Below are 115343 nucleotides of genomic sequence, written 5' to 3'. Positions count from 1 at the left end.
CGTCGTCGCGACCAAGATGGTTGCGCGACGACCGGGCTTTCGACGGGACGAGGAGCCCGTCCTCGCCGTCGACGTCGCCCACATCGACCGCGTCACGCCACTTGCCCGGCAGGCGCGCCAGCTGTCAGACTATCCAGTCGGGAATCTCGCCTGTTTCAACGTCGACTTCTCGCGAGAGTTCCGGTACTGTCTGGAGACCGGCGTCGATCCGACGCCGGCGAGCGAGCTGTCGACGCTCCGGCTCAGCGTCCCGGTGACCGAAACGAGCAACGACATCTATGGGGAGCTGTCTATCGCCGGTGACACCGTCACCGGCTCGCCGACGGATATCCTGACCACCGTCCAGGGAGCGCTCGAAGCACACGATCCGGACGTCCTGGTCTGTTCGACGAGCGAGATCATTCCGACGTTGTACGAGATGGCGACGACCACCGGCGTCGACGACTTCACGCTGAGTCGGTGGCCAGACGTGGACTACCAGCAGCTCGCGAGCCGGTCGACGTACTCGAGCTACGGCCAGGTGGGTCATTCGCCAGCGCGGTACAACGTACCCGGTCGGGCGATCATCGACGAGTCAAATACGTTCTTCTACGGGGAGACGAACCTCGAGGGCGTCCTCGACCTCGTGTCGCGCTCGAAGAAGCCGGTCCAGGAGCTTGCGTGGGCGTCAATCGGGAACGTCCTCACTGCCATCCAGATCTGTGAGGCACACGACCGCGGCGTCCTCGTGCCCTGGAACTCCTGGCGTCATGAATTCTACAAGCCGATGGGGACGTTCCACGACGCTGACCGCGGCGGATTCATCTTCGTGCCCGCGGTCGGCCTCCACGAGGACGTCCACGAACTCGACTTTTCGAGCCTCTACCCGAACGTCATCTGTACCCGGAACGTGTCGCCCGACGTCATCCGGTGTGACTGTCACAGCGACCGCGACGACGTGCCGGGGCTGGGGTACTCTATCTGCGACGACCGCGGGTACCTCGTTGACGTCCTCCAACCCATCATCGACGCTCGCGACGAGATCAAGGCCGCCATCCGTCGCGAGAAGGATCGGGACGACCCCGACGAGGACCGGCTGGCGGAACTCGAGGGCCGGTCGGGAGCGCTGAAGTGGATACTCGTCGCCTGCTTCGGCTATCAGGGGTTCAGCAACGCGAAGTTCGGGCGCATCGAGTGTCACGAGGCGATCAACGCGTTCGCTCGCGAGATTCTGCTGACGGCGAAACAGCGGCTGGAGGCCGGCGGCTGGCGCGTCGTCCACGGCATCGTCGATTCGATCTGGGTGACGCCGGATCCCGACGTCGACGGCGATGACCGCGAGAACCTCGAGACGCTCGCGGCGGAGATCACGGAACGCGTCGAGATTCGACTCGAACACGAAGCACACTACGATTGGGTCGCATTCGTCCCGCAACGCGAGAGCGACGCCGGCGCGTTGACGAAGTATTTCGGGAAGGTCGCCGGGGACGATGACTTCAAGATCAGAGGTATCGAAGCCCGACAGCGCTCGACGCCGCCGTTCATCGAGGAGGTGCAGCGGTCGTGTCTCGAGCGATTCGACGCGACCCGGTCGCCGGAGTCGGTCCTCGCGTATCTCCGGGAGGCCGTCGACCAACTTCGCGCCGGGGACGTACCGGTCGAGCAGCTCGTCGCACGAAATCGCGTCTCCAGACCACTCGAGGGTCACTCGCAAAACACGCAGAACGTAGCGGCCCTGAAGCGGGCTCGCGACCAGGACCTCGCGGTCCATCCTGGACAGGACGTCGAGTACGTGGTCGTCGACGACGAGAAGTCCTCGCGGGACCGGGTCGCACTCGCTCACGAGGAGATCGAGGCGTACGACGCCACGTACTACGAGACACAGCTGATCCGAGCCGTCGAGAGCGTGCTGTCACCGCTCGGGTGGGATCGGACGGACATTCGGCGAAGACTCTCCGCGCTCGAAGATACCACGTTGCGTTCATTCAGGTCCACCAGCGAGTTGCCGTAGTGGACTGATCCGCCACCCCACGCTTCCGACGTCTCCGCTTGATCGCTTGGCTCGAAGACGATATTGCGTGACGTGATTCCACGGTCTGAAAGCTGTGAATCGCGCTCCCGTTCAGCGCAACGGGTATCGAGCGCGTCGTCACGGTGCTCGTCATCGCCTGCCCGCACGCGCTGGAGCTCGCGATCCCGCTGGTCGTCGCAATCAACACGTCACTCGCCGCTCGGAACGGGATGCTTGTCCGCGGTCGGTTCGTGAGAGAGGAGGCACGGAATCTGGACGCCATCGCCTTCGACGAGACGGGGTCACTGAAGCCGAGCACGATGTCGTCGACACGGCGACTGTCGACCGCGTCGACGACGATGCACTCGCGCTGGCTGCGGCCGTCGAGAGCGACTCTGAACACATGACCGCGCGGGCTATTGCGAAGCCGCCAACGAGCGAGACCTGACCGCTCCTGACGTATCCAGCTTCGTGCGCTGAAAAGCACGCGGCCTCGGATCGAGGTCGCCGATCTTGTCGAACCCATCGGTCGGTGAGAGACAGGGCGTCACGAAACGTATTCGAGGGACGGATTAACGAGTGTGGGGGCGCATATCACACACATGGCGTATCAGTTCGAATGTGCGGCCCCAGACTGCGTGTTCCTAATTCGGGCTGCGGACGAAGAAGAGGTCATCGCACAGGTCCAACGGCATTCTGAGGAACAGCACGAGAAGTCTCCGCCACCGACGGACGTAATCCGCGAGCGAATGGAGACCGTCGACGTCGAGTGAGACTCCTGAATTCAATCCTCGTCGAGCCAGGCACGGCGAAGACGCTCGACTTCTTTGGGGGTGACGTCGTCACGCTCGATAGCGATCTCGATGTCGGCGTCAGTGACTGCGCCACGCTCAAGCACGCGTTGGAAGATATCCTCGACGACAGTGGCCGTCTCGTCACCGTCGACCGAACGTCGGCTGTCACTGCTTTCGACGGTCCCCTCGAACGTGATTACGTCGCCGTCCGCTGCTTCCGCAGGAAGTTCGACCGTGTACTCGAGAGTAGCGTCTCCCACCGAATCAGCGGTATCCCAGTACACTGTGACGGTCCCGTCGTCCCGGTCTACGGTAACTGGTTCAGGGGAGACGTCGATATCGGCGATCCCACCGTCGACTGTTTCCCTGAGAATCATCCGATTGCGAATGTCCCGGAGCGAGACAGTCACCGGAATCGTCTGGCCAGGTGAGATGTAAGAGCGGTGGATCGTCCGCGTCACAGCAGCGTCGACCGCAGCTGCACTACCAGGTAATTCTGCGGCTGTACTCGTGCTGGATTGCCCCAGTCCGCCATCTCGTTTCACAACCCGTGCCCAGACGACGAGTAAGCTCGGGAGGACGAACACGCTGGCGAGGAACGAGAGAACGATCGTCAGCGCGGTGATGAGGCCGAACGACTGAAGGAACGGCAGGATCGCGACGAGCAACACGGCGAATCCACTAGCAGTCGTCGTCGCACTCGACAGCAACGCACCTCCGGTCCCGGTTACAGTCTCGTGTAACGCAGCTGGAACCGTCTCGGCTTCGGTGAGTTCCTGATTGAACCGCTCGCTGATGTGGAGGCTGTAGTCGACGCCGAGCCCGATCGTGAGTCCGGTAATCATGCCGGTGACGATGTTGAACGGGATGTCCAGCAGCGCCATCGTCCCGAGCACCCACGTCAGGGTGAATGCGACAGGGACGATCGTGACGACGCCAAGTGATGCGCTCCCTTCGGTGAGCCGGTAGGCTACCGCGAGGACGACAACCACCGACAGCAGCGCAACGACGAGACTCAGGAGTGCCGTTTCCGCGAGCTGGTCGGCCGTGATCTGGTTGACGATGACGTCACCGGTCGCGATGACGGAAACGCCCTCCCCGTCGGCGTCGCCGGCGATCCGCTCCATCTGGTCGCGGACGACATCGTCGTCGACGCCGCTGTCAATGGTCACGACCATCCGGACAGCCTGATACTCGCCGTCCTCTCGGTGGACGACGTCGGCGGCTTCCTCGGGTGCGACCCGGTAGAGCTCGTCGTAGACGGCGGTTACGTTTTCGTCGGGGTTACCGTCGTCGTCGGTGTCGGCGGTCGACAACGTCCGGTTGAACGACTCGTTGTCCGCTGCGACGCGGTCCATCACTGTGACCGGGTCGGTCACTGCGGCTTCGCCGTCGGCGTACGTCTCCGTCGACGACATGTCGCTGGCGTTCGCGCGTGCCGCGTCGAGCCTGTCGAGTGTCGCGGGGTCGGTCACGTCGCCCCTGACGAGTATCGTGGCGGTGGTGTCCTGTCTGACGAAGTCCCGGTCGAGCGTATCGATCGCCGTCTCCGCCGTGTACGTCCCCGGTGCAATCGGGTCGGGGAGGTCTTTCAACCAGTCGTCGGGATCCTCTGCGAGGAAGTCTGACTGTTCGAAGCTGGCTTCGATATCTGTCGCTCCGTACGCACCTGTAGCGCTGACGAGGAGCGCGACGGCGATGACGACGTAGGGAGCCTTCGTCGCGAGCGTCGTACCCGTATCCAGGAGGCGATTGATCAGCCCGCCCCCGGCTCCGACCGCAGGTTTCACTCGGTCAATTCCCCGGCGTTCGAGCAGCCCGTCGAGCTCGACTTTCAGCGCCGGAACGAGCAGGCCGAAGACGAGAAGCGTTGCCACGATGCCGATGGCGCTGACGACGCCGAGTTCGCGGAAGACCCCGAGCGGGCTCGTGAGGTTCGAGAGGAAGCCGATGACGGTCGTCGTAGTGACGTAGACGAGTGCGATCCCGACGCTCCCGAGCGCGACAGCCATGGCACGACTGGGCGGTGTTTCGCTGGATCCGCGGGCTTCGCGATATCGCATCACGACGTGGAGACCGTAGTCGATAGAGAGGCCGATCAACAGGACGAGTACGACGATGAACGGCTGGCTGAACGCGATGTCGAACCACCCCATCGCACCGAATGTCCACACCAGAACGAGCGCGATCCCGAGGAGGCCGAGCAGTACGTCGAGCAGGTCACGGTAGACGACCACGAGCACGAGCAGGACGAACGCGACGGCCAGCGGGCCGACCAGCAGGACGCTGTCGATCATCGAATCCGTAATCTCCGTCGAGACGACGCCATCACCGTAGACCAGGATGGACATCGAGTCGTCGTCCGGTGCCAGATCCATCGTGGTGGCCTGTGCGTCCTCGATCTCCTCGGGTGCGTCACCGGGTGCGAACGACCCGCCTGCGGACTCCTGGGTCACGACGAGTAGCGTCGCGTTCGCCTCCGTCGATCCCGGTTCGTAGTAGTCGGGCATGAAGGCGAGTGCTCGTGCCGACTGGTCCGAATCTCCGCCCAGTACGTCCGCGACGACGGTCTCGACTTCCGAATCGTTCAGCGACCGGAGTTCCTCGGTCTGATTCTCGAGTGTGGGGTCGAGGTCCGCTAACTCCCGCCTGTCCTCGGCGAGGATCGCGTACTCGTCTGCGAGAATCTGTTCCGTGACGTTCCTCGTACTGTCTCCCGTCTCGTTTCGAGCCGCAGCCGTCGCAGTTCTGTCGGTCGTCGCGTTTCCGTCACTCGATCCCCGTCGCTCCTCGGCAGCGTCTGCGAACAGAGCGTAATCCTCCTCCGTGAGGGTCACTGACGTGTTGGCGTCGACGGCATCGAACGCTGGTCGGACGCTCGCGTTCGGGTTGCTCGCGAGCGAATCGAGGGCACCCGCGAGCTCAGCCTCTGTCCTAGCCAATTCGCGTTCGCGAGTCTGGAGCTCAGCGGCCCGGTCGTCGCGGATCGCTGCGGTCGCGACGAGGTTCGCGACACTTCGGGTAGAGCCGTTCTCGACGAGTGTCTCGTTGACTGTTTCGTTGGTCCTGAGCGCCTGTTCGTATTCGAGGATCGAAACGAGAGTCTCCTTATCGAGGACGTTGTCGTCTCGTACGATGACCTGTGCTGACGTCGTGTTCGCCGTTCCGCTAGAGAAATTCGCGTCGACGTAATCGAGGGCGTCGGCTTCGTCGGCATCAGTCTGGAACTGGTCGAGCGACGTCGAGCGGTCGACCATTGGCACTCCAGCGGCGACGATCGCGGACGCGATGAGCATGACCGCGATGACGAGCCGAGCACTGTCCGTGATCCACTCGCCTGTGTCGACCATTACCGAAGACTCACCTCCGGTTTCGAAGACGTGGACGAGACACGAGACACAGCAGTTGCCACGTCACGCTTGCCGCGAGACGGTTTTCCGTCAACAGAAGCCCGGACGACGGGAAACTGAGAGCACGGTCCTATCGGCACGCATTCGTGGAGTATCGACATTAGGTGTCTGTACACTCCTGGACCGGTTAGTGATCAGTACGAATCGTCGAGGCGCATCCTAATATATTCGCAACTACCGCTATTATAAGCGATCCGTTAGGGTGACCTACCGACGATGCCACACGCGAAGCTCGCGATCGATCTCCCAGCTCACACCTGGATCGGTGACCTCTCAACAACGTATCCGGAGGTAGTGTTCCAGGTCGTCACGAGTATCCCAGGTGACGGAACCGGCATCGGACTCGTCCGACTCGTTGCAGCCGACCCGCTGCCTATCATCACCGACGTTCAGGCTCGTGACGACGTCGAGGACCTCGAGCTGCTCTGGAAACACGACGACGAAGCGCTCCTCCAGATACAGACAGCGAATCCGCTCCCGCTTCTCCCGGTCTGGCGGGCCGGCGTGCCGCTCAAGATGCCCTTCGACATCCAGGACGGGGAGGCCGCGTGGGAGGTGACGACCTCGACGAGTCGGCTCTCGAGCCTCCGCGACCACCTCGACGATCTGGGCATCGGGTTTTCTATCGAGTACGTTCGAGAGATCGATGCGAGCCAGGCCGACCAATTGCTAACTAACCGCCAGCAAGAAGTGCTGATGGCCGCCGTCGAAGCCGGTTACTACCGCGCACCACGGGAATCAACGTTAGGTGACGTGGCGGAGACGCTCGGTATCGCGAACGCAACGTGTAGCGACGTACTCCATCGTGCCGAGGGCCACGTCATCCACTGGTTCGTCGAGGAGCACATGGAAGCGTGAGCAACGCCGGACGATCCGTAGTCCCACGAAGAGAATGGGTTCCCCTTCGATCAGGCGACTCCTGCATCTCTCAAGCGGGAACGCTATCGTCACTCGACGAAGCCCTCGTCAGCAAGTATGTTCAGGTGCTTTCGAACGGTCTTCGGAGCGGTCCGTGCATCCTCAGCCGCCGCATCAGCCGTGACAGGGCTGCACATGTGTGCAACGGCGTGTCGAATGCGTTCGTCGGGCGTCGTTTCAGATTCCCAGTCCTCTCCGGCGCCACGGCGACGTCTACGAACACCTCTGGCGGGCTTCGGTTGGTCATCTCGCAAGGTCCAGCGGAATATCGTTCACTGTCGCACGCCTGTAGTCAGTACCTCACAAGGAGTCGTCAGTTAACCTGTTCTGAGACGCTCTCCCCGCCAGAACGACGTTCGGACGGGATTCTCGCACTCTGGAGGAGCGTCGATACCTTCCGTGTCATCTAATCGTCAACAATATATAATAATTCAGATATAGGTTCGGAAGCGTACTAGGTTGTGCAATGGTTCCAATTATCATGATAGATTCGGGCACAGAGGTAGCAGTCGGTGATCGAGCTGTGCTCAATTTCGAGGTGAGCGCGTGATGGCGTCCACGACAGCGCGCGGATGCACTCGCGACGGAGCAGGTCAATCCAGCCTCGACCGGGGGGGGGGTGAGCTCGAATGAACGGCATCGATGGCGGTACCGCGTTGGTTTCAGGCGCGGCCTCGGGCATCGGACGCGCGACTGCACAGCGATTCGCGGAGGAGGGTGCGAGCGTCGTCGCCGCCGATATCGACGTGGACGGCGGCGAGGAGACCGTCTCACAGATCGAATCCGAGGGCGGCGAGGCGACGTTCGTCGAGACGGACGTAACCGACGAAAGCGACCTCGCCACGGCGGTCGAAACGGCCGTCGATACGTACGGGGGCCTCGATTTCGCGTTCAACAACGCCGGTATCGAGGGCGACCAGGTCGGCTTCTCCGAACAGGACAACGCGAACTGGAACCAGGTCCTCGATATCAATCTCAACGGCGTGTTCTTTGCGATGCGCGAGGAGATCCCGGCCATGCTAGAAAGCGGCGGCGGGGCCATCGTCAACACGTCCTCGATCGCCGGCATTCTCGGATTCCCCAACCTGAGTCCGTACGTCGCCAGCAAACACGGGGTCGTCGGGTTGACGAAGACGGCTGCCGTCGAGTTCAGCAGCGAGGGTCTCCGGGTGAACGCGGTGCTTCCGGGGGTCATCGACACACCCATGGTCGCCCGTTCGGGCGAACAGGATCCCGAATCGACGGAGCAGACGATCGCCGGAATCCCCGCTAGCCGACTCGGTCAGCCGGAGGAGATCGCCTCCGCGGTCGTCTGGCTCTGCTCCGAGGACGCATCGTACGTGACCGGACAGCCCCTCCCCGTCGACGGCGGATACTCGATCCAGTGACCGATAGTCTGCAACCAGGGAAAAGGTAACCCACATCCACTCCCGTCACTGATGTGAAACCCGTTCCAGTCCCGATTTTTGTCGGTGCTCTCGTCGATTTTCACTTCGAACACGGGGTAAAATTTGAGAGCAACCGACGTCGCTCCGGCACCACTCCCTCTACTCGTCCGGGTTGACGGGTTCTTCGTCGAACGAGGCCGATTTGGATCTGGTTTTGCTATCGTTGCCCACGCGCTCTGTACCGAGTGCATCCGTCTCAGAATACGCCTCTTTCGGAGAATTTCACGATCGCCGCTTCAGGTATTGTCCCATGCCCGTCGCGTCGTATGCATCGCAGTCCACAAGATGATGAACGCGCTGACTGGATGGATGGCCCCGACGAGTGATCCAAATAATTCTGAGGTTACGTATTGTACCTCGATCAGGAGAACGAGTCCAACTGGGAGTAATTTAAGTCCACGTGGCACCCGCCCGATTAATGCGAGCGGAAACAGTCCAAGAGGGAGATACTGGAAATAGTGGACGAAATCCATGTGCTGGGCCCAATTCGCCGGGTCGACGAAGACCGCCATTCCAGCAAGATATACTTGAATGGCGACGCAAATAGTGAACAGTCCGGAAATCAGGACGTAACCGTTCCGTGCCCATCGGACTCGTGCAGACAGTGGTTCACCGTCTATCGCGGCTGTCCCGGTAAAAGCATCACTTAAAGACGTCACAAACCATCACCGATTGACATTTTACGTTGATGTTTGCTGTGAGGGAGATGGTTATCAACTTTTTGACCGTCTTCGCTATCTTGTTTCGAGGCGAGAATCCCGCCGTTCACGGCGGGGAGGATGTCACCTATAGATTCGTTCTGGACTCCTGATTAATTAGCTATCTTTATCCTGCAGGACAAATTCAATATATTCAATAATCTAGCAAATCCCGTGGGATTTTAACAGGCCTATTGTATATTGCGTACGATGACGACGGATCGTAACAGCGACGAAACAGTTGATCTTCTCCAAGACGAACGTAATCGGGCTATCTTGAATATCCTTCACGAGACGAGCGAGCCGCTTTCAGTGGGCTCATTGGCCGAAGCACTCGTCGATCGCAATCACAGCATTCTCAGTGCGGCGGAGTACGAGGAGACGCTCGAACAGATCAGTATCTCGCTGCATCACAATCGACTACCGCGACTATCGGCAGCTGGACTCGTTGAATACGACCCCCAAGAGAATACCGCCACGTTCAGTGCGACCGACATTGAGGCCGAGTGGCACAACATCGAGATGATCGAGGAGGCACTGACTACGCTTCAACCAGGCGATGACGGTACCGACGATATCGGCGTCATCACCGGCCGCACTTCGGTTCTCGAAGCTGGTCAATCGATCGCTGACAGCGCCAGCGAGGAGTTGTTCTGTATGTATACCAGCGATGAACTATTCGAAGAGGACTGTATGCGCAGTCTCCAGGAAGCCCTCGACCGTCGCGTGGAGATCTACGCTGGATCGAGGGACGAAGACGTACTCGAGTTCTATCAAGAGCGTCTCCCAGAGGCAACGCTGTGGGAGCCACAATTAGACTGGATGAACTCGGAATCTACGGAACCCAGGATAGAGTGGCTGATACTCGCAGATCGGGAACAAGTAGCTCTTAGTATACGGAACGCAGACAACGATGGTAAGGGTGAGCAAGCACGTGCCATTGTCGGTAACGGTTCAGACAATCCTTTCGTCGTGCTCGTTCGAGAGCTTCTGGGACCCCGGCTCGACCATCTTGACTTCCAGAGCGAAGACTTCCGCGACCATCTCCCGTTCTAAGAATGGACAATAATTCTACCAGTGGCGGTGACGATAGATCGGCATCGCTCACCGAGTACACGTACGAAATCGGGAGAGACGAGGCTCCAAGCGTTGCCGTTGTTCGTACAGTCTGTGCACTCACAGATACTGAACCGACGGATCTGGAGCCGCTCTACGAGACAATTGATCCAGAAGGCCTGGACGGTATCTTCACGGGAGCGAAGGATACCGCAGGACCGAAATCACTCTCGTTCGAGTTCGGTGGCTGTGACGTCACAGTGACGTACGACGAGATTCGAGTCTCTCTTCCTGACGAAGGGACTCAGTCGTAATTTGTCTGCCCCCGGTCAGGTGCGGGGCTCGCCTGATAGTGGCCTCGCTGAGTTCCAGTGGCCTCCAGCGCCGTCAGTGACACTGGACGGCATTCTCGCTGCCTTCGTGGCGGCTCTGGCTGTCTGTGCGGACGAATCCGAACTCGAGCGACTGCCGGCAGGTCCACCGCGAGGCGCCGCGGAGCTACCGATGCAGATGGTGTCCCGGAGTGGGACCTGACTGGTGTATCGTAGAAATTGAAGCTATGTACCCATCGAGGGGCACCTCGGGTGCCCCTCGAATGTATCATTGCGCTCAATTTCTCCTATAGCTCACGCGCTGGGGCGACGCGGGAGTCGGTCCACTACGACGTTGTCGACCCGTCGGAACGAGGGCCCGTGGTGGCCGGCAACGGAAGCAGTCGCTCGCTGCGAGTACGGATACCGGCTTCGTGGCAACTAGCGTCGTACGTTTCGAACTCGCAACTCTCACCCGTCCGGTGATGCTGGGTGGGCGGCCTGCGACTCTCGATGCAAGATTCCTGTCAGACAGTTGCACCGTGACTCAGTGGATCGGCTATATCCGGACAAGGTTAATATAGTCTGGAAATTAATTATATATTGATTAGATAACTTCGATTGCAGCACAAATTGATAAGTCAGTGAAACCGGGAGAGAACGTCCTCGTCCTCAGTTCCGAGTTTGGGGTGGACGACGAGCCCGTTTGTCTGGACCTGCTCACGGTCGAACAGCCAGCCTCGGAAGCGATGCTGGCAGTGACAGTGACGGAGTCGCCGGACGACCGGATTCAGCTGTGGCACCAACACGCCGACGCTGCTCCTGCAGCGGCGACACTGATCGACGTCGATACGTCGACGCGGTCAGCCGCGTCCCGCTCGACAGCCGATGAGGTCCATCAACTGTGCGAAACAGCGTCAGTACGGACCGCCGATTCGCCAGCAGACCTCACTGGACTCGGCGTCGAGATCACGAACGCACTCGACGAGCTGACGGCCGAGAACGAGGAACGGCAACTCGTCGTCTGCTTCAAATCGCTGACGCCGCTGCTCCAGTACGTCTCGCGCGAGGAACTGTTCAAATTCGTTCACCTGGTCACAGAGCGATTCACTCAGGCCGGCGCTGTCGCGCATTTCCACATGGATCCAACCGTCCACGACGAGCAGACGATCGCGACGTTTCTCCACCTCTTCGACGTCGTCGTCGAACTCGACGACGGCGAGTGGACACTCAAACGGTGAACCGCCGTCCCCCTTCTCTCCCCGTCGCCGATATCCATCGCAATTGTATTGATTTCATAATATATATTGGTACCAAAGGATATTTAGCCGCGAATCAGCGCTAGTTGATTGCCGGGGTCATCCCTAGTTGAGACAGAGCGTTTCCCTGATCGCTGTGTGTTCCATCAGGCGCCGTGGGGACAGTGAACCGTAGTCGCCTGATGGACACAACGACAGGTCGTCTGCACCTCGACTCCCCCGAACCCCCCCCCCCCGACCCCGGCACCCTCCCACCCCATCGTTTCCGTACCGGACACTGTCCATCGCCAGTTGCTACTTCCCCTCGATCGCGGTCTCCGTTCAGTTAGAATCTTAAAAGCCCTATCGGTGCCCCAGAGTCGTCAAGTACTGATTATCAACAAAGAGACGCTTGCACGGTAAGAGCGTACACCAGTCTGACTGTACTATCGTAGAAATTGAACGTACTGACACACTCGAGGGACACCCGGGATGCCCCTCGATGTGTGAATAGTTTCAATTTCTACTATAGGTCCATCACTCATCGTCTTCCTCTGCAAGCTCAGGATGCTCCGCAACCACCTCCTCCAGCAGTTCATCGACTGTCGTCCCGTCAGCGTCTTCACGGTCAGCGTCGCTTGTCCCTGACGTCCTGTGTTCAGGAGCACAGTAACGTCTATCAGCTTCGAAGTTATGAACCGGACACGGACAGTGGATATGGAGGGTCACAGGGTCCTGATCCCGATCAGAGTGCTCGCCTAGACAGACACCTTCATCCCCGGGCCATCGAATCGGCCGCTCACAGAACTGACAGCGTCGGGTCATTACACGGGTATTGAGGCTGCGGATGAAAAATAGCCATCCAACTCACTCATCGGAATCCGCGGAGACGATCCGCACGTCGAGATCGAGCGGGTCGAGTCGGGCTCTCACCGCCTCGAAGAGTTCTTCGCCGGTCACCCGTTCCGCTTTCGTCACTGATCCGAAGGGGGACTCCACATCCTCGTGATAGGTTACGAAGTAGCCCCCCTCGTACCGGTCGAATACGCCGGCAACGTAGCTGTTCTCACCGGTGTACTCCGCGTCCCCAGACGCGGTGAGATACCCGGTCCGGTCTCCGCTTTCGTACACTTCCAACCGTGGTTCTTCAGTCATGTGTTCGTCCAGTCCGGAGTCACTCACTGACGTCCTGAACGTCCGCTTCATCGACCTCCGGGTGGCGAATCGCGGCCGCGTAATAGGCATCACGACTGGACTGTGCGAACCCGAGTGCCCCTTCGGCCGCCACACGTCCGTTCTCGATGGCCGTCGTCGGTTCAAGGCCCCCCAGCAGAGCACAGCATTCGGTCGCACAGTCGACCCGCTCCTGTGCCGCGTCGAGCGCCTCGAGGAGTCGTTGCGGTCGGGAAATCAGTTCCGCGGCGTCAGCCGCAACGCCAATTGAACTCATTCCAACGCGCGTTACCGCCGCGATCTGACCGGTTTCGGGGACCTGTTCCTCGTTCAGGACGTGGTCTCGGACAGTCTCGAACGCTTCGACGGCGTCGTCCTCGGCTGTACCCCCGCGTCGGATCTCGCGACGGATCCGTTTCCGATCCGGTTCAGGGAGCCCCTCGGCGGTGGCCGCCACACAGTATTCGGGAACGCGGACAGCTTCCGGCGACTGAACCAACCGCAACCCGTCAGGGAGGGCTCGGTCGCCAGCGGGTCGCGCTTCTCGCTGCACGTATGTCTGTCGTTGATACGCTCGACGGATCCAATCAGCCTCGACGGCGTCGGCGGCCGAGTACGTTCGCGGGGACTGATCGAGCACCTGGCTCGGAGATTGGTTCGGTCGGTGACCGCCGGACTCGATCGGCGGGTCTGCTCTGATGTAAGTCGGCCCTGTCGGGGCCGCGTCGTCGACCGTTCGTCCGCCCCGATAGCCAGTCCCGTCCTCGTGCGACTGCTCGATCAGCGTCTCCGCGAGCGACGCTAACTCCGACGCTTCGTCGATGTGCTCGAGCCATCGATCCGGGAGCGACTCGGCACCGAACCGCGCGCCGGCTATCGCGCCGGCGATCGCACCGACTGTATCGGTGTCGTTGCCACGGTTGACCGCGTTCACGATAGCGTCCTCGGCTGAATCAGCGGAGAGGCCATCGTACAGGGCCGTCTGAAGGGTGTCGATCACGTACCCTGACGGCGAGGGATCGGATGGTGAGAGGTCACGGAGCTCGAACAGGGCATCGCAGAGTTCGTCCGGGGCCTCGGGGTGTACCTCGCGACTCACCGATTCCAGTGCAAGGGATTCACCGTGGACGAGGGCGGCCAGCACGCCGTTCAATACGAGGCAGCCGTACGTACACCGCGGATCGGCGTGCGTGATCGCGGAGGAGCGCTTGCTCACGAAACCACGGACGGATTCCAGTCCATCGTAAGACAGTGCATAGGGGGCACACCGCATGACACTCCCGTTCCCCGCGTTTTTCCCTTCCGGCCGCTCTTCCCAGACCTTCGCTCCGGCCCGGTCCCAGGGGGCACCGGCTCGATAGGTCCGGATAGCGTCAGCCGTCATCAGCCCGATATCGAACGGATCGGACTCGTACCACTCGAGGAACCGTCGTGCGACGTCCTCGCCGTCGAAGCCGCCCCTGTCGGCCAGACTCCGGGCGACACAGAGGGCCAGTTCCGTATCGTCGGTGATCGTTCCCTTCGGCTTCCCGTGAGTCCCGTGCGCGATCATCTCGGTGACGCGACCGTGTTCGCGCTCAATCCGGTCCGCCGAGGAGAACTCCACCGGTCGACCGAGCGCGTCCCCACACGCCAGGCCTAATAAACAGCCTTTCGCGCTCTCGACGACGCTTTCGGATGCCATACCGGCGAATCAGGTGGTGTACAATTATGCGTTATGCTGGGGTAACCGAACTCCAGCAGGGAACTGCAATCCACCCAGTGTGCCTCCAGTGGGTCACTATATCAAAACCTGTCACGGAACGGTCCTCCAAGAACTACCGACGTGGACGCTGTATCCCCAAACGACGGGGTCTTCGAGACTGTATCGCAGACAACATGACGTGAGTTCTATACACCCACGAATCTGAAGACGGAGCCGCAAGTATCAATAAAAACCGTCGCATTGCGTTGACATAGTATATGACGAACGTCCTACCGGCTGTTATAGACGTGTTCTCTCCCTTTGCGGCCGGTCTGTTCTTGACCGGGAATCTGTTGGGCCTGGTGTTATACGGGTCTGACAAATCCTGGTTGTACGCCACCGCTGTCAGTCTCCTCTTCCCGGCTGCAATTAACTGCCAGATTTTCTTCAGTCAGTACCTCAATGGCAGCCTCACTATCACAGGGTACGCGGCCACCCTGGCTGGTGTCCTCGCCCTGTGGCTTGTCACCGGGGGCGTTCTCTTTGTCGGCAGCCCGCTTCTGGCGGGGACTGGCCACTTGCTCAAGCTCGGTTTTCTCACCGTGACGCTGCCCAGGCGGGTCGTCGACCGATACCGCAGCGGCCGTGACTCCGACGGAACCGGACCGAGCGGCTACCACGGGCCGGCCGGACCGAATCCCACAACGATCGCCGACCTGAAAGACAAGAACAGCGCTCAGGGCACCCGGCCGCTCGTCGAGATCTCCGTATCGGTTCCTTCGATCACCGGACTCGACACTGACATCGGCCGCCGATTACCCTCCCCTCTCGGCCCCGGCTTCGATGTGTCACGCAGTAGCATCGAGGAGAGCCTGCGCCGCCGGTTGATGCAGCGCCACCGCTTACCTGGTGTCACCAGTACCGACGAATCCTAAGAGCACTTGACTCTCGTCGAGTCGAAATACAATGTACGTAGCGCTTCCCGAACCTGAATTCGCTCGTATCCGCACCTGTTCTCCAGAGGCCGTACCTGATGCAGTAGAACCGAATCCGTCAGACGTCATCGACTCGATATCGGTCGAGGGAGGTGGACAGATCGACGTGAGAAACGAGAGAGGGAAATTATACGCGGAGCAGGCGCAATACCACGGCCTGAAGGCCGTGGATACGCGCCGTCACTCAGTTCCACGTTCCACCGATACCGACAGGCCGGATATTCCACGCCAAACACAGTACGATGCTGGAGACGACCCGCACCTACGTCGCACGCATCACGAACTACCAACAGGTTCGTGACGACCTCGACCAGTGCGGGTTCTCCGCCTCGAAACTGTGGAACGTCGGACGCTACTACATCCAAGGCCGGTGGGACGAAGACGGCGAGATACCCGACGAAGCCGAACTGAAAACAGAGTTGAAAGACAACGAACGCTATAGTGACCTGCATTCTCAGTCGAGTCAGCGAGTTCTCGAAGAACTTGCTGAAGCGTTCACCGGGTGGTACAACTCCGACGACGGCAATAACCCGCCGGGCTATCGGAAACGTGGCGATCGACACCCACGCTCCACCGTGACGTGGAAACAGAACGGTATCAAACACGACGCCAAGCACAACCGCGTTCGTCTCTCGAAAGGCTGGAACCTGAAAGACGGACGGTCGGATTTCATCCTCGCAGAATACGAAACCCGACCCGACGTACAGGTGGAGAACATTCAACAGGTGCGTGCCGTCTGAACGGCGACGACTGGGACCTCCACCTCGTCTGCAAGAAACAGATTCCCGTCGAGGACGCCCCCGGCGAGAAGGCGGCGGGGATCGACCTCGGCATCAGCAATTACCTCGCTATCGACTACGAGGACGGCCCTCGGAGTTGTATCCGGGGAACACGCTGACAGAGGACAAACACTACTTCACCCGCCAGGAGTACCAGACCGAAGGCGAAAACGGCCCGTCGAAGCGAGTGCGGAAGGCTCGCCGGACACGCTCCCGACGCAAAGACCACTTCCTTCACACCCTCAGCAAGCACGTCGTTGAGCGGTGTGTCGAAGAAGACGTGGGGAAGATAGCGGTTGACGCCCTTAGCGACATCCGCGAAGACGACAACGGCGATTCGCGGAACTGGGGCGCGTCGGGGAACAAGACACTCCACGGATGGGAGTTCGACCGATTTGCCAGTCTCCTCGAATACAAAGCCGAGGAATACGGCATCCTCGTTGACCGGGTAGACGAAGAAAGCACCTCGAAGACGTGTTCGTGTTGCGGGCAGATTCGGGATAGCAACCGGGTGGAGCGTGAGCTGTACGTCTGCGAGTCGTGCGAGACGACGATGAACGCAGACGTGAACGGTGCGGTGAACATCCGTAGAAAGATAACTCAGAGTCCCCCGACCGGGGATATGAGTAACGGCTGGTTGGCACAGCCCGGAGTCTTCCTGTTCGACCGCGAGAGCGGACGGTTCACACCGAGAGAACAGGGAGTCTGCAAACCGTAATCTCCCAACGCTCGGGATTCCTCCGGCTTTAGCTGGAGGGGGATGTCAACGAGGCGATGCCGGCTAACGAGAGCTGCGAGCAATACTCGAGTGTAGAGTGAACTGCTCCGGTTTCGGATCGATCGTGAAGAAAAAGTTTTGATATGATAGTCGAGTACAGCGTGGAGTGAGAATGTCGGTGGAGTCGTCGTTAAGCGTGACCTTTGCGACAGCACTCGTCTCTGATGATAAGGCACGTGTGAGCACGGGGCAAATCGCAGAAGACGGGGGTGTGGTGTAATGCCAGCGTTTCCGCTGGACTGGGATGAGCTCCGTGATGAGTGTGCCCGTCGCGACGAACGACAGTGCCAGGTTTGCGGATCGTCTGAGGGGGGACTCTATGTCGTGTCTGTCGATGGGGACTTCGGGATGACGTCCCTGGAAACGCGATGCAGAGACCATTGCCCAGAGGAGTGGCTGGTAAGTCGGGCACGGGTCGACGGGGAGAGCATGACCGTAGAACAAACGGCGTCGTGTCGTGTTGAGCGAGTGGACGACGTTTCACTGCTGCGGCTGTGGCTTCTTGGATCACCGGTCGGAGACACACGATACCCGGACACCGGCGGGTATCGTGGCTTTCTGTATCCATGGGGACTGGTACAGTTCCTGCTCGGGATCGCAGTGGCGGGCGCGATCGGGATAGTCCCAGTGGTAGTCGGAATTACCGTGCTTGGTAGCGATCCCGCGATTTACGTCGTCGAAGACGTGTCGACAGATGTTAGTGTACTGATTGTCTGGGCTGTGTTTTCGCTGGTGTATCTCGTCTATCTGCTTCGACGGGACTACCTGGATGGGCATTGGCCAGGTGTACGGTGGGTGCCGATGAACGAGGCCGTACTTCACCGATATGCGGAGGCAGTCGTATTACTCTGCGTCGGTGGAGTGCTGTTCGCTGTGAATGTAGCGGGATTCGGCGGATTGCTGTTCCGTATCGCGGGAGAAGTCGTATTCGTTCTGGGACTGGCACTGACAGTACTGCGGATGAATTACGTGACGATACGGGGGCTGGCGTTCGACGAATTCGAGGGCCTGCCTTTCGCGTGGGAGTGGGGAATGCGCGCATCGGCGCTCCTTGTACTCGTCGACGTGAGTATCGGGACTATCGCGCCGTTCGGAGTCGTCACTGCGATACCAGTGCTGATCGCTGTGGGATTCGGCCTGCGCGCACACTTCGCAGGAATTCGCTGGAAAGACCCACGCGAGCACGAAGACATCGGCACTATCACGGGATCTCGCTGGTCCCTCTCACGATGGCGGCACCGGAGTAGTCGAGTTCTCTTCACACTCCTCGAGCTCATCGGGCGAACGCGCGAGAACGACCGAGCGGAGATAGACGACGAGTGACCAGCCTCGTTCAGGGGGCTGCCAGGCTCAGGAGGAGCGTCGGAATCCAGCTCTGAGCGAGGAGCACTATAGTAGAAATTGAAACTATTCACACATCGAGGGGCACCCCGGGTGCCCCTCGAGCGTGCCAGTGCGTTCAATTTCTACTGCTCTATTGAATCCACGGACGGCGTAGGGATCTCTCCTTGATTGCTTGCTCGAAGTTGTAGACTGCGGCGGTGAGCACGAGTTCACGAAACTCTCGGTACCAGACGCCCGGTCTGACAGCGGAGCCGTATAGGCGTTTGATGGCCGAGAATGCGCTCTCGGCCATCCAGCGTTGCCCGTAGCGGCGCTGTCCAACCGTGCGTTGTGAGCGTGGTCGTAGTGGGCGAACAGCCGGTGTTTGATTACTGGCCGGACGCCGTCTGAACGGAGTGCGTCCCGCAGTGATTGGTCGTCATAGCCGTTGTCGCCGGCGAGACTCTCGATTTTGTCGGTCTTGCACAGCGCAACCCGACGGCCTACTTGGGTGTCGTGGGGCCAGTGTGCCGAACAGTGGACGTTGAGGACGGCACACGACTCCGTATCGACCAGCGCCGTCGTTTTCAGGCGTTTGTATGTCGCGATTCGACCGCGCGATGTAGTGGCTGGATGCCGCTTGGCGATCAACAAACGTGGCATCCAGCGTGCCGTAATCGCCTGGATCGCAACGGGCCGCCGAACGGTCGAGCAGTTGGCGCCAGATGCGGGTCGGCACCCGCTCGAAGGACCACTGTTGTACTCGCACGCTCATCCAACGAGCCCGGCCTCACTCCGTTCGGCCGGACGCCACAGCGTCGAGGGTGCCGGAAACGCGAAGCGAGCCAACTGCAAGGCGGCGCGCACCCGATCCATCTCACTGACCCAATCGACGATTTCCGCGTCGCTCGCACTCATGTGGACACGAAGAAAATGTAGCGTCAGATGCTTCCAGCCGGCAAAGCCGTTGCCAGCCGGGTCGCTTACCACCGCCGTGGGGCTGGCAGCACGCGCTTTCGAGCTAGCGACGCCGCTTGCTTAATGAAGCGGAAGAGGAGTTGAGGCACATTCACCTCTCCGCTTCGACCTTCACAGCGACGTTATCCTGCCGCCGTCCTCGGGTTCAATAGAGCAATTTCTACTGTAGATACCGGGCTGGAAAGAGCTACCTTCGGGATAGCGGGAACGCACTGTGAACACCGGCAGTGAGTCTCACGAGTCGGTCTCAGAGACCGTCGTAGTCGGAAATCGTCTGTTCATCGACGCTTCGCTCGACTTCTTCGAGGGCCTGTTCGAAGTGTTCGGGACGGAGGAACAGGGTATCCTGTCGCTCCTCAAGTTCCGACTGAGGTGTGTTGCGGACGTACTCTCGCATCGCAATCATGCCGGCTTCCTCACAGATCGCCTCGATATCTGCTCCGACATAACCCCCAGTCTCTTGGGCCAATTTATCGAGGTCGACGCCATTTGTGAGCGGCTTGTCCTTGGTGTGAACCTCGAATATCCGGCGGCGAGTCTCCTCGTTCGGCTGAGGGACCTCGATTTGCTTGTCGAATCGACCGTGGCGTTTGAGCGCATCGTCGATCAGATCAGGGCGATTCGTGGTGGCGATGACCACGACGTTTTCCAGCGCCTCGAGGCCGTCTAGTTCGGTAAGGAGCTGACTGACGACTCGTTCGGAGACGTCGTTCGACTGGGTACCACCACTGCGCTGGCCAGCGATCGCGTCGATTTCGTCGAAGAAAACCACGGCTGGAGCGTTCGACCGAGCCTTGTCGAATACCTCTCGAACGCGCTCTTCGGACTCCCCAACCCACTTGGACATGATCTCGGGACCGTTGATACTGATGAAGTTGGCCTTCGCCTCGTTGGCGACGGCCTTCGCCAGTAACGTCTTGCCGGTCCCCGGCGGGCCGTACAGGAGGATACCACTGGCGCCATCATTATCCACCCGGTCGAACAAGTAGTCGTACTCCAGTGGCCACTGCACAGTCTCCTGTAGGGCGCCTTTTGTCTCCTCGAGGCCGCCGACGTCGTTCCACGAGACGGTAGGCACCTCGACGAAAACCTCGCGCATCGCGGAGGGTTCGACCTCTTGCAGTGCACGCTCGAAATCGTCGTCACGCACCTCCAGCGAGTTGAGGAAACGGGCGTCGATAGTATCGGATTCGATCTCTATTTCCGGCCGAATTCGGCGGACAGCGTTCATCGCGGCTTCCTTGACGAGTGTCTGGAGGTCGGCACCGACGAATCCATGCGTCACCTCGGCGTACTTTTCGAGATCGACAGCCGGTGTGAGCGGCATCTCTCTCGTGTGGATGTGGAGGACTTCGCGGCGACCGTCCTTGTCGGGCGCGTCGACCTCGATTTCGCGATCAAATCGACCCCCACGTCGAAGGGCGTCGTCAATCTTGTCCGGGCGGTTGGTCGCCCCGATGACTACGACGTCGCCGCGATCTTCGATGCCGTCCATCAGGCTGAGAAGTTGGGTGACGACCCGCTGGTCAGCATCGGTGTCCACCTCTTCGCGGTCGGAAGCGATCGCATCCACCTCGTCCATGAAGATGATTGCCGGCGAATTCTCCTCTGCCTCCTCGAAGATCTGTCGAAGGTGTTCGGAGGACTCGCCGACGTATCTCGACATTACTTCGGGACCGCGGATCGAATGGAGCGAGGCGTCGACCTCGTTGGCGACGGCCTCGGCGATCATCGTTTTGCCAGTCCCCGGCGGACCGTGCAAGAGGACGCCCTTGGGCGGCTCGATGCCCAGTGCCTGAAAGACCTCGGGATACTGCAGGGGCAGCTCGATCATTTCTCTGACTTGCTCTAGTTCCTTGCCGACTCCGCCGATGTCTTCGTACGTGATCGACCCGACGGAGTCGCCCTCGTCGACCGCGCCACGCTGCCGGTCACCCCCTTCGATGTCCGCCTTGGCGACGTCGATCTCCGTCGAGTTGGTGACGACCACCGGTCCTTCGGGGTCGGTCTCGACGAACTCGACGGTGACGTCCTGTCCAGGAGCGTTAGCAAGCTGGCCGAAGCCGAACTGAATAGTGGTTGACTTGCCTGCTTTAGCGGCTTTGCCCGTGAGCTCGTCGAGGACGTGAGGCCTGATATCTCCCTTGAAGTCGAACCTACCGGGCAACTCGACCGAGACGTACCGGGCCTCGTCGATGTCGAGTTTCGTGATCTCGACGGTGTCGTCGATATTCACGTCGGCCTCTTGACGGAGGTCACCGTCGATGCGGATGACTGGTTCCCCGCTGTCTCCGTCGTATCCGGGCCAAACGCGCGCTATGGCTTTTTCGTCGCTTCGGGGATTCTCGATGAGGATATAGTCGTTCTTTGAGAGGTTACGATGGGCGAGTTCCGTTTCAGGAATCGCAGCGAGTCCGCGGCCGGCATCCCGCTTCTCGATCGACTTGACGATCAGTGCCATTTTTACGTCATAAGTATGTATTTTTCTATCATAAATCCCGTGTTCCGACGTGACTGGAACGTTAGCGACCTCATCGCTACTGTAGTATACCTGTCCGAAGACTAGTACTTGTACTGCAGGTTGAAGTGAACCCGATCTGAATCGGGATCGGTGTCTTCACGGGGGCGATCGCATAGCTCCGGGCCTCGAACGGCCTGGTAGCGGTGTTACTCCAACGGGGCCCACCCAGTTCCGGCCTGCCAGTGATGCGGAGTTCTCTCCCGGACTCGTTACGGCAGACAGTTGGGTTGGGAACACAGTCTTGCAGCGGAAACGAGAGAACCCCCACTGCTTTACTACGGGAGGATGTCAGAACGTGGTGTCGAAAGATGCGGCGACAGACACGGTCAGATGTGGCGGCATCCCGGTACAAGTTCTGGAGCGTCGTCACAATTATTGGCTCGGCGTTGCTGTGGGTGACGTTCGAGCACCGCTATTCACTGGTCTTAGCGGCCGTCGGTGTGGCAGCAACGATCGTGGGAGGTACGCAACTGTATCGGCGGCGGTCCCGATCGCTAATCGAGGTTTGCAACCATCGCTTCGTCGATCCGGTCTATCACGAGGTCGAGATGACCGTCGCTCCGGTGGACGTTCATCCAGTAGTCGAAACGTTTTCAGAAGACGTCACCGGCAACGAAGAAGTCGAATCGGTGACTGTCCGTCCATCGCCAAATACCGAAGGTCAGGTCGTCGAACTCCAGCTGAACGGGGGTCGAATGTCGGCCTCTCTTGCGACTGTAATCTCGAAGAGCGACGGCACACCCAAACTCCGCACCCCGACGTCCGAAGACTACTACAGATTGTTCATCCAGTTTGATCTTTGAAGGCGGTCCGCTCGGCGTCGTGTCGTTCGAGGTGCGCGAGGACGTCTGGGAAGCGGTCCCTGACTAGGGCATCGACGAACTGGAAGCCACGGCCGAGTACGGCGTTCACGGGACGGGTGCCGATACTGTCCTCACTCAGACCCCGGCTGTCACGATCCACGAGATCGGCGAAAGTGACTTCCAGACCTCGCGGACGACGACGGCGAAGCCCGCTGTCTTCAATTGGCCCGACGCGGTGAGGCCGACTTCCTCATTACCGACGACCTCGGAGCGCTTCCGGAACTCCAACAGCTCACCGACGCTCGAGTCGCCATCTCACCGATTCTCCTTCGAGCACTGGTCAAGCGCGACCGCCACACGAATTCGGAAGCGGAAGACAAACTGGACGTAGTAGCTACCTCACGCGACTGGCTCGGTGCTCCTATCTACCGCCGTGCGAGAGGTCTCTTTGACGAGTAGGTCCCATCACGACAGCAGTAGCCGGTGTCCGTACCGCGAGAACACATCTGGTACGATGGCGAACCGACAGCGATGCGGTCTCGACGGTCGTCGGAAAGATCCCCGGGATTAGAGTACGAACAGTCCAGAAACGCTCTCCTGTTCAGTCGAGCCCCCGTCGTCTCTCGCTTCACCCTCAGCTGTCACAGTCCGTGGGCACTACAGAAACAGGGACCCGCCCCTATAGTGTGGAGTCGTCCTGCTCAGTACAGACCACCTTTTTCCCGCTCGGGTTCGCGCGGAGCGCGAACCGCTCGCGGCAAAAACGTGGGCGAAAAAGGTCGCCTCCGCCGTTTTCGACGGCTTCGGTGGTGAACCCCCTCGCTCCGCTCGGCGTATGCTGGACCGCGACCGGTGCTCACTATGCCGCTTCCACCTACCGGCTGTTACGTCCGCTTCGTCGCGATCCCTGGTGGCTATCGACGCTGTGGACGTTGAGCGTCGACTTCGAGAGGATCGCCTTCGTCGGATCGGTCCGCTGTCGCAGTTCACCAGCTACCGTTCGAGAATCAGGCCGAAAATCGTGAAGTATTGCGCTGTTCCTCCAGTAATGTGTACAATCGTTCATCGAAATCCATCAAGCCCGTTATAAAGAACTCAACTATTAAGCGGTCATCGTATCGAGTCCCAGACGTACGATTAGGATAGGCCATGACTGACCCGCAGCAGCCGAGACTGACGCCGATCGACGAGTGGGAAGACGAAGCCGAAGAGATGCTAGACGACGTCGAATACGACACCGATCTGGGTGTCAGGATGGCTCGCGACGCGATTCGCGTCTCAAACGGCGAACTAACCGACGCCGAGTTCCACGAGAAGTATCACGAGGAGGTGCTGGAGGAGTTCGGCGAAGACGAACGGCCGACGAAGCCGGCGGGGTTCGACGATGACTGACGGCGAACCCCACAGACGTGACGTACTGAAGGCCGGCGGGGCTGCCGCCGCCCTGGGGCTCGGCGGTGGCGGGTTCGTCCAGACGCTGGTCGAAAGCGAAGCGGACCAGGCGTCGAAGGCCGGTATCGAGAGCTTCGTCGGGGAGAACGACGTCGTCCAGACCGTCTGTTCACCCAACTGCAGGGGCAAGTGTCCGATCGACGTCCACGTCCGCGACGGGCAGGTGAAGAAAATCGAACCGCATCCGCCGGAGGACGAACAGTACAAGCGAGCCTGCGTGCTCGGACTGTCGCACACCCAGCGCGTTTACGATCCGACGCGACTGAAATATCCGATGCGGCGCGCGGACTGGTCTCCGGATGAACCGAACCCCGGCGGACGGGGACCCGACGCCGAGTTCGAGCGCGTCTCCTGGGACGAGGCTCTCGACCTCGTCGCCGAGAAGATGCAGTCGCTGAAATCGGAACACGGCGCGGAGAGCGTGCTCTTCCACGAGGGATCGGGGAACTACGGACAGACCGGCAAGTCGTTCAACCGGCTCGCCTCGCTGTTCGGTGCGACCCAGTCCATGTGGGGCATCGACACTAACGTCGGCCGCGGGTTCAACCGCGTCACCGGCACCGGCTTTTTCCTCCCGCCGACGAACGAGGCCGAGGACTGGGAGAACGCGAACACCATCGTCGTCTGGGGGTCGGACGTGTTCGCGAGTCAGTTCCAGATGGACGCCTCGAAGGTGCTCGACGCCGTCGAGAACGGAGCGAAACTCGTCGTCGTCGACCCGGTGTACACGACGACGGCGTCGAAAGCGGATCTCTGGCTACCCGTCGAACCCGGCAAAGACGTGCACCTCGCGCTCGCGATGATGCACACCGTCTTCGAGGACGAGACGTACGACGAGGACTTCCTCCGAAAACGGACGACCGGACCCTCGTTAGTCCGCAAGGACACCGGGGAGTTACTCAGGGCGAGCGACGTCTTCGAAGGCGGCGACGAGAAACGGGTCGTCGCCGTCGAACAGGGCAGCAACAGCCCGGTCGCACTGGAACCCGAAACCGGCGGCCCGTACGCGCTCTTCGGTGAGTTCATCGTCGACGGTATCGAGTGTGAGACGGCGCTGACGAGGCTGCGAGCCCACGTGGCGGACTACGCACCCGAACGGGTCGCCGAGAAGACCGGTGTCGACGCCGAGAACATCCGTACTTCGATCCGATGGCTGGCGACTCGCGGCCCCGGCGGCATCGCCCCGAGCTACGCGATCGGGCGGTACAAACACGGTCACGTCTTCGGGCAGGCGTACGCTATGTTGCTGGGGCTGACCGGCGACTACGGTCGCCACGGGAACATCCACGCCCAGCACTCCGGCGGTGCAACGCTCGCCGCTGGTGACTGGGCCGCTCCGGAAGACGCCGACCCCGGACCGTCGTTGGCCTTCCCGGAGTACCCCGACGCGATGATCGACGGCGACCCGCACGAGATCCGAGCCGTCTACTCCATCGAGTCGAACATGATGGGTAATCAGTTCCCGGACCGACGGCGGTTCCGAGAGGCCATCAGGAGCCTCGAGATGTACGTGGTCGCGGACATGCACCACACGGATACGGTCCAGCACGCCGACGTCATCTTCCCGGTCCCCCACTGGTTCGAACAGGAAGACATCGTCTCCGGCTGGGGGTCACATCCGCATCTCGGATACCGACGCAAGGTGCAGGAACCACTGTGGGAGACGAGAGACGACTACTACGCGATCCGTGGACTCGCGGAGCGACTCGGGTTCGGCGACCGATTCCCGGAAACGAAACGCGAGGTGCTCCGGGAACTCGCCAGCCGTGACGACGCGATCGACTTCGACACGCTGTTCGAGCAGGGGACGCAGAAAAAAGAGAGCGTCCCGATAGTCAAGTACACCGACGAGTTCCCCACGGAGACGGGGCGCATCAAGATGTACGACGACGACGCCCCGAGCGAAGAGGGCGTTACCTTCGACGTCCCGCGGCCGCTCGAAGACCGGACGGCCGAGGACTACGAGAAGGCCGACGAGCTCCCGCTGATGTTCATGCAGAAACACAGCCGGTTCCGCATCCACTCGCAGTACGAGATGCTGAACTGGGTGCGCGAGATCAACCCCGAACCGAAGCTAGACATCCACCCGAAGGACGCGAAGGCACGCGGTATCGAAGACGGCGATTACGTCCGGGTCTACAACGACCGCGGCGAGATGATCGTGAAGGCGAAGTACAACGACGCGTTCCAGCCGGGGCTAGTCAACACCGACCAGGGATGGTGGTCTCGCGATTACGTCAGAGGTCACCACAACGACCTCACGCACAACGAAGTCAGCGAGGTCGGCAAGACGATGTCGTTCTACGACGTGCGCGTCGAAGTCGAGCCGGCCCCCGACGACGTCGAGACGGACAAGTACGAGGCGGGCAACCCGCGCGGCGCCGGTGCCGAACCACCACGTGCAGGAGGTGACTGACGATGACGAACTACGGCATGGTGATCGACCAGGAGCGGTGTATCGGCTGTCAGGCGTGCGCGGTGTCCTGTAAACAGGAGAACAACGTCCCGATGGGGCAGTTCTGGAACCGCGTCCTCACGGAGGGCGGCGACAGCGTAGATACCCCCTCCGGCGGCTACCCCGAAGACGGCGGTAGCGGGTCGCTGGACATGCAGTACCAGCCGACGGCGTGTCAACACTGCGAGAACGCCCCCTGTGTGAAGGTCTGCCCGGTCAACGCGACGTACACCCGGGACGACGGGATCGTCGAGATCGACTATGACAAGTGTATCGGGTGCCGGTACTGCATGGCTGCCTGCCCGTACAACGCGCGGGTGTTCAACTGGGACGAACCCGAACACGTGCCCGAAGGAGGGACGGGTGACGTTTCCGCCCGTCCACAGGGTGTCGTCGAGAAGTGTACCTTCTGTAGCCACCGCGTCGAGGAGGGCCTCGACCCGGCCTGTGTCGTCAACTGTCCGGCCGACGCGCGCATCTTCGGTGACCTCGACGACGAGAGCAGCACCGTCTCGAAGTACATCGACGAGTACGAGACGAATCAGTTGCTCGAAGATCGCGGAACGAACCCGAAGACGCACTACATCAGCGGTGAGATGAGCCCCGGGCGCCCACAGACGTCCGACAAACTGGAGAGCGAACTCGACGACGTCTCGCCGTGGTCGGACGGCGCTGACGACGTCCCGTCTGACGCAGACGCCAGCGAGGGCGGCCAGTCAGGAGGGGGACAGCATGCGATCGACGGCGACGCAGTTCCGCACGTCCCCTCCGTGAAATCCGGAGGTGACGACTGATGACGACGCGATCCGAATCGTCGCGCGTTGCGATCTCCTCCTTCGGTAGAAAGGGGAAGCTCTGGATCGGCCTGCTCGTGACGATTATGGTCGCCGGGTTCGCTGCCTGGGGCTACCAACTCGCGACGGGTCTGATCGCCACGGGGATGCGCAACGTCTTCTCGTGGGGCCTGTACATCATGATGTTCGTCCTGTTCGTCGGGCTATCGGCAGGTGGACTCATCATCTCGAGCGCGCCGAAGTTCTTCCACTCGCACCGATACGAGGGGTTCGCACGGCTCGGAGTCCTGGTCAGTCTCGCGTGTATCACCGTCGCGGGACTCCTGATCTTGCCCGACATCGGGCGTCCGGAGCGTCTATACCAGTTCTTCACCTCGCCGGACTTCCGATCTCCGATGGTGTGGGACTTCGGTATCGTCATGCTGTACGGGCTACTCAACCTCTGGTACCTGTGGCTCTTGATCCGCCGCGACCTGGCTGCGCGAGGTTCACCGCTGGCGCTCGGGGTCCCAGACACCGAAGCCGGCCGTGAACGTGACCGCCGACTGCTGTTCTGGACGGCAGCGCTCGCACTCCCGACCGCAGTCGCACTCCACTCGGTGACGGGCTGGATCTTCGCGACGCAGATCGGTCGTGGCGACTGGTTCAGCCCGCTCGTCGCACCGGTGTTCATCGCCAAGGCGCTCGTCTCCGGCCTCGGTCTGTTGCTGGTCGTGTCGATCCTCGCAGACCGGTACACGGACTTCGAGGTCGATCGAGAGGAGCTCACGAGCCTCGGCAAGATACTCGGGATCTTCCTCGCGTTCCACGTCGTGTACCTCCTGGCGGCCGAACGGCTACCACACGCCTGGGCGGATCACTTCGAGTTCTGGGCCATCACGAGCAGCTTCCTCATCGGGGAGTCGGTGTACTTCTGGCTCTGGACAGTCGTCGGCGGAGCGCTCCCGCTGGCCATGCTGGCGATGCCGTCCCTTCGCGAGCGCGTCTCGGTCATCTTCGCCGCGAGCGCGCTCGCGGTCTTCGGTACGATGTTCGAGGGCGTTCGCCTCGTATTCACGGGGTACAAGGTCGCCAACATCAACTTCTCGCCCGGCATCTCGCTCGGCGGCGAGTACACGGGTATCACGACCGACATCTGGGCGACTGCGGGAGCCTACACACCGACGCTGGTCGAGGTGGCCGTCACCCTCGGCATCGTCGCCTTCGGTGCGCTCGTCGTCACCCTCGGCCTGAAGTACGTGCCGATCCAGCGGGTCGACACACAGCAGTCGTACGCAACTGACGGCGGCAGAGAGGAGAGCCAATGACTGAACGGACCGATGCACCCGTTGAGCAGGAGCGATCGTCGGAACGCTGCGCCGACAGCGAAACGCTCGTGTCGAACGTCGGGGCCACGTACGCTGTCCTCGCCGAGTGCTGGCGGGAACCGACAGAGAAACTGGTCGAAGTTGCCGAGGCCGGCGAGTTGACTCCGGTAGTTGGGGACTTCGGATCGGTGGACATCCGTGACCTCCGGACCGAGTACACGAGACTGTTTATCGGCCCAGCGGGACCACCGTGTCCACCGTACGAGAGCGTCTACCGCGACGGGAGTGACTCGGACGGGCTCGGACCGGTCATGGGACCGTCCACGACGGCCGTCACGCGTTGGTACGACGAGTTCGGCGTCCGACTCGCACCGGACCACTCGGACCTCCCCGACCACATCGCGACGGAACTGGAGTTCGCGGCCTACCTCGCAAAAGAGGGGTTCGACGAGTACCTCGACCAGTTCCGCGACGAACATCTCACGGCCTGGACTGCGGAGTTCCTGACACGGGTCGAGAACGAGACGCGCGAACCGTTCTACGAGGTGCTGGCAGCGACGACTCGAGAGGTGCTGGCCCGGTAACCTCCGCTCTCGGTTTCCTATTTAACAGGTCGAGTTCACGGAGCGTGCTGAGATAACATCGAGTGCGTGGTCCGCATCCTCCGGTTCTTTTGCGCCCGTGACGACGACTTTGCCGCTACCGAACAGGAGGGCAACTACGTCGGGATCGCCGAGGCGATAGACCAGACCCGGGAACTGTTCGGGTTCGTGTCTGCTGCGTCGACGCACATCGGTCTCAAGATCGAGAGAGATCGACGATCCCTGCGTGGTCGGTACTGCCCACGAGTGCGGGCACGTCGGGAGCCGAAACGACGACGAGTTCCGGTGCCAGAACGAGGAGTGCTGGGACACGGAGTAGCACGCAGACATCAACGCGGTCGCCAGACGACGGCTGGCGGGCAGCCAGAGCTTTTTGATTGCTGGCTACGGCGGTCGACGTCGCTGACCGTCACGACCCACAGAGAGACGAGCGAGGAACCTTCGCAGACGACTCTCTCGGCCTTCTACGGGTCGGAACCCTCAGCCAGCGACAGCGACACTTGTCTGGTGTTCCCACTTCGGGACGCTGCGCCGTCGTCGGGCTACGCCCGACTGCCTGAGGAATCTTCCACCCCCCTCTCCGGTTACGGCGCGGAAGATGTCACACCTCACCTCGTCAGCGAGACGAGGATGAGCACCATTCCACTCGAGACGACAGCCGCCTGGACGAGAGCGGCGGACACGATCGTCGTCCGAAACACCTGGTAAATCAGGCCCTCACAGATCGCCCCCACACCGATAAACACGAAGCCCGCGGCGACGTATAGCATCGTCGCCTGGCCGTTTCGCCGGTAGCCGTGATACGCCAGATACGCGACGACGAGGCTCAACACGAGCGTGATCAGTTTGGCGATGATGAACGAGGCTTCCATCAGTCGTCACCCCGGAGATCGCCCCAGAGCGACGTGAAATTGTCAGCGAGCTCGTCGCGCGTCTCGAGTGTCAGCGCCAGTTCGCCATCGGTGAGATCGAGGTGGAGCCCCTCGAGCGTCGTTTCGAACTCGCTCCGGTGGGCGCCGTCCTCGTCGACCGTATTCCGTTCTTCGATGAGATCGAGGTCCTGAAGCGTCGAGGCGCGTCGATAGATCGTCGTGAGGGAGGCGTCACACTCCTCGCTCAGGGTCTTCGCGGTCTTCGGACCCGTGTCGGCCGCGACGAGTATCCGCCGCGCGTATTCGTCCGCGAGGATCTGGAAGATCTCGGGTGAGTTTGGAGAGCCACCGTGCTGCACACGGTATACACCGTCGTTGGTTGCCAAATAGGCCACGATTTGCTGACCCAGCAAATCGCCGTGGCTGTCTTGAAGCCCCTCGGCGTCGACTAGGATAGCGTCACAATCGCAGAACTATGACGGACTACCACCTCGCATTTAAACCCGCGATCGGACTGTACGGCCAACACGATCCGAGCGCCGTCCTCTTCGAAGACGGGACGCCCGTGTTCGGCGTCGAAGAGGAACGATACACGCGGGAGAAACACGCCACTGAGACGTTCCCCGACCGTGCGATTCAGGCCTGTCTCGACTATCGCGACCTGGAGATCGCGGAGATCGATCGCATCCTCCTCCCCTACGATCCGTCACTCCGCAGCGAGATCGCCTCCCACTACCTGACCGACGCGATTCGAGCGCCCGGGCTCGGCCGAAAGCTCTCCGCACTGGAAGGAACGCTCGTCAGCCAGGTTCGGAGCCGCTTCGTGCCGACGCGACAGATCGAATCCCGCCTCGAGTCGTTCGGCACGCCGCTGCCACCGATCGAAACGGTCCCACATCACCGCTGTCACGCCGCGAGTGCGTTCCACCCCTCGGGCTTCGACGAGGGGATCGTCCTCACCGTCGACGCAAAGGGCGAGTACGACGCGACGGTCGTCTGGTACGCCGACAGAACCGGGCTGCAGCGCGTGCGCACGTACGAACACCCCAACAGCCTCGGCCTCTTCTTCGCGGCCGTGACGGAGTATCTCGGCTATCGCATGTTCAACGGCGAAGGGAAGGTGATGGGACTCGCGCCGTACGGAGACGACAACCCCGAGATCGAATCCGCCCTCCGGAGTCTGATCGACACGGGCGTCGACTACGACGTCACCGACCTGACGAAGCGATGGGGGACTGGCTACGGCGTCGAGACGCTCGAGCGCGCCTTCGGCCGACCCCGAAAGGAGTCGCCCGGGTCGTTCGACCAGTGGGAGAAAGACCTCGCGCACACGGCCCAGAAACTGCTCGAGGAGACCGTCGTCGACATCGCGGAGTCGGCGGTCGAGCGCTTCGACACCACCAACGTCGCGCTCGCCGGCGGGGTCGCGCTCAACTGCAAGCTGAACCAGCGCGTCCAGGAATCGCCGGTCGTCGACGACGCCTTCATCCAACCCGTCGCTCACGACGCCGGCCTCGCCCTCGGTGCGGGCTGGTCGCAGCAGCGCCCGGCGGAGGTCGACCGCCAGACCGACGTCTACCTCGGCCCCGAGTACGCGACCGACGAGATCCGATCGACACTCGAGACGAACAAGATCGAGTACGCAGAGCCGGACGACCTTGAGCGGTACGTCGCCGAACGGCTCGCGGACGGTGACCTCGTCGGCTGGTTCCAGGGACGGATGGAGATGGGACCCCGGGCGCTCGGCGCCAGAAGCATCCTCGCCGATCCACGAACCGCTGCGTCCCGCGATCGGGTCAACCGGTTCGTCAAACATCGCGAGGAGTGGCGTCCGTTCGCGCCGTCGCTGCTCGAGTCGGCTGCCGAGGAGTATCTCGTCGACGGCGGGCCGGCACCGTTCATGATTGACGCCGACGACGTCCGGCCGTCGAAGACCGACGACCTCGAGGCCGTCTTGCACCCCGCCGACGACTCGACGCGGCCCCAGACCGTTCGCGAGGACCAGCACCCGCGCTATCACCGACTCATCTCCGAGTTCGCCGACATCACTGGCGTCCCAGTCGTCCTCAACACGTCGTTCAACGACCACGCCGAACCGATCGTCCGGACGCCGACGCAGGCGATCAAGGACTTCTACGGGATGGGACTGGACGTCCTCGTCCTCGAGGACCTCGTCGTCGAAAAAGACGTCTCGACGGAACAGACGTCCGTCGAACAGTCCGTACCCACGAACTGATCTCGACACGACCACGGGAATCACGCATTCGTTTTGGCGTTTGACGAGCGCTCTGGCCACGCGAGCGCGAGGCGAAAGAGGAGTGTCGCGAGACCGAACCCGGCGACTGGACGGACTCTGAGCGATACGGACTCCCGTCAGTCACTTCCGGCGCGCCCTCGACTCGTCCTGCGGGTGCGACAGTAAACCGTCACAGCAGACCGTCTGAGCGTCCGCGATCACGTGGCGCAGGTCGGGCACGTGCGTTTGTGGCGGGCGTAGATCAACCCCGCCAGCAGCGCCACGGAGACGACGCCGAGCAGCGGCCGAAGCGGATCGAAGTAGGTCATGAGCGCAGACGAACTGAACAGCGCGAGCAGGAAGACGTTACAGATCGGACAGCCGACGGCCAGAAAGCCACCGACCAGCCCACCCATCGCCCACCGATCCTCGCTGCTCGAGCTCCCGTCTTCGCCCTCGAGTCCGGCCTGGGGAACGTCGGTCGCCACCCGCTGTGCGGCGTAGACGCCCGCCAGCAGCGCGGTCAGCGTCAGGAACAGGTAATCGACCGGGGTCCGCGGGACCATCCGGACGTACAGCGGGTTCGGGACGAGGCCAGTAACGAGCCCGAACAACACGAAGACGCCGATTCCGACCGCGATTCCCCGGCCGATCGCTCGCCGGTCCGATCGGATCTGGCGGCCGAATCGCCGTCCCGTCATCGCGTCGCCTCCGTCGTGAGCGCACGTCGTTCGGGATAGCCCGCCCGCTCCGGGAAAAAGCCGAGGAGTCCGGCGCCACAACTCGCACGGCCCGACGCGAGGAGTCCCGGCCCCACGCCGGAGAGATTGGTGCGACTCGAGCGGTCGGCGACCCGCAGTTGCGCGACGGCGTTGACGACTGCAGCGCCCGAGAGCAGGGCATAGAGGACGCCGATCCCGAGCCCGGTCCAGCCGTCGGTCCGGTAGACCGGTTCCGTAAGCGAGACGACGACGTACTCGAGCCAGGAGAGGCCGTCGCCGAGCGTCGGGAGCGGGAATTCGGGCGTCGCGCTCAGGAGCAACAACACGTACGTCGCGAGTACCAGCCCGATCGTTCCCCGCCACGTCTCGAAGGGGTACGAGACCGCTTCGGAGAGGGTCGGCAGGTGTCTCCTGATCGAATCGCTCGGTGACATCCAGGTGTACCGATGCAGTGATGGTTGAAATGTCCAACTCCGATTTGCTGAGTCAGCAAATCTCTCCCCCGTTTATCCACACAATAATGACGGTCCCGACGCGGCATCGTCTGGGTAATGGTATCCGAACGCGGTTCGGACGACGGCTCGTCTCGCCGGCAACTACTGGCCACACTCGGTGCCGGCGCTGTATCGACGACGCTCGCGGGCTGTATTGACGTACTTTCGGACGGCGCTGCCGGCGGGGACGAAACTCCGGACGGCACCGCCGCCGGCGGGAACGAAACCAGTACCGCCACGGACGACACGGCCACCGGTTCCACGACCTGGCCTGCCATCGAATCCGGCGAGCTCCTCTTCGACTTCGAGACGCTCGAGGAGTTGACCCCACGAACCGGCGAGGTCTCGGCCGCCCCCGACGAGGCGCGACGCGGATCGCAGGCGGCGGTCATCGAGAGCGACGAGGGAACGGCCGGCGTGGAGCTCCGGTTCCCGGACGGACTCGATCTCGAGGGGTGGGACGTCTCGATGGCGGTCAAGCCGGCGTCCGCCGATCGCATCTTCGTCGAGTTCCTCGCGCCGACGCAGCGCGAGCGCCTCTCGAGCATTCGCGTGGTGCCGGACGAGTACGACGGCTGGTTCCGAATGGACTGTGGCTACCAGCAAAAACCCGGTGACGAACCGGATCTCTCGAACGTCACCGGCATCAACATCGTCGTGGACGGACCAGAGGACGGACCGAGCAAACTGCTGGTCGACGACCTCCGGCGAACCGAATCGGCGAGCAACGGCGCGGTGGTGCTCGCGTTCCACGGCGGCCACGAATCGCACTACGAGATTGCCGCCGAGATGCTCGCGGAACGCGACTGGAGTGGTGCTGTCCCGGTCTCCCCCGAGCAAATCGGCGACAGCGGTCGCATGGGGCTCGACGAACTCAGCGAGCTCAGCGACCGCGGCTGGGACGTCTGTTCGCTCCCATCGGTGTCGACGCCCCTGCCGGACCAGTCCGCAGACCAGCAGCGATCGGTCCTCGAGAACGCGCGCGACGCGCTCGCGAGCGAGGGCTTCGAGGACGGGGCGCGCCACCTGTTCGTTCCCGACGGGCGAATGGATTCGACGACCTACGACGTCGCCAGGGACGTCCACGAGTCGACGTTCCTCTACAGCGCCGGGACGACCGGCGTGCCGCCGACCGAGATGCACGTGATCCCGTTCATCTGGGGGCCCGCGCTTCACACCGGCGTTCGCCGCCACCTCAACATCTCCGACCAGTACGACCTGCTCACCGTGTTGCGGATTCCGCGGATCGTCGACTCGGAAGACGTGGACAGCGGGAACCGGATGTCGCTCGACGACTTCGGACTGTTGCTCGATCACATCGAACACCGCAACCTCGACGTTGTCACCCCCTCCGATCTCGTCGACGGGACGCTCGACCTCGACGGCGACGAACCCTCGGTCGGAACGCGCCCGAGCGGAACCGTCCTCGAGGCGGGCCAGTCCCACACGTTCGAAGGGACTGGCTCGGGCGAGTCGCCGACCTTCGAGCTCGACGACGGCGTCGTCGTCGCGACCGTCTCCCACGACGGCGAGGCGATCGCCGTCGACGTGACGAAACCCGATGGGCTCGGACGGAGCGAGAACCTGCTGACCACGTCCGGAAACGAGAGCGGCGAATCGATCATGGCCGTCGATGACGACACCTACAGGCTCGAGGTCGACGCCGACGGCGAGTGGTCGATCGACCTCTCCCAGCCCGCAGTCCACGCTGACGACCTCGAGGACCTCCCCGTCGAGGCGTCCGGCACGGGCTCGGCGTTCGTCGGCCCGCTGTGGACGGAGCGCGACGTCAGGATCGTCGCGACACACGACGGCGACGGTACGTTCATCGTCGACGGCTACGGTGCGGACGGCAGTCGCGAGGTCATCGTCCACCGCAGCGGCGAGTTCTCGAACTCGCGGTCGTACAAGGCCGGCGGCCCCGCCTGGATCAACGTCGAGGCAGACGGCAACTGGACGCTCGAGATCAGCCATCCGTGACCCGTTAGCTCCGATTGAGGTCAGACGATCTGCTGGCACTGGTCGGTGCGCCCGCAACCAATCACGTGGGTGCACCGGGACGGTCAAGCCGAATTACCGCTCGCCGGAGTCGTGCCCCAGTAGAAGAGGGTCGCCCCGAGGACGGTAATAGCACCGAGCAGAACGAGAGGCAGAACGGACCCGCCGGTCACGCGATGGAGCGCGGTTGCAACGAACGGTGCGAAGAACGCGGAACCGGCCACGGCGACGTTGATCAAGCCGACTGTCGCGGTCGCGTTGTCGGATCCGAAGCGGGTGAGAACGATCGGCGACCAGAGCGAGGCGAGCGGGCCGAGGGCGATACCGAACCCGAAGAGAACGCCGTATAGCAGACGGTTCGAGTGAACAAATGGAAACACGAACGCACAGAGGCCGGCGAGGGCGGCGCTCGTCACGAAGGTTTCACGCTGACCCACGCGGTCCCCGACGATTCCGCCCCCGACGCGGGTGAAGACGCTGATGCCACCGATGAGACTGAGTCCGGCGGCGGCGACACTCACCTGGATACCGTTCGCTGTGAGAATGTCGACGAGGTGAGCGGAGAGCACGTAGTACCAGCTAAAAGCGAGTGCGAACCCGATCGCCGTGCCGAGAAACCGCGCGTTGCTGATTCTCGTACGGAGCCACGCGGCGTCGACTGTGGTCGCTGTCTGCGTGTCTCGTGGCGGTCGATGGTAGACGAGGCTCGATACGAACACGAGACCGGCGTTCACACCAACGACGACGGTGAAGGCGGAACGGAAACCGGTCTGGTCGAACAGCCAGAGCCAGACCGACGGCAGCACCAGCGGGCCGAGCCCGATGCCTGTCATCGTGAGACTCGTCGCGAGCCCTCGATAGACATCGAACCACTGCGGTGCGAGCGAAACGACGACCGTGAACGCGGTACCGCCCGCCATGCCGAGGAGGAGAAACACGGCAACGACGCCGAGATACGACTCGACGATCTGCAGGAGCGCAGTGGTGACAACGAGGCCGATGCCGATCGCTGCGAGGACGGGCCGGAGAGGGAACCGGGCGGCGAACACGCCGAAGAGGCCACCGGCCATGAGGAACACTGCAGTCGTGATCGAAAAGACCGACGAGACCTGCAACGCGGAGAGTCCGAACGTCGCGGCGAGACGATCGGCATAGACGGTGAAGGTGAAGACTGCCCCCCAGATCGCCGTGAGGATGCAGATGCCGAGCCCGACGATCAGCCACCCCTGCGCGGAATCGAGGGCCCCCTCGTGCGCGTCGGACACTTCGGTTGCCGTCACACTTCGTCCCTCCTGGTGACGCAGTAGCGTGCTACGTGTCTGCAGATCGCACTCGTACTTCGAGAGGCTTGACCATCTAAGTCGGGAACTTTTGTCAGGCTGCTATCGAAACCACTCATTGCTCGAGGTTTTCACGTTACGAATTCGTTGCTGCCCGGAAGGGGTCTCATCTCGCAGGAGTTCACGTCCTCCCGTGTCAAGGAGGTATTACCCGCCGCAGGTACCACTTCGCGGGGCCCACGTTGCCGATCCCCTAGCGATTGAGAACCGCGATCTCTCCGTCGCTCTGAACGCGGATCTCGTAGCCACGGTATTCGAAGCGCACGTGGCCCGACGTATGGGGCGTATCGCCGGTCGAGGAGCGGAAGAGTACATCCAGCGCTTCGGGTTCGATCACCGAACACAGCGGCGGGGATAGCTCCTCCGGATCGAGACCTTCCAGGTCGGAGATCCGATCGACGATCATCGTACTCGGGGCCTTTGCTGCGGTCGACGACTTCGTTTGGACCTCTGCTTCCATTACCGACTCGGTTCGCCGTACGTCTCCCAAACGGTGTCGTCGAATAGTTCGCCTCGTTTTAAGAAAGGGGGGCCGCCGTCTGCTGTCCATCGTACCGCGGCGGATATCAGTCCGATTCGGCGGCGAACAGGGAATCGAACACCGTCGCGTTGATTCTGCGGAGATGGGTCGACAGCGTCGACGGCGCGATGTCGAGCTCGGCGGCGACATCGCTTGCACTGGCGCCTCCTTTCTCGTAATAGCCCATCCGGGTCGCAACCCGGGCGACCTGCTGCTGGCGGTCAGTCAGCGCTGCTTTGATCCCGACCTGTTCGTCCATCGGCTGTTCCCCGGAGCTCCGGAGTACTTCCAGCTCGAACTGGATGTCCGTCTCGCGGCAATAGTCCCACAACGCACCGAGGTGGTCCCGGTCGCCCGTCTCCAGCCGGAAACGCCAGCCGCGATCGGCGTTTTCGCTACTGACGACGTGGATGCCGAGTTCGGAGAGCGTCGGCGAGACGAATATCGTCGCCGGAGCGAGCTGGACGCGGTACATCCGCGTATCCCCGAAGTCCATCGCCTGTTCCCACTCCGCAACTGTCTGGTCGCGATCGAGTTCCGCCTCGAAAGCGTCGAACTCGACGTCCGTTACCCGATAGAAGACGGCCGGCTCGTCTGCCGTCGTCGCTGGGCGAATAGACTCTTCCGTGATCGACGGGTGGGGGACTGCTGCGAGCGTGGGCGCTAATGGGGCGTTCGGATGAGTCAGCACGACTTCGGCGATGAAACTCTGAGGCACTGGGGACACGGAGGTGTTCGTTCAGAAGGTGAAGTCTCTTCCGTTCAATTCAGCCACCTTTTTCCCGCTCGGGTTCGCGCTCCGCGCGAACCGCTCGCGGCAAAAACGTGGGCGAAAAAGGCCGCCTCCGCCGTCTTCGACGGCGTCGGCGGTGAAACGCCTCGCTCCGCTCGGCGTATGCTGGGCGGGGACCGGTGCTCAACCCGCAGCGGCGACTCTTCGGGCCGTCTCGACCCAATCGTGGTCCGGGAACGCTGCTGGACGAACAGTGTAGGTATAGCGGGGCTCGCCCTCCGCGTCGAGCGTGATGTCGAACGCGTATATGATTCCGTCTTCGACGCCGAGTTTGAGAGAGCCTGCGACGGCTGGCGCGACGCGAGCGTCGTCGGGCTCTGTATCCGATAGCTGGTACGTGATGACGGGGACGCCGTGGTGCGTCGTCGTGTCGACTGCCTCCCAGTCGTAGGAGTCGAGGATGTCCGTGTGCCGACCGATATTCGTGGGCGCGATCTGACCGTAGTGACGGTCGTACCGGTAGTAAGCGTCAGTTGCATCGTCGTAGGTAAACTGCGGATCTGATTCCCACTCCTCGCGCGGCTGATGATCGGGAATCTGGCCCGCAGGCTGGACGTACGCGTACGTATCGCCGTTGCGGTAGTCCTTCGCGCCGTACCACAGGTCGGAGATCACTTCTCCGGTGGACGAGTTGACGTAGTAGTCACCTTCGACGCGGCGACGCCCGGGCGGTTCACTGTAGACGATCGCGTACGAATCCCACCGGTCCCTCGGCGCGTGCAGAACCGTATCGTCGTCCGGATCGAGCCTCGAGAAGTTGACGGAGTCCGGTCCCGCCCCGTCGGGATACTGCTTCGGGAGCGCTGACTGATCGCTCGTCGTTGGTTCGTCTGCACTGGAGACACTGTCGGTACAGCCCGCGAGAGTCGCTACTCCGATACCGAGCGCAGAGAGGAGGGCGCGGCGTTCCATGCCAAATACTAGCTGCTACGAATGAAGTACATTCCGACTGTCGACCACGGCGGTACGTTGCAGATGTCTGCGCTTTCGAGTCGTTGACTCGGCGTGGGCAGGCTGGAATGAACGGGGCTCCAGCGTTAAAGGAGGCTGTGAGGGATGTCGGACTTGCCGTCTGAATCTATAGGAGAAATTGAAACTATTTACACATCGAAGGACATCACGGGTGCCCTTCGAGTGTGTCAGTGCGTTCAATTTCTCCTATAGTCAGGAGAGAGTGACAAGGTACCGCGCCAGCCCGCGATCTACCAGCAAGTGACAGAAGTGTCGTGCTGAACACTGCAGATGCTTCGGCGGCCGGTGGTGAGACGTCGCACATCTCGGAGCGAGCGAGCCCCCATTTTATTCGTGTCCTGTCCGTAGTCGTCGCATGCTTTCGCGAATCCTCGTTCCGATGAACGACTCGGAGATGGCCCAGCGAGCGCTCGAGTACGCCCTCGAGAACCATCCCGACGCGGAGATCACCGTCTTGCACGTCGCCGGCGGGCCGTCGTCGTGGGGGGTAGCAGCCACGGCACTCGCCCTCGAGGAGGACCTCGAAGAAGCCGCCGAGGAGCGCGCGGAGGAGGTGTTCGACGACGCCCGGGAACTCGCCGCCGAGTACGACGTCGAGCTCACTACCGAGGTGCAACTGGGACATCCGTCTCGGACAATTCTGAACAGAGCTGACGACTTCGATGCGGTCGTCATCGGGAGCCACAGCGGCACGTTGGCTGATCGTCTGGTCGTCGGGAACGTCGCCCAGAGAGTGTTTCGCCAGTCGCCCGTCCCTGTGATCGTCGCTCGATGAGCAGCGGCGACTGCGTCCGACGGACAGCCCCCTCGGGCACCGTCCGGTAACGAGATACCGATCAGTTCTGCCACTGTACTTCGTAGTAAAGAGTTACTGGCTTCAGGCCAGAAATATTGGATCAGCAATTGGTATGCTGGGTACCCTTCCCGAGTGTGCGAAAACCCGTTTCAGCGGCCGAAGTGAGAGGTGCGCTCGACGACGGTGTATCCCTGAGCGGCTAGGACGTCGTCGCGGTACCGGTCGGCGACGAACTGCTGTGGGAGACGTCGCAGGCCGAAGCGACGGTTCGATTCGTACTCGACGTCGACGACAGTGTGGTCGTCGCTGGGGCAGATCGCCGCCGTGTACGTCGCCCACGGCCGGTCGTTCGCCGTGACGGCTATTTCGACGCGTCGCGTCCCGTTCGGTGCGGCGTTCGACTCCCTGTGGACCGTCATCTCGGCGGTTCGCAGGCCATACAGGTACGACAGCCGGTACGTGACTGTGTCGTCCGACGTCGTCACTTCGTCCGCGGGTCCCCACTGGAACGCGAGCACCGGTGGCGTCGGACCGGTGAACGAGTCGACGACCGTCTCGGGGTCGTCGGTCGTTCGGAGGCGGACCGTGCCACGTGACTGGAGGACTGGCGCCCGAGCAACGATGAGCAAGACCACTGCGACGACTGCTGCGGGCAGCAGTGTCGTCATCAGGTACGTCCCCAAAAACAGCGAGATCACCAGGACGACGACGAGTCCGTTCAGGGAACGTTCGCGCCGGAGATATCGCTCTGCGACACCGACTGCTTCCTGTGGCGGTTCGATCTCGGTCACGGAGGGCATGCAGGACGGTCCTGAGAGTGGGTAGTTAGGTCTGCTGAAAGACGGCTATAGGGGGAAGTCCAGGATCGACCCCCGAACTCCGTTGCTATGAAAACCACGGAAGCGAACGGCTCACCGGCGCTGGCGATACTCGAAGCGATCGGCCTCACTGTCCTCGCAGTCCTGGTCGGTCGTCACTCACGGGAAGGCGGGGATACGCGCTCGTCTCTTCCGGCCTGATTGGTCGTGAGTCACTCAGTAACTCGTCACACCATTACAGCGAGAAAATATTACCAGTTCACACGAGTGGGCATCCTGTGTGAGCATGGAGAGACACAGCACATGAGTCAATCAAGTACCGAAGCAGACGCCGTCCGAGCTGCATCCGATCAGTTCTATGATGCACTGGAAGAGCTAATGAACCAATTCAGCAACTACTGTTTAGTCGTGGGTTAGCTCACCCGCCGAAGAGTGAGTCTGCGGTCGCGGCGCCGACGACGCTGAAGATGGCTCCAATCGAGATGGCTTTCGCCGTCGTCAGCGGAGTTGCCTCGAACGTCGTGGGCGCGTCGAATAGGAACCCCAGCATCGCCACCGAGAGGTACGATATGAGCAGTAGCGAGACGAACCGGAGCGGGAGTCCGGCGATCGACTCCTCCCATTCGGGGGCGCGTTCGTCATCCGCCCTATATAGGGTGCCGTAACCGATCATGACTACCATGAAGACCGTGATGATCCACTGAATCCAGTTCATCGACGCGGCGAGGTTCCAGACCTCCTCGGTGACGACGAACGGCGCGGAGAGAACGATCCCACCGACGATCTGCTGGACTAGGTCGTCGATACCGAAGATACGACGGGCTGACAGTCTGTCGAGGGTTCTGATGGTCTGTCGAATGACCCGGCGCTCTTCCTGTGAATCGGCCGTCTTCTCGAGGTCCTCGAGTCGATCGAGTAAGTCCTCGACATCGCTCTCGTCGGACTCTGGCTCCTCCCTCTCGGACGGTCTCTCCCCTGCCACTACGCCATAGTGACTACGTCAAGGAGTAAAACAGTATGCGGACTTCGAGAGGTGTCGGAGCGACAGTCGTGCGCTCGTGGCGCTCGACTGGACGGATAGTCTGTCTCGACTGTTTCAGGTGTCCCTGATCTGGAGTGACTTCTATGATACGCGCGCTGTATTCACTTCCCGCCCTCACGGCGTAGCAGCGTTTCCATCGAGTCAGCACGACTGCTGAAACCTATCGCCGACTGAGAGTTTCAACAACGCCGGACGGGCGGATTCGGAAGAGAACGGCGGGGCGGTCGGCCGCGATCGGTCCGTGCGATCTCAGGCGTGGGCCGTGTATCCAGCGTCTTCGACGGCTTGCACGAGGGCCGTGACGTCGGCGTCACCGTCGACCCTCGCCTGTTCGGCCTCGCGATCGGCGGTGGCGTCAGTCACGCCAGACACGCCCTGAAGCGCCTCTTCGACTGTCTGTTCACAGTGGCCGCAAGTCATTCCCTCGACGGTGATCTTCTGGCTCATTCCGGTGAGAAATACGGACGGCTCCTCTTTGTCGTTTTCTGCTTCGATAGTGCTGTTCGAGCGGTTGCGAAACGACGGATTCCAAAGTATCTTCTGGGGAATAGTATCGGATCCTGCGTCCGTTTCGACCGGTCTCTGGGACCTGAACGAAACGAACACGGGAATTCTCTCGCCGTTAGCTGAGAACGTCTGCCGGCCGTTCAGCGCGATCGGCGGGGAAAGTGACCGTCGGGGTCAGCCGTCTCGGATCGCGTCACACGGCTCCAGGAGGCCAGATCGCCACCCGCTTCACTCGTGTCAGAGTCGATTCGAGGACCGACGCCAACGTCTCGAAGGGGGCGTGTAGCGCTGACTTGGGTTTGGAATCGAAAGTAAACGCCGTCGGTTACCCCAACTATACTAGTAGAAACTCACCTAACGGAGTAGCCCCTCTAGTATGACATGGAAACACGTACAGCACATCTCGACATCACAGGGATGACCTGTGCCAACTGCTCGGGGACAGTTGGCGACGCCCTGGAGTCGCTCGACGGCGTCGTCGAGGCGAACGCCAACTTCGCCACGGACGAGGGTTCCGTCGAGTACGACCCTGACGAGGTATCGCTCGCTGAGATCTATGAGGCGATCGAGGACGCCGGCTACGGTGCGGTGTCTGACACGGTGACCATAGGCATCTCCGATATGACCTGTGCCAACTGCGTGCAGACGAACGAGACCGCACTCGAGAACACGCCGGGCGTTATCGCGGCCGACGCGAACTTCGCCACCGACGAAGCGCAGGTCAGGTACAACCCCGCGGACACGTCCCTCGACGCGCTCTACGACGCTATCGAGGACGCCGGTTACTCGCCGGTCCGCGAAGACAGCGACGGCGGTGAATCGGGTGCCGATGCCCGGGACGCCGCACGACAGGGCGAGATCCGAAAACAGCTTCGACTGACGCTGTTCGGAGCCGCGCTCTCGGCCCCGATGCTGTTTTTCCTCGCGGAGAAGTTTCTGCTCGGCGGCGGAATCCTCCCCGAGACGATCTTCGGCGTCGAGTTCGGGTGGGTCGAGTTCCTGCTGGCGACGCCCGTTCAGGCCGTGCTCGGCTGGCCGTTCTACAGGAACTCGTACAACGCGCTGGTCAACAACGGGCGCGCCAACATGGACGTTCTCATCGCGCTGGGTTCGTCGACTGCGTATCTCTACTCGGTCGCGGTGCTTGCCGGACTGATCGCGGGGAGCCTGTATTTCGACACTGCCGCGTTGATCCTCGTGTTCATCACCCTCGGGAACTACCTCGAAGCCCGCTCGAAAGGGCAGGCAGGCGACGCCCTTCGGAAGCTCCTCGAGATGGAGGCCGAGACGGCCACCCTCGTCGACGATGACGGTACCGAAGCGGAAGTGCCACTGGAAGACGTCACCGTCGGCGACCGCATGAAGGTCCGTCCCGGCGAGCAGATTCCCACCGACGGCGTCGTCGTCGACGGCCAGAGCGCCGTCGACGAGTCGATGGTCACCGGCGAGTCGGTCCCCGTCGAGAAAGGCGAGGGCGACGAGGTCGTGGGCTCGACGATCAACGAGAACGGCGTCCTCGTCGTCGAGGCGACGAAGGTCGGTGCGGACACGGCGCTCCAGCAGATCGTCCAGACGGTCAAGGAAGCCCAGTCGCGCCAGCCCGACATCCAGAACCTGGCGGACCGTATCTCGGCGTACTTCGTCCCCGCGGTCATCGCGAACGCGTTGCTGTGGGGCACTGTGTGGTTCCTGTTCCCCGAAGCACTCGCCGGGTTCGTCGACTGGCTCCCGCTCTGGGGAGCGGTCGCTGGCGGACCGGCCGTGGCTGGTGGCACCGTCTCAGTCTTCGAGTTCGCGCTCATCGTCTTCGCGTCGTCCGTGTTGATCGCCTGTCCCTGTGCGCTCGGGCTAGCGACGCCCGCTGCAACGATGGTCGGGACGACGATCGGTGCCCAGAACGGCGTCCTGTTCAAGGGCGGTGACGTCCTCGAACGTGCGAAGGACGTCGACACGGTCGTCTTCGACAAGACGGGCACGCTGACGAAAGGCGAGATGGAACTGACCGACGTCGTCGTCTTCGACAGTGACGGCCAACCTGTCGCGGACGGTGGAGAGCCGGCAGCCGACGGCGGTCCCGCGAGCGGTGCGCGCGGGTCCTCGTCGGATCGCCGATCCGACGGCGGCCAACTGACCGCACGTGACCGCCTCAGCGAGGACGACGTGTTGCGGCTCGCAGCCACGGCCGAGAGCGGGAGCGAACACCCGCTCGCACGGGCCATCGTCGACGGAGCCAGAGAGCGCGACGTCGACGTGACCGACCCGGACGACTTCGAGAACGTCCCCGGCCACGGTATCAAAGCGACCGTCGGTGACAGCGAGGTGCTGGTCGGCAATCGGAAACTCCTCCGCGACAACGGAATCGACCCCTCGCCCGCCCAGGAGACGATGGAGCACCTCGAGAACGAGGGGAAGACGGCGATGCTCGTCGCCTACGAGGACGAGCTCGTCGGTGTGGTCGCCGACGCCGACACGATCAAAGACAGTGCGGCGGAGGCTGTGAGCCAACTGCAGGAGCGCGGCGTCGACGTGATGATGATCACCGGTGACAACGAACGGACCGCCCGCTCCGTCGCCGAGCAGGTCGGCATCGACCCCGAGAACGTCCGCGCGGAGGTCCTCCCCGAGGACAAATCCGACGCCGTCGAGGCCATTCAGGGCGACGGTCGCAAGGCGATGATGGTGGGCGACGGCGTCAACGACGCGCCCGCGCTCGCGGTCGCGACCGTCGGGACCGCTATCGGGAGCGGGACGGACGTCGCCATCGAAGCGGCGGACGTGACGCTGATGCGTGACGACCCGCTCGACGTGGTGAAGGCCATCCGCATCTCGGACGCGACGCTCCAGAAGATCAAGCAGAACCTCGTGTGGGCGCTCGGCTACAACACGGCGATGATCCCGCTGGCTTCACTCGGGCTGCTCCAGCCCGTGCTCGCCGCCGGCGCGATGGCCTTCTCGAGCGTGTCGGTGCTGTCGAACAGTCTGCTGTTCCGCCGGTACACTCCGGATCACGATTACGAGCTGCTCGGCCGATTCCGGTGAACGACCCTGCCCTGCTCGCTCACGGCTGACGCCGTTCGCTCTGTGAGGACAGGGCTTCCCGCTCTCACGACGGTATCAGACTGCGTCTGACAGCCCGTGAGATCACATCTCACGAACGCGCTTTGCAGATGCCCGGGCGTCCGCGGGGCGCGCAATCTCCACGGGCGTTCGAAAATCGCGAAGCGATTTCCGCAGCCCGTCAGAACCGATGTGCGATTCTGCGGCCGCTGGTTCGGGGCGTCCCACTCCTGCGGCGTCGAGGCCGCGAGGGAGAACGTTCCACGCCGCGTTTGCGGCCCTGTCCGCCTCGAATGCGCCGAAGGACGTGAGAACCACGATGACGATCGCTGCCAGGTCTGTGCCGTGATCCTCCGGAAATACGCCGAGAGCCGTCGGAACGCGATGAGCACCCGACCGGCGTCCGGAGAGCACACGGATCAGCGCCGGTACGACGCTGCCTTCTGGTCACAACCAGCGTAGCACGTAGCGGGAGGGCCGAAGTCCTCGTACAGAGGACAGCTGAATGCGGTCAGAGTTCCGGAACTGCCGTGAACAGGAGGACGAACGCGTTCACGGTCAGCAGTACCAGCACGAGCCACTGGAAGATGCGCTCGGGGATGTGGTCGAAGATGTACACGCCGACCCAGGCACCGAGGAACACCATCGGAATCGCGACGGCGGCCTCGATCATCAGTGGCGTCGTCACCGACCCGGTATACGTGAGACTCCCCAGCCGATACAGCATGAGCGTTCCGAAGAAGGCGGTGAACGTGGCCTTCATCTCTTCGTCGCTCCAGAACCCGCTGGCCGACATGAACGCCCCGTAAACGATCATCGGCGGGCCGGGAACGGCGACGGCACCGCCGAAAATCCCCGCGAGGAGACCAGCCGTCGCACCGATAATCTTCCCCGGTCGGTAGTCTCTCGCTTCGATCCAGTCCGTGACGACGTCGAGTTGCTGAGTCGCTCCCACGACGACGACCGCTACCACGAGGACGGCCCCGATGGCGACGCGCATCTGCGCCTCGTCGAACCGACTGAACACGTAGATACCGAGCGGCATCCCGACGACGAGCCCGCCGACGGGGACGATCCACTTTCGCCAGTCGAACGCGTCCCGGACGCTCCACCAGACGCGGGCGTTGCTCACCACCGCCGTCGCCGTGAAGATGATCGACGCGCTCGAGGGCGACCGAAACAGCGGCATCAGTCCCATCGACACCTGCGCGAAACCGAAGCCAGCAATACCGTGAACCACGGACGCGACGAGGATGACGACCGAAGACAGCCCCGTCGTTACCCAGTTACTCGTCATCGGTACCGTCTCCGGGATCGGTTCGGTCCGTGCATCTTTGCAGACAATACTACGGCGTCCAGACTTATAGTAGAAATTGAAACTATTCACTCGTTTCCGTTCCCGGCACTGGAGTAGTGCTTCGCAGACGTGGAGTCTGATCTCGGTGAGACAGTGTCGGCAGATGGCGTTGTACGGTACTTTCAAAATTAGGCACAAGTCTTGAACGGTCGGAGGGCGTACCTGCAACCGCCCCACGATGAACGGGAACGAGACGTCCATCGCCGAGTGGAAGTCCCTCGACGGTGACGCTACCGGCGACGACGCGGGCGCTCCCGACGCGGTCTTCGCGCACGTCAGCGACCTCCACGGACAGCTATCGCCGCGCCATCAGGTCTACTACGACAATCAGACGTCGAGGCCGGACTTCGACTTCGGGGACGACGACCGCGTCGTCGAGCGCGGCGGCGGGATCCCACTGCTCGCAGCCAAGCTCGACGAGCTCCGCGAGAGCTACGACGTCTGTACGCTGATGAGCGGTGACACCTTCCACGGCTCCGCCGTGACCACCTACACCGACGGGCGAGCGATGCTCGCCCCCATCAACGAGCACGTTGCGCCCGACGTCTACGTTCCCGGCAACTGGGATTACTCGAACGAGGCCGCCGAGGACGGCAACTTCGTGGAACTGATGGACGGTCTCGACGCCCCGATTCTCGCGAACAACCTCTACGACTGGGAGACCGACGAGCGGTTGTACGACGCGTACAGCGTCCTCGAAGTCGGCGGACTCTCCGTGGGCGTCGTCGGGATGACGAACGTCTACGTCGACCGGATGGCGCCCGCGTTCTACGAGGGGAAGTACCGCTTCGGCAAGCACCCCGCACTCCTCGAAGAGTCCGCACAGGCCGCCCGCGAGGACGGCGTCGACGTCGTGGTCGCGGTCACCGAGATCGGCCTCCCGTGGATGGTCCAGGCCGCAAAGGACTGTGCGAGCGTGGACGTGATGTTCAGCGCGCACACCCACGAGTACACCTACGACCCGATCGTCGTCGAGGAGACCGAAACGGTCGTCGTCGAGTCGGGCATGGGCGAGGCGCTCGGCCGCGTGGACCTCCGAGTTCGAGACGGGGAGGTGCAGTTCCGTCACCACCTCTACTGTCTGACCGAGGACGGCGAGCACACCCCGGAACCGGACGCCGATGCGGAGGAGACAGTCGAAGCCGTGCGTGCGCCCTTCTTCGAGTCCGACCCGGGATTCGAGCGGGGGGCTGGGACGCTCGATCGACCGCTGGACGCGGTCGTCGGCCGGACGGAAAAACCACTCTACCGGCAGTCGTTCCTCGAGAGCGCGTGGAACACGCTGTTCAACGACGCACTGCAGGCGCACTTCGACACCGACCTCGCCGTCTCACACGGGTTCCGGTACGGGACCGCTATCCCGCCCGGCGACATCACGCTCGGTCAGCTGTACACGTTCTTCCCGATGACGACGCCCGTCGCCCGCGGCGTCGCGTACGGCCAGCAACTCACGAACCACATGGAGGAGTTCCTCGAAGACAACTTCACTCCCTACCCATACGACCAGGAAGACGGTCGGGTCCGCAACTTCTCCTCGAACGTTGAGGTGACCGTCGACCCGACCGCCAAGCGCGGCCGTCGCCTCGTCGAGATGCGAATCGACGGCGAACCGATCGATCCCGAGGAGACGTACTCGGTGGCGACGTTCCGCCGTCCCGGCGACCCAGAGCGCGACCTCGGCAACTGCGGGTTTCCGTTCCGGGACGTCGAGGTCGAGGAGGGTACGATACCGATCGACGTCATCGTCGAGTACCTCGACGACCACTCCCCCGTCGACTACGAGGTGACGGGGCTGATCGAGCCCGCAGACGACGGCGGCCGGGCGCAGAACACGCCCGCAGACGGGCCGTACCCATTCATCCAACCGGGCGTCGACTATCAGGCCGGTGAGGCCTACTGCGAGACGTCCATGATTCCCCGTGGGAACGCCTTCCCCGAAGACGGGCGGAACCGGAAGCGCTAGACGACCACGGCGCTCGCGGCGGATCCGACGAACGGCGAACCAGAGACTACACAGGTGAGATACGATGGTCGAGAACATCACTGCGGAACAACTCGCGGACAGGATCGACGCCGACGAACAGTTCACGCTCATCGACACGCGTCCCGAAGACAGCTTCGAGGCCTGGCACGTGCGCGACGCGGAGAACGTTCCCTACGACCCTGACGAGGGGTTGAGCGAGGACCAGCTGAACGAGGTGGACGAACTGGTCGACGGCCAGCCGGTGGTCGCTATCTGCGGGAAGGGCCTGACGTCGACGCCGTTCGCGATCAAGCTGGACGAGAAGGGGTACGAGGACGTCTCGGCCGTCACCGGCGGGATGGAGGAGTGGAGTAAAGTCTACGAGGTCGTCCCCATCGAGACGTCCAGCGACGATCTCGTCGTTCGGCAGGTCCAGCGCCGAGCGAAGGGCTGTCTCGGCTACGTTGTCGGCTCGAAAGCGGCGCAGGAGGCCGTCGTCGTCGACGCGACCAGACAGGCCGACCAGTTCAAAGTCGCCGCCCAGGACGTCGGGCTCTCGATTGCGCGCGTCCTCGACACGCACGTCCACGCCGATCACATCTCCGGGAGTCCGGCCCTCGCCGACGATATCGGGGTTCCCTATCACCTCGGCGAGCGGGCCAGTGAACGCGACGTCGAGTACGAGTACGAACCGGTGTCAGACGGGGACACTATCGAAGTCGGTGACGTCGAGATCGAGGCCCTCCACACGCCGGGGCACACCTCGGAGATGATGAGCTACCTCGTCGACGGCGAACTCCTGTTGACCGGCGACACGCTGTTCGTCGACTCCGTCGGCCGGACGGAACTCCAGTTCGGCGAGGACGACGCCTCGCGCGGAGCGGAACTGCTGTACGACTCGCTCCACGAGACGATCCTCGACCTCCCGGACGACACGCGGATTCTGCCGGGCCACCTCACGGTCACGAACGACGGGCGCTACGAGAACGGCTCGCCCGGCGACCCCATCGAGGCCCGGCTCGGCAACCTGCGCGAGGAACTCGACTTCCTCGGGCTCGACCGCGACGCGTTCGTCGAGCGGTTGACCGAGGACGCCCCGGAGAAGCCCCCGAACTACGAGACGGTCATCGCCGTCAACACCGGCAAAGAGTCCGTCGACGACGAGGGCGAGGCGACGGAACTCGAACTGGGGCCGAACAACTGTGCCGCCTAGAGGACAGAGCCCGCCCGTCCGTAGGCCCTCCCGCTGACGGGGGCGGCCACTCTCGGAGCGCTCGCGGGCCGTGCCGGTCCGCTACCGGGCACCGACGTCGATGAGCGACGTTCGGACGCCGTACGAGGGACTCCTGACCAGCGGTCGGCTTCCGCGACGACGACCCCGACCGAAGGTCGTTCCACGGACACAACTCCTACCATCTCGATGCGGGGATGGCGCGAGTCGCGAGATACGTCGAGTGATTCGGTTGAAGGCCCGGTGTCGGATCGGCCGGACTATCGTTCGCGTGGTCGTGGTCCGGTCCCGGGTGCGTGGTCGAGTGGCGATCCGGCGAATTCGAGCCGGATGAACGGTCTCTGTTCTGAAAAACGGTTAGATCGGTTTATACACGTTCTCGAACGTTCTCCTGCGCGGGTTCACACCCACGTCGATAACTCCCGAGCAGTCCTACGAGTACCCGAGGAGAAAGACAATGACCCGCTTCGAACTCGGCCGCTGGCTGCTCGTGGCGCTCGCGATCGTCGGGCTCGCGTTCGCCGCCCCCGTGGCCAGCGCACACGGCGACGACACGACTGCTGACGACGCGCCCACAGACGATACCTCCGCGGACGAATGGGCCACATGGATGGAGGCACAGATGACCGAACACCTGGGCTCTGGTAGCGTCGAGTGGATGGAGTCGCACATGGGTGTGACCGTCGGCGAGATGGCCCAGGACACGGCTGGCGAGGAATACCACGACGGGGCTGACGACCACAGGGGCGGGACGTACGGCCGCCACTGCTGACGGCCCCGACCGTTTCGATCGCTCCGACTGAACACCGCGGTTTCCCAACGCAAGACAATGACGCAACTCACCACTCACGTCGGACGCACCGCTCGTCGACTCGCGATACTCGCCGTCCCGTTGCTGGTCGCGGCGACTGGAACGGCTGCTGCCCACGGTGGCGGGAGCTACGGCGGCGGCATGACGGGCGGCGGCTGGGGCCTCTTCGGCGGAGCGACGGGGCTCTGGGGACTGCTCTGGATGGGGCTCCTCGTCGCCGTTTCGCTCTACATCGTCTCTGCGCTCCGCGATCGAGGATCCGGCGGGAGCGACGAGCAGTCGCTGTCGGTTCTCCGCGAGCGCTACGCCCGCGGTGAGCTCTCGGACGACGAATTCGATCGGCGGCGAAATCGGCTCGAACGGACCGGATGACCGGAACAGGTGCTGTTCCAGCCGATACAACACCCCTCCGACGCCCGCCGTTGCGGCACCCAACCGTTAACCCCGTAGGCAGGGTACGATATTCCATGGAGTACACAATTCAGGCGTCAGTCACCGATGGACTGCGATCCACGTCGGAGGCCTGATTGCCGATGTCTTCGTCGAACCAGCTCGACACCACGACCATCGTCCTCCTGATACTCGGAGCGATCATCCTGCTCCCGTTGCTCACGATGGGAATGGGATTCGGCGGGATGATGGGGTACGGCGGGATGATGGGACAGTACGGCGGTACTGGTGGGTGGTGGCCGTTCGTCGGGATGCTCGTCCCGCTCGTCTTCCTCCTCATCTTCCTCGGCGGTGGCTACCTCGTCTTCCGGCGCGTGAGCGAAACGCAGACGTCTCGGGATCCCGCGATGGAGGAACTCCGCACGGCATACGCCCGCGGCGACCTCACTGACGAAGAGTTCGAAGCCCGCCGCGACAGGCTCGAACGGTCGGAGTGACACAGCGAGTACGCACTCAGGTGCGTGTTCCCCGGACCAGTGTGATCACGTTCGTTGCTCCTCCCGAGCACCACCGTGTGAGCGCGCCTTCGAATCGAAGCGATGGAGTCCTCTCAGCTTACGATTCTTAATGGTAATGTGGTTAAGCCCCAATACCGTAGCGTAATACGTGACCGAAGTCATCCTCTTCACTCAGGAGACGTGCGGAGCATGCGCGACACAGCGGGAGAAAAACGAGGGCATCGAGGACGAGTACCCCGACGTCGAGTTTCGAGAGGTCGACATCCAGAGGGATCTTGAAACGGCCGAGGAGTACGGCGTCCGGAAGACGCCGACGACGCTCGTCTACGCGAACGGTGAACAGACCGCCGAGTTCATCGGCATCGTCGATCGGGACGATCTAGAGTCGGCTATCGAGAACGCGACTCAGCAGTCGTCTGGGTTCGCCCAGCGCCTCATCGACGTCGTGCGGAGATAACGAACCAGCGACCGATTCAACTCGTATGACGAACTACAGTCGACGTCAGTTTCTGGGAGCGCTCGGTGTCGGCGCAGTCGCCAGCACAGGCCTCTCTCAGCAAGCGAGCGCACAGGAGACGACCGTCGTGAAGATGGGCAACAACTACTTCGACCCGATCGGGCTCTATGTCGAACCCGGCACGACCGTCCGCTTCGAGATAACGGCCGGCGCGCACTCGGCAACGGCCTACGAGAACCGGGTTCCATCCGACGCCAGCGCATTCGATAGTGGAACCATCTCGTCGGGAGAGTTCGAGTACACGTTCGAGGAACCGGGCACGTACGACTACTACTGCATTCCGCACAAGTCGGTCGGGATGGTCGGCCGCATCGTCGTCGGCAGTCCCGGCGGCCCGGCCGAAGACAGTCCGATTCCGGACGGCAACGTGCCCGAGAGCGACGCGATCGTCGAACGGGGCTCGATAGCGTACGAGTCCAGCACCGGAAGTGACGGGAGCTCCGATGGCGGAATGATGGGTCCAGGGATGGGGTCCGGTTCTGGAACGATGAACGGCCGGAGCGGTGGATGGTTCGGTGGGCTGCCGTTCGTCGGCGGTGCACTCGGAATGCTCGGCCTGGTCGGCGGACTCCTCTACTGGGTACTCGATCGAGATGATAACTCATCTCAGCCTGACAATTCCGCGATGGAAACTCTCCAGCGCCGTTACGCACGAGGCGAAATCGACGAAGCGGAGTTCCAGCGACGCCGTGAGCGACTGGTGGAGAATCGGGAGAACTGACGCTGTCGGAAGCCCACGACGACCCCCACGCGGCCGTCCGGGGGAGTTAGGACGATGCTCTTCAGGCGGTACTTCGACTTCGGGTTCAGAATCCGAGTGGTTCGATCGCATCAGATTCCGAGTCGAAATCGCATTGAACCGTGCCCACGTACGCCACACTAGGGGCGAACTCACGGAGGGAACACGTATGACAGAAAACACAGACGACACACGACTGATCACGATTCTCCTCGTTATCATCGGCGCGTTCGTCGTGTTCCCGCTGTTCTTCATGGGATTCGGGATGATGGGATTCGGGCCGATGATGGGCGGTATGTGGGGCGGTGAAACGTGGAGCGACGGAACGATCTCGGGGTGGATGTTCGTCGTCGGCATCGTGATGCAGCTCGTGTTTCTGGCTGCCATTGTCGCTGGCGGCTACCTCGTCTACAGGCGGAGCAGGGCGAGTGCCTCGGGGCTTGACCCCGAGGGTGAAGCCCGTCAAAGGATTTAATTTACCATGCCTCGTACTGTGGTTTAACGACCGTGACAGACATTAAAGACCTTACTGTGAAGCGGTCGTTCGGAGGTTTGGAAATGCGACTCCTCTCAAAACCGTCCATTGGGCGTGAGACGGGAGTTGTCGGGTCGTGGTGGAGCGACCAACCCTCACGGACACCAGCGAGGTGTTCGGGTGTTACTTCCAGCCGACCCTACTCGGAGGAGGTCGAGGGGAATTAAATTCGCCTGTGTCCATCCGTCCATTTCTGGACGACATGGACAAAACGGTGAAGCCTCGGGGCTTGTCCCCGAGGTACTTCACAGGGCTGTGGCGGGCAGTGAGAGCGACTCGGATCAGGCGCTCGAAGAGCTCCGACTCGCGTACGCTCGCGGCGAGCTGACCGACGACGAATACGAACAGCGGCGAGAGGCACTCGAACGAGACGTGGAACGACGACGGGACGGTTCCGAGGAATGACGATGGCGTCCGACCATGACCACACGACGGGGCAACTATCGCTCCAAGACTGGCTTGACCGATACACGCGATAGGCCTGTACGGACTCCTCGTCGGGACGGGACCCTGTCTTGTCGCGTTCGTCACGAATCAAGTCCCCGACCCCTCGTTTCTGCGGGCGACGCTGCCGGAGCCGCTCCGACTGCACTGACCTGCGTGAGTTAATCGACCACTCCCCGAGGTCGGCCCCGATCTGGGTTGCTATAGTGCCCTCTCGAAGCCGGCCAGCAGGTTTCCAGGGCGCTACTCCAGCCGGGAAACTATTCCTCGGAATACGACTGGCACCGGATCGAACCGACGAAAGCTCTAGACGACCTGTTTGTCCGGTCTCACGGACCGTATACCTATTCAAACATATCATCTAAAAAATACTTATTGCAGTCTGGGCGCTACGTGGAACCGTAATGAGCGAAACGACTCAGTTCCGCGTCCTCGACTTCGACTGTCCGACCTGTGCGAGTACTGTGGAGCGAGCACTCTCGAACGTCGAGGGCGTCGACGCCGTCGAGGTACACTACACGACCGGCCGCGTGGAGATCAGCTACGACGACGCCCGTGCCGACCCTGACACGTTCGCACAGACGATCGAGAACCAGGGATACACGCCTCAACCCGCCTGACGTTCCATGACCGCACAATCAGCAAAACGGTATTACCGGCAACACAGGAAGGCCATCGTCACCGCAACGAGTGGCCTGCTCTACAGTGGCGGCTGGAGCCTCGGGTATCTCACTGGCCTCGACACGGCGAGCGCTGCGATCCTCGTCCTCGCAGCGGTCGTCGGCGGCTACGACATCGCCAAAACCGCGTACCACGAGGTTACCAACTGGACGCTCGGCATCAAGACGCTTGTGACACTCGCCGCCGTCGGTGCCATCCTCATCGGGGAGTACTGGGAGGCCGCCGCCGTCGTCTTCCTGTTCAGCCTCGGTAGCTACCTCGAGGGCCGAACCATGCGGAAGACCCGGACGGCCCTCCAGGAACTGCTGGAGATGACGCCCGACACGGCCACCGTCCGCCGCGACGGAAAACAGCAGGAAGTACCCGCTCGCGAAGTCGAGGAGAGCGAGATCGTCGTCGTCAAACCGGGCGAGAAGATCCCGGTGGACGGCGACGTCGTCGACGGCGAGAGCGCCGTCAATCAGGCACCGGTGACCGGTGAGAGCGCCCCGGTACACAAGGCCGACGGCGACGAGGTGTACGCCGGCACGGTCAACCAGGAGGGGGCCCTCGAGATCCGCACGACGGGTGCGGGCTCGGATACGACGCTCGAACGCATCATCCGTCGCGTCGAGGAGGCCCAGGAGGCCCAGTCGCCGACGGAGAGCCTCATCGACCGGTTCGCAAGGTACTACACGCCGGGCGTGATCGTCCTGGCTATCGGCGCGTACGCAGTCACGCAGAACGCGATCCTGTCGCTGACCCTGTTGGTCATCGGCTGCCCCGGGGCGCTCGTCATCGGGCCGCCGGTCAGCATCGTCTCGGCCATCGGGAACGCCGCCCGGTCGGGCGTGCTGATGAAGGGCGGTGAACACCTCGAACGCGCCGGCAAGATCGACCTCGTCGCCTTCGACAAGACCGGCACTCTCACCAGGGGCGAGACCACCGTCGCCGACGTCGAGGGGTTCGGCGTCGCCGGCGACGAGGTGCTCGCCCTCGCGGCGACCGCCGAAAAGAAGAGCGAGCACCACCTCGCGGACGCCATCGTCGGCGCGGCACGCGATCGCTCACCGGCCGCCGTTCCGGATGGCGGAGCGGCGGTCGCCCATTCCGACGACGCGAGCGCCGAACGCCAGTCGGTTCCGGATCCGGACGACTTCGAGGTGGTCGCCGGGAAGGGCGTCGTCGCCCACGCAGACGGCCACGAGCTCGTCGTCGGTAACCGGGCGCTGCTCGACGACCGCGGCATCGACATCCCGGATCACGTCGCCGAGTACGTCCGCGGCCGCGAGGAGCGCGGTGAGACGGCCGTCCACGTCGTGCGGGACGGCAGCGTCATCGGCGTGATCGCCATACGGGACGAACTCCGGGAAGCCGCACCGGGCGTCGTCGCGGCGCTGCAGGACGCCGGCATCGAGACGGCGATGCTCACCGGCGACAACGAACGGACGGCTGCGGCCGTCGCCGAAGAGGTGGGCCTTCGGAAGACGGAGTCTTCCGGTGCCCGTCAGAACGCAGCGCGTTCTGAGGACGTCGACGGGTACCGCGCCGAACTGCTTCCCGAGGACAAGCAGTCCGCCATCGAAGCGTACCAGGCCGACGGCCACGTCGTCGCGATGGTCGGGGACGGCATCAACGACGCGCCCTCGCTGGCGACCGCCGACGTCGGCATCGCGATGGGCGCGGCCGGGACGGACACCGCCATCGAGACGGCGGACATGGCGCTGATGGCCGACGACCTCGAACGCATCCCGTACGCGGTCACGCTGAGCAAGGCGACGCGCTGGAACGTCCTCGAGAACGTCGGGCTCGCGGTGCTGACCGTGACCATCCTCCTCGCTGGCGTGCTCACCAGCTACGTCACCCTCGCGTCGGGGATGCTGGTCCACGAGGCCAGCGTCCTCGCGGTCATCCTCAACGGGATGCGACTGCTCCGCTACTGACCACCAGACGCGATCGCCACCACCACTCATGACATCGAATTCGACTGCGACTGACGAGACCCGGACCGAAACCAACTGGCGGATCGACGACGACGCCGACCCGATCGAAATCCGCGACCCCGTCGCGGAGGCCCTCGGCGTCCTCGAACCGGACGAGCCGTTCGTCATCACCTACACGGACGCGGTGAAAGAGGCAGGGCACTCCTGTCCGACCGCCTCGGGGGCCTTCCGAATCGCCCAGCTCGGGCTCGACGCCCTGTATCCCGACGGGGATCCGGTCCGAAGCGAGATCGAGGTCCAGGCGGCCGGCCCGCGAGACGATGCCACGTACGGCGTGATGAGCCGCATCATCTCGTACGTGACCGGGGCGACCGGGGACGACGGCTTCGGCGGGCTCGCCGGCGGCTACGGCGGCCGCCGCGACCTCCTGCGATTCGACGCGTTCGACCCCGACACGCCAGACCCGACGTTCCGCTTCCGGCGAACTGACACGGACGAGACCGTCGAAGTGACCTACCACGTCGGCGACGTCCCTGACGGCGGACCCGCGATCGGGAATCTCCAGGGGATTCTCGACGGGACGGCGAGCGACCAGCAGCGGGAGGCCTTCGCTGACGCCTGGCACCGCCGCGTGCAGGTCGTCCTCGACGACGACTCGCTGTTCACCGTCGAAACAGTGTAGCTCGTTCCTGCATCGCCAAGCCACGGACTGTCGGCAAACAGAGGCCGTCAACGAGACGAGGACAGTCGATCCCTCGAGAACCGCGGCCTCGCCGGGAGGATTCTCAGCGAAGTCCCCCGGTCTCTGTGACCGAGAGACCACGTCACGCCGAAATAGGTGACGAAGTGCAAAGTCTCACGGTCGACACGGAAAGCGGGCACTCCCGTCGGTGACGTGTTCCCATCACAGCGTGGCGTTGCCACGTCGGACTGATCGTCTACTACCGGGGACAACCAAGACGACCGGGAAGTTCCGGAGACGCGACTGCCGCCGGGCCGGACAAACTCACCTCGCCGGCGAACACACCATCCGCGGCGACGTCGCGGGTCAGCGGGCGAGCATGGATCAGTCGCTTTCGATCTCAGCGAGCGTTTTATATTCTAGCAGCACCGAAAATTTTAATATATTATTATAGGAAGTATTGGCGTGCCATCCGGAACCGTTGCTGACTGGTGGGGACCAGTAACCGCACGCGGTACACGGGGTGTTCAGGATAATGACACGGAATCATCGACCTGACGGAGCGGAGTCGCCGACGAACGAGGAACGACGGTGGGGCGGGGACCGACTCGGCTCAGTTGACAGACGGGACTACCTGCGAACGCTCGGAGCCATCGGGACGACCGGACTGCTCGGTTCGACGGCGGTTTCCTCGGCGGCAGCCCAGAGTGGGTTCGACGAGGCGGCGGCCGACCAGCGCATCCGAGAGAATCAGACCGGTCCGCTGACCGTCGAGGTCGTCGACGAGAACGGGGATCCGGTCTCCGATGCCGACGTCGAGGTCGAGATGACCGAACACGACTTCGGCTGGGGGAACATGGTCAACGTCGACAACTTGCTGAATCGGTTCGGCGAGGGCAGCGACTACTACCGGCACCTGCGAGAGCTGTTCAACACGGCCGTACTGGAGAACGCGCACAAGTGGGCGATCTGGGAGGGGGACACGCAGACCGCCGACGACGCCGTCGACTGGCTCGACGAGAACGGCTTCCGGATCAGGGGCCACACCTGCGTCTACGGCGTCGAGTACGCGACCGAGCGACGTCCAGACGGCCGCCGACAACGGCGACGGGCAGTCCGTCCGCGATCGGACGATGCAGCAGATCGAGGACGTCATCACCCACTACGGGGACACGATCCAGGAGTGGGACGTCGTCAACGAGGCGGTCCACCGCGGCCACCTCCAGGAGGGCGTCTATCCCGGTGAGATCAACGCCGACGAGCCGATGTCGAGCCAGCGCAGTCCCTGGACCACGCAGCTGCTGGCCGACTGGTACGCGCAGGCGGAGTCAGTGGTCGACGAGAACGGGCTGGACGTCGAAATCGGGACGAACGACTTCAACACGCTCACGTGGGATCAGGACCCGTACTACGAGCAGGTCCAGTTCCTCGCCGACCAGGGCGTCGACGTCGACTTCATGGGCCACCAGGCCCACATCGGCCTGACGAACGTCAACGGCCAGCAGTGGGACTACGGGATAATCAATCAGCTGTTCGAGCAGTTCGCCGACCTCCCGGCCACCCAGCGCATCACGGAGTACGACATGGCGGGCGACAGCTGGTCGGGTCACCAGCAACGGGCCGACGTGATGCGGGCGTTCCTCAAGACAGCCTACGGCCACCCCGACGTCGACGAGTTCGTGATCTGGGGCATGTGGGACGAGACCCACTGGAAGGGCGAGGCGCCGTTCTTCGAGGAGGACTGGTCGGAGAAGCCGGCCTTCGACGTGTGGCGGAACCTGGTGCTCGACGAGTGGTGGACCGACGAGACCGCGACGACCGGTTCGGACGGAACGGCGACCGTCGACACCTTCCTCGGCGAGCACGAGGTCCGGGTCGACGGCACGGTCGTCGGGACGGTGTCGGTGACGGACCCGGCCGGGGCGACCGTCCGGGTCAGCGGCGACGAGGTCACGGGAACGCCGGGCGACGGCGAGGAGCCGTCACCGGCGGATCCGCCGTCGGTGTCGCCGGTGCAGCTGAACGGGACCTACCGGGTAGAGAGCGCCAACAGCGGACTGGCGCTATCGATCGAGGGCGGGTCGACCGAGGACGGCGCGAACGTGGTCCAGCGGACCTACGAGAGCGCGGCGGACCAGCACTGGACGTTCGAGCACCTCGGCGACGGCGTCCACCGGATCGAGACCGTCGCCAGCAGTGCGTCGCTGGACGTCGTCGACGGGGAGATGGGCGACGGAGCGAACGTCCGCCAGTGGCCCTGGAACGGCTCTCAAGCGCAGCGGTTCCTGGTCGGTGAGGCCGACGACGGAGACCTCGTCATCGTCGCACGACACAGCAACCGGGCGCTGGACGTGTCGGGCGGGTCGACCGAGGACGGCGCGAACGTCCAGCAGTACACCTACCACGGCGGCGAGAACCAGGAGTGGACAGTGACCGCTGTCGGCGAGGACGGCCCGCCGACCGTCGGGGAGAACACAAACGCGCCGACGGATCCGGACGGCGACGGGTTGTACGAGGACCTCAACGGCAACGGCGAGGCCGACTACGCCGACGTCGTCGACTACTTCGACAACATGGAGGACCTGTCGATGACCGACCACACCGACGCCTACGACTACAACGGCAACGGCGAGATCGACTTCGCCGACCTCGTGGAGCTGTTCGAGGAGGTGAACTGAGACGGGAAACCAGCTGCGATGCAGTGAGCCGTCCGAGCGTGTCATAGGCGATCAGAGCCCAAGTCGCTACGGCTCCGGACGATCTCGACGGGTGTTAGGATTCAGCCTCTGGGACCGTGCCCATTCACGCTGTTCGGTAGAATGCTCTATTCACAGATTCTGTTGCTCTCACTCGACCCCAGTGCGGCTCTTCTTACCACAAGTTCTTAACGAATAGTAACGTTCTGATCGAATCGTAGTAGTAACAGAAGTGCTACTGTGATCTGCTCTGTTGAATCCGGAGACGGCGAGCGGATAGCGTCGCTGTGAAGGTGAAAGCGAAGCGGAAGACGAGTGTGTCTAGAACCCTCTTCCGCTTCGTTACACAAGCAGTGTCGCTAGCCCAAAAGCGCTGTGCCGCCAGCCCCACGTCGGCGGTGAGTGACCCGGCTGGCAACGGGTTTCCTGCCTGGAAGCACGTGACGCTGCATTTCTTGCGGATCCACATGGACGCGACGTACCGCGAAATCGTCGACTGGGTGAGTGAGATGGATCGCGTGCGTGGTTTGTTGCAGCTGGCGCGGTCGGCGTTTCCCGCGCCCTCAACGCTGTGGCGGTCGTTCGAGCGGGCGCCGATGCGTGTCTGGCGCCAGCTGCTCCGACGGTCCGCGGCACGCTGCGATCCCGGCGATCATGGCGCGCTGGATGCCACGTTTTTCGACCGGCAGGCGGCATCTAGCCACTACATCGCGCGGTCGGATCGCCACATACGGACGCTGAAAGCGACGGCCCTGATCGATACGGAGTCGTGTGCCGTCCTGGACGTCCACTGCTCGGCACACTGGCCCCACGATACCCAGGTGGGCCGTCGGGTCGCGCTGCGAAATACGACGGAAATCGAGAGTCTCGCCGGCGACAACGGCTACGACGATCAGTCGCTGCGGGACGCACTCCGCACCGCAGGCGTCCGGCCGGTCATCAGATACCGGCTGTTCGCACACTACGACCACGCACACAACGCACGGTTGGACAGCGGGCTCTACGGGCAACGCTGGATGGCAGAGACCGCCTTCTCGGTCATCAAGCGTCGATACGGCTCCGCTGTCAGGCCACGCGCCTGGTACCGAGAATTTCGGGCACTGGTACTCACCGCTGCCGTCTACAACCTCGAACGCTCCATCAAACAGTGATCGCAACCGGATTCAACAAGGCACCGTCGAGCAATTCTCAGAGGCTAACACCGCCGGAATCGAGAGAATCGGGGGTAGTTCATGATTCGAAGTGCCAAGCCGGAGGACCTCGAGAGACTCAGAACAGGTAAAGCAGCGGCCACAGATATTCAGAACCGCCCGATATCATAGTCGTTACCCCGCCGTCGAGCAATTTTTGAAATCACCGAATCATCCCGGAACTCGTCGAGGTACTTTTGACGCCCTCAAATCGGCCCGACGGAATTTTTCTGCGATTTGAGTCCGTTATTCTGACTATCATATCGCGGTTTTCGTCCAAAGAAAGAGGCGATATGCAGTGTGCGAAGGCCGCCGGCTCTCCCGGACGAGGAGCCATCACTGGTGTAGTAGAATTAAGAAAGCATCAAATCTATAATATAGTTTGAACGGGTGCATTTCGGTGGTGTCTATCGTCCCCACGAGGGGTTGGCGGGGCGCATCAAGTGCCCCCGATAGACGATGGCTTCGGAACGACACAGCGAAACACGGGGAGCGAATCACACAGGAACTACCTCCGACGGTGAGCCGCCGTGGGCGGACCTCGAGGTGACGATCCCGACCGTCCGAGATCACGCGTCGGTCGTCGCGCTCGTGGAGTGTGCCCTCGTCGAGCTCACGCACGAGGCCGTGGGCGCCGTCTTCGTCTCCCGGAAGGTTGGGTGGTCGACGCGTACGCAGTACGTCGCGGCCGACGACGTCGGCGATGAATTCCAGAAACGGCACTTCGATGACCGGCTGGGCTGGCACGAGACCACCGCCCCTCGACGAACTGTTCGCGACGAGCTCATCACCCAGCTTACGCGGTCGCCCTCGACGCCGGCTGAGCGGTCAGGTGAGAGAGCAGCCAGCGAGTCAGACACCTTCGTCGTGAAGCCAGTTCGAGAGCTCCGAACGCCGTAGCGGCTAGGCTTAACCAACATTCCCGGCCAATACCGACACAGGGTTGGTTAATTCTGGGGCTGGATCCACTCCCTCGCCCACCCACCGCCCTACTCATCGAGTGAGTGAACCCTGGAGGCCGGGCGATCCGAGTAGGTGCCGAATCTGTACGCCATGAGCTGTTTGTCGGCGCCAGGTGGCGTGCAGCGCGCGACAGCGTGCGCTGCGTGACTCACATGACTGATCCCGATCTTCACGACGATACGAGTCGAGACTACGAACAGTTCGAGAAAGGACTTCTCGCTCAAGACCGCGACGCCGCCGGCGTCGACACAGCGGACGTCGACGACGCGACGGCCCAGAGATTGGTCAGCGAGCTCATTGACGCGGACGTCGGCACTCCCGTTCCTGAAGACGAAATCCTCGTCCACAATCCGAGCAGCACTGCCTTCGACTCAACCACTCAGCTGGCCGTCTTCCACGTGGCTGGACAGCCGGTCGCGACACCGACATGGAGGCCGAGTGATGCAGCAAACCCTCATCGGCTGTGCGTTCTGCAACGCCCCGCCCGGTACCGAGACTAGCGAGGTGCACACCTGGGGAAAGGACGAGCGAGTCACCCACCCGATCTGCGTCGACTGTGCCATCCAGACAGAGCCCGATCCCGACGTCCGCGATCACGTTGCCTGTGACGGCTGTGGGGTGGTCGTCGACACGCTCGCAGCGCTCACACGGTTCCGCGTCGAACTGGGGCATCTGGAAGGCTCCCTCCGGCTCTGCGCCCGCTGTAGTCCGGGTGGTCCAGCCACCTACTGGACGCGTAATCTCGAAATGCATCGTGTCTCTGATTGACCCTCGGATGGAAGCCCATCGGTACGAGTCCGTGATGGCTCACTGTGTACACACGACAAAGGCTAAGTCCGGCGGCTCACAATGTACACATAATGAGTGGTGACAAGAAGCGCGTCCAGTTCCGAGCCCCACACCGGCTCATCGATCGTACCGATGCTCTCGCGGACGTACTCGGAGAGGATCGGACGGATATCCTCGTCACCGCACTCCGGGAATACCTCCAGGAGGCCGCTCACGATGACGCGCTCACCCAGGAGATTGCGGCCGCCTATTACGACGACGAGATTTCTTTCGACCAGCTCAAAGCACTCGTCGGCGCAGAAGAGGCGGCGAACCTCCGGGTGCTGAAGCAGCAGCTGGACGAGGACTTCGTCGACGAGGTCGCCGAGTCATAGATGTCGCAGCTCGTCGTAGACGCCTCCGCCCTCGTCAGTCTCGGGATCGTTGCTGACGACGATCCAGACCCACTCGCGCTCTGTCTGGCTCAATACGAGGTTATCGTCCCAATGGCGGTCATCGAGGAGCTTCGGGACATCGCTTCGTACGAGGACACACATGGTCGTGCTGCAACCGCTGTACTCGACAGAACTGATGCACTCGAGATACGGTCGGTCGAACTCGACGCCGAGTTTCCGCTCGATGACGGTGAGAACGCCGCTGTCACCTTGGCGAACGACCTCAACGCCGCCCTGTTGCTCTGTGATGAGTTCAACCAACTCGGCCTGATCCACGCGTCACTCGCTGATACCCGGCTCGTAACGACGCCGACGCTGCTGTCGGTATTCGTTCGAACCGAGCAGCTGTCAGCGGCCGATGCTCGACTGCTCCTCGACGAGACCAGCGACGCCCGCAGCTGGGACGCGAACAGCTACGTGCAGCAGGCCCGCTCGTTACTAGAGGAATCCTGACATCGCCACTGTTGTCTCAGATTCTCGGCCGCCTTCTGGAAATCCATCAGGAAGACTCTGCTGAAATCCTCGGTTGGTGACAGACCAGCTGTCCATCGGTCAGTACAGGGTGCGTACAAAACGCACTAACCATCTACCGCCGTGACTCAGCGAGAGTTTTGACGCCGAACAGGACGAGTAGAACGCCAATACCAGCGGCCGAGAGCGTCGTTTCGTGATATTGGTTGGCAGATGGTATTTGTAGAATGACGAGTAATCCACCGATGATTCCGATAATCCCGACTCCTAATACTACTTTCGTCATCATTTCCTGAACCATATCTGGAGGTACCCACAACAAGACCATAGGGGTGGCGGAAACTCAAACATCGGCTGTAGCTTGACCGTGATCGCATCATCTACGTCGGGAATAGCCGGTACGTTCGCTGACCTACCTGACAGCTATTTCAGCGAAAAAGATTTCGAAACAATTGGATTTCAACAGAGGCACTCTACCGAAAGTCCTCGAAGGTTCGTTGTTCTTCGAAGGGAGAGAAGTTGGTAACGATGATATCAGTATCGCCGATATCGGTTCGCTTAATTGAATCGCTATTGATCATCCGCTCCCCTTGGGCCTTCGTTTTCCGGAATGAGTCCGGAAGGACATCTTCAGAATAGAGCTTCTCTACATAGTTATCCTTGTCGACCTCACTTCTCTGATCGCTGGCATTCGTGATCATGACGTAGGCACTGCGCTCATCGAGGTCAAATGCCAGCTGTTGGAGCTCTTTGTGGCGTTCAAAGTCGAATCCACCGAGATGATACTGCTCGAAGCTGCTTGTTTTCCGGACGGATGGGTACGGTGGGTCGAAAAAAATTAAGTCATTTTCCTTAACGTGATCGCGGACATAGGTGAAATCCTGCCGTGCGATCGTTGTGTTTATTACATCAGTCGTCTGTCTCCGCGCGCGTGTCCGCCGGCTTGCCGCTGGTCGGTGAGACGAGGTCGTGAGTCAGCGCGTCGCCGGACGCCGCGTGGAAGAGGTGGATCTTCTCCCTATCGAGGACGACCTGGATGTCGTCGTCCTCCTGGATGGGCGAGTCGGGGTCGATGGACATCAGCAGCTGGTCGCTGGAGGCCGTCTCCTGGGCCATGGAGGTCTGGCCCTCGCCCATCAGTAGGTAGGCGAAGATTTCATCGCCCATCGGCTCCAGCACATCCGTTCTGGCGTCGATCGGCGCCGACGGATGCGCGATCTCGTCCGTCTCGGACGCCGGGTGGACGTTCTCGGGGCGGACGCCCATTGTCACCTGGTCGCCGACGCCAAGCCCGTCGATGGTGGCGGGATCGAACTCGACGCGGAAGTGCTCGGTCTCTACACCGCCCTCGTCGACGGTCCCCTCGACGAAGTTCATCGACGGCGAGCCGATGAACCCGGCGACGAAGAGGTTCGCGGGCTCGTTGTAGCAGACCAGCGGCGGGGCGATCTGCTGGAGTTCGCCGGAGTCGATGACGGCGATCCGGTCGGACATGGTCATCGCCTCGGCCTGGTCGTGGGTGACGTAGATGATCGTGGTGTCCAGTTCCTTGTGCAGGCGCTGGAGCTCCGTGCGCATGTGGACACGCAGCTTGGCGTCGAGGTTGGCCAGCGGCTCGTCCATCAGGAAGACGTCGGGCTCGCGGACGATGGCGCGGGCGATGGCGACGCGCTGGCGCTGCCCGCCGGACATCTCGTCGGGCATCCGGTCGAGCATGCCCTCGAGCTGGACGATGTCCGCGGCGTGCTCGACGCGGCGGTCGATCTCGTCCTGCGGGAAGTCCCGCAGGCGCAGCCCGAAGCTGATGTTGTCGTAGACGTCCATGTGGGGGAACAGGGCGATGTTCTGGAACACCATCGCCACCCCGCGGTCCTTCGGCGGCAGGGTCGTCACGTCACGGTCGCCGATGAAGATCGTGCCCTCCGTGGGCTGGGTGAGGCCGGCGATGGTCTCCATCGTGGTCGACTTCCCGCAGCCCGAGGGGCCGACGAGGCAGACGAACTCCCCGTCGTTGATGTCCAGGTTCATGTCGTCGACGGCGACAACGCCGCCCTCGCCGTCGTCGTAGCGCTTCGTGATGTCGCTGAGGGTAACTTGTGCCATGGTTTACTCCTTGAGTGCGCCGGATGTTAGTCCACTCACAATCTGCTCCTGTGCGAATACCACAAGAATCGCGACCGGTATCACGGCCACGAGGCTCGCGGCTGCCATGAAATTGTATAGCTGTTCGTACTGTGTCTGGTAGCTGAGGATACCGTGGACGATGGGAGCCCAGTTTGCCGGTTCACCGTTGTTCATCAGATAGGAGAAGAAGAACTCGTTGTACGTGTAGATAAACGTAAGTACACCGGCTGTTACGACGCCGGGTGCAGATAGAGGGATAATTACTCTGAAGAGCGCTCCAAGCCTCGTTGTTCCCTCGATTCTTGCTGCGTCTTCGAGTCCGTCCGGGATCTGGCTATAGAACGTCGTCAATATAAATATTGCTAGCGGCATAAACAGTGCACTGAACGGTAGTATCATCGAACCCGGTGTGTTGAACAGATCCGGTGACTTCAGGCCAAGAATCGTTACGTTGCCTGTAAAGAGTTCGAAGAGCGGGATGAGGAATGAAGCCGGTGGAAAGTATGAGATCACCAATATAAACAGCATGAGTGGAATCTTCCCGGGAAACTCGAGTCGACCGAAGACGTACCCCGTAACCGATGCAATAACGAGAACGAACAGCGTTGTTGTTAGCGCCAGAAAGATGCTGTTGAAGATGAACCGATGCAGTGGCGCCCGCTGGAAGATCTCGATGAAGACGGCGGGATTAAATCCGTTTGGGAGGAGGCCAAGTCCATATAGTTCGTCGCGTGGGGTCACCGCGAGGGCTGTCAACCAGTAAAACGGGAACAGCGTCGACACCAGAAATCCGAATGTGGCGATGTAGAACGCCACTTTGTAGACGGATTCGGGACGCTTGATGGCTTGCTGTACGTACGCCTGAACTCGACTGGTTTTATTATTTTCTCCCATTGTTTTACGTATCGATGGCGTCGTCTCCGACCTTCCAGACGTATCCCGTGACTGTGATCCCTATGATCGCGGCGATGATGAAAGCAACCGTCGCAGATGTCCCGTATAAGCCGTTGCTGAACGTCGAGACAACCATACAGGACAGCGAAGGCACGGTGTTACAACTGGCGATGGTCTCTATCAATCCGTAAACTTTGAGTGCCTGAATAGTCCGGAACAACATCGCTACAAGGACCATCGGCAGCACAAGCGGGAGTGTGATTCGCTTGAACCGCTGCCACCGAGTAGCACCGGCTACCTTAGCGACGTTGTAGAGATTCCGGTCGATACTCTGTAGTCCCGCAAGAATCAGTAGTGCCATGAACGCAGACGTCTTCCACACGTCGGCCACGATGAGAATGACAGTGGCGTCGAAGCTTTGGGCCAATGGCGCCGACGAGAACAGACCAATCTGCTGGAGCGGTTCCGTGAGGAAGCCGATGTTTGGTTGGAACATCAGGTAGAAGATCATCCCCTGAATGACGATCGGAACCGCGAGCGGCATGATGATGGCAACACGTGCCCATCGCCGTCCTTTGAACTGCTTGTCCAGCACTAACGCCTGTCCAAATCCGATAATCGTTTCTAGAATTACACTGACAAGTGTGAATATGAACGTGACCGCCAACGCACTCTGGAAGGGGTTGGATGGGTCGAAAAATGCCGAGCCCATTTGGGAGTCGCGCTGCCCGGTAATGACCTCGACGTAGTTCTGAAGTCCAACGAACTCGCCGATGACGTCCGGGGACAGTAGCGCGTCCGAGTGTAGGGACATCTCGAACGTTCTGATCAGCGGCCAGATCGCTACGACCCCCAGTATCAGCCCGGCAGGGACCAATAAAAGATACGCGAACTGCGTTTCGTTTAACCGCTCGATACGGTTCAGTATCGGTCGATGGATAGCGAGTCTGTGACGAAGCGTCTGTTCTTGAGCCATGAATTATAGAATATGTTGCTGATGGTTCTGTACAGTAGCGATGATTCAAACGCTCTCTTCGATCTGCTTGAGCGAGGACTCGAGATCGGACATCGCGTCCTCGGGGGATTTCGATTGACCGAGAGTAGTATTGACCTCGCCGGAGATCTCTGAGGACTGCTGCGGCCAGACTGCAGTAACTGGCCGGGGAACGGCATTTTCGCCGATGACGCGGAACGTGTCCATGAATCTACCTATCTCTGGAACCTCTGACGCTCCTTCCGAGCTGAGCACGGACGGCTTCGGCGGGATTTGACCAACGCCCTTGAACACAGCCTCGAGGTGGAAGCTGTCGGCCATCGTCGCTTTAATGAATTCCGTAGCAGCTTCCTTCTTCTCGGAATAGGGGTTCATCGTCATGTTCCAGCCGCCGAGTGCACCCACTGGTCCGCCACGACCGTCGTATTTAGCCTCGTCTGCCGAGACCGCATGTGGGATTGGCATGAATCCAAGTGAATCACCAAGTTCCTCGGAAGCGTCCTTGATGTAAGAGGGCCAGTTCCGGTTAGCGACGGCGTTGCCGTTCAAGAAGGGATCCGCAGAGTTCTGTTCGTTCCACTGGAGGACAGCCTCCGGGGCAATATTGCCGGCATAACCGTCAAGGGCTTCTGAATCGTCCTCTCCATGAATAAACGTGCGAATCATTCTGATGGAGTTCAGAACCGGTTCCTCGTTAACGGTAATCGGGCGGTCACCAATCGGGCCGAACAGGTTCCCACCGAAGTACGCACCGCCCCAAGAGGACAGGAACTCGTTGAAGTTACAGCATGACAGTCCCTCGTAGTCGGCTGCCTGGAAAGTGTATCCGTACTCGATTCCGTCGTTACTCTCCTTGACTTCACTCACGACTTTGGAGAACTTCTCCCAGGTAATGCCTTCAGTCGCCCAGTTTTCGCCGTCTGGATCGTATCCAGCTTCCTTAACTAGGTCCTTGCGGTAGCCCATGCCCGGCAAGCCAACCCACATAGGGATGGCGTGCAGTTTGCCATCTTGACTCTTCGATGTTGACACTGCGGAATCGAAGTATTCTTCGTTGACCGTATCGATGTGGTCACTCGACAGATGGTTTTCTAGGTTCTCGACCTGATCTCGGACGATAAACGGAATTGTCCAGCCACCGTCCATCATCAGGAGGTCGGGCTTGCTTCGTTGAGAGTTGAGCCACTGAGTGTACTGGTCCTGGCGCTGATCGGTAACACTCGAACCAGCAATAATGTTGAGTTCAATATGCTCCGGAAGACCCGCGTTCCGTAGTTCGCTTAGGACGACATCTTTGTTCTGTTCAATCCGTGGATCCGCAGCCCAATCAAGCGTAATGGTTTCCTGCCCCGGAGTCCCGGTAGTATCACCGCCGTCGTTACCACCTCTATCATTGTCATCAGTACCGTCGTCGCCACCACCGCCGTCGCCGCCGTCCCCGTTGCCGCTACAACCTGCGAGGGCAACAGTTCCCGCGGCACCAGCCGCTTTAACGAACCGACGCCGGTTGACCGACCTGTTCGATGAAGATTGTTTATTATTCATCTTGATCCCGAATCAATCACTAACTGGCTATACAATAAATCCCCTTACAATCACCGTTCGAAACAGTTGGGGGGTTTAAGTACTCTTGTCAGTGAGTGGTTCAACGTTTGAGATCTGGATTCTGGTCGCACGGACATCTTCGACAAGAGCCCCAAATCCACCGATCGTATATGACTCAGATTCGGATTCAACGACCAGAAAGACCTGATCAGCCTCTTTTAGTGTAACGTCATCGTCTGTATCCGGGAAAATGTCAGTAATAAACCCCTCCACATGTGTTTCACGGCCGGTTTCAGTCTCGTACCCGTCGACTGACACCCAAAGTGGGTTTTCCTTGTCAGAGTACGGTTGCAATTCACGAATACACTGTCTTATACTGGCGTACTCCTTCGGTAGATCTCCCGTACTTCGCTCGTGAATTATATCCCAACGTCTCCAGAGAGTATCCTGAAAATACCGGTAGAGCATCGTTGAAAGCGCTTGATCTTGAACGAACATTCCATATCCAGTACGAGGTCGCGAGACCCCAAAATATGCCTTATGAGCGTCAACTAGCGCCAGAAACGGCGCAGGGTCCCTGCGATATCGAGCTTCTGATGTCGTCTCTCGTAAGTATGGAGCCAAGTCTTCAATTCCCGTCTCTGATTCTTCACTGACGTAAGCAGAAACATTCACTATAATACCGTTCGCAACCACATCTGTGAGCGCATCGCGCACTTGAAGAAAATTTGATGCCGAGATCGCTAAGTGGATGCTCTCGTTTGCCTGCCGAATATCTTCATCCGCATAGTTGATTACTTTAGTGAAATCACTATATATTTCGAATGAATGCTTTTCTAGGGGTGACTTCTCCCAATAGTCATTAATCAATTCAGCAGATTCGACGAAGTTATCGGCTTTTTCTTCCAGCTGAGACGTAAACTCAGTTGGATCAATGATACGTGCTCTCAGAGACTCCTTTTCGTAGGTTTCTACGAGTCCTTTCTCATCTAAAGTTTCAAGGATATCGTAGATGCGAGGTTGTGGTACGTTAGACGCTTCGTTGATCTCGGAAGCAGAGGCATCGCGAAGTTCTAGAATAGTGAGATAGGCGTTGGCCTGGTATGGAGACAAACCGTACTCTTCAAGGACGCTCTCAATTTCGTCAAGGCCCATGCTACTCCCAATATAGAACGAAAATACATAATATTTCCTGTAGACAGGAGGTCTCTCTTCAGCACAAATCAGTTCTATCTTAGTTAAACTAAATATAAAGGACCTCTATAAAATGAGGCCCGAAATCAGTCACATCTACATACGATATGCGAATATCTTTCACATCTACCACCATAATCATATTCATATAGTGTATAGTAAAATATAATTCCATATTAATCCAGAAATATAATAGGCTAACAATAGTAGTAATACTAGTAAGAGAGTAGTTTTGATGGCAAGAAACGGATGGCCTAACGTGTCCCTGTTAACCACAAGGCTACCTGCTCATCCTTTGCTGCTTCACGTTGACGGGTAATAAATAGTTCAAGCCTGGCGGCGGTCTCAAACTGGCCGTAGCGCACAGAAATCGACGACTGATGTTCGGATTAAACACACATAGAAGTGTCACAAACAGCAATTACAACCAAAGAAGCGACAAAACGGCGAACCTACCACCCTCAGTATATTACTTCGATACCATATATCTCCATATATAACCAGATGTGTATTATTCTGGCTGCTCTATTGAATCCGATGACGGCGGCGGGATCGTCGGACTAGCATCCAGCGTTTGAGCAGGAGTCAGCAACAGCTGGCTGGTCGGAATTGGCTTTCGCTCTCCAGAACCACCGGCCGTGGTGAATCGCCAGACGTAGCTTGATTTCACGGTGTCACGGCTCGCTTGATGTTGTGAACGACACATTTCAGGACGATTTCGCGGAACTCCCGAAACCACGCTCGCGCACGCACGGCGTCGCCGAGCGTGCGCTTGATCGTCGAGAAGACGGTTTCACACGTCGATCGTTGGCGGTAGCGAGGCCCATCGATCCGCGCGTTGTGCGCGTGATCGATGGGCCGGAACTCGCGGTGTTTGATCAGTGGTCTCACGCCCTCATCGCGGAGTTTCTCGCGTAATTCCATCCAGTCGTAGCCTTTGTCTGCAGCGAGGCTGGCCAGGTCGCCCGCGTTGCGGCGGGCGACCTGCCAGCCGAGCTGTGTGTCGTGGCGTTTCTCGGTCGTACAGTGAACGTCCAGAATCGCGTGGCTTTCTGTGTCGACGAGCGCAGTCGCTTTGAGCGTCTGGACGCGGTAATTCGTCCGGCGGCAGTAGTGTTTGCTGGCGGTTTCGCGGTCGAAGAACGTCGCGTCGATGGCGGCGTGACCGCTTGGCTCGTGCAGCTGCGCCGAGAGGCGCAGCAGTACTCGCCAGAGCGCTGTCTTGATTCTGTCAAACCACTTGACTAGCGTGGAGTGGTCGGGAAGATCGGCCGCGTTGAGGCCGATCTCCCCGAGTATTTGTGGCATCTCACTCAGCAAATCGAGTGCTTCTCGGTAGGATTTTTCCAGGTAAACCCGCAGACAGTGCAGCGACACTACCGCATACTCGGCGAAGCCGCCACCCCCTTCGGGGGCGGCGACTTCGCCTCGCCCACCAACAGCATTTTTAGCTAACTGAACGACTTTGCTCGTGAAGCGGGAAATTTTCGACATAGGCATCGACGGTTTCCCGCTTCACTTTCCTCGTTCTGACGGTCGAAGCCGACGCCGTCTAGCGATTCACCAGAGCCGAACCACCCCATCGTTCGAAGTCCGCGTGTGAGAATCCGTCACTACTGGATCTGATGACCGTGTATTCAGCCCCGGTCCCCGCGCTGTCTGCGGATTCAACAGAGCAATTCTGGCCAAATGTCTGAGGACAGAGTCGAATCTTTCGTTGGCTTGTTTTATCATCTATGGCGACTGGCATTGTTGAGATTAGCTAATTCCACGCAAATGCAAAGGTTTGAAGCCACGTTTCGGCGGATTCTACTGGGCGTTGCGGAAATGATTTGCAAACTGCCTCGTCCGCAGTTTTGCCAGTTTGAAAATACGTTCAACGGGATTCCGATTTCCATGGGTAACATGCTGAAATCCGAGGTTTTCCTCGAACAGCGCAGGCTGCAACCACAGGGCGCCATCGACGAGAAACATGGCATCGGCGACATCATGTTTCTCTTGGAGTCCCTGCGGAAACTGTTTTGTCAGGACAATAGTTCGTGTCGGAAACAGCCGCACATGCAGGAGCTCGTTCGTTTCGGGGTTGACGGCGGTGTACAGCCAGAATCGTTGATCGTTGAGTTGAATCACGGTTTCATCAACCGCAACGTGATTTGGACTCTTGCCGTCGTGAAGTTGTAGATCGACTTTCTGTATCCAGTTATGAATGGTAGAACGAGCGCGTCTGACACCGAAACTATCGAGAACATGAACAGTACTGAAAGCGATAGTCCTGCCGCATGAAGGTGGATACTGAGCTTCATCAGCGGCTTCATCCTTATCTGAACAGTGCCACGACTGGCCGAAAGATTCAATGATTCCATTCGAGTGAACTACGATATGCCTCAGTCGAAAGCGAACAGAACTGGAATCACTTTGTTTGACGAAAATCAGTGTGTTCCCTGTCTTTTGACCAACGTATCACTCTTGATTGTCGTTAGTACACTGATTTCGTACTTCTCCGTACTTGGCGGCGTTATCACTACCATCTCTGGAGGAGTTATAATTCTATTCAAGGGATACCTCGTCCCGTACACGCCAACCTTTGCGCCGCAATTAGTTAATCGTCTGCCGTGGGATCTATTCGATAAAGACGTGCAGAAGAGTGATTCATTAGTGTACAGAAATTCCAAATCTGGGGAACAACTGATGAGGGATTTGATCCAAGAACAAGTTATTACATCGAACGAAGAGGAACTACTACTCACAGATGAGTTCAAGTCGCGCTGGACCGCTCGAATGCACTCACTTCGTGACGTTTCGACAGACCGGATAGGCCAGCGGCTCAGAGACGCGATTCCGGGCGCGACCGAGTCTACTGTATCAAAGGTAAACGACAATACGTACATCGTACTATCGAATAAATCAGACGACCTGAAACAGGAATCGTGGCTGTCACCACCGGTCGCTATCTCGGAAACTGCAGCAGCCGAACTGCTCCAAGATACTTCCCTTGAACCAGAACGACGGGCCGAGGCGGCACATCTACTCACGATGTTTAGCCAATCCTGTCCAGCCTGTGGAACCGAAGTCGTCGAGGAACCGGCTGGAGGCTGCTGTGGTCCGCCCCAAATAGGCCCCGATGGCGACCCACTCATCGCACTCGTCTGTAAGAACTGCTCAGTGCAGTTATTCACGTTTGAACCATAGATCGCTATACGACAAGGTGTGTTCCGCCAGAGTATGCTTGAGGACTCTCTCATTATGAGAGTGAAGAACTCGCTTGAGAAGGCTGTGTTGAATCACTAGACGGCAGCGGAACAGGTCAGTAAACCAAGAGTTGAAGTGGGTGATCTCGGTTGCCTGTGACCCAGATCTCCCGCTTCAGTGGGGACGTCCTACCGGTCGCTCAAAGCGTTACTAGCCATGGAAACGAATCCGCCGCCACCTTCCGGGGCGGCGGATTCGCCGACTATGCCCTTGTCTCCCTGCACTGTCTACGGATTTACCTCGATGCATTCTACCGAATGATGATTGACTTGCTCAAGCAGATGCCCCTCAGCATTTACGTTGTGTAAGGCGTTCAACCGGATCAGTATGAGCGTCTGTCGAGCGCTGCTGCGCCAGTCGGCGTAGCTGCACGATCCCTCTGAACACGGCGCGATCGACGCCACCTTCTACGAACGCTCAGCTGCAAGCCGCCACTACTGCCAGCGGACAAACTACCGCGTCCAGAAGCTAAAGGTCACGAAACTCGTCGATAAAGGCTCTCAAGCAGTCCTCGACGTTCACTGTTTGACGACCCGGGAAGGAAGTGACGCAGATCTCGCCGAGCAGATCGCCCGCCGTAATGCGGGCGATCTGCGGTCTCTGGCCGCTGACAGGGCTACAACAAGCAGTCACTCCGCAAGGCACACGTGAACTCGGGATCAGACCGCTGATCAAACATCGCATCTTCGCGCCCTACGACTACGCGCACAACGCTAGAATCGACGAACGACGCTACAATCAGCGCTCTATGACCGAGGCCGTGAACTCGGCTATCAAGCGCTCACTTGGCTTCGCCGTGCGAGCGCGAACCTGGTTCCGTGAGCCTCGAGAAATGCCCCATGTGTGTCGTCTATAACATCAAGTGAGCGGTGAAACAGTGAATACCACCGCAGTATAGCGATTCAATACAGTCTTGAAGCGGCCGAACAGCGTCAATTCAGAGAGTACAAGCGAGACGGTTTTCCACCCCGGCGTAACACCTGTAATGTCCAGAGATTCTGCTACAGTGGCGGCCCGAAAAACTGGCACCTCACGACCCCTGCTGGGAGGTCCAGCCTGAATTACTTGTGCACAGGTTATAGTCGGTCCTTCACGTATGTTCAACCGTATTTAGAGATTATCGACACACCGTTGAGAAGGGGCATCTGATCAAATTTGTTTGTCACGCAGTTGTCGTCCATAAATCATGATTATTCTATATATTGCAACTATATCAAATTGGTACAATGAAGGAATGATCGAACCTATCCGGAGATAGTGTCGTAAGAAGGAAATGATCGCGTACCCGACTAGCTCACTTATGAATTATCGTGCATGAGGGTCTTCGAACTCTCCCGCATCGGGATGGAGCGCATCTCGTCTGTCAGCGACAGCGCCATCGGGTTTCGATACTGGCCCCTCCAGAAGAGGGTCTTCTGTCCGTTCCATCCAGTCCCAAAGTCGATCCCGGAGGTCTTTGCGGACTGATTCGTACTCTGGGTCATCTATCAGATTATGACTCTCGTTCGGATCGATATAGAGGTCATATAATGCTTCCTTCGGGGGCTCTCGATCAAAGTAACCGAGGTCTATAAAGAACTCTTTCGATGGACCGGCATCCGTATTGGGGGCGACGTGTCTGTCGTACTCTTCGTCGAACCGCTGCACGTAGCGGTAGCGTTCTGTTCGAATGGACCGTTTCGGTTCGTATGCTGCGTGATACGTCACTTCGCTAAAGACCTCGTCGCGGATCGAATCTACTTCCCCGCGCAGAAGTGGGAGCAGCGAGTACCCCTCAACCCATTCTGGAATATCGAGCCCTAAGTATTCGCACAACGTTGGGAATAGGTCAAGTTGGGATACGAGCTCGTCGATAGTAGCAGGTTGCGTGACATCGGCCCGTTCTGGAAAGCGTGCTATCAGCGAGACGCCAGTGCCAGAGTCATTCAGATTACACTTCATCAGCGGGAAGGGAATACCGTGGTCCGTTGTGAATATGACAAGAGTCTTATCAAGTAAGCCCGTCAATTCGAGCGTTGTGATAATGTCCCCAACGCAGGTATCGACACTCCGGATTGCGGCGTGATACCCGGCCATCTCGTCCCGAATTGGCGGAACGTCCGGTAGTGGATCCGGTGGGGCCACGGAATCGGGATCGACGAGATTCTGATCAAGGGGAAGCGGTTTATGCGTGTTATCAAATCCTATTGATAAGAAAAAAGGATCCGGATCTTTCATGGAACCTACTTCACGGATGTACTCGGTGGCCGCTGCAGTGGCTGAAAAGTCGTGGTGGGTGTGGTCATGATCAATCGGAACATCGTCGATTGCGGACTCGTCGACGGGCAGGACACGATCATAGCCAAGGATCGACTTCTCTGGATTGCTCTCACTTACGTCCCTCGCGACCTCGTGTTGTTGACCGACGAGTACTGTTTCAAATCCCTGTTCTGAGAGAAAGTTCGACAGGTGACGCTCGTAACTGTCCATCTCAAATCCCCGATGCGCAAGACCGATGAGGCCGTTGGAATGGGGACTCGAACCGGTGAGCAGTGCTCCTCGACTTGGCGAACAGGTTGGGCCAGCGCAGTGAGTTTCTCGGAACAAAATGCCATCGTCAGCGAGGCTTTGTAGGTTCGGTGTGTCGATTCCGTAGCCGTACGGACTGATATATCGGCCGGTGTCGTCAGTATGAATAATTACGACATTTGAGAGAGGTGCCATTGACATTTTCGGACAAATGTGCTCAGATAAAATAGAATTCTTATAACGGCAATAGTATAATAACTCTTTTTTATGCAGTTAGGCCATAAGATCCCTTATAATATATGAGAATATCCGTTCACGTCTACCCTTTAATATATGACTACACTATTATGTTTATCTAGATCTTCACCTTGGAACAGATTTATGGATCTATAGTCATCGTTTATCGATAATGCGAGAAACAGGTACGACTATCGGTATCATTGGACTCGGTCTGATGGGTACGAGACACGCAGCAAACCTGTCGGATTTGGACGCAGACATCGTCGCCGGAACGGACGTCGATCCAGACGCCAGACGAGCTTTCGAGAACAAGTTCCAGGCAACGACATATGCCGATCATGAACGGATGTTTGAATCGACCGATCTCGATGGCGTGGTGATTACAACACCGAATAAGTTTCACGAACCAGCTGCGACGGTGGCACTCGACGACAGTGTCGCCGTCTTGTGTGAGAAACCGCTCGCACATTCGCTTGACTCGGCAGAGCGGATTGCCGTCGCAGACGAACGTTCAGACGCTTTCTGTATGGCTGGATTCAAACATCGCTTTAGCCCAGCTGCATCTCTATTCAAGGCTTATCAGCAGGACGGTGAACTGGGCGATATAAACGCTATCGAAGGTGCATATGTCCGTCGCCGTGGAATTCCCGGACTCGGATCGTGGTTTACTAACGAGGAGGTAGCCGGTGGCGGTTCGCTCATCGATATTGGCGTCCACGCGATCGATTTCGCTCTGCACCTAGCGGATTATCCGGACGTAAAGGAAATCACAGGTGTAACTCGAAGTACATTCATCACGAGAGACGATTATGACGACCCCGACGACTGGGCAGGGAAGTGGGACACGAGCGATGGTTCAAACGATGTCGACGATTCGGCGACAGTCTTCCTACGGTGTGAAGATGACTTGACGATATCACTCGAGATCGCGTGGGCGACGAACAGAAACCCGGACGAAACGTTCATCGTTCGCGGTACGGAGGCCGGTGTTCGTATGGATCTCCGTGGGAATTCGCTCGAGGTATATAAGACTGGCAGTAAGGATCATGACCACTACCAAGACACGACACTCAGATCTGAACGCGACACCAACAAGCTATATGAGGAAGACGCCGCGTTTTTGGAGGGGATCCGCACAGGTGAACGGCCAGAAGTAAATCAGATCGACGAAGCACTGCAGGTCCAACGCGTTATCGACGGGATTTATCAATCTAGCACGCAGCAATCATCAATCACCCTCGACGACAATAGCCAGCGTCAAGAAACAATCGTCGAAGACGATTAGTTCATCTGTCTATTTAAATGGGCCGGACATAGAGGCCGTTACACCGCTGTTGAGACAGTTCACTCGTCGATCCAGATTGGTGATCCCCATGCATACTGCCCGTTACGCTGTGCGGCTCGAACGTAGTAATAATCCTCACCGCTGCTTGCGGGAAGGTCCTCGAACTCGACTGTCGTCCGACAGACTGACTCGTGATGAGCCTGACCGGCGCGGACTTTCCGCGCGTTATGATATACGATATCCCGGTTGGCGATGTCTTCGTCCTGAAGTTCGAACTCCGCCGCCAAACGATTACAGGACTCCGTCTCGAACGCAAACAAGTGGTTTTCTTGCTGGGCGCGTTCGAGGGGGACCTCCAATCGCTCGCCTTCGACGTCGATGACGACGACAGTCTCGTCGTTGCCGTCCACCTCAACAATAAAACCCTGCGTGGTCATATCAGCATTGCCTTCAGGAAGGAGATAGCTTTGGTTGTTTCGCGACGTGACGACATCGAAGTCACATTTGCCATTTCGGAAGTCGTACTCTTGGCCGAACCCACTGAAACGGGGCTGAACTGCGGTGACCGTGCCATTCGTCGCACTGATCGTCCCGGACCAGTCGAAGGTAGTTTCGTCGAAGTCGCCGTACTCAGGAGTCGGTCCCCAGCCGAACTCGATCAACATCCGATACCGATTTGACTCCTCAACTGGCGTGTCGTCCTGGTGTGTGTAGACATGCTCGACATCGCCGTTGTGAAGGAGTTCGATACGGTCGAGCGGGAGCGGACAGTCAACTTCCACAGTAGCGTTTCGCTCGACAGCGTCAGTGATGTGTGACCCAAGTGGATGGCTGTCGATCGACCACCACAACGTAATCCGATCGCCGGTGACGCCGTAGGTGCGACGGTCCCGCAACGCTTGCCAAACGGCTTCGCGGGTCAGTTCGGTCGCCCAGATACCGGCGACACCTTTACCCCAGGTTCCTGGAAGTCCTGGGCCATCGTTGGACGCGATGGCACCAACGTGGTGGCCTTGGTCCAGACCGTCGACGAATGTGCCGCCGGAAGTCCGGGGCCCCATATCAGGATTATCATCCATCGCAACCGGGGAATCGATCGACTCACTGGAGCCGTGACTAGAGTACACTTCGGTCAAAGGAGACAACACCTCGTCATGGACGTCCCAATCTTTCCCGCGATTTCCGATGTTATAGGCAGTGTGGTGGGGCAACACAAGTGCGTCCCGGGACGCCATGTTCTCCAGAAGCGAGGGGAGATCACGTGTCTGGTCAATTGGATATCCCTCGTCCTTGTAGTAGACGTTGTGGTCCCCCCATCGGCCGCGGTTCCCGTTCCATTCGTAGGCCGGGAACGTGACGAATTCTCCTGACTGATTGTTCCGTTCTGACGCAGCCTGGATATCGTCCCACCACGACTCGAACTCCGGATCAGGACCTACTGACTCCTCACGAATACCACCCTCGCGGCCCTTGCGATACCACTTGAACGGATAACACTGTACCACGGAGACATCGAGATGCTGACTAGCGTACCGTAGCAGAGTATCGAGTTCGGTTCGGTCCGCACCCGGACCGGTCATGTGCTTGTGAAAGTCTCCCCAGAACAACTGGTAGCTATCGGACGAATCTGAACGCATCGTTGAGTCGATTGTAGAATAGGTATTAAACCCTTCCCATTCACATAATTTATCATACAACTCGTGCCGGATCCGGCTAGACCGATCAGCTTGAAATCGGTAGGTACAGTTGTGCTATATGATGTAACCGGATAGTCATAATGAGGCCATGGTCTTTTTGTTGTCCGTGTCTTTGTAGCATATATGTCGTCAGAAAGCTTCGGCATCGGACTCGTCGGTGCCGGTTTCATTAGCCGCGAAGCACACGCACCTAGTGTCGAATACATTCCTAATGCTACGATTGCCGGCATCCAGAATCGAACGCGGGAGAATGCAGCGTCGCTTGCCGACGAGTGCGAACAGTCTAGTGGAGCGAAGCCCTCGGTGTATGGTGAGGGCGAAGTCGCCGAACTGGCTGCCGATCCCGATGTCGACGCAATCTGGATCACGACACCGAATTTTACGCGCCTCGCCGCAGTGGAGACCGTCGTCGAGGCCGTCGAAGACGGCGCCGACCTGCAGGGCATCGCTGTTGAGAAGCCCATCGCCAGAACAGTCGCTGAAGGTCAGCGGATTCTCGATCTCGTCGAGCGGGCTGACCTCCCGCACGCCTATCTGGAGAACTGGCCTCACGAACCTGATATTGGTGACATGAAATCGCTGCTGTGGGAACGTGGACGGGACGCCGGTCGTCCATACATCGCGCGCTCTCAGGCGGAACACGGCGGTCCGCATTCCGGCTGGTTTTGGGATGGTCGCAAGCAGGGCGGTGGAGCGCTGACAGATATGCTCTGTCATGCTCTCGTAAACAACGAAGTGTTACTATCCGACCCCAACGGATCACCCCTCGAAGCCGTCTCAGTTACGGCAGAAACTGAGACACTCAAGTGGAACCGTGACACCTACGCAGCGGAACTCCAGGACGCGTACGACATCGACTTCGCTACGAACCCTGTCGACGACTACGCGTCCGCTACAATCAAATACGAAGACGAACAAGGACGTCCGGTCATCTCTGAGGCGACCGGGTCTTGGTGCTACGTTGGCTCAGGCGTCCGTCGGACAATTGAACTGCTCGGACCGGAGTACTCGGGCCAGGTACTCTCCGACGAAACTTCCTCGAGCGTCTTCTTTTCCGACGAACTCGCGAACGGCGAGGGCTGGGCGGAGAAACAAAACGCCACCAGCGGTCGGATGCCCGTTGCGGCCGCCGAGGTCGTCAACGGCGGCTACGTCGCGGAGAACCGTGACGCGGTCGACGCCTTCAGGAACGGCGAGAACGGGACTCTCGACCTCACTGATGGACTCAGAGTCTTACGCCTGTGCATGGCCGCTTACAAGGCAGCCGAAACCGGAAATGAGGTTGACCCCCGAACTGCTGACCTGGAGAAGTACGTTCCGATCCCTGCGCGAGAGTAGCAAGAGAGGGGAGTTCAGTAGCTCTCGGTTCTTTCTGACCTAGACGGGACTACTATCACGCCCGGAGGCTGAAAAAGGATATTTAGTTGCCCCCCACTTGCCTCAGACGCAAAATCCCTGTTCGTGCGGTAGCACTAGGAGCGAATCTCGTTTAATCGACTAGTTCGAGTCGCTCGCCGGCCTCCGCACTGCGCCGTGCTGTCTCGACGATCCGGTGGGCCTCCCGACAGAACTCGGGATCGAGTGGCCCTTCGGGATCCTTGTCGTTTTCGAGACAGTGAATCACGTAGTGTGCAAGGTCCTTGTACTGCGGTTCCAGAGTATCAGCCGTCACGGTGTACCCTTCAGGTGTGTCAGCAGTTGACACCTGAATCAGGTCACCCTCTGTTCGGTTCGAGATCGCGCCGTCGGTTCCAATAATTTCGTATCCCTTCTTGTTTGTCGGCTGTACCTCCCATGGATTGGTGAGCATCCGCCACGTAGTCTGGAGTGTCGACAGCCCATCCTCGTAACGGCAGATTGTCGCGCTCTGGACATCAACTGGCCCATCCTCGGGTGTATATGACTCGGCGATTACGGTTTCTGGAAGTTCTCCGTCACGGAACCACGTCGAGAAGGTCGACCCGTAACCGAGGTAATCGAGCATGGAACCACCGCCGTCGGTCGAATCGTAGAACCAGCTGTCGTCAGGCGGTGCACCGGCATTGCCACCGTAGTATTGGACTTCGATGACGTCGCCGATGACGCCGTCGGAGACAAGTCGACGAAGCGTGTGTCGTTCGGCATCCCAAGCTGCCGGCCAGTTGATGAATAACTTGCCGTCTGTATTTGCCATCGAATTGAGCATCCGATCAGCGTCCGCTAACGTCACGGAAAGCGGTTTTTCGACGACAACATGCATCCCATAGGGCGCAACTCGCTCGACGAAGTCCGCGTGGAGTGAGTTACGAGGGCAACCGATGACCACGTCGGCATCAACGGTTTCTAGACATTCGTCGAGATCCTCGAAAACGATGTCGTCCGAAAGATCCAGAGTTTCGACAGCCTCTGGAAGGGACCCAGTTGAGGTCTCAGGTGTCTCGTCACAGACGCCGACTATCTCGGCGTTTGGATGTTCGTGAACCCACTGGAGGTTCGTGTTCATGTGCATCTGATCGAAATTCGCACCGACGAATCGCCACGTCATGAATAGATGACTGTCCCCGCACGTATATAAAACATGTGTGAGGGTGCTAGCGTAGAGTTCGCCCTGAGATAGACGCACGGTATTTATGGAAGTCTCCGATTTGATCGAAGCAACGTTACTTATGGGGCCCAGGTCCCGTAAAGATAATTCAAACATCCTATATAATGACAGTGGTACCACTGTTATAATATATAGGGTGCGACCACGAAGATGGTATGCTGGACCTCCTTTAAGTATCGCTCTTGCCAACATGATTGACAAATGGTGGAACCTGCCTGTCTCGCGCTTTGGTCCCAACTGCCTTGTTGAATCCGGTGTAGCGGTCACTGTGTGAGCGAGCGTTCGAGGTTGTAAACGGCGGCGGTGAGCACCTGTTCCCAAAATACTCGGTACCAGGCGCGTGGGCTGACAGCGGAGCCGTATCGGCGTTAATGGCCGAGAAGGCGGTCTCGGCCATCCAGCGCTGCCCGTAGAGCCCGCTGTCCAACCGGGCGTTGTGTGCGTGGTCGTAGATCTAACAAAGAGGAGTGTTTCAACTCGGACTACTTCAGTGGGCTCCGGTGAATCACTAGACGGCGTCGGTTTCGACCGTTAGAACTTGGAGGATGAAGTGGGAAATCGACGATGCTCTATGTCGAAGTATGCCGCTTACGAACAAAGCGGTCACGTTAGCTTCTGAAACATCCGGTGACACACGTCTCCTAGCGCGATGCAGCCGCGTACGCCAAGTGTGCGGACAAGCCCCTCCCGACGGAAGCCGAGTAGGAGTACGTCGCCCGCGACGGTCACGAACAGCGGCGTTTCCCGTAGGGCGATCGGCTGACACCGGACGGTGAGTTCCAGTGTACCACTTGTCAGGTGAGGGAGCAGGAGTTTCCGGAGTACAATATCGGCGCGAACGGCACGTACAGACTGCGCCGGTCAACGCGTTCGATCCTAACGACTACGAGGTCTACAACGTCGTCGGGAACGTCTGGAAGTGGCGCATTGGCTGGTTCAGCCCCGACTATCACACGACCGACGACCACGACAATCTGACCGAACCCAAATCGGGGGAGGGGCGAACGGGTGATGCGCAGCGGGTCGCACCTCTGTCACCGATCGTGGTACAACCGGTATCGCCTCGGCATGCACTCAAAGAACACTCCCGACAGTTCGACCGGGAATATCGGGTTCCGGTGCGTCGTCGACGCCTCGAGTCGGTAACGCATTGATCATCCCGCCTCGTCCCGAGGGAAAAACCACTAAACCCCGGACGTTTTGGGTACGAACGACCTATGGAAGAGATACACACGGATGCGGCACCTGCAAGTATCGGCCCGTTTTCGCAGGGAATTAGGGACGGCAACCGGATCTTCGTCTCGGGGCAAGGGCCCGTCGATCCTGACTCCGGGGAAGTCGTCGGCGACGACATCCGGAAGCAGACGGCCCGGACGTTGGAGAACGTCGGTGCCGTCCTCGAAGCCGGCGGGAGTTCCCTTGACGGAGTAGTGAAATCGACTGTGTTCGTCACAGATATGTCGAACTACGATGCCGTCAACGAAGTGTACTCGGAGTACGTGAGCAACCCGTACCCCGCGCGCAGCGCAGTCGAAGTCGACGAGCTCCCCATCGATATCGACGTTGAGATCGAAGTGATCGCTACAACGGATCCATGAAGGCCGTTGCAGTCCGGAGCGACGAAACCGAACCGACGCTTCTCGACGTTCCGAAACCGACGCCCGAAGACGGCGAGGCGCTTGTCCGCACTCTGCGCGTCGGCATCGACGGCACCGACCATGAAGTCATCAGCGGGTCCCACGGCGGCTACCCAGCGGGTGCGGACCACCAGATCCTGGGCCACGAAGCCGTCGGCGTGGTCGCCGACGCGACCACCACCAGGTTCGAGGAGGGGGACCTTGTTGTCCCGACGGTCCGGCGGCCACCCGCGAGCGGGTCGAATATTTATTTCGACAACGACGAGCCGGATATGGCACCCGCAGGCGATTACGTCGAACGCGGTATCGCCGGCGCACACGGCTATATGAGCGAGTACTTCACCAGTCCCGAGCGGTATCTTGTTCCAGTTCCGGATGATGTTGCGACGTACGGCTTCTTGATCGAGCCCATCAGCAACTCCGAGAAGGCGATTGAACACGCCTTCGCCGGCCGGTCGGCATTCCAGTGGACCCCGGAGTTCGCGTTCGTACTCGGGAACGGCCCGCTCGGGCTACTCACGCTCGCGATACTCGAACAGAACCGCGGAATCTACGACACCTTCGAGCGGATCTACTGCCTCGGCCGGCGCGATCGACCAGACCCAACAATCGACATCATCGAACAGCTCGGCGCGACATACGTCGACGCCCGGGAGACATCTCCTCCAGAGATGCCCGCGGCGCACGAACCCATCGATTTCGTCTACGAAGCGACGGGCTACGCCAAACACGCGCCTTTGAGTCGATCGACGCCCTGGCGCCGAACGGCGTCGCCGCACTGTTGGGCATCCCCGAGGATTGGGCGTTCGAGGTCGACGGCGGTCGACTCCACCGCGAGATGGTGTTGGAGAACAAGATGCTCCTCGGGAGCGTCAACTCCCACGTCGACCACTTCGAGTCGGCGAAGGAGTCGCTTGCGACGTTCCCCGAGTGGTTCATCAATGATCTGATAACGGGTGTTTACCCACCTGAGAAGGCATCCCGGGCGTTCGAGACCGGCGACGACGTTATCAAGACAGCCGTGGAGTTCGACACCCTATGAACAAGTACGATGTCCTCTTAGTGGGCGAATCATGGGTCTCACTCGCTTTCGAGATCAAGGGACGGAACGTGGTGGGCGATGCCGGCTACGAGGAAGCGGGGGGCGTATCTGATCGTCGTGCTCGAATCTGCGGGAGCGGCTGTCGAATTCGTGCCGTGCCACGCCGTCGATGACTGGTTTCCCTCGGCGGTAGAGAGACTAGCCGCGTACGACTTAGTCCTGTTGAGCGACGTCGGCGCAGACACTCTCCAGATAACTCCGTGAGTGGCCGCCGGCGAGACCGGCGTCGACTAGTGTTAACTCCTCGCCGAGTACGTCGCTGACGGCGGCGCGCTCGGAATGATCGGCGAGTATATGAGCTTCGCTGGGAAGCATGGTGCAGCGCGATACGGACTCACCGCCGTTGGCGACGTCCTCCCGGTGACAGTGGGGCGCGCGGACGACCGGGTGGAAGCACCTCACGGACCGTGTCCTTGACCGATAGACGCCCTACCCGGGTCACCTCCGTCGAAGTGGCCGTCGATCCCGGGTTACAATCTGGTCGAGGCCGATCAGGACGCGACGGTGTGGGCGACAGTGGGCGGCGATCCGTTGCTTGTTGTCGGCGACTACGGCGACGGAAGTGCAGTCGCGTTTACGACTGACTGCGCTCCTCATTGGCACCCGAAGCGTTCCCCGAATGGGAGTCCCTACCGACGCTTTGGGCCTCCATACTCGCTCGCGTTTCAGGGTGACCCGCTGCTGTTCCCCCACCTGCGGACATCGGTCATAGATACGACCTGATACGATCGACAACGTAGGTTGCCTGGTCGTCGGTCAGACACATCGGGTTGATGGTGAATGCGTCGTCCGGAAGGCTGTCGGCGCCGACGAAGACCCGCGGGTCTCTCGCCGGAGTGAGAGCACGAGGTCCGTCGTCGTGAGGTCGGCCTCCTCCTCGTCGAGGGTGACGACAACCTCCGGGGCGATCGATACCTTGTCAGCCTCGGTCGTCCGTGTCGACAGCGCGGATTCGGATGCAAGCCTATCAGCAACCAGGGTCGCCCGGTCCAGCCACTCCTCACTGAGGGCGGCGTGGTCCTCCTCGACGAACAGATCGAGTGCGGTGATGAGGCCGGCGAGTTCTTCTTTGCCGACCTTCAGCGACCGCCCGATACCCTGCCGGGGGACGCCGTCGAATCGATCCACGTCGATGAGATCGGTCGGCGGATCCCACACAGGGTCTGCGGCGTGCATATCCAACTGTTGGAGAGCCACGGATTCGATGAGATCCGCCCGCCCGGCAAGGATCCCTGTCGTCTGTGGTCCACGGACTGCCTTCCCCCCACTGAACGCGACTAGGTCGGCTCCTTGGTCGATGAACCGTGAGAAGTTCGAGACAGGCGGAACTTCGGCGGCGGCGTCGACGATTACGGGCACATCGTGAGCGTGTGCGATGTCGACTACTTCCGGGAGCGGCGGGTCGGTATACTCCTTCTGGAGGTAAGCAACCGCGGCCGTGTCTTCAGTGATCGACTCGGCAATCTCCCAAGGTTCGACGCTCTGCGACCCGGTACCAAGGAAGGGGTCGTTCGTTCCGATATCGACAAGAGTGGCACCCGCGGCACGGAATGCGTGATCGTAACCGGTGCGATGCGTCCGGGGGACGAGTATCTCATCGGCCAGTCCCTCGGTATTCGGTAGTTGGTACATCGAATCCAAGTCATCTCCGGCAATGCAGGCGGCCGCAGCCAGCAGAAGGCCGGCGGAGGCGCCGGAAGTAACGTATCCGGCCTCAGCGCCGGTGACAGTGGAGATGAGGTCGCTGGCCCGGGCTTGGAGGTCGGAGATCCGTATGAACGACTCTGAGGCCTCGGCCATAGCCTTGACCGCTTCTTATCAATCTCGCAGGATCCACCCTCTCACTTTCCGCCGCGAGCTTGGTCTGGGAACAGACGTTTGTTCGTCAATGCTGCCGCCTTCACCGGATTCAAGAGAGCACTCCGGTCGGTACAGCAGGGGCTTATATCGATTCTTGAGGACTTCGAGACAAGTAGTATTTCTTCAGGGGGACCAGCAACAATTCGAAGAGCGAGTAGAGGATATTCTCTCAGTTCGCCAATCTACGTTAAATACGCGGCCTTCACTTCCTCATCTCGACAGACACGATCTTTGTGAGTGTCTCTACAGTGAGGAGTCTTGGACATATCCAGTCCTTATCGCTGCCAGACACTTACTTAATTCAATCGCTTTTACGACCGGTAATCAGCCACGCTCCACAGAAACTCTAGCGAGTGAGTACCCAACGTTTAATTGATAGTTGCAGCGCTTCAGGCTGACCGATGTGAATGACGACCCCCTCCACGAGATTGACGCACTGGACTCCCAGTACGACTGTCTCGGGCTCTGAATGCCTCCGACGGTTCGGTCTAGCGGCGTCTGCTCGTTCGACCTCAGCGTAACGTTTACTACCGACACCATCGGCACCTGAAGCATGGCCGAGGACGACCCAGCGTGCTGTGCTGCTACCCGGAACGAGGATCCCACCTACCCTAAGCAAGAAGATATGGACTACGCTGGCAATTCCCCTGCAATGCCGCCTGCCTCGCCGGACGACGACCGGACGACAGCGATGATCCGTCTTGACGGTGGGACGTTTCAGATGGGGACGAACTCCGATGTGGGCTTCCCTCAGGATGGCGAGGGACCAGCCCGCAACGTGACAGTCGCCCCCTTCTATGTCGACAAGTACGCAGTGACGAACGCGCAGTTTCTCGAGTTCGTCCGTGAAACAGGTTACACGACTGACGCTGAGAAATATAGATGGTCATTTGTCTTTCAGGACTTTCTCACCGACGAGGCGCGCGAGCACGTCATCCAGAATGTCGAGGCTGCGCCGTGGTGGATGGCTGTCGAGGGTGCGACCTGGCTCCGGCCGTACGGCCCTGGATCGAATGTCATTGAAGATGATCTGTTGAAACACCCCGTCACGCACGTCTCTTGGCGTGATGCACAGGCCTATGCCGAGTGGGCGGGCAAGCGCCTCCCGACCGAGGCCGAATGGGAGTATGCTGCCCGTGGCGGTCTCGAAGGGAAGCGATTCCCATGGGGAGATGAACTGAAGCCGGACGGTGAGCACCGTTGTAACATCTGGCAAGGAGAGTTCCCCGAGCGCAACACCGGCGACGACGGCTATCTTGCAACGGCGCCGGTCAACGAGTACGAGCCCAACGGGTACGGACTCTATAACGTCTCAGGTAACGTGTGGGAATGGTGCGCCGACTGGTTCAGTCCGGACTATCACACCACTGACGCCTACGATCCGGACAACCCGACCGGGCCATCTGAGGGGGACCAACGGGTGATGCGCGGTGGATCACATCTCTGTCACCGGTCGTGGTGCAACCGGTACCGTGTCGCGGCTCGGTCGAAGAACACGCCCGACAGCTCGACGAGCAACATTGGTTTCCGATGCGTCGTCGACGCAAACCCCGAGTGAAGTGAGAAGTTCCGATCACAACTTCTCGTCCTCAGGGGTATGGGGTGTGACGAGTGAAAACTATAACTGCCATATTCTTACGGATGCAGTGAGTTTGGTAATAACGCGGGCCGCAGGGGCAGTCCCACCCTGTCCCAGTCCCTCCAAACGACATTTCTAGATGGATTTCTGTGTCGCTGGAACCTAGAACTCTGGCCTTGTTGAAGCCCTCTTGCCGTCTCGCGGTTTGCTGAGACGCCGGTCTTGCAATGGATCCGTGAAATCTAGTGGTGAGAGTAGCTCTTCCGAATGTAAAGTCTGAAAAATATAAAGAGGGAGAAACTCTGGAAGTCGAAGGACTGAAACATCTTCCAATCCTCGAAACTCGTTATAACTGTATGCTCGCGCTGACAGCAGTAGTAACACTGCTCCTCGCAGTCGTTGGGAGTCTCTTCATGGCGTGGACGATCGGCGCCGGATCGAGTGGATCAACGCCATTCGCGCCGGCGGTCGGTGCGAATGCGATTTCTGTGATGCGCGCGGGATTCATCGTAGGTTTGCTGGGTTTCGCCGGCGCCGTACTGCAGGGTGCGAATGTCTCTGAGACGATCGGCGGCGAGTTGATTCGGGGCGTCACACTATCCCCGCTCGCAGTCATTATCGGCCTGTTCACCGCTGCTGCGCTCGTCGCCGTCGGCATCTTCACGGGGTATCCGATTGCGACGGCGTTCACAGTCACGGGGGCAATGACTAGCGTTGGGCTCGCACTCGGAGGCATCCCTGCCTGGGACACCTACGGGCGAATCGTCGCACTGTGGCTCCTGATTCCGTTCGTCGGCGGTGGCGTCTCGTACGCCACCGCCAGGATACTGGCTTCGCCGCGAATTCCGACCGATGTTGCTATCGGCGTCCTCGGAGTCCTCACGGCACTCGTCGTCGTAAACATGGAGTTTACGGTCCTCGGGCCGCCTGGAGAGAGTCGGTCTCTTGCAGTTGCACTGTGGTCACTGGCCGATGCTACGGTCGGACCGTCCGTTCCCGAACAGGCAGGTATTTCGCTCGCGCTCGCCGGTGGAAGTGGCATCGCACTCAGGCGGACCCACGCCGCGTCGGCGGTGGCGACAGAGCGGCGGTTCCTGCTGGCTCTGGGCTGTCTGGTAGCGTTCTCCGCCGGCGCAACCCAGGTCGGACTAGCCGTCGGCCCGCTGCTGCCGCTGCTAGACCAGTGGACGATTCCGCTGGTTGCCGTGCTGGCGCTGGGAGGGATCGGACTGCTGGTGGGCTCGTGGACCGGCGCGCCGCGGATGATCAAAGCACTCTCACAGGACTACTCATCGCTGGGGTCGAAGCGATCGATTGCGGCCCTCGTTCCGTCATTCGTCATCGCCCAGACGGCCGTCTTCCTCGGTGTCCCCGTGTCGTTCAACGAGATCATCGTCAGCGCGATTATCGGGAGCGGTTATGCAGCGGAGAACTCGCCGGTGAGCGTCCGGAAAATGCGGAACACGACGGTGGCATGGGTCGGGTCCCTCTGCCTCTCAGGAATATGTAGCTACATCATCATAACTGTTGTAACGGCGGTTTCTTGACACCCACCGCGACAGCTCTGTCCGGACAGCGGATTGATCCTGTGTGACCGTTGTGAGGGTTCTCTGGTCGAATCTGCTCTATTGAATCCACGGACAGCGTAGGGATCACTCTTTGATTGCTTGCTCGAGGTTGTAGACTGCGGCGGTGAGCACGAGTTCACGAAACTCTCGGTACCAGACGCCCGGTCTGACAGCGGATCCGTATCGGCGTTTGATGGCCGAGAATGCGCTCTCGGCCATCCAGCGCTGCCCGTAAAGATCGCTGTCCAACCGTGCGTTGTGTGCGTGGTCGTAGTGGGCGAACAGCCGATGTTTGATCACTGGCCGGACGCCGTCTGAACGGAGTGCGTCCCGCAGTGATTGGTCGTCATAGCCTTTGTCGCCGGCGAGACTCTCGATTTTGTCGGTGTTGCGCAGCGCGACCCGACGGCCCACCTGAGTATCGTGGGGCCAGTGTGCCGAACAGTGGACGTCGAGGACGGCACACGACTCCGTATCGACCAGTGCCGTCGTTTTCAGCGTCCGTATGTGGCGATCCGACCGCGAGATATAGTGGCTGGATGCCGCCTGGCGGTCGACAAACGTGGCATCCATCGCGCCGTGATCGCCTGGATCGCAGCGGGTCGCCGAACGGTCGAGTAGTTGGCGCCAGATGCGGGTCGGCACCCGCTCGAATGACCGCCACAGCGTCGATGGTGCCGGGAACTCGAAGCGGGTCAACTGCAAGACTGCGCGTACCCGATCCATCTCACTGGCCCAGTCGACGATTTCCGCGTAGCTCGCGCTCATGTGAACCCGCAGAAAATGCAGCGTCAGATGCTTCCAGCCAGCAAATCCGTTGCCAGCCGGGTCACTCACCACCGCCGTGGGGCTGGCAGCACAGCGCTTTTGAGCTAGCGATGCGGCTTGTGTAACGAAGCGGAAGAGGAGTTTAGGCACATTCCCCTCTCCGCTTCGCTTCGACCTTCACAGCGACGCTATCCGCTCGCTGTCTCCGGATTCAATAGAGCAATCGAGACAGTAGTCTCGAGGAGATCGTTGCGGACCTCAAGGACGTCTTCTCCCGATGGCCGTGGTATGACGAACAGGAGACCGAGTACCAAATCCGCTACGAATTCTCGAACACGATCGACGGGGACACCCCGCTTCCGATGAACTGCGATAACGACGATCTACAACGCTACTGTATCGGCCAGGACCAGTGCCCCTACTCGATCTGGGGCAGTCTTCCATTCCCGGACGAGATGTACGAGCAAGTCGACGATCAATCTGCTGGTCCCTCTGAGCAGTTCTGATCATGCACCGATAATCAGAACTTCGACATGATGAAGCGGCCGGTCGAGAGACATCGAACTAGAACCGAGTCGGGCAATTTCAGCCGCCAGTACAGCCGAATTCGTAGGAATTGGCTATTTCTCACTGTCGACATCGAGTTTGCAGGTGTCTAAGACAAGACTGCACGGGCGCACCGTCCACCCAGGGGAGATCTGTTCTCCCTGATATCAAGCTCATTACCCGGCCGTCGAGTAATTTTAGCACCTCAACAGGTATTCCGGTATCCGTCGAGGTGATTATTATCGCTTCAAATCTGCCCGACGGGGCTCTACTCAAATCTCGGCCCGTAACTTCAGCTTGCATATCGCGGATTTCGTCCAAAGAAAGAACCGATATGCACTGTGCAAAGACCGTTGGCTCTCTCCGGCCGAGGGGCCGTTCCCGGAGGATTATGGTTCCGGGATGTATCAGATTTAGCGCATAGACTGAGCGGGTGCGTTCCGGTGGTGTCTATCGCCCCCACGAGGAGGTGGCGGGGCGCATCAGGTGCCCCCGATAGACGATGGCTTCGGAACGACTCAGCAAGACACGATCAGCACAGCGAGTGACAACCACCGCCGACGATGAGGCACCATGGGCGGACCTCGAGGTGACGGTCCCGACCGACCGGGATTACGCGTCGGTCGTCGCGCTCGTGGAGTGTGCCCTCGTCGAGCTCACTCACGAGGCCGTGGGTGCCGTCTTCGTCTCCCGGCAGGTCGGGCGGTCGACACGCACGCAGTACGTCGCCGGCGACGACGTCGGCAAGCGGTTCCAGAAACGGCACTTCGATGACCGGCTGGGCTGGCACGAAACCACTGTCCCCCGACGAACCGTTCGCGACGAGCTCATTACCCAGCTCACGCGGTCGGCCTCGGCGCCGGCGGAACAATCAGGTGAGAGACCAACCAGTGAACCAGACACGTTCATGGTGAAGCCAGTTCGGGATCTCCAAACTCCATAGCGGCTCTGTCGGAATTCTATGCTTTAGATAGAATTGATAGTGAAACAGCTGATAAATAGCTCCTGCTTACTGACTGGAGAGCAGTGAGCGGAGTGATTCGACGTATCCTTCAGGGTCAGTCGGCTTCTCGATAAATAGGTCTGCCCGTGACACGCTTGATTTCAGATCGCTCCTCTCCGGGTTCGACCCCGTCATTACCACGACCAGAATAGGGGGCTCGCCTGATTTAGCAGCATCCACCACTTCTTCACTCGTCTCGTACGAAAGGCTCCAATCGAGCAACAGGACATCGGGTCTGGGAGCCGTGTCAGACTCGCTCTGATGAGAAACGGCATCAAGAGCCTCATCCTTTGTTGCCACTGTATAGACAGTCACATCCAACTGGGAGGCCTGCAATGATTCCTTGATGAATTTCCGATCCCCCGGGTTGTCGTCGACCACCAGTACGGTGGTTCCGCCGGCCATTGTCCTTCGGAAAGTCACACAATTTGATAAAAGTATGCGTAGCGCAGTGAATGACGCAACCACGTGATTACTACCCGCACTGTATTGACCACTGCTCTGAGTGTCTGCTTTTCCGCATAAAACCGGAGTTCCCTGATCGACTCTATCGAAGACGATAGAACAATAGGGGGATAAGAACATACTCAGATGTAAGTCAAATCCTTTATCAGCTATTGTTGTCATATTGCTCGTGGGCTGTTAATGATGGGTGCAAATCCAGATTTAAAACCAAGTGTTAGGGTTGTACAAGCCGTTGCCGAGTCAACAGGCATTTCTCCAAATGAACTCCCCCCTCTCTACGAAAATATTGACCCAGAGACTCTCGATACTCTTCTAATGAGATCTTCAAACCTTGAGCGGATCAAATTTGACTATCAAGGATATTCTATCACCGTTGGGGCCGCGGATGAAGGTACATTCACTGTTGACCTTCAGAAAAAGAAGGAAACAGCCATTTGCTGAGCTCAGGGACTAGTTCGTTTACGTCCGCTTCTGGGGACAGAACCGGAAATCATCCCTTGATTAGTCAGCACTACCCCTGAAATAGCTGTTATGTGACCCTGCGGATCTACCGGAGTCGCCTCCATCAGATAGCAGCGGACGGAGATATCCGCAGTTCAGTTCGACATCCCCTCTAGAGGCTGCTTTCGGACGATCGTGACACCGAACTCATTCATCTCTCGCACGATGTCGATGAACTCGGTGGGGTCAAGGGGCTTGTGAATGCAGGCGTCGACGTCGATACCGGAGGCCCGTGCGATAGTGGCCTCCGTGGGTGACGACGTCATTCCGAGAACCGGAACCGACCCCAGTTCCGGTCGGTCCCGCAGCGTGGCCAGAACGTCCTCGCTTTTCCTCCCGGGAAGCTTGAGGTCCAGCAGGATAATATCGGGGCGTGGAGCATCCGCGTACTCGCCCCGCTGGTGGAGGAAATCGAGAGCCGCATCCCCGTCGTAGACCACGTGAATGTCGTTCGCAATACCGGCGTCGGCGAACAGCTCCCTGATGAGCCGCACGTCCCCGTGATTCGCCTCGATCAGCAGGACATCGACTGCGTCAGGTGCAGTTCGCTTCGCAGGCGTCATCGCTCTCGTGCCCTCGTTTCCGCAGCGCAGGACGAATCAATCATCGCCGAGAGCGGTGTCGAAGTTCTCCAGGGAACCGTCGCTGCCGACGGAGAAGCGGGTGAGCTCGACCATCTTTGCGCTTGGCTCGTACCTGACGAGCCCCGCGGCGTCGAGCCTGGGAAGGTGCCGGTGGTGGAGTTCGACGGCGATTTCCTCGACTGAGGTGTCCAGTTCGGCCTCGCGTTCGGCAAGCTGGGCGCTCAGCGAGTCGAGGAAGACTCGGCCGACCGACTCGTGCTCTCTGAGGAGCGTAATCAGGCGACGGCGTCGAGGGTCGGCGAGGACCTCGAACATCGTATCCTGCTCGCAGGAACCGGGGAGGATGTCGTCCATATTTGTTCTCGGCAGAGATAGCCTATCCTCTCAGATAAGCTACGCTGTGAGATAGACAGGGTGCTTAAATAGTAAGCTTTGAATTATCCCGTCATCACCGTGCTTTCGATGAGTTCGGAAACGCCGCGATTCAGCCGTTCAGAAAAGGCCTGCTGGGAGAGACCGAACTCCTCGGCCAGTTCTGTCGCAGTCGTCTCCCGCGGCTTCTCGTAGTACCCGGCGTTGTAGGCCGCGACGAGCGCGTCGCGCTGTTTCGACGTCACGCTGAACTCACCGCTGTGGGGCTCGGCGGGCGAGAACAGTTGCTGTAGGGTCACGTCCCCGACGTTCTTGAAGTGGGCGTGGAAGCGCCCGAGTTGCTCGCTGTCGGCAAACCGGACTTTCAGCTGCCACCGGTCGCCGCGGCCGACCGCGTCGAGAATCGTCCCCTCGTGGTCGAGCACGAAATCGACGGTGTGGGCCACGTCGCGGTTCCAGGTCATCTTGTACAGACGGGCCTCCAGGAATGAGTCCGTCACCTCGAAGTCGGTGACTGAGTCGTCGTCCGCAACCGCATCTCTGAACTGCTCGAGTTCGTCTTCTTCTCCAGTCACCCAGAGAAACGGCATGATCCAGTTGGTGCTGTGGGCGACGAGTCGATCGAACTCGGCGGTTATCGAGGGAGCTGCGTTGAGTGAATGGGCAAGAGCAAACGCATCTGCCGGGATAGTGAACTCTGCAACGATACTCATTGCGGCGGATAGCCCAGATGGAAGAATGAGTCTTCCGGCCTCTCGCTTCCCAGGCAGTTACGGGGCGTTCGGGGTTGCTTCGTCGGCAAGCATGACCTTCCCACTGCTATCAGCAATAACTTTGTGTCCATGGTATGTGAAGGAGACTCGGCAATTAGATTGCTGATCTTCGTCAATTCGTGAAGGGAGTGCATCCAAAGCGTCGGGATCAATCACTTCGTACAGCGGGTCTAAGTCCAGTGGATCGGTGTTCTCGGCTTCAGCAATTCGGTCGATTACAGCGCGGCTGAGTGATGTTGTTGATCCCATTATCGGATTCAGGGGGTGCTCATTGATAAATCTATCTAGGGTTTGCCATTAACAAGAGGGTCTTAAATGCAATCGTCTAATCGAAGGACGGAGGGTGTTTTATGTGGCAAGTGCACAGGGGATGTTTTATTATTCGTTGATAGTATCTTCGCCGAAATTATCAGCAGGCTTGTGGAGCTCCCGCTTGAGCAACTCATTGCGTACGAGATCAAGCCCTAACTTCGCTAACTCATTGATAGTTTCCTCAAGTTCCTGCCGGGTGGACGTCGCTACTTCGAGCTCGAGGTTCTGATGATGGGTCAATAACTCTCGGACAGTGACGACTCCGTGGATGTCGAGGGCGTCCTCGGCGAGTTTGCTACGATGATCCATTGGGGCTGTTGCGGTGATGAGCATGTGGTGGTCGAGTCCAGCCTTCTCGTAGTCCAGGGTCGGTTGATATGCCGTGATAATGCCTTTTTCTTCGAGTTTGTTGATACGATTGCCGACGGTAGTCGATGAGACGCCAACCTTCTCACCGATTCCTGCTGTCGTGTTGTTGCGTGCATCTTGCTGAAGTAGATACAGAATGCCCTGATCAGTCGGATCGAGGTCAACCATAGGAGCAGGTACAAGTATGCTTTCCACCACTAACAATCCTCGCTCCCGAGTCTACTGTCTCAGCCACCCTATGGTAAAAATAGCCTCTCGATGGATGTGCAGATTCGCTGGCGTAAGCAACTAGAGAGGGTGAGTACCTCTACACTCAGCAAACAACATCTCTGGCAAGTCTCTACCACTGAGTAAGTGGATTTGTTGAAGGTGGGTTCAGCAACGATAACTGACTGGCACTATTCCTATCCTGCGATGAAGCCCTTGGCTGGCATTCTTTCAGATATCGGCGGGCGACGCGCTATCCTTGGCCTCGGAAGCGTGTACATCCTACTGAGTGTTGTGTGGCCGTTAGTGGGGATGCAGAGGCCAACACCATTTGTGGAAGAACTGATCGTCTCTATTCTAATGGGTGGGGCTGGAATCATTCTCATCTATGTGGGCTACCGTCTCCCGCAGGCCGATATCCGGCCCAAATTCTTCGATACCGTCGCCATTTGGTGTTTCCGTGCAGTCGGGGTGATGGTTGGTATTCTTGTCTTCATCGCACTCGTTGCCGATTTGAACGATCCAGCCCACAATTTCCTCATCCTGCCGGCACTTGCTGCCGTCGCTGGCGTTGGTGCAGGCAGACATGATGCCCGGGCCAAAACACGCGCACACACGCTCAAAGAGCGTAACCAGGAACTCCAAGAGACACAGGCGGAACTCGAAGAATCCGAGCAACGATACCGCACGCTGGCGGAGAACTTCCCGAATGGTGCAGTCGCGCTTGTAGACGACGAATTACGCCACACGATCGTCGCAGGACAAGGCTTCGAGCCGCTCGATTTCGACGCCGCAGATCTTCAGGGCGAGCGGGTACAGGACGTATATTCGGGCGAGGCTCTGGAAACTCTCGAATCGAACTATCGCACAACGCTTGCCGGCGAGCCGACCTCGTTCGAGTTGACGGTGCAGGGACGTGTGTTCGAGTTCCGTACGCATCCGCTGACCGACGACGACGGAAACGTGTATGCCGGTTTGGTGATGTCCCAAGACATCACTGAACGCAAGCAGTACGAGGACAAACTCGAGCAGTTAGTTTCTGACCTCGAGGAATCAAACGAGCGCTTGGAGCAATTTGCCTATGCCGCCTCGCACGACCTGCAAGAACCTCTGCGGATGGTGTCTACCTATCTCCAGCTCATCGAACGCCGATACGGGGATGAACTCGATGAGGAGGGCGAGGAACTCTTCGAGTACGCTGTAGACGGAGCCGAACGCATGCGTTCGATGATCGACGGACTACTTCAGTATTCCCGAGTCGAGACGATGGGCGATGATTTGGAACCAGTCAATCTCGCTGGGGTTTTCGACGACGTCTGTGAGGACTTACAGGTAGCGATCGAAGAGAGCGAGGCCGACGTAACCGCAGATGAGCTTCCTTGCGTCAAAGGAGATGCAAACCAGCTACGACAAGTGTTCCAGAACCTATTGTCGAACGCAATCAAATTCAGTGGTGAGGAGCCACCGCAGGTACATGTCTCTGCTGAACGGGACGGCGAAGAATGGATAGTCTCTGTCGCTGACCACGGGATTGGTATAGATATAGACGATCAAGAACAGATATTTGAGGTCTTTGAGGGGTTGCACGGCGACAGGGATTATGCAGGCACTGGAATTGGTCTCGCAGTCTGCGAACGTATCGTCGAACGTCACGGTGGGGAGATATGGGTCGAGTCCGAATTTGGTGAAGGATCGACGTTCTTGTTCTCTCTCCCAGCAGTGACTGATTCTGTTACTTAGATGTGCAATGGAACTCTGCGGGTCAGAGGGAGTGTTGGCGTTTCCAGAATAACAGGTGCGTCACCTACCATCCTCACAATACACTTTAGTAGGCTGGTCTACTGCGGGCCGTGATGACCGGCTCGGAATTCTCGGAGCGATACCAAACGATGGATGAGGAAACCAACGACTCAGTCCGCCCGAAAGGCCGGATAGTCAACTGTCCCGAGTGCGAAACCAACGCAGTCGCCGTAATCCCCGAGGATGCATCTATCGTCTCAGGGGAGAGTAGCGCCGATGGGTCGGTCTGGGTCAACTGTCACGAGTGCGGAGATAAGTTCCGCGTGTACTTCGTGTCTGAGGAGTAGTTCCTTCACTCCTGCAAGAAGAGAATGAACCGTTACAAGCACCAACGGTACTGAGCAGACCGAGTTCGCTACTTGCAGAGCAGAACTGCTGGAATACCTGGAGTAATGCGCTAGCATAGTTAGCATCGACACTCGTTTCAAAACAGGCTCAGAGAAGTTCAGGACGACGTTACCCAAGGAGATACCGAGTCCACGGATATCGCTCGACGAGCGGTTGCCCGCCGACTTCGTACTGTTCGATGAACGCGTCGAGTCCGAGAATACGGCCAGCACCGAAGGCGCCGACTGAGAGGAACACAAGCATGTACGCGAAGTCGCCGTTAATGTAGCCATGGGCGATATCCCAGTTCCCCAAGTAGAACATCAGCATCATAAATGCGCCCCAGAACGCGGCCAGGCGCGTTAGTGCGCCAAACAGGAGACCCAATCCGATGAGAACCTCACCCCACGGGACAGCAATATTCACGAAGTCAACGAACCACGCGGTGTTGCCCATCGTAACGAAGAGATCGGCCACGGGACTCCCGTTAGCTGGCGGCGCGTTCTGCAAGTATCCTGACGCGCTGAAACTCCCGGACAGCACCTTATCGAGACCACTCTGGAAGAATGCCAATCCCATCATGAGTCGCAACGCGAGAATGAACCACACGCTCAGCGTGTGGAGCCGTCCCTCCGCCGTGAACCCCGCAACTGTACTTCGGAGCTGTACCTCTTGAGATGACATACTAAAATTTTTATATAGGCCACCGGTAAAGTTGCTTCGCTACTCTGTACAGCCGATTCAGACCCGTACGTCACTGGGTGGTACATGTTTGCTTTGCATTGACTGGGGGTAGTATGATTACAGGCACAAAGATAAGTGTTCACCACCAATCAAAACTAATGAAGGGGTTACCATTCTGGTGTGTCACACGCTCCAAATCCCTTCGTTTCAATTGGAGATAACTAAACACGTCGTATCAGAACCTTTGTTTCCGGCGTTATTGAGGTCTTATACCGCAACTGCGGCTACACGGCTCCTGCTCATTATCAAGGAGAAGACTTGTGGATAAGTCTTACCCGCCTCTAACTGTGATCTGGTAGCTATGTAGTCGCAACAGCTATTCGTGCCATCCCTGATAGATTCGATGTCGTCCACCATCGGTGCAGCTAGCAATCCCGTCCGGCAGCCTCAATCCCTACCAGCACTGGTTCCGTTGTGGACGGCAACTGCGTGCCACGGCGTTCGGGGCACAGCTTCATCCCGGCCATCGCCTTCACAGCCATGGGCCGTAATTGGGGGCGGGGGCCGATCCGTCTCACCCAGAGAAGTCCCTATGCGACTGCTAGGGAAGGATAGGCGTTACTCTCGATTATAGCTCCCCCGGTCGCGGCCACGCATCGCCTCGGCGTGTTCTTGGGCGAACGCTGGCGTCTCACGCTTGTCGTCATAGTCGCCCTGCTGGACCTGAATCTCTTCCATCTTGTCGATCTCCTCGTCGCTGGGCATCTGCTGGGCTGGCTGGTCCGTGTCCTCGGTCCAGAAGGTTGGGTACTGCTCGCGGAGTCGCTGCGCCTCCTGGGAGTTCTGCCCGCCTTGCTGCTGATACTGCTGGCCGCCCGACTGACCCTGACTCTGGTGACTACCGTGTTGCTGTCCACCGCGCTGACCCTGCTGCTGACGACCGCCCTGCTGATGCTGCTGGCGGCCACCCTGCTGCTGGTCGCCCATCGAATGACCCTGTTGGCCACCGAACTGCCGCTGTTGGCCTTGCTGGCCCTGCTGTTGGCCGTACTGCTGGCCCTGCTGTTGGTGACTCTGCTGACGGCCTTGCTGGTTGGGCGACATGAACTGGCCAGATTCGTCGCGCGGGAGTTGCTGGGCGATCTGCCGGTGTTCTTGGCGGAACTGCTGGGAATGGCGGCGGTCCTGCGCTCCCTGATCAGCACCTCGGCCTTGTTGACCTCCTGATCTACCGCCCTGTTGCTGATGTCCGCCCTGCTGGCGCTGCTGGCCGCCTTGCTGGTGTTGCTGCTGACCACCCTGGTGGCCGGTGAACTGGCCCTGCTGGTCGCGCTGCTGACTCTGCGCTGAATGTTGCCCACCGCGGGATCGACCCTGCTGGCCACCGAACTGCTGGCCTTGCTGACCGCCCTGCTGGTGGTGTTGTTGCCCCCCTCGCTGCTGACCACGCTGACGACTGCCCTGCTGGCCCTGGTGGCCCATGAACTGCCCGTGCTGGTCGCGCTGCTGTGATTGTGCAGAATGGTGACCACCGCGCGAGCGGCCCTGCTGGCTTCCACGCTGGCCGCCTTGTTGGCCGCCGCGTTGTTGCTGGCCACCTTGACGACCGCCCTGCTGCTGGCCTTGGTGGCCGGTAAACTGGCCCTGCTGATCGCGCTGCTGACTCTGGGCGGAGTGATGACCACCACGAGATTGGCCGTGCTGTTGTCCGCCTTGCTGGTGTCCGTGCTGTCCGCCTCGGCCCTGGTTCTGGTTGCGTTGTGACATGGGTTCTAAGAGTTGTGTCGTTAGTCGAAGGACGATACGATTAGTCGGGCTTGCTGCGGCCCACGTTAGGTAAGTACTCACACGTCAGAGACTCTACGGCTTGCATCTGCGGGCCAGAAACCGGAAAATCCAATTTACGCAGTAGTGTGGAGGGCTAAGCCGGCTTGGGGTTATACTCCTCAATTCTGAGAACGTTTCAAGTCGAAGCCGTAATAGGTTGCGTATGCCAGGCTATGACTTTTCCTGCCGCCATTAGTACTTCTCCCCATGCCGCCGTCTATTACAGAGGTTACTGACGACTACTACCACGTCAGGTTCAACGACCCTGACGCGTTTGATACTATCAGGAACCCCGACTGGGCGGAAAATGCCGCAACTTCCGTTGTAGAAGGCACAGAGGTTCGCACAGGCCATCAAGAAGGAGGAGACGACTCCGACTGGGAGATCCAAAGCATCCTCATTCCCGCCAGTGCAGCTTCCGACGAGGATGATGCCATCGAACAAGCCGAACAAGTCGTGGAAAAGATCGAATCATAACTCCTTCACAAGAAGTTCGTCCTGCTCCCTGAGATTGCGAGATATGACCAGATCCCGGTGGAAGCTCGTTGGGGCACACCGCAGCGGATGTAGGAGAAATAGCGGTCCGTAGCGTTACATGGATCACCTGTACTGACTAACCAAGACACATATAGAGCAATCAGTTCACAGGTTAGTGAGAGGAAATCACTCATAGTGGAAGTGAGTCCTCACTCAGATAGGTGATGGTTCACCGAAATGACGTGGAACGGGTACCTGTGATCTGTGTCGCATGCAACGAGGGATACACTGCCCTCCAGTGGCCGGACGGGGAACTGCAAATAATGGGATTGGATACCTGTGAATGTGGATCGACAGAATTCGAAGTTATCGAAGAATTAGACCCTCACGAGTCATCAAGCCAATCCCACGCTGAGTGATGATCCGGTACCCTGTACTGACCGAACGCCAGCAGACACAATCTCACCCGCGGAGATACTCGCAACTAACGGAGTATTCGATCTGTGAGCGTATCGCCGGTGTAATGATCGGGTGTCAGATCGACAGCCGTTCGGGTTGCTGTACGGAGCTATTGATCAGCCGCCACTCCCCACGTAATTCGATCCCACAGTCGTTCGTACGTGTAATAGGTACCGGTCTTGACGATATTAGCGATGATTCCGATGTTGAGTGCCTGACTCACATCGCCCACGACGAACCATGCCACCCCGATCGTGATCAGGACCATCAAGAATCGGTACCCGACAGTCTTGACGATTGCCCGATTGCGGGCCTGATGTGGGGTTTTGGAAAGAACCCGATTGAGCATACTGACAGGTGAAAGCGCGACATACAAAGACACCTGCCCTATTCCCGTTCTCTGAAAATCAAGAACTTACTCTACTGTAATCATTCCGCCCCGTGTTTCGTTACTGCATCGTCGACTGCCGTCGCCCCGCTATCGCGGAGGCGCTCTTTGACCTCGTCGGCCTTGGCGTCGGGGACCCGTACTTCGACGCGGGGACCATCGGAATCCGGAATCTCCTGTAGTGTCCCCCAGACTCCGCCGATAAACCCACCAACAGCAGCGCCGACGATGAGTCCGAAGGTGACCAGTGCGAGACGACCTGCAGTTAGAAGCGGACTCAGCCGCGGGAACCAGATCATGTCGAGTGCCATCGCCAACAGAACTGCACTGCCGATTACCCCACCGATTAGACTGCCCCAGAGGAGGCCACGCGACTCGGGCGGCCGTGACGACGGGTCGAAGAACGGGTTCTCGATATCCGGCCGCTCTGTCTCGAAGTCGTCTCCGACGTCACTCTCGGCCGTGGCGGCGTCGTCCGGGTCGTCGTAGCGGGCGACGACACGTCTCATGAAGGGCCACCTCCCTCGAGGATGGCGTGCACCTGCGCCTGGACGTCACGGCTGACGTTCTCGGGCGGCCCAACGATCCAGCCGTGGTTGTACTTCCTGTCGTAGGGTGCCGCATCGGTGGGCCGGAAGAACTTCCGCAGGTAGTTCTCGACCGGCGTCGGGAGTTCGTCCTCGCGAACGGCGAGCATCGGGCCGTGCTTTCCACGGTGGCTCTCGACGCTCGCGGGGAGCGCGGTCTGCCACTGGTTCGGGTTGGCGAAGATGAAGTTGTGGCCCGGATCGGCGAGCCCCCAGCCGATGTTCCGTGCCCATTCACCGAACCACCAGCCCTGGTTCCGGCCGAGGTCCTTGTAGCCGGCCCACGCCGCACTGATGCTGTAGGGACTGCCGGCGTCGGGAATCCGTGTAACGTGGCCGTACGTACTGAGCTCGCGCGCGACCGATGAACTGATCGCGTCCTCGTCGCCGAGCAGGTACATGTAGGCGTAGTCGTACCGCGACGCGAGCTGCTCTGCCGTCTCCTCCGGGACCGAATCGCTCTCGACCCAGAGGAATCCGTCACCCGCGTGTGCGTTCCACGACTGGACCGGAACCGCCCGTTCGGGAGCGTCGAGGCTGGCGATCAGTACTTCGTCCTCGTGGTTTGCGTGCATCGAACTGACGTACTGGTCGAGGTTCGCAGCGACGCGGACCGGGTTTTCGCCGTCGATCCGGCGGACGTTCATGCCCATCGATTCGACTTCCGCGCGAACGGAATCGCTGATGTATCGTTCACCCCCGACGAGATAGATCTGAACGTTGTCGTCCATACTGACGCCTTCCGGGTGTGCGCGTCTGATTTCGTCCCGGGTGGCCTGTGGGAGTTCGTCCCGACCCGTGAGCAGGACGGCGCCGTCGATCGGGTGGTGGATCATCGCGACGCCGGGAAGCGACGCCTCCAACACCTCGTCGTTGACGAGGGTGAGGGCGCCCGGCCGCGTGTGCTCGTTGATCGCGGTGTAGACGTTCTGGCAGAAGGCGGCGGCGGTCTCGTAGATGGTGTCGCCGGCGAGGCGCACGGTCATCGTCGTCGCCGTCCACTCGTCGTAGTCAGCCGTCTCTGGACCGCCTGACTCGTCGCTGCTACCGCTGAACAGACCGCTGTCGAGAGCGAGGGCCGTTCCGCCAGCCGTAGCGGCTGCCGGCACCGCCGCGAGGTCGCGCAGGAACTCCCGCCGACTCTGGTCTCTCACAGCGCACCACCCGACTTGACGTTCTGCCGGACGAGCAGTCCGTTCACCGGCCAGGCGATGAGGAACCCGACCAGGGTGCTGAACACCATCACGCCGAACCAGAGGATGTTGTCGTCACCGGGCATCATCGGTAAGTTGAGCATCATCAGGATCCACATCGACGCCATCATTCCGACCGAGACGCTCGTCATGCTCACGCCGACGGCGAGGAAGCCTCGCTGAGCGGCGCCTCGCTGATCGAGGCCCTGCGAGTCCTGGAGCATCGGGATGTGGAAGACGATCCACGACACGAGGAACGCGACCGCGTAGACGATCGCCATGAGGAGGACCATCGGACTCCCCAGGGCGAATACCGGGCTCTCGAACGCGACGAGCGGCATTCCGAAGTACGTGAGGAGGAACGCGACCGCAATCATCGTACTCGCGGCGAACGCGACCCCCATCGCCGTGGCGGAGGCCGCTCGCAGCCAGTACGGGCGTTTCACGTGTTTCTGTCCGTCTCGTTCGACGACTTCTCGGCCGCGGTATGACAGCCAGTAGAACGCGAACCCGAACGGTCCAAGCAGGAGCGTGAACAGCGGCCACACTAATTTCGTCCAGTCGTTCATCTCGGGAATGCGTCGCCGAGAGTGGGCGTAGACGAACGTCGCTCCTAACAGGCTGAACGCGGCCCACGCCGCAGCGAGGGCGTCGAGCGGACTCATGCCGGCCCCCTGTAGCCGATAGGGGGTAATCTCGACGGCGTAGTCACTGCGCGCCTGAGAGACCCAGGAGACGTCCTCCAGTGGGCCCATCACGAAGACGTGGTTGAACGGCCCCTCTGCCGGCGTCGAGAACCAGCTCGCCTGTATCCGCCAGAGGTAGTTCTCCGTGATTGCCGGGAGCGACCCGTCGTCGTGTACGAGGAGGACTGGGCCCGCCTTCCCCCACTGGAGGTTCGTACTCGCGACGGCGTCAGCCGGTTGCTCGGGATTGACGAGCATCGTGTTGTAGTAGCCGACCTTGTCCCGGACGTCGATCCCCCACCCGAAGTCACGCGACGCGTCACGGTACTTAGCGAACTCGACGGCGTGATCCTGCGGGGTCGATCCCGCGATGCGCGTCCACTCGACGTCCAGCTCCGAGAGAGCGGATTCCCCCACGAGATCCGGCGGGGCGAGAACGTAGGCGTGTGAGGCGTTCAGCTCCGAGATGGCCCGCTGCGTGGCGTCCGGTACGCTGTCCTCGGTCGCATAGAGGACGGGATCGCCGCTGTACGCACTCCACGCTGCGGCCGGAAGCGCCCACTGGGGTGATTCACTGCTGACGATGAGGACGTTGTTCGGGCTCACCTCGTCGCTCCCGTTGCCGCGGGTTGCGATCTCCGCTGCCGTCTGAGCGGGATCGCCCCCCGAGAGCCGGACCGTCGAGACACTTCGATCGGCGTTAGTCCCGTTGGTCTCGTCCGGGACCGGCGCGTCGCCGTAGAGGACAATCGCGTCCGACGCGGCTCGCAAGCGCGACGCTGCGAGAGCAGTCTGCCAGTCCCCTTCGGGCACGCGGACGACAGTATCGTATGAGACGTTCGCCCCCGGCGGCCGCGCTGCCTGTGCCGTATACGCACTCAGTTGCGCCGGGTCGTCTGCGGGGAACCGAATCGTGTCTTTCGTCTGCATCGTCGCGTACGACCCCTGGGGCGTCTGCCCGTAGTCGAACAGCGTGAGAGCGACGACGTACAGCGGCTGTGCCGCGACGACGGCGACGAGGAACGCGACGACGACGAGCGCCAGAAGGCGTTGCGCGTTCATTTTGTCGGTAATGTCGTGCTGAAGTGAGTGGGCTCACCGGGTGTGCTGTCCAGCCTGGCTCCCAGCAGCCGAGTTCTGACAGCAGTCAGTCCGTCCACGAACGACGGCAGTAGCTTCGAGGCGATCTTCCGGGCCCGCTCTGTCTTCCCCGTTCAACTGGTCGACGTGTCTGACTGCCGCAGTGAGCGACATGTGGAATCGTTGGGGCTCGTCGCTTTCCTCTGTTCGCTCTGGTACTTCCGGGGTTGAACTGGGCGGCGCTTCCGGGTGTTTCAGAAGTACTTAAAAACGGATCTAGAGTCCCTTGCCATAGCCAGCGCCGAATTGGTACTCCTCTAGGGCGTTCTGTGAGATACAATGGAAATCGACGAGACGGACGCGGAGATACTCCAGCTCCTCCTCGACGACGCACGCCGATCGTACACGGAGATCGCCGAAGCGGTCGGTCTCTCGTCGCCCACCGTTTCGAACCGCGTCGATCGACTCAGGGAACACGGAGTGATCTAGGGGTTCACCGTCGACATCGACCGATCGAAACTGCGGACCGGCGACTCGGTCGTCGTTCAGATCGAGACGGAGCCGGGCGAGACCGACGACGTCGTCGAGTCGCTGACCGGCGTCGATTCGGTCGAGTGCGTCTTCCAGACCTTCGAGCCCCGGATCGTCGTCCACGCCTTCGTCGACGACCGGGAACTCGCCTCTCTGTTCGGCGACGTCGTGGATGAGCAAAAGCTCAGGAACTACGAGATCCAGAAAGTCGAGAACTCCATCTGGAATCCGCAGATCGACGAAGCCGATCTCGCAACGGAGTGCGTCCAGTGCGGAAAACCGATCGATGGAGACGGGGTGTCGATAGAAATCGAAGAGCGAAGGTACTATCTCTGCTGCTCCTCCTGTGAGGCACTCTTCAGGGAGGAGTACGAGAAATTGCGCACTGCGGCTGACGGGGAGTGAGCCCTACTGAGGGTCCCTACTCGACTTCCTCGACGGTGGTCGTTTCCATCGACCCGTCTTGCTCGTCTCTCTCGACGCGGAGCCGGATCCCCTCCTCCGTATCGCTCCGTTCCACGGTGGTCACTATATCCGGGGTCGCCTCTGCGTCCAGAACGATCAGTTGATCCTCGTCGGTCACGATGCCGTAGCCGCTTTCGACGCAGTGGCCCATCAATGCACACTCACGTGAGTGCGTTTGCGCCTTCTCGAGGAGTTCATCGCGAGCGTTCTTCCGGATGCATCCGACGTCGATAACGTATCCCTCGACGGTTTCTGTCGCCATGGACCTTTTAGTGTACTAACACCTTTGCATGTTTGGTCGACTGATGTATCTCTTCCTATTCGATAGACGAGGTGCTCACACCAATCCGGAAAGCAGTAGCACCAGAGACTACGGATCTGGAGAACATCGGAGCATTCGACCACGTCGTTGCCAGCGTGCCGTTTCAACACGTCGTAGATCGGGGTCACTTGTGGAGACAAACGCTTCGCCCCGATGTCAGTACTGTCTACCGTTGGGTGCGAAGGAATCGACAAGTATTGTCGCGGACCTGAGCGGGAAAATAAATTAGAGTGATTCTAGTCGTCGACGCCTGATCACCTGACTTACTTCTCTCTGAACGGCAAACTTACAATAGCGTAAACTATCTGGACACGAATTAGCGTAACAACAGTGGAAGAGGAGAGTTTTCTATCATCTAGAGGTCACGCATTCCTGAGGTGGTCAGCGTTACTCGGCGGGATTATCGGTACGTGGATAATGGCGACCCCGTTCCTGCTTGATACCGTAGTTAGAGGCGCGAAAGTAGCTGTACTCATCGGGTCGTTGATCGTGATTGCTAGTGGCTATAATTATCAACGGATTCAGATGGGTGTTTCAACTCATGCAGGAATGTCAGGACTTACATTAGTTCTCGGTCTATGGATTATCGCGAGTTCGTTCTTTAGTAGTGTTGCACAGATAGCATTCTGGAACTCCGTTGTGAGCGGCGCTATCGTGACTGTCCTTTCCTTATACCAGACGACTACAGCAATTCGTCATACCGATAATCCTGGTTATATGGGGTGAAGGTAAGTCATGTGTCTACGGTTACGCACTCGTAATGTTCTCCAAGCTGAGTAGTATATGAATTTAGCAATTTAATCGATGCTGATGTGATGGTCTAAGTGCCATCGTCTTCGTCGTCTGGCTTGTCCATTTGCTTCTGGATCTGCCGTATAAGATTGAGATGGAGAAGATGGAGGTGCATAGCGATCCCGAGGAGCAAGAACCCCATTCCAACGAATATCAGGGGCATCAATATCGAATTTACTGCTGCGGATATACTGTCCAGATTGGTTGGAAGAACGGCAATCAATGCACTGAAGAAGGCGAGTAGGATGATTCCAAACCCTATTTTTGCGAGTAAGGAATACCATTCCGCCCCTTCTATCCGCTCTACGATCTCATCAGAGGACTTCTCGTTTGTATCGTTCCCGGACATAGAACTTCTCACTTGAGATATGAGATCTGACATCCTATATCTTCGGCCGATGCCACTTACAGTGTGTATACAAGTGTGTAAATTATTATTGGTAAATATTAGATTAGGTGATGATATCTACAGATATAGATGGAAACTTGGCGGCTTTAGCCAATATACGAAGCCGACAGCAGGTGGACTTTCAATGATTTGCCGTCAATTGATTCAAATATCGAGACGGAAGCGAGGCTCTCAAACCCACTTCCTTGTCGGGGGCCGTACTGGGTCAGATGTGAATCGAACCTCCACGAGTTCGGGATACTCTGGAAGACGTGGGTGAACACGGTCTGTGGTCGTGTGACCTCGTGACTTCAGTCGTGGGTGAACTCGGTGCTACTACCGTCCTCGCGGGCCCAGTCTCGAACCGCTGTTTCGATGTCACGGCCGTCTCGAACGCACTGAACGTGGGCCCGGAGCAGACTATTGTAGACGGACGGACGCTCGATCATCGCGACGTGGCCGGTTCGCTGGACTCGACAGAACACGCTGTCGGGCAAGCGACCGGCAGTTTCTCGCGCCACCCTGACCGGAACGATTCCATCAGCGGGTCCGTGTACGACGAGCGTCGGCACGTCGACTCGGTCGACGTCCGACCGTCCGTCGTACCCCCAGAAGGCCTCGGTGACCGTCGTCCACGCCGACCGACGATGCGGGAGCGGATTCGATTGCAGGAAGTCCTCGACCACGGCCCGCGACGTCTCATCGTGGAACCCCACGGAGTAGGCCAGCTGACGGACGAGTGCGTCGTTTGCGGGGAACCGATAGAGACGGAGCGTCAGGAACAGCCGCAACAGCGGCTTCTCCCACGCCGGCGTGAGGTCGTGATCACCACCGGCGTGCAGGACGACGCCCGCCGTCGGATGGCGCTTCGCGTACTCAATGGCGACGGCAGTGCCGTAGCTGTGGCCGTGGACGATCGGCCGGTCGACGCCGAGTTCGTCGAGCAGATCGCGGAGGTCGGCGACGTGACCGTCGAGGGACTGCTCCGGGCGCGCCGTCGAGTTCCCGTTGCCGGCGAGAGCGTAGGCCACCAGTTCGCGTTCCCCCTCGAAGGCCGCGAGCTGTGGATACGGGTTCCACAGGGAGCCGAGCCCGCCGTGGACGAACACGATCGGCGGGTCCGGTCCGGGCAGGTGTAGGGTCTCCAGCGCGACCGACTCCGACACCTGCACCCGACGCGGTTCCGGAAGCGATTCGCGAACGTCCGCGAACGGGACGTATCCTGGCGGGAATGTTTGCTCTGGCATGGAACTCAGAAGGGGACGCTATCGCGGACCGACTGAACGGCGAGGCGGGACAGCCGCTGAACAGGACCCCGTTTCGGGATATCCCGAACCGTATCGACCGTCCCCGGCGGTTCACCGCCGCCGATGTCCAGGTCCCAGTCCGTCTCGTCGGCGAAGCGGTCGACTGCGTGCTCTGCACGCCGCTGCACTGCGTCGGCGTCCACTGTCCTGACAGTCTCGTCCCAGACGACGACGTCCCCGTCGACGATCACTGTCTCCACGTCGGTCGGCGCGGCGTTGTTCACCACGTGCGCCGGTACGTTGATCAGCGGCGTAAACTTCGGCGTGTCCACGTCGAGGACGATCAGGTCCGCACACTTTCCCGGTTCGACGCTCCCGACCTCGTCGCCGAGCGAGTACGCGGGCGCCGTGGATCGCGATGTCAACGGCCACTGCCGGTTACTCCAGAACGACTCGATGTCTCGCGTGCCGTCGCGGCGAACGCTGTTCGCTCACGTTTCAGAGAGGGGCGAACGGTTCTTCTGTGACGGAGCCTGCAGCGAACGCGATCTCCAGCCCTGTGCCCGTCACCGACAGGCCGAGATCGGCGTGCAGAGATGGTCTGTGACACGGCTATGGGAGTCTATACGACGAGTTAATTCACTGCGATTTCGGTTTAGATTGCTGTATTCACGACTGCTGGCACTTTCGATTCTTGCGTTTCTCTCGGTCGTTCCTATGGTCAGTACCCCGATTTTCTCTCGCTCCCGAGTCACATCGTCCATCATGCTCTCCTGTGGGCCAATCTAGCCGCCTTTCGATTCTTAACGGGAAGCCACTGGAGAGTGGCCGTCGTAGTACGCACTAGAGCCGTTCCAATGCAACGAGTAGCGTTCGGCACGACTGGTGGAACAGTTCGTGAGTCCACGACGAGGGCAGTGAACAACCTCGCCCCTCACATCCATCACTCTCGGTATCGTACAGTCAGGTAACGATCACGATGGACGACCACTCACCCGACGACGGAGACCCGCCCGAAGAACGTTCCCGTCGTCGCGACGACGCTGACGCAGACGAGGGACTCGACAACGAGTCCCGGGTCGAGTAGTCGATGATCGAGGACGAGGCCGACGCAGACGAAGCGAAACACGAGGTCGAAGATCGAGTCGGTCACGAGACGTCCCACGAACACGGGCAGCATGGCCACGGTGATCACGGTGGCCACGGTGACAACGGCGGTCACGAGGGCCACGGCGGGATGCACGAAGGCCACGAGCAGATGTTCCGCCGTCGCTTCTTCGTCTCGACGCTCCTGTCGATCCCGGTGCTCCTGTATAGCCCGACGCTCCAGGAGTGGCTGAACTTCTCGGTCCCGGCGTTCCCGGGCAGCGAGTGGATCAACCCCGTCTTCGCGGTGATCGTCTTCGCGATCGGCGGCGTGCCATTCCTGCGGATGGCGGCGCCCGAGCTGAAGGATCGGTCGCCGGGGATGATGACGCTCATCTCGATGGCGATCGTGGTCGCGTTCGTCTACAGCCTCGCGAGCGTCGTCTTCCCGACGCAGTCGGCGTTCTTCTGGGAACTGGTGACGCTGATCGACATCATGCTGCTGGGCCACTGGATCGAGATGCGCTCGGTCCGACGGGCCTCCAGCGCGCTCGACGAACTAGCGAAGCTGATGCCTGACACCGCCGAGCGCATCACCGAGTCCGGCGAGACCGAGGAAGTACCGGTGAACGAGCTCTCGGAAGGCGACCTCGTGCTCGTCCGGCCGGGCGCGAGCGTGCCCGCGGACGGCGTCGTCGAGGAGGGTGACTCGGACGTCAACGAGTCGATGATCACCGGCGAGTCGAAACCCGTCTCCAAGGAGCCGGGCGACGAGGTGATCGGCGGCACCGTCAACGGCGACGGCAGCCTCCGGGTGCGGATCGACGCAACGGGCGAGGAGACGACGCTGGCGGGGATCATGCGCCTCGTCGAAGAGGCCCAGTCGGGCAAGTCCCGAACCCAGGCGCTGGCCGACCGGGCGGCGGGGTGGCTGTTCTACGTCGCCCTCGGCGCCGCTGTCGTCACGGCGGTCGCCTGGACGGTGGCGACGACGTTCGACGCGACCGTCATCGAGCGGGTCGTCACCGTCCTCGTCATCGCGTGTCCGCACGCGCTCGGGCTGGCGATTCCGCTCGTCGTGGTGATCAACACCTCGCTGGCCGCCCGCAACGGGATGCTCGTCCGCGACCGCATCGCCATGGAAGAGGCGCGCAACCTCGACTCGATCATCTTCGACAAGACCGGGACCCTCACTGAGGGCGAGCACGGGGTCGTCGGACTGGCGACGATCGACGGCGTCGGCGAGGACGAGGCATTCGAGCTCGCGGCAGCGGTCGAAGGCGATTCCGAACACATGATCGCTCGCGCCATCAGAGAGGCTGCCACCAAGCGCGGAATCGATGCCCCCGACGCCGACGACTTCGAGGCGATGAAAGGACGTGGGGTCCGCGCGACTGTCGGGGGACAGGAAGTCTACGTCGGTGGCCCGAACCTCCTGGATCACCTCGAGAGCGACGTTCCCAGCGAGCTGCAGGCCTTCGCCAACGAGGCCGGCGACGACGCCCAGACGGTCGTCTACCTGGTGCGGGACAGCGAACTGATCGCGGCGTTCGCGATGGCCGACGTTATCCGCGAGGAGAGCTACCGAGTCGTCGAGGCACTCCACGACCTGGGTATCGAGGTCGCAATGCTGACAGGTGACTCACGAGATGTTGCCGAGGCCGTTGCCGACGAACTGGGCATCGACACGGTGTTCGCCGAGGTACTACCAGAGGACAAGGACAAGAAGGTACAGGAGCTCCAGGACCAGGGCAAGCTCGTAGCGATGGTCGGCGACGGCGTCAACGACGCGCCGGCGCTCACTCGGGCCGACGTCGGCATTGCCATCGGTAGCGGTACTGACGTCGCCGTGCAATCAGCTGACGTCATCCTCGTCCAGAACAACCCAGTGGACGTAGCCCGCCTCGTGAAACTGAGTAAGGCAAGCTACCGGAAGATGCAGGAGAACATCATCTGGGCAGCCGGATACAACGTCTTCGCTATTCCGCTGGCAGCTGGGGTACTTGCGCCGATTGGAGTTCTGCTGTCGCCCGCCGTGGGCGCCCTGCTGATGTCACTGAGTACCGTCATTGTCGCGATCAACGCCCAACTGCTCCGGCGTACCGACCTCTCTGTCCCGGACCTCCCTGATGTATCTGTTCCTGGCCAAGCTCGCCCGACAGACTGATTCTGAACTGGTTCTCAGCGAAGACACCTCGGAAAGTTATGCCGTTAGTACTAGACCCGGCTGACAACACTCATCTTAGTTCCAAAAACACGATCCCTGCGATAAGAAGGACGAGAACCCCAAATAATGAGTGGGTGTCTCTCTTTCCGAGCAATTGCACAAACAGGTCTGGGTCAGGGTGAAGAACAGTTGTTGATGAGGCCGTTGAATCCAGACTGTTGCGCAAGTTGCGATTGATAAGTATTTTCTCTGTATCTACACACTGACTCCCCTAAACTGAATACACTGTCAAGACCTCACAGATATCTACTTCCATAAGATTTCTGGAAATTGGGCCGCAGACTAGATTCGGATCTTTCTGAATTCCGTCGAGCAATTTCAGTGGCTAACACGGCCAGAATCGTTCGTATCGGGGTTATTTCAACCTTCGAAATGCTGAGCTGCGGTACCTAGAGATTCTCGGACTAGATGGAGCAGCAACCTAACACAATCCAGAAACCGCTTATATCGCCCTCATTACCCCGCCGTCGAACAAATTCTGTGTTTCAGGAAGTGTTCCCAGATTCGTCGAGGTACTTTCTACGGCCTCAAATTGTCCCGACGTCCCTCTTCTGCAATTTGAGGGCGTAGTCCTGCCTTGTATATCGCGGATCTTGTCCAAAGAAAGAGCCGATATGCGGTGTGCGAAGGCCGCCGACTCTCTCAGGCCAAGGGGCCATCACAGGGAGAGTGGAGTCAAGAAAGTATCAGATTTAGCGCATAGGGTGAGCGAGTGTATTTCGGTGGTGTCTATCGCCCCCACGAGGGGGTGGCGGGGCGCATTACGTGCCCCCAATGGACGATGGCTTCGGAACGACACAACAAGACACGGGTAACGCATCAAGCGGCAAGTACCCCTGACGGTCCGGCGCCCTGGACGGATCTCGAGGTGACGGTCCCGACCGACCGGGATCACGCGTCGGTCGTCGCGCTCGTGGAGTGTACCCTCGTCGAACTCACACATGAGGCTGTGGGCGCCGTCTTTGTCTCCCGGCATGTCGGGTGGTCGACGCGGACGCAGTACGTCGCCGCTGACGACGTCGGCGAGCAGTTCCAGAAGCGGCACTTCGACGACCGGCTGGGCTGGCACGAGACCACCATCTCTCGCCGAACCGTTCGAGAGGAGCTCATTACCCAGCTCACGCGGTCGCCCTTGACGCCGCCGGAGCGGGAAGGTGAAGAAGCAGCCAGCGAGCTGGATACCTCCGTCGTGAAGCCAGTTCGAGAGCTCCGAACGCCGTAGCAGCTAGCCTTAACCAATATTCTCTGCCGATACCGACACAGTGTTGGTTAACGCTGGGGCTGGATCCACTTCCTTTCCCCCACCCTCCGCCCGACTCCTCGAGTGAGTAAATCCTGGCAGCCGAGCGATCCGAGGAGGTACCGAATCTGTGCGCCATGAGCTGTTTGTCGGCGCCGGGAGGCGTGCAGCGCGCGACAACGTGCGCGGCGTGACTCAGTATGCTTGGTCCCGATCCTCACGACGACACGAGTGCCGACTACGAACAGTTCGAGAAAGAACTTCTCGCTCAGGACCGCGACGCCACCAGCGTCAACACGGCGGACGTCGGCGACGCGACGGCCCAACGCTTGGTCAGCGAGCTCATAGACGCGGATGTCGTCACTCCGGTTCCCGAGGACCACGTTCTGGTTCACGAGCCGAGCGGCGCCGCGTTCGACTCATCGACGCAGCTGGCTGTCTTCCACCGTGGCTGGACGGCCTGCCGCGATGCCGGCGAGGAGGGCGAGTGATGCAACAAACCCTCATCGGCTGTGCGTTCTGCGACGCCCCGCCCGGTACTGAGACTGGTGAGGCGCACACCTGGGGGCAGGACGAGCGGGTCACCCACCCGATCTGCGTCGACTGTGCTATCCGGACAGAGCCCAATCCCGACGTCCGCGATCACGTTGCCTGTGACGGCTGTGGGCTGATCGTCGATACGCTCGCAGCGCTCACACGGTTCCGCGTCGAACTGGGGCATCTGGAAGGCTCCCTCCAGCTCTGCGCCCGCTGTAGTCCGGGTGGTCCAGCCACCTACTGGACGCGTGATCTCGAAACGCATCGTGTCTCTGATTGACCCTCGGATGGAAGTCTATCGACACGGGCCACGATGGCTCACAATGTACACACAACAAGGGCTAAGTCGAGCGGCTCACATTGTACACATAATGAGTAGTGACAAGAAGCGCGTCCAGTTCCGAGCTCCACACCGGCTCATCGATCGTACCGATGCTCTCGCGGACGTACTCGGAGAGGATCGGACGGATATTCTCGTCACTGCACTCCGGGAATACCTGCAGGAGGCCGCTCACGATGACGCACTCACCCAGGACATCGCGGCCGCCTACTACGACGACGAAATCTCCTTCGACCAGCTCAAAGCACTCGTCGGCGCAGAAGAGGCGGCGAACCTCCGAGTGCTGAAGCAACAGCTGGACGAGGACTTCGTCGACGAGGTCGCCGAGTCATAGATGTCGACGCTCGTCGCAGACGCCTCCGCCCTCGTCAGTCTCGCGATCGTTGCTGACGACGATCCAGATCCACTCGCGCTCTGTCTGGCTCAATACGAGGTTATCGTCCCAACGGCAGTCATCGAGGAACTTCGGGACATCGCCTCGTACGAGGACGCACATGGTCGGGCTGCAACCGCCGTACTCGACCGAACTGATGCACTCGAGACACGGTCGGTCGACCTTGACGGCGAGTTTCCGCTCGATGACGGCGAGAACGCCGCTGTCACCCTGGCGAACGACCTCGACGCCACCCTGTTGCTCTGTGATGAGTTCAACCAGCTTGGCTTGATGCACGCGTCACTCGCTGACACGCGGCT

The 115343-nt window shown here is 60.1% G+C and carries 107 protein-coding genes and 13 pseudogenes (2 of these 120 running past the window's edge); 69 read left to right on the top strand and 51 right to left on the bottom strand.

Translation table 11 applies throughout. The features are described 5' to 3' along the window. The 3 genes and pseudogenes from LCY71_RS18850 to LCY71_RS18840 form a co-directional block, all read left to right on the top strand. A protein-coding gene (locus LCY71_RS18850; RefSeq protein ID WP_225336096.1) for a type B DNA-directed DNA polymerase crosses the window boundary here: on the top strand, positions 1–1990 show its 3' portion. The gene continues 179 nt to the left of window position 1, outside the view; 1990 of the gene's 2169 nt are visible here — the last part of the coding sequence; the start codon falls outside the window, past its left edge; the stop codon is at positions 1988–1990. A gap of 98 nt (positions 1991–2088) precedes the next feature. Beyond that, positions 2089–2461 (top strand): annotated as a pseudogene (locus LCY71_RS18845) (heavy metal translocating P-type ATPase); the annotation flags it as partial. Positions 2462–2592: 131 nt separating this feature from the next. After that, positions 2593–2763, top strand: coding sequence for a DUF1059 domain-containing protein (locus LCY71_RS18840; RefSeq protein WP_225336095.1), 171 nt, complete (start codon positions 2593–2595; stop codon positions 2761–2763). An 11-nt stretch (positions 2764–2774) separates the two neighbouring features. Here the strand turns inward: LCY71_RS18840 and LCY71_RS18835 are convergent, their stop codons facing one another. After that, entirely contained in the window at positions 2775–6134 is a 3360-nt protein-coding gene (locus LCY71_RS18835) for an efflux RND transporter permease subunit (protein WP_225336094.1), read from the bottom strand. Positions 6135–6410: 276 nt separating this feature from the next. Between LCY71_RS18835 and LCY71_RS18830 the strand changes: the two genes are divergently transcribed. Beyond that, on the top strand, positions 6411–7052 hold the full coding sequence (locus LCY71_RS18830; RefSeq protein ID WP_225336093.1) for a helix-turn-helix domain-containing protein: 642 nt from the start codon (positions 6411–6413) through the stop codon (positions 7050–7052). 689 nt (positions 7053–7741) lie between these two features. Beyond that, on the top strand, positions 7742–8500 hold the full coding sequence (locus LCY71_RS18820) for a glucose 1-dehydrogenase (protein WP_225336092.1): 759 nt from the start codon (positions 7742–7744) through the stop codon (positions 8498–8500). 296 nt (positions 8501–8796) lie between these two features. Here LCY71_RS18820 and LCY71_RS21775 read toward each other — a convergent pair whose 3' ends face one another. Beyond that, positions 8797–9033 carry a DUF6220 domain-containing protein gene (locus tag LCY71_RS21775; RefSeq protein WP_373325181.1) on the bottom strand — a complete coding sequence of 79 codons (237 nt, stop codon included), beginning with the start codon at positions 9031–9033 and terminating at the stop codon, positions 8797–8799. A gap of 435 nt (positions 9034–9468) precedes the next feature. Between LCY71_RS21775 and LCY71_RS18810 the strand changes: the two genes are divergently transcribed. The 3 genes from LCY71_RS18810 to LCY71_RS18800 all read left to right on the top strand — a co-directional run bounded on the left by LCY71_RS18810 (position 9469) and on the right by LCY71_RS18800 (position 11866). Then, a complete protein-coding gene (locus LCY71_RS18810) occupies positions 9469–10314 on the top strand; it encodes a DUF7344 domain-containing protein (RefSeq protein ID WP_225336090.1) in 846 nt (281 codons plus the stop codon). A gap of 2 nt (positions 10315–10316) precedes the next feature. Beyond that, positions 10317–10628, top strand: coding sequence for a HalOD1 output domain-containing protein (locus tag LCY71_RS21770; protein WP_225336089.1), 312 nt, complete (start codon positions 10317–10319; stop codon positions 10626–10628). 641 nt (positions 10629–11269) lie between these two features. After that, positions 11270–11866 (top strand): DUF7504 family protein, encoded by a 597-nt coding sequence (locus tag LCY71_RS18800; protein ID WP_225336088.1) that lies wholly within the window; start codon positions 11270–11272, stop codon positions 11864–11866. Positions 11867–12730: 864 nt separating this feature from the next. Here LCY71_RS18800 and LCY71_RS18795 read toward each other — a convergent pair. Together LCY71_RS18795 and LCY71_RS21620 are read right to left on the bottom strand one after the other, a co-directional pair. Next, a complete protein-coding gene (locus LCY71_RS18795; RefSeq protein ID WP_225336087.1) occupies positions 12731–13018 on the bottom strand; it encodes a hypothetical protein in 288 nt (95 codons plus the stop codon). Between the two features lie 19 nt (positions 13019–13037). After that, entirely contained in the window at positions 13038–14720 is a 1683-nt protein-coding gene (locus tag LCY71_RS21620; RefSeq protein WP_308444704.1) for an ADP-ribosylglycohydrolase family protein, read from the bottom strand. 278 nt (positions 14721–14998) lie between these two features. On the opposite strand from LCY71_RS21620, the gene LCY71_RS18785 reads away from it, so the two are divergent. The 3 genes and pseudogenes from LCY71_RS18785 to LCY71_RS18775 all read left to right on the top strand — a co-directional run bounded on the left by LCY71_RS18785 (position 14999) and on the right by LCY71_RS18775 (position 18595). Continuing rightward, on the top strand, positions 14999–15655 hold the full coding sequence (locus LCY71_RS18785) for a hypothetical protein (protein ID WP_225336086.1): 657 nt from the start codon (positions 14999–15001) through the stop codon (positions 15653–15655). Between the two features lie 302 nt (positions 15656–15957). Further along, positions 15958–17212, top strand: a pseudogene (locus LCY71_RS18780) (RNA-guided endonuclease InsQ/TnpB family protein). 528 nt (positions 17213–17740) lie between these two features. Then, the gene (locus tag LCY71_RS18775; protein ID WP_225336085.1) at positions 17741–18595 is read left to right on the top strand and encodes a hypothetical protein; all 855 of its coding nucleotides are present in this window, start codon (positions 17741–17743) and stop codon (positions 18593–18595) included. Between the two features lie 151 nt (positions 18596–18746). Here LCY71_RS18775 and LCY71_RS18770 read toward each other — a convergent pair. After that, a pseudogene (locus tag LCY71_RS18770) lies at positions 18747–19662 on the bottom strand (IS5 family transposase). A 158-nt stretch (positions 19663–19820) separates the two neighbouring features. Beyond that, a complete protein-coding gene (locus LCY71_RS18765) occupies positions 19821–22034 on the bottom strand; it encodes a CDC48 family AAA ATPase (protein ID WP_225336084.1) in 2214 nt (737 codons plus the stop codon). 368 nt (positions 22035–22402) lie between these two features. Between LCY71_RS18765 and LCY71_RS18760 the strand changes: the two genes are divergently transcribed. Continuing rightward, positions 22403–22897, top strand: a complete 495-nt coding sequence (locus LCY71_RS18760) for a hypothetical protein (RefSeq protein ID WP_225336083.1) — start codon at positions 22403–22405, stop codon at positions 22895–22897. 135 nt (positions 22898–23032) lie between these two features. Here the strand turns inward: LCY71_RS18760 and LCY71_RS18755 are convergent, their stop codons facing one another. Continuing rightward, the gene (locus LCY71_RS18755; protein ID WP_225336082.1) at positions 23033–23185 is read right to left on the bottom strand and encodes a hypothetical protein; all 153 of its coding nucleotides are present in this window, start codon (positions 23183–23185) and stop codon (positions 23033–23035) included. Positions 23186–24046: 861 nt separating this feature from the next. Between LCY71_RS18755 and LCY71_RS18750 the strand changes: the two genes are divergently transcribed. From LCY71_RS18750 to LCY71_RS18730, 5 genes are read left to right on the top strand one after another with little or no spacing between them, the layout of a single operon-like run. Continuing rightward, positions 24047–24289 (top strand): 4Fe-4S ferredoxin N-terminal domain-containing protein, encoded by a 243-nt coding sequence (locus LCY71_RS18750; protein WP_225336081.1) that lies wholly within the window; start codon positions 24047–24049, stop codon positions 24287–24289. Beyond that, entirely contained in the window at positions 24282–26765 is a 2484-nt protein-coding gene (locus tag LCY71_RS18745) for a molybdopterin-dependent oxidoreductase (RefSeq protein ID WP_225336080.1), read from the top strand. The genes LCY71_RS18750 and LCY71_RS18745 overlap by 8 nt, the downstream gene beginning before the upstream one ends. Before the next feature lie 2 nt (positions 26766–26767). Then, positions 26768–27598: a 4Fe-4S dicluster domain-containing protein gene (locus LCY71_RS18740; RefSeq protein WP_225336079.1), complete on the top strand. Its 831-nt coding sequence runs from the start codon at positions 26768–26770 to the stop codon at positions 27596–27598. Continuing rightward, positions 27598–28905, top strand: a complete 1308-nt coding sequence (nrfD, locus tag LCY71_RS18735; protein WP_225336078.1) for an NrfD/PsrC family molybdoenzyme membrane anchor subunit — start codon at positions 27598–27600, stop codon at positions 28903–28905. The genes LCY71_RS18740 and nrfD overlap by 1 nt, the downstream gene beginning before the upstream one ends. Continuing rightward, positions 28902–29489 carry a TorD/DmsD family molecular chaperone gene (locus tag LCY71_RS18730; RefSeq protein ID WP_225336077.1) on the top strand — a complete coding sequence of 196 codons (588 nt, stop codon included), beginning with the start codon at positions 28902–28904 and terminating at the stop codon, positions 29487–29489. The genes nrfD and LCY71_RS18730 overlap by 4 nt, the downstream gene beginning before the upstream one ends. Before the next feature lie 21 nt (positions 29490–29510). Here LCY71_RS18730 and LCY71_RS18725 read toward each other — a convergent pair. The 3 genes and pseudogenes from LCY71_RS18725 to LCY71_RS18715 all read right to left on the bottom strand — a co-directional run. Next, positions 29511–29678, bottom strand: a pseudogene (locus tag LCY71_RS18725) (hypothetical protein); the annotation flags it as partial. Positions 29679–30115: 437 nt separating this feature from the next. Continuing rightward, positions 30116–30379 (bottom strand): DUF7521 family protein, encoded by a 264-nt coding sequence (locus LCY71_RS18720; protein ID WP_225336076.1) that lies wholly within the window; start codon positions 30377–30379, stop codon positions 30116–30118. Further along, complete coding sequence (locus LCY71_RS18715; RefSeq protein WP_225336300.1) at positions 30379–30738, bottom strand: ArsR/SmtB family transcription factor; 360 nt, start codon at positions 30736–30738, stop codon at positions 30379–30381. The genes LCY71_RS18720 and LCY71_RS18715 overlap by 1 nt, the downstream gene beginning before the upstream one ends. A gap of 116 nt (positions 30739–30854) precedes the next feature. On the opposite strand from LCY71_RS18715, the gene LCY71_RS18710 reads away from it, so the two are divergent. Continuing rightward, on the top strand, positions 30855–32615 hold the full coding sequence (locus LCY71_RS18710) for a carbamoyltransferase family protein (RefSeq protein ID WP_225336075.1): 1761 nt from the start codon (positions 30855–30857) through the stop codon (positions 32613–32615). Between the two features lie 218 nt (positions 32616–32833). Here the strand turns inward: LCY71_RS18710 and LCY71_RS18705 are convergent, their stop codons facing one another. Together LCY71_RS18705 and LCY71_RS18700 are read right to left on the bottom strand one after the other, a co-directional pair. Next, a complete protein-coding gene (locus LCY71_RS18705) occupies positions 32834–33316 on the bottom strand; it encodes a hypothetical protein (protein WP_225336074.1) in 483 nt (160 codons plus the stop codon). Beyond that, positions 33313–33771 (bottom strand): hypothetical protein, encoded by a 459-nt coding sequence (locus LCY71_RS18700; RefSeq protein WP_225336073.1) that lies wholly within the window; start codon positions 33769–33771, stop codon positions 33313–33315. Before LCY71_RS18700 ends, LCY71_RS18705 begins: the two co-directional genes overlap by 4 nt. Before the next feature lie 117 nt (positions 33772–33888). Between LCY71_RS18700 and LCY71_RS18695 the strand changes: the two genes are divergently transcribed. Then, the gene (locus LCY71_RS18695) at positions 33889–35811 is read left to right on the top strand and encodes a polysaccharide deacetylase family protein (protein WP_225336072.1); all 1923 of its coding nucleotides are present in this window, start codon (positions 33889–33891) and stop codon (positions 35809–35811) included. Between the two features lie 83 nt (positions 35812–35894). Here LCY71_RS18695 and LCY71_RS18690 read toward each other — a convergent pair whose 3' ends face one another. From LCY71_RS18690 to LCY71_RS18675, 4 genes are all read right to left on the bottom strand, one after another. Further along, positions 35895–37109 (bottom strand): MFS transporter, encoded by a 1215-nt coding sequence (locus LCY71_RS18690; protein ID WP_225336071.1) that lies wholly within the window; start codon positions 37107–37109, stop codon positions 35895–35897. A 253-nt stretch (positions 37110–37362) separates the two neighbouring features. After that, on the bottom strand, positions 37363–37575 hold the full coding sequence (locus tag LCY71_RS18685; protein ID WP_225336070.1) for a HalOD1 output domain-containing protein: 213 nt from the start codon (positions 37573–37575) through the stop codon (positions 37363–37365). A 160-nt stretch (positions 37576–37735) separates the two neighbouring features. Beyond that, entirely contained in the window at positions 37736–38407 is a 672-nt protein-coding gene (locus tag LCY71_RS18680; protein WP_225336069.1) for a helix-turn-helix domain-containing protein, read from the bottom strand. Positions 38408–38605: 198 nt separating this feature from the next. Beyond that, entirely contained in the window at positions 38606–39394 is a 789-nt protein-coding gene (locus tag LCY71_RS18675) for a hypothetical protein (RefSeq protein ID WP_225336068.1), read from the bottom strand. Between the two features lie 415 nt (positions 39395–39809). Here LCY71_RS18675 and LCY71_RS18670 point away from each other — a divergent pair, with 415 nt between their 5' ends. Continuing rightward, positions 39810–40229, top strand: a complete 420-nt coding sequence (locus tag LCY71_RS18670; RefSeq protein ID WP_225336067.1) for a universal stress protein — start codon at positions 39810–39812, stop codon at positions 40227–40229. Between the two features lie 170 nt (positions 40230–40399). Here the strand turns inward: LCY71_RS18670 and LCY71_RS18665 are convergent, their stop codons facing one another. The 3 genes from LCY71_RS18665 to LCY71_RS18655 all read right to left on the bottom strand — a co-directional run bounded on the left by LCY71_RS18665 (position 40400) and on the right by LCY71_RS18655 (position 42557). Further along, positions 40400–41050, bottom strand: a complete 651-nt coding sequence (locus LCY71_RS18665) for a hypothetical protein (RefSeq protein ID WP_225336066.1) — start codon at positions 41048–41050, stop codon at positions 40400–40402. A gap of 436 nt (positions 41051–41486) precedes the next feature. Next, positions 41487–41873 (bottom strand): DUF2391 family protein, encoded by a 387-nt coding sequence (locus LCY71_RS18660; RefSeq protein ID WP_225336299.1) that lies wholly within the window; start codon positions 41871–41873, stop codon positions 41487–41489. A gap of 486 nt (positions 41874–42359) precedes the next feature. Further along, a complete protein-coding gene (locus LCY71_RS18655; protein WP_225336298.1) occupies positions 42360–42557 on the bottom strand; it encodes a heavy-metal-associated domain-containing protein in 198 nt (65 codons plus the stop codon). A gap of 441 nt (positions 42558–42998) precedes the next feature. Here LCY71_RS18655 and LCY71_RS18650 point away from each other — a divergent pair, with 441 nt between their 5' ends. Continuing rightward, a complete protein-coding gene (locus LCY71_RS18650) occupies positions 42999–45656 on the top strand; it encodes a heavy metal translocating P-type ATPase (RefSeq protein ID WP_225336065.1) in 2658 nt (885 codons plus the stop codon). Positions 45657–46185: 529 nt separating this feature from the next. Here LCY71_RS18650 and LCY71_RS18640 read toward each other — a convergent pair. Further along, positions 46186–46971 carry a sulfite exporter TauE/SafE family protein gene (locus LCY71_RS18640; RefSeq protein WP_225336064.1) on the bottom strand — a complete coding sequence of 262 codons (786 nt, stop codon included), beginning with the start codon at positions 46969–46971 and terminating at the stop codon, positions 46186–46188. 238 nt (positions 46972–47209) lie between these two features. On the opposite strand from LCY71_RS18640, the gene LCY71_RS18635 reads away from it, so the two are divergent. The 20 genes and pseudogenes from LCY71_RS18635 (at position 47210) to LCY71_RS18540 (ending at position 63989) form a co-directional block, all read left to right on the top strand. Beyond that, positions 47210–48994 carry a 5'-nucleotidase C-terminal domain-containing protein gene (locus LCY71_RS18635; protein WP_225336063.1) on the top strand — a complete coding sequence of 595 codons (1785 nt, stop codon included), beginning with the start codon at positions 47210–47212 and terminating at the stop codon, positions 48992–48994. A 64-nt stretch (positions 48995–49058) separates the two neighbouring features. Next, positions 49059–50207, top strand: a complete 1149-nt coding sequence (locus LCY71_RS18630; protein ID WP_225336062.1) for an MBL fold metallo-hydrolase — start codon at positions 49059–49061, stop codon at positions 50205–50207. A gap of 475 nt (positions 50208–50682) precedes the next feature. Next, the gene (locus LCY71_RS18625; RefSeq protein ID WP_225336061.1) at positions 50683–50997 is read left to right on the top strand and encodes a hypothetical protein; all 315 of its coding nucleotides are present in this window, start codon (positions 50683–50685) and stop codon (positions 50995–50997) included. A gap of 57 nt (positions 50998–51054) precedes the next feature. Next, complete coding sequence (locus tag LCY71_RS18620) at positions 51055–51408, top strand: SHOCT domain-containing protein (protein ID WP_225336060.1); 354 nt, start codon at positions 51055–51057, stop codon at positions 51406–51408. 161 nt (positions 51409–51569) lie between these two features. Further along, on the top strand, positions 51570–51923 hold the full coding sequence (locus LCY71_RS18615; RefSeq protein WP_225336059.1) for an SHOCT domain-containing protein: 354 nt from the start codon (positions 51570–51572) through the stop codon (positions 51921–51923). A gap of 169 nt (positions 51924–52092) precedes the next feature. Beyond that, complete coding sequence (locus LCY71_RS18610) at positions 52093–52401, top strand: thioredoxin family protein (protein ID WP_225336058.1); 309 nt, start codon at positions 52093–52095, stop codon at positions 52399–52401. 25 nt (positions 52402–52426) lie between these two features. Then, positions 52427–53182, top strand: coding sequence for a plastocyanin/azurin family copper-binding protein (locus LCY71_RS18605; RefSeq protein WP_225336057.1), 756 nt, complete (start codon positions 52427–52429; stop codon positions 53180–53182). 187 nt (positions 53183–53369) lie between these two features. Continuing rightward, positions 53370–53675, top strand: coding sequence for an SHOCT domain-containing protein (locus LCY71_RS18600; RefSeq protein ID WP_225336056.1), 306 nt, complete (start codon positions 53370–53372; stop codon positions 53673–53675). Between the two features lie 300 nt (positions 53676–53975). Next, positions 53976–54140, top strand: a pseudogene (locus LCY71_RS18595) (SHOCT domain-containing protein); the annotation flags it as partial. 443 nt (positions 54141–54583) lie between these two features. Continuing rightward, the gene (locus tag LCY71_RS18590; RefSeq protein ID WP_225336055.1) at positions 54584–54799 is read left to right on the top strand and encodes a heavy-metal-associated domain-containing protein; all 216 of its coding nucleotides are present in this window, start codon (positions 54584–54586) and stop codon (positions 54797–54799) included. A 6-nt stretch (positions 54800–54805) separates the two neighbouring features. Continuing rightward, positions 54806–56782, top strand: coding sequence for a heavy metal translocating P-type ATPase (locus tag LCY71_RS18585; RefSeq protein ID WP_225336054.1), 1977 nt, complete (start codon positions 54806–54808; stop codon positions 56780–56782). A gap of 28 nt (positions 56783–56810) precedes the next feature. Continuing rightward, positions 56811–57464, top strand: a complete 654-nt coding sequence (locus LCY71_RS18580) for a hypothetical protein (RefSeq protein ID WP_225336053.1) — start codon at positions 56811–56813, stop codon at positions 57462–57464. Between the two features lie 535 nt (positions 57465–57999). After that, positions 58000–58710 carry an endo-1,4-beta-xylanase gene (locus tag LCY71_RS21530; protein WP_263654313.1) on the top strand — a complete coding sequence of 237 codons (711 nt, stop codon included), beginning with the start codon at positions 58000–58002 and terminating at the stop codon, positions 58708–58710. Next, the gene (locus tag LCY71_RS21525) at positions 58598–60142 is read left to right on the top strand and encodes an RICIN domain-containing protein (protein ID WP_263654312.1); all 1545 of its coding nucleotides are present in this window, start codon (positions 58598–58600) and stop codon (positions 60140–60142) included. Before LCY71_RS21530 ends, LCY71_RS21525 begins: the two co-directional genes overlap by 113 nt. A gap of 335 nt (positions 60143–60477) precedes the next feature. Next, positions 60478–61311 carry an IS5 family transposase gene (locus LCY71_RS18565; protein WP_225336296.1) on the top strand — a complete coding sequence of 278 codons (834 nt, stop codon included), beginning with the start codon at positions 60478–60480 and terminating at the stop codon, positions 61309–61311. A 498-nt stretch (positions 61312–61809) separates the two neighbouring features. Then, positions 61810–62250, top strand: coding sequence for a DUF8030 family protein (locus LCY71_RS18560; RefSeq protein ID WP_225336052.1), 441 nt, complete (start codon positions 61810–61812; stop codon positions 62248–62250). A gap of 215 nt (positions 62251–62465) precedes the next feature. After that, positions 62466–62755 (top strand): annotated as a pseudogene (locus LCY71_RS18555) (DUF8069 family protein). Next, on the top strand, positions 62755–63081 hold the full coding sequence (locus tag LCY71_RS18550; protein ID WP_225336051.1) for a DUF7558 family protein: 327 nt from the start codon (positions 62755–62757) through the stop codon (positions 63079–63081). The pseudogene LCY71_RS18555 and the gene LCY71_RS18550 overlap by 1 nt, the downstream one beginning before the upstream one ends. Positions 63082–63173: 92 nt before the next feature. After that, positions 63174–63476, top strand: coding sequence for a hypothetical protein (locus tag LCY71_RS18545; protein ID WP_225336050.1), 303 nt, complete (start codon positions 63174–63176; stop codon positions 63474–63476). Next, positions 63477–63989, top strand: coding sequence for a PIN domain-containing protein (locus tag LCY71_RS18540; RefSeq protein ID WP_225336049.1), 513 nt, complete (start codon positions 63477–63479; stop codon positions 63987–63989). Between the two features lie 491 nt (positions 63990–64480). On the opposite strand, the gene LCY71_RS18535 is transcribed toward LCY71_RS18540, so the two are convergent. The 8 genes and pseudogenes from LCY71_RS18535 to LCY71_RS18500 all read right to left on the bottom strand — a co-directional run. Continuing rightward, positions 64481–64900 carry a DNA adenine methylase gene (locus LCY71_RS18535; RefSeq protein WP_263654380.1) on the bottom strand — a complete coding sequence of 140 codons (420 nt, stop codon included), beginning with the start codon at positions 64898–64900 and terminating at the stop codon, positions 64481–64483. A 16-nt stretch (positions 64901–64916) separates the two neighbouring features. Then, positions 64917–66110, bottom strand: a complete 1194-nt coding sequence (locus LCY71_RS18530) for an ABC transporter ATP-binding protein (protein WP_225336048.1) — start codon at positions 66108–66110, stop codon at positions 64917–64919. Between the two features lie 3 nt (positions 66111–66113). Beyond that, positions 66114–67025: a carbohydrate ABC transporter permease gene (locus LCY71_RS18525; protein ID WP_225336047.1), complete on the bottom strand. Its 912-nt coding sequence runs from the start codon at positions 67023–67025 to the stop codon at positions 66114–66116. A gap of 4 nt (positions 67026–67029) precedes the next feature. Then, complete coding sequence (locus LCY71_RS18520; protein ID WP_225336046.1) at positions 67030–68001, bottom strand: carbohydrate ABC transporter permease; 972 nt, start codon at positions 67999–68001, stop codon at positions 67030–67032. Between the two features lie 45 nt (positions 68002–68046). Beyond that, positions 68047–69564: a substrate-binding domain-containing protein gene (locus LCY71_RS18515; RefSeq protein WP_225336045.1), complete on the bottom strand. Its 1518-nt coding sequence runs from the start codon at positions 69562–69564 to the stop codon at positions 68047–68049. Positions 69565–69639: 75 nt separating this feature from the next. Then, entirely contained in the window at positions 69640–70719 is a 1080-nt protein-coding gene (locus LCY71_RS18510) for a TrmB family transcriptional regulator (protein ID WP_225336044.1), read from the bottom strand. Between the two features lie 705 nt (positions 70720–71424). After that, positions 71425–72252 (bottom strand): IS5 family transposase, encoded by an 828-nt coding sequence (locus LCY71_RS18505; protein WP_225336043.1) that lies wholly within the window; start codon positions 72250–72252, stop codon positions 71425–71427. A gap of 268 nt (positions 72253–72520) precedes the next feature. Next, a pseudogene (locus LCY71_RS18500) lies at positions 72521–73064 on the bottom strand (IS6 family transposase); the annotation flags it as partial. Between the two features lie 22 nt (positions 73065–73086). Here LCY71_RS18500 and LCY71_RS18495 point away from each other — a divergent pair. Then, on the top strand, positions 73087–73947 hold the full coding sequence (locus LCY71_RS18495; RefSeq protein WP_225336042.1) for a DUF8054 domain-containing protein: 861 nt from the start codon (positions 73087–73089) through the stop codon (positions 73945–73947). 155 nt (positions 73948–74102) lie between these two features. After that, positions 74103–74873: pseudogene (locus LCY71_RS18490) on the top strand (IS5 family transposase). Between the two features lie 439 nt (positions 74874–75312). Here LCY71_RS18490 and LCY71_RS18485 read toward each other — a convergent pair. Further along, on the bottom strand, positions 75313–76710 hold the full coding sequence (locus LCY71_RS18485; protein ID WP_225336041.1) for a sulfatase family protein: 1398 nt from the start codon (positions 76708–76710) through the stop codon (positions 75313–75315). A 214-nt stretch (positions 76711–76924) separates the two neighbouring features. Here LCY71_RS18485 and LCY71_RS18480 point away from each other — a divergent pair, with 214 nt between their 5' ends. Then, complete coding sequence (locus tag LCY71_RS18480) at positions 76925–78040, top strand: Gfo/Idh/MocA family protein (protein WP_225336040.1); 1116 nt, start codon at positions 76925–76927, stop codon at positions 78038–78040. 59 nt (positions 78041–78099) lie between these two features. Here the strand turns inward: LCY71_RS18480 and LCY71_RS18475 are convergent, their stop codons facing one another. Next, complete coding sequence (locus tag LCY71_RS18475) at positions 78100–79677, bottom strand: DUF3604 domain-containing protein (protein ID WP_225336039.1); 1578 nt, start codon at positions 79675–79677, stop codon at positions 78100–78102. Between the two features lie 183 nt (positions 79678–79860). Here LCY71_RS18475 and LCY71_RS18470 point away from each other — a divergent pair, with 183 nt between their 5' ends. Then, positions 79861–81075: a Gfo/Idh/MocA family protein gene (locus LCY71_RS18470; RefSeq protein WP_225336038.1), complete on the top strand. Its 1215-nt coding sequence runs from the start codon at positions 79861–79863 to the stop codon at positions 81073–81075. A gap of 151 nt (positions 81076–81226) precedes the next feature. On the opposite strand, the gene LCY71_RS18465 is transcribed toward LCY71_RS18470, so the two are convergent. Together LCY71_RS18465 and LCY71_RS18460 are read right to left on the bottom strand one after the other, a co-directional pair. Continuing rightward, positions 81227–82261, bottom strand: coding sequence for a Gfo/Idh/MocA family protein (locus tag LCY71_RS18465; RefSeq protein WP_225336037.1), 1035 nt, complete (start codon positions 82259–82261; stop codon positions 81227–81229). A gap of 323 nt (positions 82262–82584) precedes the next feature. Beyond that, positions 82585–82772, bottom strand: a pseudogene (locus LCY71_RS18460) (IS5/IS1182 family transposase); the annotation flags it as partial. 331 nt (positions 82773–83103) lie between these two features. On the opposite strand from LCY71_RS18460, the gene LCY71_RS21925 reads away from it, so the two are divergent. From LCY71_RS21925 to LCY71_RS18440, 4 genes and pseudogenes are all read left to right on the top strand, one after another. Next, positions 83104–83475 (top strand): SUMF1/EgtB/PvdO family nonheme iron enzyme, encoded by a 372-nt coding sequence (locus LCY71_RS21925; RefSeq protein WP_505706969.1) that lies wholly within the window; start codon positions 83104–83106, stop codon positions 83473–83475. A gap of 63 nt (positions 83476–83538) precedes the next feature. Next, positions 83539–83919: a Rid family detoxifying hydrolase gene (locus tag LCY71_RS18450; protein WP_225336036.1), complete on the top strand. Its 381-nt coding sequence runs from the start codon at positions 83539–83541 to the stop codon at positions 83917–83919. After that, positions 83916–85000: pseudogene (locus tag LCY71_RS18445) on the top strand (glucose 1-dehydrogenase). Before LCY71_RS18450 ends, LCY71_RS18445 begins: the two are co-directional and overlap by 4 nt. Before the next feature lie 78 nt (positions 85001–85078). After that, positions 85079–85783, top strand: a pseudogene (locus LCY71_RS18440) (glutamine amidotransferase). Here the strand turns inward: LCY71_RS18440 and LCY71_RS18435 are convergent. After that, positions 85767–86875, bottom strand: a pseudogene (locus tag LCY71_RS18435) (aminotransferase class V-fold PLP-dependent enzyme); the annotation flags it as partial. The pseudogenes LCY71_RS18440 and LCY71_RS18435 overlap by 17 nt on opposite strands. On the opposite strand from LCY71_RS18435, the gene LCY71_RS21850 reads away from it, so the two are divergent. From LCY71_RS21850 to LCY71_RS18425, 3 genes are all read left to right on the top strand, one after another. Further along, a complete protein-coding gene (locus LCY71_RS21850) occupies positions 86796–87296 on the top strand; it encodes a DUF7260 family protein (RefSeq protein WP_444542728.1) in 501 nt (166 codons plus the stop codon). The pseudogene LCY71_RS18435 and the gene LCY71_RS21850 overlap by 80 nt on opposite strands. A 177-nt stretch (positions 87297–87473) precedes the next feature. After that, on the top strand, positions 87474–88478 hold the full coding sequence (locus tag LCY71_RS18430) for a formylglycine-generating enzyme family protein (RefSeq protein ID WP_225336035.1): 1005 nt from the start codon (positions 87474–87476) through the stop codon (positions 88476–88478). 377 nt (positions 88479–88855) lie between these two features. Continuing rightward, positions 88856–90046, top strand: a complete 1191-nt coding sequence (locus LCY71_RS18425) for an inorganic phosphate transporter (protein WP_225336034.1) — start codon at positions 88856–88858, stop codon at positions 90044–90046. A gap of 105 nt (positions 90047–90151) precedes the next feature. Here LCY71_RS18425 and LCY71_RS18420 read toward each other — a convergent pair whose 3' ends face one another. Then, positions 90152–90985, bottom strand: coding sequence for an IS5 family transposase (locus tag LCY71_RS18420; protein WP_225336033.1), 834 nt, complete (start codon positions 90983–90985; stop codon positions 90152–90154). Positions 90986–91059: 74 nt separating this feature from the next. Between LCY71_RS18420 and LCY71_RS18415 the strand changes: the two are divergent. Then, positions 91060–91341: pseudogene (locus tag LCY71_RS18415) on the top strand (primase-associated protein); the annotation flags it as partial. Positions 91342–91883: 542 nt separating this feature from the next. Next, positions 91884–92324, top strand: a complete 441-nt coding sequence (locus LCY71_RS18410) for a DUF8030 family protein (RefSeq protein WP_225336032.1) — start codon at positions 91884–91886, stop codon at positions 92322–92324. A gap of 66 nt (positions 92325–92390) precedes the next feature. Here LCY71_RS18410 and LCY71_RS18405 read toward each other — a convergent pair whose 3' ends face one another. Further along, complete coding sequence (locus LCY71_RS18405) at positions 92391–92789, bottom strand: response regulator (RefSeq protein ID WP_225336031.1); 399 nt, start codon at positions 92787–92789, stop codon at positions 92391–92393. 240 nt (positions 92790–93029) lie between these two features. Between LCY71_RS18405 and LCY71_RS18400 the strand changes: the two genes are divergently transcribed. Further along, on the top strand, positions 93030–93290 hold the full coding sequence (locus tag LCY71_RS18400) for a HalOD1 output domain-containing protein (RefSeq protein ID WP_225336030.1): 261 nt from the start codon (positions 93030–93032) through the stop codon (positions 93288–93290). 155 nt (positions 93291–93445) lie between these two features. On the opposite strand, the gene LCY71_RS18395 is transcribed toward LCY71_RS18400, so the two are convergent. From LCY71_RS18395 to LCY71_RS18375, 5 genes are all read right to left on the bottom strand, one after another. After that, positions 93446–93913: a response regulator gene (locus LCY71_RS18395; protein ID WP_225336029.1), complete on the bottom strand. Its 468-nt coding sequence runs from the start codon at positions 93911–93913 to the stop codon at positions 93446–93448. Between the two features lie 36 nt (positions 93914–93949). Next, positions 93950–94288: a DUF7344 domain-containing protein gene (locus LCY71_RS18390; protein ID WP_225336028.1), complete on the bottom strand. Its 339-nt coding sequence runs from the start codon at positions 94286–94288 to the stop codon at positions 93950–93952. Between the two features lie 83 nt (positions 94289–94371). Then, entirely contained in the window at positions 94372–95019 is a 648-nt protein-coding gene (locus tag LCY71_RS18385; protein WP_225336027.1) for a helix-turn-helix domain-containing protein, read from the bottom strand. 57 nt (positions 95020–95076) lie between these two features. Continuing rightward, positions 95077–95328, bottom strand: coding sequence for a HalOD1 output domain-containing protein (locus LCY71_RS18380; protein WP_225336026.1), 252 nt, complete (start codon positions 95326–95328; stop codon positions 95077–95079). Positions 95329–95457: 129 nt separating this feature from the next. Further along, positions 95458–95928 carry an Lrp/AsnC family transcriptional regulator gene (locus LCY71_RS18375; RefSeq protein ID WP_225336025.1) on the bottom strand — a complete coding sequence of 157 codons (471 nt, stop codon included), beginning with the start codon at positions 95926–95928 and terminating at the stop codon, positions 95458–95460. Between the two features lie 201 nt (positions 95929–96129). Here LCY71_RS18375 and LCY71_RS18370 point away from each other — a divergent pair, with 201 nt between their 5' ends. Together LCY71_RS18370 and LCY71_RS18365 are read left to right on the top strand one after the other, a co-directional pair. Next, positions 96130–97707 (top strand): sensor histidine kinase, encoded by a 1578-nt coding sequence (locus LCY71_RS18370; protein ID WP_225336024.1) that lies wholly within the window; start codon positions 96130–96132, stop codon positions 97705–97707. Positions 97708–97820: 113 nt separating this feature from the next. Beyond that, a complete protein-coding gene (locus LCY71_RS18365; RefSeq protein WP_225336023.1) occupies positions 97821–98054 on the top strand; it encodes a hypothetical protein in 234 nt (77 codons plus the stop codon). A gap of 169 nt (positions 98055–98223) precedes the next feature. Here LCY71_RS18365 and LCY71_RS18360 read toward each other — a convergent pair whose 3' ends face one another. After that, on the bottom strand, positions 98224–98778 hold the full coding sequence (locus LCY71_RS18360) for a DoxX family protein (RefSeq protein ID WP_225336022.1): 555 nt from the start codon (positions 98776–98778) through the stop codon (positions 98224–98226). A 672-nt stretch (positions 98779–99450) separates the two neighbouring features. On the opposite strand from LCY71_RS18360, the gene LCY71_RS18355 reads away from it, so the two are divergent. The 4 genes from LCY71_RS18355 (at position 99451) to LCY71_RS18340 (ending at position 101082) form a co-directional block, all read left to right on the top strand. Further along, positions 99451–100005 carry a hypothetical protein gene (locus LCY71_RS18355; RefSeq protein WP_225336021.1) on the top strand — a complete coding sequence of 185 codons (555 nt, stop codon included), beginning with the start codon at positions 99451–99453 and terminating at the stop codon, positions 100003–100005. Positions 100006–100128: 123 nt separating this feature from the next. Beyond that, a complete protein-coding gene (locus LCY71_RS18350; RefSeq protein WP_225336020.1) occupies positions 100129–100290 on the top strand; it encodes a hypothetical protein in 162 nt (53 codons plus the stop codon). A 9-nt stretch (positions 100291–100299) separates the two neighbouring features. After that, positions 100300–100542: a hypothetical protein gene (locus LCY71_RS18345; protein WP_225336019.1), complete on the top strand. Its 243-nt coding sequence runs from the start codon at positions 100300–100302 to the stop codon at positions 100540–100542. Between the two features lie 270 nt (positions 100543–100812). Next, entirely contained in the window at positions 100813–101082 is a 270-nt protein-coding gene (locus LCY71_RS18340; RefSeq protein ID WP_225336018.1) for a hypothetical protein, read from the top strand. Between the two features lie 568 nt (positions 101083–101650). Here the strand turns inward: LCY71_RS18340 and LCY71_RS18335 are convergent. From LCY71_RS18335 to LCY71_RS21845, 5 genes are all read right to left on the bottom strand, one after another. After that, positions 101651–101809, bottom strand: coding sequence for a DUF2061 domain-containing protein (locus tag LCY71_RS18335; protein WP_308444707.1), 159 nt, complete (start codon positions 101807–101809; stop codon positions 101651–101653). A gap of 161 nt (positions 101810–101970) precedes the next feature. Continuing rightward, positions 101971–102438, bottom strand: coding sequence for a YrzE family protein (locus LCY71_RS18330; protein WP_225336016.1), 468 nt, complete (start codon positions 102436–102438; stop codon positions 101971–101973). Further along, complete coding sequence (locus tag LCY71_RS18325) at positions 102435–103670, bottom strand: cell wall-binding repeat-containing protein (protein ID WP_225336015.1); 1236 nt, start codon at positions 103668–103670, stop codon at positions 102435–102437. Before LCY71_RS18325 ends, LCY71_RS18330 begins: the two co-directional genes overlap by 4 nt. Then, positions 103667–105457, bottom strand: coding sequence for a DUF4396 domain-containing protein (locus LCY71_RS18320; protein WP_225336014.1), 1791 nt, complete (start codon positions 105455–105457; stop codon positions 103667–103669). Before LCY71_RS18320 ends, LCY71_RS18325 begins: the two co-directional genes overlap by 4 nt. A gap of 294 nt (positions 105458–105751) precedes the next feature. Beyond that, positions 105752–106186: a hypothetical protein gene (locus LCY71_RS21845; RefSeq protein WP_263654305.1), complete on the bottom strand. Its 435-nt coding sequence runs from the start codon at positions 106184–106186 to the stop codon at positions 105752–105754. Here LCY71_RS21845 and LCY71_RS18310 point away from each other — a divergent pair. Further along, entirely contained in the window at positions 106175–106411 is a 237-nt protein-coding gene (locus LCY71_RS18310) for a TRASH domain-containing protein (RefSeq protein ID WP_225336012.1), read from the top strand. The genes LCY71_RS21845 and LCY71_RS18310 overlap by 12 nt on opposite strands. A gap of 16 nt (positions 106412–106427) precedes the next feature. Here LCY71_RS18310 and LCY71_RS18305 read toward each other — a convergent pair whose 3' ends face one another. Next, positions 106428–106733 carry a hypothetical protein gene (locus tag LCY71_RS18305; protein WP_225336011.1) on the bottom strand — a complete coding sequence of 102 codons (306 nt, stop codon included), beginning with the start codon at positions 106731–106733 and terminating at the stop codon, positions 106428–106430. Between the two features lie 477 nt (positions 106734–107210). Between LCY71_RS18305 and LCY71_RS18300 the strand changes: the two genes are divergently transcribed. Then, complete coding sequence (locus tag LCY71_RS18300; protein ID WP_225336010.1) at positions 107211–107519, top strand: SPW repeat domain-containing protein; 309 nt, start codon at positions 107211–107213, stop codon at positions 107517–107519. 94 nt (positions 107520–107613) lie between these two features. Here the strand turns inward: LCY71_RS18300 and LCY71_RS18295 are convergent, their stop codons facing one another. The 4 genes from LCY71_RS18295 to LCY71_RS21750 form a co-directional block, all read right to left on the bottom strand. Continuing rightward, complete coding sequence (locus LCY71_RS18295) at positions 107614–107934, bottom strand: hypothetical protein (protein WP_225336009.1); 321 nt, start codon at positions 107932–107934, stop codon at positions 107614–107616. 350 nt (positions 107935–108284) lie between these two features. Further along, on the bottom strand, positions 108285–109220 hold the full coding sequence (locus LCY71_RS18290) for an alpha/beta fold hydrolase (RefSeq protein WP_225336008.1): 936 nt from the start codon (positions 109218–109220) through the stop codon (positions 108285–108287). Positions 109221–109225: 5 nt separating this feature from the next. After that, positions 109226–109645 carry an amidohydrolase family protein gene (locus LCY71_RS18285; protein ID WP_225336007.1) on the bottom strand — a complete coding sequence of 140 codons (420 nt, stop codon included), beginning with the start codon at positions 109643–109645 and terminating at the stop codon, positions 109226–109228. A 566-nt stretch (positions 109646–110211) separates the two neighbouring features. After that, positions 110212–110442, bottom strand: coding sequence for a hypothetical protein (locus tag LCY71_RS21750; protein WP_373325175.1), 231 nt, complete (start codon positions 110440–110442; stop codon positions 110212–110214). Between the two features lie 15 nt (positions 110443–110457). Here LCY71_RS21750 and LCY71_RS18280 point away from each other — a divergent pair, with 15 nt between their 5' ends. From LCY71_RS18280 to LCY71_RS18255, 6 genes are all read left to right on the top strand, one after another. After that, on the top strand, positions 110458–112473 hold the full coding sequence (locus tag LCY71_RS18280) for a heavy metal translocating P-type ATPase (protein WP_373325174.1): 2016 nt from the start codon (positions 110458–110460) through the stop codon (positions 112471–112473). Positions 112474–113314: 841 nt separating this feature from the next. Beyond that, positions 113315–113755 (top strand): DUF8030 family protein, encoded by a 441-nt coding sequence (locus tag LCY71_RS18275; RefSeq protein ID WP_225336005.1) that lies wholly within the window; start codon positions 113315–113317, stop codon positions 113753–113755. 218 nt (positions 113756–113973) lie between these two features. Then, complete coding sequence (locus tag LCY71_RS18270) at positions 113974–114264, top strand: DUF8069 family protein (RefSeq protein ID WP_225336004.1); 291 nt, start codon at positions 113974–113976, stop codon at positions 114262–114264. Then, on the top strand, positions 114264–114590 hold the full coding sequence (locus LCY71_RS18265) for a DUF7558 family protein (RefSeq protein WP_225336003.1): 327 nt from the start codon (positions 114264–114266) through the stop codon (positions 114588–114590). Before LCY71_RS18270 ends, LCY71_RS18265 begins: the two co-directional genes overlap by 1 nt. A gap of 91 nt (positions 114591–114681) precedes the next feature. Further along, entirely contained in the window at positions 114682–114984 is a 303-nt protein-coding gene (locus LCY71_RS18260; RefSeq protein ID WP_225336002.1) for a hypothetical protein, read from the top strand. Then, on the top strand, positions 114985–115343 hold the 5' portion of the coding sequence (locus LCY71_RS18255; RefSeq protein WP_225336001.1) for a PIN domain-containing protein. It continues 154 nt past the right edge of the window; only the first 359 of its 513 coding nucleotides appear in the window; it begins with the start codon at positions 114985–114987; its stop codon lies off the right edge, out of view.

The sequence above is a fragment of the Halomicrobium urmianum genome (assembly GCF_020217425.1).
Lineage (GTDB): Archaea > Halobacteriota > Halobacteria > Halobacteriales > Haloarculaceae > Halomicrobium > Halomicrobium urmianum.
The sequence above is the reverse complement of the archived record's forward strand: the minus strand, read 5'-3'. Positions and strand labels throughout refer to the sequence as shown.

What these genes read in the sequence shown, in the direction of transcription:
- LCY71_RS18395 (WP_225336029.1), bottom strand. Translation starts at nt 93,913, where the DNA reads ATGACGCCTGCGAAGCGAACTGCACCTGACGCAGTCGATGTCCTGCTG.
- LCY71_RS18295 (WP_225336009.1), bottom strand. Translation starts at nt 107,934, where the DNA reads ATGTCCGGGAACGATACAAACGAGAAGTCCTCTGATGAGATCGTAGAG.
- LCY71_RS18785 (WP_225336086.1), top strand. Translation starts at nt 14,999, where the DNA reads ATGACGAACGTCCTACCGGCTGTTATAGACGTGTTCTCTCCCTTTGCG.
- LCY71_RS21525 (WP_263654312.1), top strand. Translation starts at nt 58,598, where the DNA reads ATGCAGCAGATCGAGGACGTCATCACCCACTACGGGGACACGATCCAG.
- LCY71_RS18685 (WP_225336070.1), bottom strand. Translation starts at nt 37,575, where the DNA reads ATGATCGTCGATCGGATCTCCGACCTGGAAGGTCTCGATCCGGAGGAG.
- LCY71_RS18590 (WP_225336055.1), top strand. Translation starts at nt 54,584, where the DNA reads ATGAGCGAAACGACTCAGTTCCGCGTCCTCGACTTCGACTGTCCGACC.
- LCY71_RS18300 (WP_225336010.1), top strand. Translation starts at nt 107,211, where the DNA reads ATGGCGACCCCGTTCCTGCTTGATACCGTAGTTAGAGGCGCGAAAGTA.
- LCY71_RS18380 (WP_225336026.1), bottom strand. Translation starts at nt 95,328, where the DNA reads ATGGGATCAACAACATCACTCAGCCGCGCTGTAATCGACCGAATTGCT.
- LCY71_RS18655 (WP_225336298.1), bottom strand. Translation starts at nt 42,557, where the DNA reads ATGAGCCAGAAGATCACCGTCGAGGGAATGACTTGCGGCCACTGTGAA.
- nrfD (WP_225336078.1), top strand. Translation starts at nt 27,598, where the DNA reads ATGACGACGCGATCCGAATCGTCGCGCGTTGCGATCTCCTCCTTCGGT.
- LCY71_RS18745 (WP_225336080.1), top strand. Translation starts at nt 24,282, where the DNA reads ATGACTGACGGCGAACCCCACAGACGTGACGTACTGAAGGCCGGCGGG.
- LCY71_RS18305 (WP_225336011.1), bottom strand. Translation starts at nt 106,733, where the DNA reads ATGGCGACAGAAACCGTCGAGGGATACGTTATCGACGTCGGATGCATC.
- LCY71_RS18480 (WP_225336040.1), top strand. Translation starts at nt 76,925, where the DNA reads ATGCGAGAAACAGGTACGACTATCGGTATCATTGGACTCGGTCTGATG.
- LCY71_RS18835 (WP_225336094.1), bottom strand. Translation starts at nt 6,134, where the DNA reads ATGGTCGACACAGGCGAGTGGATCACGGACAGTGCTCGGCTCGTCATC.
- LCY71_RS18505 (WP_225336043.1), bottom strand. Translation starts at nt 72,252, where the DNA reads ATGTCGAAAATTTCCCGCTTCACGAGCAAAGTCGTTCAGTTAGCTAAA.
- LCY71_RS18730 (WP_225336077.1), top strand. Translation starts at nt 28,902, where the DNA reads ATGACTGAACGGACCGATGCACCCGTTGAGCAGGAGCGATCGTCGGAA.
- LCY71_RS18265 (WP_225336003.1), top strand. Translation starts at nt 114,264, where the DNA reads ATGCAACAAACCCTCATCGGCTGTGCGTTCTGCGACGCCCCGCCCGGT.
- LCY71_RS18640 (WP_225336064.1), bottom strand. Translation starts at nt 46,971, where the DNA reads ATGACGAGTAACTGGGTAACGACGGGGCTGTCTTCGGTCGTCATCCTC.
- LCY71_RS18795 (WP_225336087.1), bottom strand. Translation starts at nt 13,018, where the DNA reads ATGACTGAAGAACCACGGTTGGAAGTGTACGAAAGCGGAGACCGGACC.
- LCY71_RS18385 (WP_225336027.1), bottom strand. Translation starts at nt 95,019, where the DNA reads ATGAGTATCGTTGCAGAGTTCACTATCCCGGCAGATGCGTTTGCTCTT.
- LCY71_RS18400 (WP_225336030.1), top strand. Translation starts at nt 93,030, where the DNA reads ATGATGGGTGCAAATCCAGATTTAAAACCAAGTGTTAGGGTTGTACAA.
- LCY71_RS18510 (WP_225336044.1), bottom strand. Translation starts at nt 70,719, where the DNA reads ATGGGCCTTGACGAAATTGAGAGCGTCCTTGAAGAGTACGGTTTGTCT.
- LCY71_RS18520 (WP_225336046.1), bottom strand. Translation starts at nt 68,001, where the DNA reads ATGGCTCAAGAACAGACGCTTCGTCACAGACTCGCTATCCATCGACCG.
- LCY71_RS18705 (WP_225336074.1), bottom strand. Translation starts at nt 33,316, where the DNA reads ATGACGGGACGGCGATTCGGCCGCCAGATCCGATCGGACCGGCGAGCG.
- LCY71_RS18710 (WP_225336075.1), top strand. Translation starts at nt 30,855, where the DNA reads ATGACGGACTACCACCTCGCATTTAAACCCGCGATCGGACTGTACGGC.
- LCY71_RS18270 (WP_225336004.1), top strand. Translation starts at nt 113,974, where the DNA reads ATGCTTGGTCCCGATCCTCACGACGACACGAGTGCCGACTACGAACAG.
- LCY71_RS18675 (WP_225336068.1), bottom strand. Translation starts at nt 39,394, where the DNA reads ATGGAACGCCGCGCCCTCCTCTCTGCGCTCGGTATCGGAGTAGCGACT.
- LCY71_RS18485 (WP_225336041.1), bottom strand. Translation starts at nt 76,710, where the DNA reads ATGGCACCTCTCTCAAATGTCGTAATTATTCATACTGACGACACCGGC.
- LCY71_RS21775 (WP_373325181.1), bottom strand. Translation starts at nt 9,033, where the DNA reads ATGGATTTCGTCCACTATTTCCAGTATCTCCCTCTTGGACTGTTTCCG.
- LCY71_RS18320 (WP_225336014.1), bottom strand. Translation starts at nt 105,457, where the DNA reads ATGAACGCGCAACGCCTTCTGGCGCTCGTCGTCGTCGCGTTCCTCGTC.
- LCY71_RS18275 (WP_225336005.1), top strand. Translation starts at nt 113,315, where the DNA reads ATGGCTTCGGAACGACACAACAAGACACGGGTAACGCATCAAGCGGCA.
- LCY71_RS18350 (WP_225336020.1), top strand. Translation starts at nt 100,129, where the DNA reads ATGTTGCCCACCGCGGGATCGACCCTGCTGGCCACCGAACTGCTGGCC.
- LCY71_RS18390 (WP_225336028.1), bottom strand. Translation starts at nt 94,288, where the DNA reads ATGGACGACATCCTCCCCGGTTCCTGCGAGCAGGATACGATGTTCGAG.
- LCY71_RS18345 (WP_225336019.1), top strand. Translation starts at nt 100,300, where the DNA reads ATGGTGACCACCGCGCGAGCGGCCCTGCTGGCTTCCACGCTGGCCGCC.
- LCY71_RS18365 (WP_225336023.1), top strand. Translation starts at nt 97,821, where the DNA reads ATGACCGGCTCGGAATTCTCGGAGCGATACCAAACGATGGATGAGGAA.
- LCY71_RS18820 (WP_225336092.1), top strand. Translation starts at nt 7,742, where the DNA reads ATGAACGGCATCGATGGCGGTACCGCGTTGGTTTCAGGCGCGGCCTCG.
- LCY71_RS18560 (WP_225336052.1), top strand. Translation starts at nt 61,810, where the DNA reads ATGGCTTCGGAACGACACAGCGAAACACGGGGAGCGAATCACACAGGA.
- LCY71_RS18330 (WP_225336016.1), bottom strand. Translation starts at nt 102,438, where the DNA reads ATGAGACGTGTCGTCGCCCGCTACGACGACCCGGACGACGCCGCCACG.
- LCY71_RS18465 (WP_225336037.1), bottom strand. Translation starts at nt 82,261, where the DNA reads ATGACGTGGCGATTCGTCGGTGCGAATTTCGATCAGATGCACATGAAC.
- LCY71_RS18635 (WP_225336063.1), top strand. Translation starts at nt 47,210, where the DNA reads ATGAACGGGAACGAGACGTCCATCGCCGAGTGGAAGTCCCTCGACGGT.
- LCY71_RS18625 (WP_225336061.1), top strand. Translation starts at nt 50,683, where the DNA reads ATGACCCGCTTCGAACTCGGCCGCTGGCTGCTCGTGGCGCTCGCGATC.
- LCY71_RS18700 (WP_225336073.1), bottom strand. Translation starts at nt 33,771, where the DNA reads ATGTCACCGAGCGATTCGATCAGGAGACACCTGCCGACCCTCTCCGAA.
- LCY71_RS18750 (WP_225336081.1), top strand. Translation starts at nt 24,047, where the DNA reads ATGACTGACCCGCAGCAGCCGAGACTGACGCCGATCGACGAGTGGGAA.
- LCY71_RS18550 (WP_225336051.1), top strand. Translation starts at nt 62,755, where the DNA reads ATGCAGCAAACCCTCATCGGCTGTGCGTTCTGCAACGCCCCGCCCGGT.
- LCY71_RS18720 (WP_225336076.1), bottom strand. Translation starts at nt 30,379, where the DNA reads ATGGAAGCCTCGTTCATCATCGCCAAACTGATCACGCTCGTGTTGAGC.
- LCY71_RS18650 (WP_225336065.1), top strand. Translation starts at nt 42,999, where the DNA reads ATGGAAACACGTACAGCACATCTCGACATCACAGGGATGACCTGTGCC.
- LCY71_RS18340 (WP_225336018.1), top strand. Translation starts at nt 100,813, where the DNA reads ATGCCGCCGTCTATTACAGAGGTTACTGACGACTACTACCACGTCAGG.
- LCY71_RS18335 (WP_308444707.1), bottom strand. Translation starts at nt 101,809, where the DNA reads ATGGTCCTGATCACGATCGGGGTGGCATGGTTCGTCGTGGGCGATGTG.
- LCY71_RS18430 (WP_225336035.1), top strand. Translation starts at nt 87,474, where the DNA reads ATGGCCGAGGACGACCCAGCGTGCTGTGCTGCTACCCGGAACGAGGAT.
- LCY71_RS18695 (WP_225336072.1), top strand. Translation starts at nt 33,889, where the DNA reads ATGGTATCCGAACGCGGTTCGGACGACGGCTCGTCTCGCCGGCAACTA.
- LCY71_RS18530 (WP_225336048.1), bottom strand. Translation starts at nt 66,110, where the DNA reads ATGGCACAAGTTACCCTCAGCGACATCACGAAGCGCTACGACGACGGC.
- LCY71_RS18260 (WP_225336002.1), top strand. Translation starts at nt 114,682, where the DNA reads ATGAGTAGTGACAAGAAGCGCGTCCAGTTCCGAGCTCCACACCGGCTC.
- LCY71_RS21620 (WP_308444704.1), bottom strand. Translation starts at nt 14,720, where the DNA reads ATGGCATCCGAAAGCGTCGTCGAGAGCGCGAAAGGCTGTTTATTAGGC.
- LCY71_RS18545 (WP_225336050.1), top strand. Translation starts at nt 63,174, where the DNA reads ATGAGTGGTGACAAGAAGCGCGTCCAGTTCCGAGCCCCACACCGGCTC.
- LCY71_RS18615 (WP_225336059.1), top strand. Translation starts at nt 51,570, where the DNA reads ATGTCTTCGTCGAACCAGCTCGACACCACGACCATCGTCCTCCTGATA.
- LCY71_RS18605 (WP_225336057.1), top strand. Translation starts at nt 52,427, where the DNA reads ATGACGAACTACAGTCGACGTCAGTTTCTGGGAGCGCTCGGTGTCGGC.
- LCY71_RS18375 (WP_225336025.1), bottom strand. Translation starts at nt 95,928, where the DNA reads ATGGTTGACCTCGATCCGACTGATCAGGGCATTCTGTATCTACTTCAG.
- LCY71_RS18585 (WP_225336054.1), top strand. Translation starts at nt 54,806, where the DNA reads ATGACCGCACAATCAGCAAAACGGTATTACCGGCAACACAGGAAGGCC.
- LCY71_RS18665 (WP_225336066.1), bottom strand. Translation starts at nt 41,050, where the DNA reads ATGCCCTCCGTGACCGAGATCGAACCGCCACAGGAAGCAGTCGGTGTC.
- LCY71_RS18670 (WP_225336067.1), top strand. Translation starts at nt 39,810, where the DNA reads ATGCTTTCGCGAATCCTCGTTCCGATGAACGACTCGGAGATGGCCCAG.
- LCY71_RS21770 (WP_225336089.1), top strand. Translation starts at nt 10,317, where the DNA reads ATGGACAATAATTCTACCAGTGGCGGTGACGATAGATCGGCATCGCTC.
- LCY71_RS18765 (WP_225336084.1), bottom strand. Translation starts at nt 22,034, where the DNA reads ATGGCACTGATCGTCAAGTCGATCGAGAAGCGGGATGCCGGCCGCGGA.
- LCY71_RS21850 (WP_444542728.1), top strand. Translation starts at nt 86,796, where the DNA reads ATGAGGTCGCTGGCCCGGGCTTGGAGGTCGGAGATCCGTATGAACGAC.
- LCY71_RS18475 (WP_225336039.1), bottom strand. Translation starts at nt 79,677, where the DNA reads ATGCGTTCAGATTCGTCCGATAGCTACCAGTTGTTCTGGGGAGACTTT.
- LCY71_RS18525 (WP_225336047.1), bottom strand. Translation starts at nt 67,025, where the DNA reads ATGGGAGAAAATAATAAAACCAGTCGAGTTCAGGCGTACGTACAGCAA.
- LCY71_RS18280 (WP_373325174.1), top strand. Translation starts at nt 110,458, where the DNA reads ATGCACGAAGGCCACGAGCAGATGTTCCGCCGTCGCTTCTTCGTCTCG.
- LCY71_RS18470 (WP_225336038.1), top strand. Translation starts at nt 79,861, where the DNA reads ATGTCGTCAGAAAGCTTCGGCATCGGACTCGTCGGTGCCGGTTTCATT.
- LCY71_RS18760 (WP_225336083.1), top strand. Translation starts at nt 22,403, where the DNA reads ATGCGGCGACAGACACGGTCAGATGTGGCGGCATCCCGGTACAAGTTC.
- LCY71_RS18515 (WP_225336045.1), bottom strand. Translation starts at nt 69,564, where the DNA reads ATGAATAATAAACAATCTTCATCGAACAGGTCGGTCAACCGGCGTCGG.
- LCY71_RS18580 (WP_225336053.1), top strand. Translation starts at nt 56,811, where the DNA reads ATGACATCGAATTCGACTGCGACTGACGAGACCCGGACCGAAACCAAC.
- LCY71_RS18840 (WP_225336095.1), top strand. Translation starts at nt 2,593, where the DNA reads ATGGCGTATCAGTTCGAATGTGCGGCCCCAGACTGCGTGTTCCTAATT.
- LCY71_RS18290 (WP_225336008.1), bottom strand. Translation starts at nt 109,220, where the DNA reads ATGCCAGAGCAAACATTCCCGCCAGGATACGTCCCGTTCGCGGACGTT.
- LCY71_RS18410 (WP_225336032.1), top strand. Translation starts at nt 91,884, where the DNA reads ATGGCTTCGGAACGACTCAGCAAGACACGATCAGCACAGCGAGTGACA.
- LCY71_RS18630 (WP_225336062.1), top strand. Translation starts at nt 49,059, where the DNA reads ATGGTCGAGAACATCACTGCGGAACAACTCGCGGACAGGATCGACGCC.
- LCY71_RS18425 (WP_225336034.1), top strand. Translation starts at nt 88,856, where the DNA reads ATGCTCGCGCTGACAGCAGTAGTAACACTGCTCCTCGCAGTCGTTGGG.
- LCY71_RS18360 (WP_225336022.1), bottom strand. Translation starts at nt 98,778, where the DNA reads ATGTCATCTCAAGAGGTACAGCTCCGAAGTACAGTTGCGGGGTTCACG.
- LCY71_RS18600 (WP_225336056.1), top strand. Translation starts at nt 53,370, where the DNA reads ATGACAGAAAACACAGACGACACACGACTGATCACGATTCTCCTCGTT.
- LCY71_RS18830 (WP_225336093.1), top strand. Translation starts at nt 6,411, where the DNA reads ATGCCACACGCGAAGCTCGCGATCGATCTCCCAGCTCACACCTGGATC.
- LCY71_RS18810 (WP_225336090.1), top strand. Translation starts at nt 9,469, where the DNA reads ATGACGACGGATCGTAACAGCGACGAAACAGTTGATCTTCTCCAAGAC.
- LCY71_RS18405 (WP_225336031.1), bottom strand. Translation starts at nt 92,789, where the DNA reads ATGGCCGGCGGAACCACCGTACTGGTGGTCGACGACAACCCGGGGGAT.
- LCY71_RS18620 (WP_225336060.1), top strand. Translation starts at nt 51,055, where the DNA reads ATGACGCAACTCACCACTCACGTCGGACGCACCGCTCGTCGACTCGCG.
- LCY71_RS21530 (WP_263654313.1), top strand. Translation starts at nt 58,000, where the DNA reads ATGACACGGAATCATCGACCTGACGGAGCGGAGTCGCCGACGAACGAG.
- LCY71_RS18540 (WP_225336049.1), top strand. Translation starts at nt 63,477, where the DNA reads ATGTCGCAGCTCGTCGTAGACGCCTCCGCCCTCGTCAGTCTCGGGATC.
- LCY71_RS18740 (WP_225336079.1), top strand. Translation starts at nt 26,768, where the DNA reads ATGACGAACTACGGCATGGTGATCGACCAGGAGCGGTGTATCGGCTGT.
- LCY71_RS18450 (WP_225336036.1), top strand. Translation starts at nt 83,539, where the DNA reads ATGGAAGAGATACACACGGATGCGGCACCTGCAAGTATCGGCCCGTTT.